Source organism: Sinorhizobium terangae (assembly GCF_029714365.1).
Classification (GTDB): Bacteria; Pseudomonadota; Alphaproteobacteria; order Rhizobiales; family Rhizobiaceae; genus Sinorhizobium; species Sinorhizobium terangae.
This window is the reverse complement of record NZ_CP121659.1, coordinates 2,883,598-2,997,905: the sequence shown is the minus strand read 5'-3', so window position 1 is coordinate 2,997,905 and position 114,308 is coordinate 2,883,598. Positions and strand designations below refer to the sequence as shown.

The window sequence follows — 114,308 nt, the reverse complement described above, 5'->3', positions numbered from 1 at the left end:
AAACCGTCGTGATCGACAGTCCAAGCGATTGCGCGAGCTGTTTCAGATTGGCCAATGCTTTCACTCCCTATCGGAGAGAATTCTCCAAAACGTTTTGGGAGTCAAGCCGAAACGTTTTGGAATGGACCTGATCGCTTGGAACGGGCTGGTTGGTTCAACGCCCAAGGCCGGCGGAGGAGATGGACAATCGCCGCTACAGCGCCGTGCGTCCTTTGGGACGCGCAAGGGACACTGTAACTCTTTGATTCCACGCATCGTGCTTTCCGAAAATCGGGTCCGATTTTCGGGCCGATGCGCTAGCGCCGGTCGAAAGTGAAGCAAAACGGAGATCTGCTGGTCTGTGGCGTTTTTGCGAATCCGCGCATCGGTGGCCGAAAAAGAAAGCCTGGCGCCGATGCATCAGCGACAGGCTATATCGGTACGCGAACCCGGCGATGCGCTTGGGAGGGACCGCATCGCATAACTGTCGTATAATTCATATCTGCTCAAAAATAAAGCAAAATCCGAAATGCCCAATTGGTTGGCAAAGGGCGGCCGCCTGCCTTCTAAGTATGGCTCGCTTTCAATCTGCGAGCGGTCAGACGGGTCGGCGGTGCCTTGCGATGGATCCGGCGCAGGATTACCGTCTCGAGTGAGAATTATGGAGGAGAGATCTGGCCCGCTACTGCCTGCAGAAACTCAAAATACAGCGACCTTTGCGCGTCTGGTTCGACGAGCGGCGCTGTAAGGACGGAGGAAAGGCTCGCAAACAAAAAAGGCCGGGGCATACCCGACCTTCCTAGAGCCATTGCCAGTACATCCGTGGTCAATGGCGAGATGCGACCTGTATAACCAGCGATGATGACGAGAGCGTGACATGCATCGTCAGTCGTCTCAATTCTCTTCCCGTCCCTACCAGTGCAGGCGTCGCAACGTCCTCTGAGGAGAAGGCCGACAAGATCGTGCCGACAAGGGTGCGGCGCGGATAAAACCGTTCCACATCTGCCTGGCGGAAAGCGGCTCGGCTCATCGCCAATGCCTTTGTAGGAGGTTCAGTGAACCTACCGCATCGGCCCGAAGATCGGACCCGATTTTCGGAAAGCACGATGCGTGGAATCAGAAAGTTACAGCGTCCTTTGTGCGTCCTAAAGGACGCACGGCGCTGTAAGGGGCACCAAGTAAAAAGGCCTCTCGATTTCTCGAAAGGCCTTCAACATCAGAAACTTGGATGGTGGGCGTGACAAGGATCGAACTTGTGACCCCTACGATGTCAACGTAGTGCTCTCCCGCTGAGCTACACGCCCATCCGATGCGGCGCATAGACCACAAAACCCTCGTCCGCGTCAATAGGCTTTTCGAAGGTTTTTTGACAGAAATTTCGGAGATGTTCACTGACCGCATTTCTCAGCGAAACACCTTCGCCGGATGCCTCGGCCGAGCGGAATCTTCCGATAAATTATTGAAATGACAAAGGCTGCGGCCGATCAGCACGGATCGGCCGCAGCCTCGAAGCAATGTGCACCCGCGCGGAGTTGGCGGGGCCAACAATTTCAACAGGGCCGTCCTCCAGCGCCGCGCGTCCAATCGGACGCGCAAAGGTCGCTGCAGCACTTTGAATTGCTGATTTGCTGCATGATTTTGTCCTTAAATCGATTCCGATTTAAGGATCATGCAGTAGCAAGGCGCCGTCAGGCGGCCAGCATCTTGTTGACCTCGTTGACGAGGTCGCGCAGGTGGAAGGGCTTGGAAAGGACCTTGGCATCCTTCGGCGCCTTCGAATCGGGGTTCAGCGCCACCGCGGCAAAGCCGGTGATGAACATCACCTTGAGGTCCGGGTCGAGTTCGGTCGCGCGGCGGGCGAGTTCGATGCCGTCCATCTCCGGCATGACGATGTCGGTCAAGAGAAGCGAAAAGGGTTCTTCGCGAAGCCGGTCATAGGCGCTGGCGCCATTGTCATAGGACAGGACCTTATAGCCAGCCTTTTCCAGCGCCTTCACGAGGAAGCGGCGCATATCGTTATCGTCTTCGGCAAGGAGGATTTTCGCAGTCATGTATTCGGCCGTGGCTACTTCTTTTCGATGCTTGTGGAGTGCGGCAGCTCAGCAGACCGCAACATGGTAAATATCTGGTGAACAGGGCATAACAATGCCCAGGTACCAGCGAGACGTCACTATGGACACAGAGGCGACCAACTGGCAACATGATCCGAACAGCAAGATCCGGACATGGTAAAAAGGGTTGCGATGGGGGAAGCAGTCGAGCGGGAGTTTTTCGAGGTCCTGGAACCCGCAAGTCAGCGGATCCCCTTTGTGTTCAATTCCCCGCATAGCGGCCAGTTCTATCCGCAGTCCTTTCTTGATCAATCGCGGCTCGATGCGCATTCGATCCGCCGTTCGGAAGATCACTTCGTCGATGAGCTGTTTCAGAACGCGACCTTTCTGGGCGCGCCGCTGCTTCGCGCCCATTTCCCGCGCGCCTTTCTCGATGTCAACCGTGAACCCTACGAACTCGATCCGCGCATGTTCGAAGGGCAGTTGCCGCCGCATGCCAACATAAGCTCCATGCGGGTCGCCGGCGGTCTTGGAACCGTGCCGCGCCTTGTCGCCGAGAATATGGAGATCTATCGTGGCCGGTTTCCGGTCGAGGAAGCGCTGGGACGCATCGAGACGATCTACAAGCCCTATCACGCGACGCTCAGGAAGCTGATCGCCCGCACCCATGTGCAGTTCGGGATGTCGGTCCTGATCGATTGCCATTCGATGCCGGGCAACGTCCATCTTCCCGGCAGCAGCCGTCGGCCGGACTTCATCGTCGGCGACCGGTATGGCACCAGTGCGGCGGCGGAGTTGTCACGCACCGCTGTCGGCCTGCTCGAACAGCTTGGTTACGTGGTCGCCCGCAACAAGCCCTATGCCGGCGGCTTCATCACCGAGCATTACGGCCGGCCGACACGCGGATTGCACGCGCTCCAGATCGAAATCAACCGGAGCCTCTATGTCGACGAGGTGACCCTCGTCAAAAAGCCCGGATTTGCCGCGCTGACGGCCGACCTCACGACGTTTATCGCCGCACTTGCGCAACATGTCGAGGAATATGGCGCCTATCTGCCGCTCGCGGCGGAATAGCGCGGCCCGGCGCTCTCAAAAAGAACCGCGCCAGCGGCGCGGTCAAGTCTAGGGAGGAAACACCCAAGGAGGGTATTTGCAGCCATGGGTGACTGCTTAAACACTCTATTGTTGCGCTGCACAAATGTCAAGTTTTGAGGGTGAAAACTTTCGCAGGCGCAGCGGGAATTTCCTGAAACCGACGGTGCGATGCGGAACGTTTCGAGCCTCCGCTCCCGGCTTCCATTTGCGCGAATTCCGGCATTCTTGCCTTTCGATCAAATTCGTCTAATCAGGGTTCCCCTTCCCCATACTTTCTTCGAGAGAGCGACATGTTGCCGGACCGCACCTTTTTCGACCGCCTCGCCGACGCTGCCAAAGCGGAGACAATGCCGCTTTTCCGGACCGGCGCCAGCGTCGTCAACAAACTGGAAGGCGGGTTCGACCCCGTCACGGAGGCGGACAGGTCGGCCGAGGCGGCAATCCGCGCGTTGATCGAAGATACGTTTCCACAGCACGGCATTTTGGGCGAGGAGCACGGCAATGTCGGTCTCGACCGCGAACATGTCTGGGTGATCGATCCGATCGACGGGACGCGCGCCTTCATTTCCGGGCTTCCCGTCTGGGGAACGCTGATCGGTCTCTACCGCAACGGCAAGGCCGTGATGGGGCTGATGGACCAGCCGTTTACCGGCGAACGCTATTTTGCCGACGGCGAGAAGGCGACCTATCGCGGTCCCGATGGCGAGAAGGTGCTTTCCACGCGTGCCTGCGACGCGCTCTCGGAAGCGGTGCTGTTCACCACCTCGCCGCATCTCTATACCGGCGATCTCAAGGAGCGCTTCGAGGCATTGCAGGCCAAGGTGCGGCTCTTCCGCTATGGTTGCGACTGCTACGCCTTCGCGCTTCTCGCATCCGGCCACGTCGACCTTGTGATCGAATGCGGATTGAAGCCCTACGACGTCGGCGGTCTCATTCCGCTGATCGAACAGGCTGGCGGCATTGTCACCAATTGGCAGGGCGGCGCGGCGGAAATGGGCGGCGAGATCATCGCCGCCGGCAGCCGCGAGATCCACGCGCAGGCGCTGAAAATACTGCAACTCAGCGCGTCCGACGGGACGCGCTGAGTTCGCTGTAGCACTTTAAATTGCTGCATGATTTTGTCCTCGAATCGATTCCGATCTAAGGAATCATGCAGTGGGAACTAAGCTTTCCTCGAATTGGTGGGGCGCCTGGCCGGCGTTCTCGAATCCGGGCAGGAACGCGAAAATTGCAGCCATCGCCTGGGCACGATAACGGTCGGCTTCCTGGAAAAGCTCGTGACGCGCGCCGTCGATCGGGATCATGTGCCCGGCGCGGAAATTGCGCGCCAGGAATTCCACGGCAAGATGCGGCACGAGGCGGTCGGCTGTCGGCGCCAGGATGATGGTCGGCACGCTGACCTGCGTCAGATGCGCGCGGCGCAGGACGCGCCGCATTGCCTGGAAGGTCTCGTGCAGCCATCGGGCGGTTGGTGGTCCCACCCGCAATTGCGGGTAGGCATCGGTCAGCGCCTGGTTGCGCGCAAAGCGGCGCGCGTCGGCCGTCAGGACGTTATTCGCGAAGGGAAGGTTGCCCTTGTCGCCATGGAGCGGCAGCCTTCCCAAGCCGAGCCAGTCCATTATCGTCGCGATCGCAAAAATGCCTTTTTGGTCGATGGCCTGGCCGCCGAGGCCGACAAAGGGCGCAAGCAGCACCATGCGGTCGATCCGGCTCGCGAGCATCGGCGCCAGCGACAGCGCCACCAGCGCGCCCATAGAGTGGGCGACGATGGAGAAGGGCAGGCGGGTGTCGGGCAGGACGATCTCCTCGAGGAAGATCATGAGATCGCGCTCGTAGTCGGTGAAATGAGCGACATGGCCGCGACCGGGGTGGCGCAGCAAGCGCTCGGAGCCGCCCTGGCCGCGCCAGTCGAAGGTGGCGACCCAGAAACCGGCGGCGATGAGATCAGCGATTGTCTCGAAATACTTCTCGATCGCCTCGTTGCGGCCCGGCAGCAGCACGATGGTGCCGCGGGCAACCGAGACTTCCGTCTTGAAAACCGCATAGCGAATCTTGCGGTTGCCGACCCCATCGAAGAAGCCTGCCGCATATTTGCCCGGTATCGGGTTGTCCGGTATCGAATAGAGGATGGTCATGAAGAGCGACGGCCCGAGATCTAAAGCGCGTTGAAATCCTTGGCGTGGACAGGGGAACAATGAAAGCGTTCCGCCAAACACCCGCGTCTTCTGAGGGATAGGCGGTGGCCTCAAGCGCGTCAAAGAAAAAAGGGCCGGAAACGGTGGGTGAAATCCGGACGATCACCGTTTCCGGCCGCTGAAGCAGAAGGGACATGTACTTCAGCGCCAGGAATTTTTCCCAGTGTCCTTGTTTTAATCCACGGCGGCTGAATGGGGACCGAACCAGTCATTCATGTTCTGTTCACCAAGCGCCAATCCCGAAGAATCGGCGCAGAAATTCCCTTGAACTGGCGCACGAGCGTTCCCATGTTTTCATCACGGACGCCGATCACGGGTCCGTTCACCGGTCGCGCCGCCGCCTGATGGGGTGGCAGACCAGACATCGCAAACCGTTGCTCTTAAGGAGGACACCATGCGTCACTTTGATTTCTCCCCCCTTTATCGTTCCACAGTCGGCTTTGATCGCCTGTTCACCATGCTTGACAGCCTTGGACAGCCCGATCAGTCGCAGACCTATCCGCCCTATAACATCGAGCGCACGGGCGAAAACGCCTATCGCATCACCATGGCCGTTGCCGGTTTCGACGAGAGCGAGCTTTCGGTCGAAGCGCGTGAACACACGCTGACGATCAAGGGCGAAAAGAGCGAAGACAAGGGCGAGGAAAGCCAGTTTCTCCATCGCGGCATTGCCAAGCGCGCATTCGAGCGCCGCTTCCAACTCGCCGACCATGTCGAGATCAAGTCCGCTTCGCTGAAGAACGGCCTGCTCCACGTCGATCTCGTGCGCGAGATCCCGGAGGCAGCCAAGCCGCGTCGCATCGAGATCACCTCGGTTGCCTCGCAGCCGAAGCAGATTGAGGCCCAGACCCTCTAATCTGATCTAAGGACTGGAATTCAAGAAGGCGGCGTCCGAATGGCGCCGCCTTCTTCGTATTCGTCTTTTGCCCATCAGCAGGCTTCGACGAAGCGGTCGACGTCTTCCGATCGTGTCGCGAAGCTGGTGACGAGCCGGTAGAGCCCTTCGTCAGCGGCCACACTGTCCGCCAGGTGATCCGGAACATGCCAGTCGTAGAAGACCGCACCATGTTGCTGCAGCTTCGACGCCACGTCCTGCTTGAGGATCACGAAAACCTCGTTGGCGTCCGGCGACCAGGCGAGCCGGCTTTTCGCCGAGGCGGAAATGCCGTCGGCAAGGCGCTCCGCCATCGCGTTCGCATGACGGGCGAGATTGAGCCACAGATCGCCTGAGAGATAGACGTCGAACTGCGCGGCGATGAAGCGGGATTTCGAAAAGAGTTGGGCGGCGCGCTTACGCAGGAAATGCATTTCGTGCGCCTTCGAAGGGTCGAACAGGACGAGCGCTTCGGCACACCAGCAGCCGTTCTTGGTGCCGCCGAACGACAATAGGTCGATACCGCGTTTCCAGGTCATTTCCGCCGGCGTCGTCCCGAGGCTGACCAGCGCGTTGGCGAAGCGCGCACCGTCCATGTGCAGCGGAAGCTTGTGCGATTTCGCGACGGCGGCAATCGCATCGATTTCTGCCGGCGAATAGACTGTGCCGCTTTCCGTCGCCTGGGTGATGGTCACTGCCATCGGCCGGCCGCCATGGATGAATTCCGGGGGAAAGCGACGGATCTCGGCCTCCAGCCCCGGCGCGTCCATCTTGCCGCCAATGCCGTCGACCGGGCAGAGCCTGGCCCCGTGAGAGAAGAATTCCGGTGCACCGCACTCATCGACGTTGACATGCGCGTCTCGATGGCAAAAGACCACGCCGCCAGCCCGGTTGACGCTGGACAGCGCCAGCGCGTTCGCGGCGGTGCCGGTGCCGACGAAAAATACCGCCACGTCCCTTTCGAAGATTTCCGAGAATTTTCTTTCCACCTTCCGGTCGAGTTCGCTTGTGCCATAGGCAGAAGCATAGCCGCCTGCATGAGCCACCAGGCTTTCGGCGATTGCCGGATGGGCGCCTGCCCAGTTGTCGGAGGAAAAGATCATCTGAAGTCACCCTGTTTTCGGCCACCCTTCGGCCGCTCCGGCGAGACCATAGCCGACTTCCACGGACGATCAATGCGGCTGTCTGACAGGCATGCCAACACAAGACCAGTTTGAAACCAAAGTGAAGAAACCGCCGAGCGATTGTAATTTAATTTTAAAAGCGCGAAATTTCCGGCAATCTTCGGCAAACTCTCTTCCATTATTTGCTGATATGCCCCTTGCGAATGGGGGCGCTTTCTGGCATAGAGCGCATGAAATAGGACAGGTTTGCTGTCCTATTTCGGTCTGGGGACCGGAACAATCGCCGGAAGGCCCGCAAAATGCGGCTTTTGGCGTGTAGCGCAAGGGGTTTGCGCCGGGTTTCATCCGGTGTTGACGCCTGCCATCAGGATGGTCGCGGGACATTCGTGCCTGGTGCAGCCGCGCTTTATTTGCGACCTGATCAGGATCATGCGACGATAATGCCCGGCTTTGCCGCAGCGCGAAAAGCGCGGCGAGGAGTGCGCGGGCGGCGGTATGCCCGGAATTTCCGGGTCCAATAGGAGGGAAGACGATGACGGATCATTCGCCATCAAAGCAATCAGGGCTCCACCTCGCACGCAATGGTGCGACGGTTGCGAAAACGCCCGCTTTCCCGTCCGGATTACCGCGAAAACAGGGGCTCTACGACCCGCGAAACGAGCACGACGCCTGCGGCGTCGGCTTCGTCGCTCACATGAAGGGTGAGAAGTCGCATCAGATCGTGCGCGACGGCCTTTTCATGCTCGAAAACCTGACGCATCGCGGCGCCGTTGGTGCCGATCCGCTGATGGGCGATGGCGCGGGTATCCTCGTTCAGATTCCCGATCGCTTTTTCCGCGAGGAAATGGCGAAGCAGGGCGTCACCCTGCCGAAGGCGGGCGAATATGCCGTCGGCTATCTCTTCATGCCGCGCGACGAAAAGCTGATCGCCCATTTCAAGGACGTGATCAGCGAGGTCGTTGCCGAGGAAGCCCAGCACCTGCTCGGCTTCCGCGACGTGCCGGTCGACAATTCGTCGCTTTCCAAGGCGCCGGACATCGCGGCTACCGAACCGCACCACGTGCAGGTCTTCATCGGTGCCGGCCGCGAGGCCGCGACAAACGCCGAATTCGAGCGCCGGCTGTTCACGCTCCGCAAGGTGATTTCCAACCGCATCTATGCGGAGGCAGACGGCGGCGACCTCGGCTTCTATGTCGTATCGCTGTCGACTTCGACCGTGGTCTACAAGGGCATGTTCCTCGCCTACCAGGTCGGCGCCTATTACAAGGATCTTTCCGACGAGCGCTTCCAGTCGGCGGTGGCGCTGGTGCACCAGCGCTTCTCGACCAACACCTTCCCGTCGTGGAAGCTCGCGCATCCCTACCGCATGGTCGCGCACAACGGCGAGATCAACACGCTGCGCGGAAACGTCAACTGGATGGCGGCGCGACAGGCTTCGGTCTCTTCACCGCTTTTCGGCGACGACATCTCCAAGCTCTGGCCGATTTCCTATGAGGGCCAGTCGGACACTGCCTGTTTCGACAACGCGCTCGAGTTCCTGATCAGGGGCGGCTATTCGCTCGCGCATGCGGTGATGATGCTGATCCCCGAAGCTTGGGCCGGCAACCAGCTGATGTCGGCGGAGCGCAAGGCGTTCTACGAGTACCATGCGGCATTGATGGAGCCGTGGGACGGGCCGGCCGCGGTCGCCTTCACCGATGGCCGCCAGATCGGCGCGACGCTCGACCGCAACGGCCTGCGTCCGGCGCGTTACATCGTCACCAGCGACGACCGCGTCATCATGGCGTCGGAGGCCGGCGTGCTGCCGGTCGCCGAGGACAAGATCGTCAAGAAGTGGCGGTTGCAGCCGGGCAAGATGCTGCTGATCGACATGGAAGAGGGCCGCATCATCTCCGACGATGAGGTGAAGTCGTCGCTCGCCAACAAGCATCCCTACCGCAAGTGGCTCGACGACACGCAGTTGATCCTGGAGGAACTGAAGCCGGTCGAGCCGCGGGCGCTTCGCCGCGACGTCTCGCTGATCGACCGTCAGCAGGCCTTCGGTTATTCGCTGGAAGACACCAAGATCCTGATGTCGCCGATGGCGACGACCGGGCAGGAAGCGATCGGCTCGATGGGCACCGACACGCCGATCTCGGCCATGTCGAGCAAGCCCAAGCTGCTTTACACCTATTTCAAGCAGAACTTCGCGCAGGTCACCAACCCGCCGATCGACCCGATCCGCGAGGAGCTGGTGATGAGCCTCGTCTCGTTCATCGGTCCGCGCCCGAACATCCTCGACCACGAGGGCATGGCGCATGCCAAGCGGCTCGAGGTTCGCCAGCCGATCCTCACCAATGGCGATCTCGAAAAGATCCGTTCGATCGGTCACACGGAGGACCGGTTCGACACCAAGACGCTCGACTTCACCTATGACATTTCGCGCGGTGCAGAAGGGATGCCGGAAATGCTCGATCGCCTCTGCGAGCGGGCGGAAGCGGCGGTCAAGGGCGGCTACAACATCATCGTGCTCTCCGACCGTCAGGTCGGCCCGGATCGCGTCGCGATCCCGGCGCTGCTGGCGACCGCGGCCGTGCACCATCACCTGATCCGCAAGGGCCTGCGCACCTCGGTCGGCATCGTGCTTGAATCGGGCGAGCCGCGCGAGATACATCACTTCTGCCTGCTCGCCGGCTACGGCGCCGAGGCAATCAACCCGTATCTCGCTTTCGACACGCTGGTCGACATGCACAAGCGCGGCGAGTTCCCGAAGGAAGTCGACGCCAACGAGGTTGTCTACCGCTACATCAAGGCGGTTGGCAAAGGCATCCTCAAGGTCATGTCGAAGATGGGGATTTCGACCTACCAGTCCTATTGCGGCGCGCAGATCTTCGACGCCGTCGGCCTGTCGTCGAAGCTCGTCGACCAGTATTTCTTCGGCACGGCGACGACGATCGAAGGTATCGGTCTCGAAGAGATTGCCGCCGAAACGGTCGCCCGCCACAAGGCGGCCTTCGGCGCCGATCCGGTGCTCGCCAACACGCTCGATATCGGCGGCGAATACGCCTACCGCATGCGTGGCGAGAGCCATGCCTGGACGCCGGACGCCATCGCCTCGCTGCAGCACGCGGTGCGCGGCAATGCTCAGGACCGCTATCGCGAATTTGCCGACATGGTGAATGCGTCGTCGCTGCGCATGAATACGATCCGCGGCCTCTTCACGATCAAGAGCGCCGAGGCCGTCGGCCGCAAGCCGATTCCGGTGGACGAGGTCGAGCCGGCGGCGGATATCGTCAAGCGTTTCTCGACCGGGGCGATGTCCTTCGGCTCGATCAGCCGCGAGGCGCACACGACGCTCGCGATCGCGATGAACCGCATCGGCGGCAAGTCGAACACCGGCGAGGGCGGCGAGGAGAGTGACCGCTACATGCCGCTGCCGGATGGTTCGATGAACCCGCAGCGCTCCGCGATCAAGCAGATCGCGTCCGGCCGCTTCGGCGTCACCACCGAATATCTGGTCAACGCCGACGTGCTGCAGATCAAGGTGGCCCAGGGTGCAAAGCCGGGCGAGGGCGGCCAGCTTCCCGGCCACAAGGTCGACGCGACGGTCGCCAAGACGAGGCATTCGACCCCGGGCGTCGGCCTCATCTCGCCGCCGCCACACCATGACATCTATTCGATCGAGGATCTGGCGCAGCTGATCTACGATCTGAAGAACGTCAACCCGGAGGCGGATGTTTCCGTCAAGCTGGTGTCGGAAGTGGGCGTCGGCACGGTTGCGGCCGGTGTCGCCAAGGCACGCGCCGATCACATCACCATTGCCGGCTTCGACGGAGGTACCGGCGCCTCGCCGCTGACCTCGCTGAAGCATGCAGGCAGCCCGTGGGAAATCGGCCTTGCCGAAACCCAGCAGACGCTCGTGCTCAACGGTCTGCGCTCGCGCGTCGCGCTGCAGGTCGATGGCGGGCTCAAGACCGGCCGCGACGTCATCATCGGCGCGCTGCTCGGTGCGGACGAGTTCGGTTTCGCGACCGCACCGCTGATCGCCGCCGGCTGCATCATGATGCGCAAGTGCCACCTGAACACCTGTCCCGTCGGTGTCGCCACCCAGGATCCGGTGCTCCGCAAGCGCTTCAAGGGCACGCCGGAACACGTCATCAACTACTTCTTCTTCGTGGCCGAGGAAGTGCGCGAGATCCTTGCTTCGCTTGGCGTGAGAAAGCTCGATGAGATCATCGGCGCCTCCGAACTGCTTGAGCGCGACCGGATGATCGAGCACTGGAAGGCCAAGGGCCTCGACTTCTCGAAGATCTTCCACAAGGTGGAGGCTCCCAAGGAAGCGACCTATTGGACCGAGCGCCAGAAGCATCCGATCGACGACATTCTCGATCGCAGGCTGATCGAAAAGGCGAAGACCGCGCTGGAAACCAAGGAGCCCGTCGCCTTCGAGGCGGAAATCAAGAACGTCGACCGTTCGGCTGGCGCGATGCTTTCCGGTGCGCTCGCCAAGCGCTGGGGCCACAAGGGGTTGAAGGACGATACCATCAACGTGACGCTCAAGGGCACGGCGGGCCAATCCTTCGGCGCGTTCCTCGCGCGCGGCATCACCTTCGACCTCGTGGGCGACGGCAACGACTATGTCGGCAAGGGGCTCTCGGGCGGGCGCATCATCGTCCGGCCGCCGGAAGCCTCCCGGATCGAGCCACATCGGTCGATCATCGTCGGCAACACCGTGCTTTACGGAGCAATCTCGGGCGAATGTTACTTCAATGGCGTCGCCGGCGAGCGCTTCGCAGTGCGTAACTCCGGTGCGATCGCGGTCGTCGAGGGTGTCGGCGATCACGGCTGCGAATACATGACCGGCGGCGTGGTCGTCGTCATCGGCGGAACGGGCCGCAACTTCGCGGCCGGCATGTCCGGCGGCGTCGCCTATGTTCTCGACGAGGAGGGCGATTTCGCCCGCCGCTGCAACATGGCGATGGTCGAGCTGCAGCCGGTGCCGGAGGAAGACGACATGCTGGAGAAGCTGCACCACCACGGCGGCGACCTCATGCACAAGGGCATGGTCGACGTTTCCGGCGACATGACGCGTCATGACGAGGAGCGGCTCTACCAGTTGATCTCCAACCATCTGCACTACACGGGCTCGCCCCGTGCCAAGGAGATCCTGGATCAGTGGACGGATTACCGGCCGAAGTTCCGCAAGGTCATGCCGGTCGAATACCGCCGTGCGCTCGAGGACATGGAACGCATGAAAATGGCAGAGGCGGCCGAATAGGAGGCCCCGGTGAAACAGGCTCCCGGTTCATCAGAGACTGATTCGGGGGCCCCTCACGCGCGCTCGGCAAGAGCGCCTGTTCAGACGCGAAGCTTTCAGGATGATACGATGGGTAAGGTAACTGGATTTCTCGAGATCGATCGGCAGGTGGCGAAGTACCAGCCGGCGTCGGACCGCATCCGCCATTTCCGTGAATTCACCATTCCAATGTCCGATCAGGAGGTGCAGAAGCAGGCCGCGCGCTGCATGGACTGCGGCATCCCCTATTGCCATGGCCCGACCGGCTGCCCGGTGCACAACCAGATCCCGGATTGGAACGACCTCGTCTACAACGGCAACTGGGACGAGGCGATCCGCAACCTGCACTCGACCAACAACTTCCCGGAATTCACCGGCCGTGTCTGCCCGGCACCGTGCGAGGAAGCCTGCACGCTGAACCTTGAGGATGTGCCGGTCGCGATCAAGACGGTCGAGCAGGCGATCGCCGACAAGGCCTACGAAATGGGATACATCGTGCCCCAGCCGGCCGTGACCAAGACCGGCAAGAAGGTCGCGATCATCGGCTCGGGCCCGGCCGGCATGGCGGCTGCCCAGCAGCTTGCCCGCGCCGGCCACGAAGTCCATGTCTACGAGCGCGAATCGAAGCCCGGCGGGCTGCTGCGCTATGGCATTCCGGATTTCAAGATGGAGAAAAACTTCATCGATCGCCGCGTCGAGCAGATGCGGGGCGAGGGCGTGACCTTCCATTGCGGCATCAATATCGGTGTCGACCTGCCGGTGCAGAAGCTTCTCGACGACTGTGACGCTGTTCTTTATTGCGGCGGCTCCGAGACCCCGCGCGACGCCGGAATTCCGGGCGTGGAATTTGCCGGCGTGCACGATGCAATGCCGTATCTGGTGCAGCAGAACCGCCGCGTCGGCCGCGAAAACGTCGACAGCGTCGGCTGGCCATCCGACCCGATCCTCGCCGGCGGCAAGCATGTCGTCGTCGTCGGCGGTGGCGATACCGCGTCCGACTGCGTCGGCACGGCCTTCCGCCAGGGTGCGGTCAAGGTGACGCAGCTCGACATTCGTCCGCAACCGCCGGAAAAGGAAGACAAGCTCGCCGTCTGGCCGTTCTGGGCGACGAAGATGCGCACCTCCTCGAGCCAAGCGGAGGGTGCCGTTCGCGAGTTCCAAGTCGCCACGCTGGAGTTCATCGGTGACGAGGACGGTGTGCTGACCGGCGTCAAGTGCTGTCAGGTGGACGAGCGCCGCAAGCCGATCGCCGGAACCGAGTTCATCATCAAGGCCGACCTCGCCTTCATCGCCATCGGTTTCCGCGGTCCTTTCGTGAACAGCGTGCTCAAGGATCTCGGCGACAAGCTGACGCTCAACACCGACCGGCGCGGCTCGACCAATGTCGTCGCCAACGAGCGGGACTACAAGACGTCGGTCGACAAGCTCTGGACCGCCGGCGACGTTCGCCGCGGCCAGTCGCTCGTCGTCTGGGCGATTCGCGAAGGCCGACAGGCGGCCCGGGCCATTGACGAAGCGCTGATGGGGTCGAGCATCCTGCCGCGGTAGGCGTTCATCTTCCTGGATTGCCCCTCACCCTAACCCTCTCCCCGCGTGCCGGGAGAGGGGACTTTGGGCAGAGCATCGCCGCGAGTCCCTTCGCCCCGCTTGCGGGAGAAGGTGGCCGGCAGGCCGGATGAGGGGCAAATCTGGGCAGGACTTTCGCGGCGCTCACCGGCCGCTTACCACCGTCTCCGGCTTTGCGAGCCGGAAATCATCGACGCGTCCGGGCGGTGCGGCGACGACCTCGCCCTTCTCGATAAGCAGGTCGCGCGGGCTCTTGCCGGTGCTCTTCAAGGGCGCATCGCCCCCGAGCAAGGCGGTCGCGCCGTCAAGTGCCGGATCGGTCAGGCTGATCGGCTGCGTCTTGACGATATCCTCGTTGGCAAGCGGAGCCGTGACGACCAGGTCCTTCAGTTCCTCGGCACCCGGCACGTCGGTCGTGGCGGCCGCCTCGCCGAGCAGTTTGCGGATATCCTTCTCCACATAGAAGGCGAGCTTGCGCTTGCCGGCCTTGGTGAGATTGATGCCGTCCGAGCCGCGCAGGCGGACCTGCTGACCGTTGATGTCGGAGCCGGTCAGGACGAATTTGCCGCCCTCGTCGACGAAACCATCCCAGATATCGATAAACTGGCCGCCGGCCTTCTCCACCTCTTCGCGGAAGAGGCCATTGAACGTCACCATGTCGGCGGTCATGGCGCTCGACTGGAACGGCGGCATGCCGACCCAGAGAACCGGCAATCCGTCCTTGCGCGCCAGAGTCGCGAGCGCGTTCACCCGCTTACGGTATTCCTCTGTCCAGAGATCAGTGCGGAACTGCTCCTTCGAGTCGCCAATCCGCATCATCTGGCGGTCGTTTGCGCCGAGGCTGACGACGATAACGGATGGTTTCACCTCCGCGGCATAGTCCGGTAGCATCTTCGGCCAGTCGAAATAGTCGTTGCGGACAAGGCCAGAGGAACCGTTGGCGCGCGTCTCGATCACAACCCCCGGCGTCGTTTCGAACGCAGTCTTGAGGCCGTCGCCGAGGCTTCCGGCAACGAAGTCGCCGACGACCAGGACCTTCTTTGCATCCGGCGATTTTGCGATGACCGGTGCTGGCGGCGGCGCGTCGGCGAGCCGAGGCTTGGCGCGGCCAGGGCGCGCGCGCTGCGGCTCTGTCGGCTGCTGACGGCGCTTGAGCACGCGTCGTGGCTGCGGCTGACGGGGAAAGTCGTATTGCTCCTGGTAATAGCGTCTTTGGGGGATGAAGACGCCGAAGAGCCTCTGCAGGACATTCCGGCGCGGCATCGGCTCCTGCGCTTCCGCCACCGTGGCAAAAAGACCGGCAAAAAGCATCGCTGCCGCACCCATGAAGATCGGCGCTAGACGAAACGGACGCAGGAACCGTCTCATCGGTGCGTTTTTGATTGGCAACATGATCGCTTTCACCGTCGAACGCAGCAATTCAAAGTACTCGGCAACCTTTGCGTCAATGAGACGCGTGGCGCACGCACACCTCCACCATACGCCAAATCACGGTGATTTGGGACCGAATGATCGGAAATCGCCGTGAGCGGGGTAAAATTCCGCGAGGTGCGGTCAGTTGCGCAGGGCGCGCAGGAGGTGCTGCGTCGGTTCGCCGTCCGGCGTCAGGCCGTTCTGGGTCTGGAAGGCCTGGATCGCGGCCTTGGAGCCCGAGCCGAAATTGCCGTCGACTTCACCGTCGTAGTAGCCGAGCTCCTTCAGGCGGTTCTGCAGTTCGAACTTTTCGCTGATATCGAGCGATCCGTCCGGGCGCGGCCAGCGCTGCTGCATGCCCGCATAGCCGGCGATCTGGTCTGCCAGCAACCCGACGCCGAGCGCATAGGAATCGGACGCGTTGTAGCGCTTGATGACGAAGAAGTTGCGCGTCATCAGGAAGCCGGGACCGCCGCTGCCACCTGGAAGCTTGAGTTCGGCGCGCGTGTTCGGGCTGCGAAAACCCTTGCCGTTCGGCCGGAGGAAGCCGAGCGCCGCCCATTGGCCGAGCGTCTTCGTCTGGCCGGAATATTTCGCTGCATTCGCCGGCGGCACGACTTCGTATCCCCAGGTCTCGCCGGGCTGCCATCCGTTCTTCCTCAGGAGGTTGGCGGCTGTGGCCAATGCGTCCGGGACCGAATTCCAGATGTCGCGGTGCCCGTTTCCGTCCGCATCGACCGCATAAAGCAGGTAGCTCGTCGGAATGAACTGCGTGTGTCCCATGGCGCCCGCCCAGGACCCGGTCAGTTCGCGCGGGGTGATGTCACCGCTCTGGAGGATCTTCAAGGCCGCGATCAATTGCGCCTTGGCATATTTGGACCGCTTCTGATCGGCATAGGCGAGCGTCGCCAGTGCGCGCGGCACATAGTGCAGCCGGTCATCCTTCTGGAGGACGGCGCCATAGTTCGTTTCCATCGACCAGATTGCGAGCAGAACGTTCCTGTCGACGCCGAAGTGTCGTTCAAGCGCGTTGAGCGTGCGGGCATGCTCGGCGGCCATTTCCTGGCCGACGCGCTTCGTGTACGGATTGACACGCGAGTCGATATATTCCCAGATCTTGTGCTTGAACTCAGGCTGGAAGTTCGCCTTTTCGAGCACTACGGGATCAGGCGTCTTCACGCCGGCGAAGGCCTTGCGGTAGGTCGCCTGGGTGATGCCGCTCTTGGCGGCGGTCGCGTAGAAATTGTTGATCCAGGTCTGGAAGCCGGTGTCTGCATGTGCAGGTGCTGAGCCAAACGTGGCGGCGGTAACGATGAGGGCGGCGGCGATATGGCTAAAGAACGTCCTGCGGGTTGTGATCATCAGCTATCGGTTCCGTTTCTCAGCGAGCGTTCAGCCGGCGTTCATGCCGGACGGAATACTCCGGGTTTGCAATGTCGCCCGCAGCAGGCCGCGAAGGGGCAGCTTGCGGTTTCTTCTTCACTCCGAACAGCGGAAATCGCATCGGATCAGGGGAGAAGCCTACAGAAACGAAGTCAACAAAGTCTTTACCATGAATAAGGCACGTCGCCGTCTTTTGCAAAAAAATAGCGATCGGCGACTAAATCCAGTCCAATTTGTCTTTTTCGGGCTAGAGTTGAGAAACACTGCAAGGAGGTGTCCATGACCGACAAGCGTAAAGTCCGCAAAGCCGTGTTCCCTGTGGCGGGACTTGGCACGCGTTTCCTGCCGGCAACCAAGGCCGTGCCGAAGGAGATGCTGACGGTGGTGGACAAGCCGGTCATCCAATATGTCGTCGACGAGGCGCTGGAAGCGGGCATTGAGCATCTGATCTTCGTGACCGGCCGCAGCAAGGCGGTGATCGAGGACTATTTCGACATCCAAGTCGAACTCGACCAGACACTCCGCGAACGCAACAAGAAGGCGGAAATCGAGCTTCTGGAGGCCATATTGCCGAAGGCGGGCACCACCAGTTTCACACGCCAGCAGGCGCCGCTCGGCCTCGGCCATGCGGTCTGGTGCGCGCGCGATCTCGTCGGCAACGAACCCTTCGCGCTGCTTTTGCCCGACATGATCATGAAGGGTGAGAAGGGCTGCCTCAAGGGCATGGTCGAGCTCTATGAGCAGAGCGGCGGCAATGTGGTCGCCGTTGAGGAATGTGCGCCCGACCAGGCCCACAAATACGGCATCGTCGGCGTCGGCGACAAGATCGGCGAAGGCTTCAAGATCACCAAGATGGTCGAGAAGCCCGCGCCAGGTACCGCACCTTCGAACTTCTTCATCAACGGCCGCTACATCCTGCAGCCGGAGATCTTCCCGATTCTGGAACGGCAGGAGCGCGGCGCCGGCAACGAGATCCAGCTGACCGATGGCATGGTGAAGCTTTCCGGCGCCCAGCCTTTCGCCGCCTATCACTTCCGCGGCGACACCTATGACTGCGGGGCGAAGGACGGATTCATCCTCGCGAACGTTGCCTTCGCGCTCGAGCGCGGCGACATTCGGCCCACCGTCGAAGGACCGCTGAAGGCATTGCTGCAAAGCCTGAAGTGATCTCTACGGACGGCGAATCCAGGCCGCGTCGAAAGGCGCGGCCAATTTATTGCGACTGCGCGGTGCCGTGCGGAAAACCGCACACACTTTTCCTCATCCCGCTCCCAAGCGCGTCGCGTTCGATCGTACTCATGCGCGACGCGCTTTAAGTCATTGCTTTTACGCATGTCGTCGCCCGAAGCCGCTGCACACTTTGGGCGACAGGCATTAGCGCCTCAGCGTCAGTCCGACGCCGATGCGGGCGGTATCGGTTGACTCGCCGCGGTCCCGGTTCGTGCGTTCGTAACTGACGTCGCCGGTGAGTGCGAGATAGCGAGTCACGTCCCAGGTCAGGCCGGCGCCGGTTCGCCAGGTGGCTTCGTCGGAGGATGTGGCATCCGAGGGGAAGTTGCGCAGCGTCAGGCTGTTCGACAGGCGGGCAACCAGCGTCGAACGCAGTTGTCGGGTGACGATGCTCGTCAGCTCGTAGTTGATCGAACCTGCGTCGCCCGGCGTCGTCGAAGGGTCGAGGTAGGTTGCGAGACCGAGCAGGACATCCGTACCGCGCTGCGGCGACCAGTTGACCCGCCCGTCCGCCGAAAGGCCGCGAAGATCGCCCAGACGGTCGTCGTCGAAACGATAGGTTCCATAGCCGAGTGCGAGTTCGCCGTTTAGCTTTTCGCCCAGGTCGACCTCAAGCCCGGCACGTCCCGCATAGCTTTGATAGGACCGTTCGAAGCCGAGCGTGTCCTCGCGCAGATCGTAGTTCGATTTGCCAACTGAGGCTTCAAGGAAGGGGATGAGGGCAGGAGACAGCTCGTAGCCGATGCGCGCGTCCAGGATGCCGATATTGCGGTTGCGGTCCTCGACGGAAAGGCTTGTACCATTGTCGAGCTCGACATCGCCATAGGTCCGGCGCTCGAAATCGACGCCGAGTGATCCGCGAATGAGGCCGTAATCGCGCTCGACTGCTGCGCCCAGACGATAGATGTTGACGCCGGATTGGGTTTCGGCATTGGCAATGGCGTTGGGATCGTTGGCGTCTTCCCGCTCGAAGCTGTAGCCCGTCGTCAGCCGGGCGGTCGTCTGGTCACTGAGGTCGAGGCGCAGTTCGGCGTCGACATCCGCGCGCGGTTCTTCCTCGCCCTCGCCGGACGTGTTGTTCTGCAGGACGCCTTCGCCAGTGACGCTCAACTGATGGCGGGACCAGTCGGAGGTCAGCGATCCCTTGAGACCGGTCTCGATGAAGCTGCGGCTCTCGCTCTGGCTCCCCGTCTTCTGGCGCTCATGATTGAAGGTTTCGCTGAGAGCGGGCTTCAGGACGAAGGTACCGATACGGATGCCCGGTGCCTGGCCCTCGTAGGGGTCGATGCGCGTGCGGAGGCCATCGATCGTCTCCTCACGCCGGTTCAGGCGGTTAAAGTCCTCGTCGAGCGCCGGAGGAAGATCGCTGGCGGCAACGGCGCCGGTCGTTTCCGGATCCGTGATCGCAGCGGTATTGCCCGTTGCGCCGGTGATGCCTGCTGCGGTGCCGGCAATCGGTGGATTGTCGAGGCTTTGCGCGCCGGCGGACGTGCCGGCGAAGAGAGCGCAGCCCGCCAGAAGCCACGCCCGCATCCTCGGACGCAAGGCGCCCGCCGTGATCGAGCGTGAAATTATGGGCTCCATGCGCCGTCTGTCCGCGAAACCGTGATTGCAATCGTTTCGCAACCGTAAAGGCGCGTGGTTAACCAATCGTTTCCAAAAGGAAAATCGGGTTTCCGGACCATTTTGGCGATGCGCTCAGGCGCGCTCGACGGTGAGATGGCGGCCGCTGCTTGCCACGATGCGCACGCGCGTGCCGATCGGCAGATCCGGCCCTTCGACCGACCAGGTCGTGTCGTCCAAGCGGACGCGCCCTCGGCCCTCGGCGATCGGCTGCTCCAAAACCGCCGTGCGGCCGACGAGGCTTTCGCCCCGCTTGTTGAGCAGCGGCTCGTCGCTCCCGACCGAGGAGGAGACGAAGCGCCGCCCGATGAGCACCGCGAACACCGAATGCAGCGCGAAGACGACGACCTGGATCTCCCAGACCCAGAATGCGGCATCCCAGAGGAGGAGGGACAGGCTGCCGGTAGCGAGCGCTGCGAACCCGATCCAGACGAGAAAGACGCCTGGCAACACCAATTCCGCCGCCAGCAGGACGAGACCGAGCACCCACCAGCTCCAGGGTCCGAGTTCGAGGACGATGCGTGCGATCATGGGGCGCCCTCAAGAGGTCGGTTCGGTGGAATTGGCGGCCGGACCCGTGCGCGGCGTCGACTGGCGCGGGCGAGGCGCGCTAGGCTGGGCATCGCCGAAGATCTCCCTGGCGATGGCGCCGATGCCACCGAGCGAGCCTATCAGCGAGGAGGCCTCCATCGGCATCAGCACGATCTTCTGATTGTTTGCCGTGCCGATGGAAGCGAGCGCCTCGGTGTACTTTTGCGCGACGAAATAGTTGATCGCCTGCACGTCGCCGGCGGCAATCGCTTCGGATACCATGCGGGTTGCCTTGGCTTCTGCCTCCGCCAGGCGCTCGCGCGCCTCCGCCTCGCGATAGGCAGCTTCGCGCTGACCCTCGGCCTCAAGGATCGCCGATTGCTTGGCGCCCTCGGCGCGCAGGATCTGCGCGTTGCGGGCGCCTTCCGCCTCCAGCACCTGCGCGCGCTTTTCGCGTTCCGCCTTCATCTGCCGGGCCATTGCCTCGACCAGGTCCGTCGGCGGCGCGATGTCCTTGATCTCGACGCGGGTGATCTTGATTCCCCAAGGACTGGCGGCCTCGTCGACGACGCGGAGCAGGCGGTCGTTGATCGTGTCGCGATTGGAAAGCAACTCGTCGAGGTCCATCGAGCCCATCACCGAGCGGATGTTGGTCATCGTCAGGTTGAGGAGGGCATTCTCGAGATGGGCCACCTGATAGGCGGCCTGGGCAGGGTTCAGCACCTGATAAAAGGCGACCGCATCGGCCGACACGCTGGCATTGTCCTTGGTGATGACCTCCTGGGTCGGCACGTCGAGAACCTGCTCCATCACGTTCATCTTCGCCCCGATGCGATCGATGAAGGGAATGATCAGGTTCAGCCCCGGCTCCATGGTCTTCGTGTAGCGCCCGAAGCGTTCGACAGTGTATTGATAGCCCTGCGGCACCGTCTTGATCCCGGCAAAGAGCACCAGGATGACGAGAACGACGAATGCAATGACTGCGATATCCATGCCGCCCACCGACATATCTCCCTCTTCGCAACTCCAACGTTTGGAGTGCCCCTAGGATATGACGTGGCGATTCGCCGGGAGAATTCAAGCGGTGTGCAGAGACGGGTCTATCAGAGCCAGCCCTCAAGCTCGCGGCGGACCACGTGATTGAGCACTGCCATGCCTTCGGCGCTGTCGTTCAGGCAGGGAATATGCGCAAATTTCTCGCCGCCGTTGTGGTGGAAGCTTTCGGCGGCTTGGCCGGCGATTTCCTCCAGCGTCTCCAGACAGTCGGAGACGAAGCCGGGGTTGATGACGGCAAGGCGCTTGACGCCGTCCTTCGCCAGCTTCTCGATCGTCTTGTCGGTATAGGGCTGCAACCACTCCTCCGGGCCGAAGCGGGACTGGAAGGTAACCTGCAGCTTAGCCTCCGGCCAGCCGAGCTTCGCGCGCAGCAGCCGTGCTGTCTCCTGACACTGGAGATAATAGGGATCGCCCTGGTCGGAATAGCTCTTCGGAATGCCGTGGAAGGAGGCGAGCACGACTTCCGGCTCCCAGTCGAGCGTTGCGAGATGCTTGCTGATCGAGGCGGCGAGCGCATCGATATAGACCGGGTCGCCGGGATAGGCCGGAACGGTGCGCAGCGCCGGCTGCCAGCGCATCTTCAAAAGCGCCTCGAAGGCCTTGTCGTTGACCGTCGCGGTCGTGGCTGCGGCATATTGCGGATAAAGTGGGAAAACGAGGACGCGATCGCAACCTTGCTGCTGCAGCGCCTCCATGCGCGCAGCAATCGACGGCTGGCCGTAGCGCATCGCCCAGTCGACCACGACCTCCGGCCGATTGGCAAAGGCCTTCGCCATCAGTTCGGCCTGGTTGCGGGTGTAGGTGCGCAACCAGCTTTCGTTGCGTTCCTTGTTCCAGATCACCTCGTAGGCTTTGCCGACCTTGCCGGGGCGGGTGTTGAGCACGATGCCGTAGAGGATCGGATACCAATAGAGACGCGACCATTCGATGACGCGCCTGTCACTCAGGAACTCCTTGAGGTAGCGGCGCATGGAGGTGTAGTCGGTACCGTCCGGGGTTCCGAGATTGACAAGCAGCACGCCGATCTTCCCGGATTTCAGGGCAGCTTGGTCGGTGCTCGGTTCGGCGTGGGTCATCTCGGTCCTCATGGGCGCCTCTTGGTTGCCGGCGCCTTCATTTTCAAACCCTTCTAAAAAGAAAAGCCGGCGCAGGGAAGACCGCGCCGGCCGATCTGTCAGGGGCAAATTGTCTTACTTGGCCGGAATTGCGAGCTCGCGGCCAATTTCGAGCCGGCGCGGAGCGGGGTCGCCGTTGGCTTCGGAGATCCTGTGCCAAAGCACGCCGTCGCCATAGTAGGACTCGGCAAGATCCCAAAGCGTGTCACCCCTGGCGATGACATGCTTCTGCGGCCCGCCGGCTGCGGCCCCCGTTGAAGGCTGCGCCGGTGCGGCGGCTGTGCTCTCTGCCGGTTTCGTCTCGGTGGACGGCGCCGCCGTGCCGCTGGCCGGTGCACCTGCCGCCGCGGCGACTTCGGTGATGCGGCCATCTGTATGAGGCTTGAACGGCTGGTGTGCCGCGAGATAGTCAGCGAGCACGGTCTCCAGTCCCGGACCATAGTCGTAGGCGTTCTCGCCTTTGGTCTTGAAGACGGCATAACCGTCGCCGCCGCCGCGCATGAAATTGTTGCTGACGAGCGAATAGGTCTTTTCGGGGTCGAGCGGAACGAAGGTTTCGCCCTCCTTCACCTCGACAGACACGAGCCGGCTGCCGGCCGGCTTGGAGCGGTCGAAGGAAAATTTCATGCCGGCCACCTGTGGGAAGCGTCCGCCGCCCTCTTCGACCTGGCTCAAGCCGTTCTCCAGCGCAGCGCGAATGTCCGCGCCCTTCAACTGGAAGGTCGCAAGCGTATTCTGGAAGGGAAGCACGGTGATGGCTTCGCCCATGGTCACGTCGCCCGCGTCGATCGAGGCGCGCAGTCCGCCGCCGTTGGTGATGGCGATCGTGACACCCTGGCCCTTGGCGCGGTCGAGCATGGCGTCGGCCACCAGTGTGCCCATTTCGCATTCCTTGGCGCGGCAATTCTCGCGCGAACCGTCGATCGGCGCCTCGGTCTTGGCGATAACCTTGGTGCGCAGCTCTTCGATCGGCTTGGCGAGTTCCTTGATACGGGCAAGCACGGCTTCGTCGGGCTTCACCGAGGAGTCGATGAGGATCGGATCGCCCTTGGCGGCCTTCACGACGCCGCTGTCATCGAAGGTCACGACGAGGTCGCCGAGATATTTGCTATAGGACCCGGCTTGCACCACCGGCACCTTGTAGCCGCCGGGATTTTCGACCATGGTCGGATATGGGCCTTCCGCCTTCTCATCGGTGTTCGACAGCAGGCTGTGGGAGTGGCCGCCGACGACAACGTCGATGTCCGGGATCTTGGCGATGGCGGCGAGGTCGCGCGGATAGCCGACATGGGTCAGCGCGATGATCTTGTTGACGCCCTGCTTCTTGAGTTCCTCCACCGCACTCGTAATCGTCGCGACATCTTCACCGATCAGGATGTCCGGCCCGGGAGAAGAAAGCTCGGGCGTGTCGTTGGCGACCGCGCCGACGATGCCGATCTTCTGTCCGCCGACATCGAGCACGATCGACGGCTTGATCCGGTCGCCGATCTTCGACTTGTAGCTCGGCAGCACGTTGGCGGTTACGACCGGGAAGGTGACCTTGTCGAGGAAGCTCGCGAGCCCGTCTTCGCTTTCGTCGAATTCGTGGTTGCCGACGGTCATCGCATCGAACTTCATCAGGTTCAGGAATTCCGCTTCTGCCGCGCCCTTGTAGGTGGTGAAGAAGAGCGAGCCCTGGAAATTGTCGCCGGCATTGAGAAGAAGCAGGTTCTTGCCCGTCAGCTCCTGGCGTTTCTGGTCGATCAGCGTCTTCAGGCGGGCGACGCCACCAAAGCACTCGTTCTTGCCTTCTTCTTCCGCCGAGCAGGTCGACTCGAACTTGTTGATCGACTCGATGCGGGAGTGAAGATCGTTGATGTGCAGGATGTTCAATTCATAATCGGCGAAGGCGGCGCCCGAAGAAAGGGCGAGAATAGACGCGGTCATGAGGCCGGTCCGTATATGTCTGATCATGAGGCTCTCCCGTTCTGCCTGTCGATTTCCGATCAATTGCAAACCGCGCGGAAATGCTCGATCCCCTGACCGAGGTGGCGTGCCGGATGTTTTCATCAGTTGCCGCCGACTTCAAGCGCTAAAGCCGACCTTCCTTCGCCGGATTCCAACTAGGGTTAAGCCGGCTGCCGAGTGAGCGGATCCAGGGGTTATGAAGCCGATCGCCCCGGTCTACAGATGCCGGACTTCGGCGGGCCTCTCCCCAATTGTCGTTGCGGCCATCGTAATAGGTGACCGGTGCCGCCATCAGCTCGTCGACGTCGACGCCGTCGAGACATGCGACATTGATGTTGAGGTACGGAGCGCCCGTCATGTTCGGGAGACCGATGCGCTCAAAAGGGTGCATGCCGCAATGCTTGCAGAAGAGGTGATGGGCGACCTTGTTCTTCCCCTGGAAATCCGTCAGTTCGCTCTCGCCTTCGATGAGACGAAAGGCTTCCGGCCTCACGCGAACAGACCACAGGCGCATCTTGGTGCAAATCGAGCAATTGCACTTTCCGGTGCCGGCACTGATGTCCAGATCGGCTTCGAAGCGAACCGCACCGCAATGGCAGCTTCCTGTGTAGGATTTCAGCATCGTCCTCTCGAAATGGAACGAAGGTTTTCATTCTCCGACATCACAAAAGGCCCGCGTTTGAGCGGGCCCTCGTCATATCGCCAGGATGTCGGCAGGGGTGTTTGTCGCCTCGCTCATCCGCTTCAGCCGCGGCGCGTAAGAGAGAATTGGGCGCCGGAATCGGTGGTGCAGTTCAGCTGTGTCTGCGTAACGAGCGCGCAGTTGACCTTCGACTGGGTGTTGCGCACCAGCGACGTCATGCTGATTTCGACGAGCGTCGGGCTGACATTCACGTAGTTGCCGGAAGCAAGCAGCTGGTTGGTGTCGGTGGTGCGTGTCGAGAACGTCCCGCCGGCGAAAGTGGAAACGATGCCGTTCGGATCGACCCAGGCGCCCTCGACGCCGGCCGCCTGGCGCGGCGGTGGCCCGCCCAATTCCCGTGGCGACGACTGGCATGATGCCAGCGTTGCCGCGGCGGCCAGAAGGGTCGGAATGGCGAAAGGCTTCATTGGCGTTTTCTCCCGCGTCTTGCTTTGGCGGTTTCGTTCGGTGCGCGAAACCATGCCGCGATCATGAGTTGAAAGCAAGACCGTCACCGAAATCCCGGCGATTTTGGTAGCCCTCGCACCAGGTCGTAAACCTGATCGATTCTAAGATCTTAGAGCGCTGTTCCCTCTTCCGGGACGGTTGGTTTCGCGCCTCTCGTGCAACCTTGTCACTCAAATGAAAAGGCCCGAAGCGGTGCTGCTCCGGGCCGGATTCTGCAGCTTATATGCCGCGAGTCTTAGCGGAACAGGATGTTCCGGAACTGCCACGGATCCTTGGTGTCGAGGTCTTCCGGGAACAGGCCCGGACGACCCTCAAGCGGCGTCCAGTCGGTGTAGTGGCCTTCGACCGGGCCGAGATAGGGAAGCTGCACTTCCAGGCAGCGCTTGTAGTCCATCTCGTCGGCTTCGACGATGCCGACCTTCGGGTTCTCGAGGGCCCAGACCATGCCGGCCAGAACGGCGCTCGTCACCTGCAGGCCGGTGGCATTCTGATAGGGCGCGATGCGTCGGGTTTCTTCCAGCGACAGGCGCGAACCGTACCAATAGGCGTTCTTGTCGTGACCGTAGAGCAGGACGCCGAGTTCATCGATGCCATCAACGAGTTCGTTCTCGTCGAGAACGTGGTGCACCGGCTGCGCGTTGCCGCCATTGCCGAACATCTCGTGCAGCGAGAGCACGGCGTCGTTGTTGGGATGGTAGGCATAGTGGCAGGTCGGGCGGTAGGTGACTTCGCCGTCCTTGTCACGAACGGTGAAGAAGTCGGCAATCGAGATCGACTCGTTGTGGGTGACGAGGAAGCCGTACTGCGGGCCGGGCGTCGGGCACCAGGTGCGCACGCGCGTGTTTGCGCCCGGCTGCTCCAGATAGATCGCCGCCTGGCAGCCCTTCTTGTGCTTCCTGGCGTTCTTCGGCATCCAGTTTTCGTGCGTGCCCCAGCCGAGTTCCGCCGGCTGCAGGCCTTCGGAAATGAAGCCTTCGACCGACCAGGTGTTCCAGAAGACGTCGAGCGGCTTGGGATTCTTGCTGCGCTGCGTGTCGCGCTCGGCGATATGGATGCCCTTGACGCCCGCCTTCTTCATCAGCTTCGCCCAGCCTTCGCGGTCGTCCTGATGCGGCTCCTCATATTTCAGGCCGAGGTCGTCGGCGAGGTTGAGGAGCGCCTTCTTGACGAACCAGGAGACCATGCCCGGGTTGGCGCCGCAGGTCGAAACCGCCGTGGTGCCGCCCGGATTCTTCTGCTTTTCCTTACGAACCGTCTCGCGCAGCGCATAGTTGGTGCGTGCGGCGTTGTCCATTTCGGGGTTGAAGTAGAAGCCGAGCCAGGGCTCCACGACCGTGTCGATGTAGAGGACATCGAGCTTGCGGCAGAGCTTCATGAGATCGAGCGAGGACGTGTCGACGGAGAGGTTGACGCAGAAGCCCTGTCCGCCGCCCTCGGTCAGCAGCGGCTTCAAGAGTTCCTTGTAGTTGTCCTTGGTCACGTAAGCCTTGACGTGACGCACGCCGTGGCGCTCGAAAATCTCCGTGTCCTTGGCGTCTTCGCGCGGTTCGACCACAATCAACCGGTTCTTGTCGTATTTGAAGTGGCGTTCGATCAGCGGCAAGGTGCCGTGGCCGATCGAACCGAAGCCGATCATGACGATCGGGCCGGTAATCTCGCCATAAACCGGATAATTGGTATCTGCCATTTTGGTCTTCTCCTGAGGATACATCCCTGTGAGGTTGGTTGAAATGCGCGGAAAACGGGCGTTTGACTCTCTGTTCAAGCCAAAAGCGCCCGCGCGTCCGATGAAGGCGCCGAGGCGCTGAAGCACTGCAGTTCGAGAGCTTCTTGCCCGCTTTCAGGGGAAATCGCTGAAAGCGGATGCTCTAGAGCATAGTTTCCTGTCACAATAAAGGGCGGTCGCGTCAACCGCGCCGTGCGACTTTACTTAACCGGCAATCGCCAGCAACGCCGCGATCAGGGCCTCCCGCTTGCTCACAAGACCCTTGTAGGCTGCCTGCGGCAGCGTCAATTCGCGCAGTTGGGCAACAAAGGACCGGGCAAGCGCTGCCGCATCCGGTCGGCGTCTGAGGGCGGCGAGCGGGTCGGAATAGATGCGGATCGTGAAGACGATCGTGCCGGTCTCCGGCAGTTTGCGAAGCGTCTGGCGCTCGATCCGGATGAAGGTGTCGTCTTCGGAAAGCGACACCGCCTTGGCATCGACTCCTTCGGATTTCGACTTCGGCAGATGCAGCGCGCCATCGACGTTGATCGCCCAGTTGAAGCGTTCGACGAAACGTCCGGGCGAAAGATTGTCGAACATGCGGGTGATGAGTTCGGCATTGCGCGTGCCTTCGCCGAAGCCGGGAACAGGCGCATGAATCGCGTGCATCGCCTTGCCGAATTTCTCCGCGAGCGACCAGGAGGACGGAAAGGCGACATAACCCGCGGCAAGTCGCCAATCACCATCCTTGCGCTCCATGATCGCAAGGTCGTCCTGGACCAGAGAGCCGGCGGTGACGAGAGCGGCATCGCCGGCAAGCACCACCCGGCGGCCACCGACGACCATGGCATCGCCCTCGCGCCGGTAGAGTGCCGGATATCGGTTGGGCAGGTATTCGGTGAGCACGTTCAGGAGTTCGTCCTGCGCAGGCTCCGTCCCCGGCTCGGCAATGAAAATGCCCTCGCGCATGGAGGCGAGCAGTCGCGCCTTTTCGTCGAGATAGAATTCAAGCGCATCGTCCGGTTCAATCCACCGGTCGGGATCGAGCTGGACGAGGCCGATCGTGAAGGGTTTTGACGAACCGTCGTAGGGGGTGTGTTTCATGCAGAGGAACCGGAAGACTTCGCCGCTTAACCATATTTTCCTTCCATTGGCATGGCGGGCATTCGGCCACAAGCGATTCGTGTTATAGCTCTTGCACTTGAATATTCTTGTTGTAATTGCATTTCCTACTGCATGATTGCTTAAATCGGAATCGATTTAAGGACAAAATCATGCAGCAAATCAAAGTGCTACAGCGATCTTTGCGCGTCCGATCGGACGCGCGGTGCTGTAATACGTCTGCCCGGAGGGATTGAGATTGACCGTGACTGGCGACCATCTCCAGACCTTGATGGCATTGCAGGCTCGATCACCCGTATTGATCGCGCTTTATGATCAGCATGACCGTTTGTGTTTTGCCAATGATGCCTTTCGCGCCGCCTACAATCTCGCACCCGACGACTTTCCGACCTGGTCCGATCTGATGCGGCGCAACTATGCCTGCGGCAAGGGAACGGTGGTGAAGACGGACGACATCGAGGCCTGGATCGCGGCCACGGTCCATCGGCGGGGAAAGGTACCGTTTCGTGCGCTCGAAACCGACCTTCATGATGGCCGCTGGCTGTGGATGACCGAGACGGTCGATGCCACCGGCTGCATGCTCTGCATCGCCGTCGATATCACCTCGATTCGCGCCGAGGAACGCGAGCTACGGCAGGACCGCGATTTTGCGGTGCGTGCGTCGCAGGTGGACGAGCTCACCAGCGTGCCGAACCGGCGCTACACGATGGACAGACTTAACGACTTCATCGTGAACTGCACCGGCAATCCGGACATGTGGGGTTGCGTGGCGATCATCGACATCGACTATTTCAAGGCGATCAACGATCGCTATGGCCACCAGCGCGGCGACGAAGTGCTGCTGGATTTCGCTCGCCAGATGCAGGGGATCGTACGCCGTTCAGATTGTTTCGGCCGGATCGGCGGCGAGGAGTTCATGCTGATCCTGCCCGACACGACGGTCAGCGAGAGCCATCTCATCCTCGACCGGGTGCTGGACAAGGTGCGCACTGCCCGCCCGCTTTCGAACATCCCGGAGTTCTACTACACCTGCTCGGTGGGGCTTGCGGAATACCGCGACGGCGACACCGTCAACGACATCTATGCCCGCGCGGACGAGGCCCTCTATCTTGCCAAGCGCGAGGGGCGCGACCGCGTGAAGCGTTATACGCTCGCAGGCTCAGACCCCGAGTGTCGCCCGGACCAGACCTCGTAGCGAATTGCCGAGATAGAGGTTCCCACCTTCAAGATCGGCAGGCGAGAGACGAGAAACGCGCGCGCGGCGCTGGCAGATGAGTTCGGTGCGCAGCACCCCGGCAAGCAGGCCGCAGGCGATCGGCGGCGTTTTGAGGATGCCGCTTCCGTCATCGAGGAAGACGGAGGTTATCGTGCCTTCGCAAACCTCGCCCTTCTCATTGAGCAGGATGATCTCGTCGGCCTCCGCCGGCGAGAACTCGCTGCGCGCAGCCTCGAAGATTTCGCGCCGTGTCGTCTTGAACCGAAGCAGCCGGTTGCCGGAATCGAGCCTTGCGGCAGCAATCCGCGCGCGCCAGACGGTATCGTCGGGAATGGGGGTAAAGGGAGCGGTGGTGACGGCGATGGTACCCTGGCGGTCAAGCGTCAGGCGGACCCGCAGCGGACCTGCCGCACCGCGCACGGCTTCGTTCAGATGGGCGTCCGCAGCATCTGCGCCGGCAAAGCCAAGCCGCCGCGCCGAGCGCGTCAACCGCGCGAGATGCAGCGGCAGCCGGACGAAGCCGGTCTCCGGCTCGAAGCGCAGCGTCTCGATCAGCGAAAAATCCGTCATCGGACGATCTCGGCGTCGCCGACGGCGAATCGCGCCTTCAACAGGCATTCGTCATATTCGGCCTCGGCCCTTGAATCGAAGACGATGCCGCCGCCGACATTGAAAACTGCTAGGCCATCCGAAAACAAAGAAATTGTCCGGATCGCCACGTTGAACCGCATGACCCCGTTCGGGGCGATGAAGCCGATGGCGCCGCAATAGGCGTCGCGCGGCCCGCTTTCCAGCTCATGCAGGATTTCCATCGCCCGGATCTTGGGGGCACCGGTGATGGAACCGCACGGAAAGAGAGCAGCAAAAATGTCGGCAATGCCGGTGTCGGGCCGGAGCTTGGCCCTGACGTGGCTCACCATCTGATGAACGGTCGGATAGGTTTCGATATCGAAGAGTTTTGGGACGTCCAACGTTCCGACCGTGGTCACGCGGGAGATGTCGTTGCGCAAGAGGTCGACGATCATCCGGTTTTCGGCCTGGGTCTTTTCGTCTGCCCGCATCGCGGCGACAATCGCCGCGTCCTCTTCGGCCGTCGCGCCGCGCGGCGCCGTGCCCTTCATCGGATGCGTTTCGATCCAGCCGTCGGCGTCGACGTAAAAGAACAGTTCCGGTGAGCGCGAGAGAAGAACCGGGCCGTCAAGCGCTACCAGCGCCCCGTATTTCACCGGCTGGCGCTCGATTAGCGACCAGAAGGCTGCGCGCGGGTCGCCTGACCAGCGTGCATGGATCGGCATCGTCAGGTTTGCCTGATAGCAGTCTCCCTGGCGCAGGTGCTGGTGCAGGCGTTCGAACCGCGCGCGGTAGGCGGGAAAGTCCCAGCCGGCGCGAGGCTCCAGGAGGAAGGGCTCGTTTTCCGTTCGTCGCTGCGGTTCGCCGAGTGGATGATCCTCCGCCGGCGCGTCGAAGATGCCGAAGGACATCAGCGGCGTTTCCCGGTTCTCCTCGGCAAAGAGGGTGAGCTTCTCTTCGAAGAGGTGGCCGGCCTCATAGGCCATGTAGCCGGCGAGCCACTTTCCGGCCCGATGAGCGCTCTCGATTTCCGCGAGGCCGCGCCGGAATTCCGCTCGCGTGCGCGCCGTGACGACGCGCAAGGGCTCCGCGAAAACCGTCGTCCGGTTCTCGCTGTCGTCCCGGAAAAGGACATAGGGCGCATTCTCGATCATCAAGCTGGTCGTCGTCCGTTCAACATCAGCCGCTGGGGCATACGCCCGCCGGCTCAGGCTGCCTTATCAAGCGCCTCCAACTCGTCGATCAGCCCCTCAATCATCGACAGTCCCTGCGCCCAGAACGACGGATCGGTGGCATTGAGGCCGAAGGGCGCCAGCAGTTCGGAATGATGCTTGGTTCCACCGGCCTTCAGGAGCTCGAAATACTTCTCCTGGAAGCCCTTTTCGGCCTTTTGGTAGACGGCGTAGAGCGAGTTCACGAGGCAATCGCCGAAGGCGTAGGCATAGACATAGAAGGGCGAGTGGATGAAGTGCGGGATATAGGCCCAATAGGTCTCGTAGCCTTCGGAAATCCGGATCGCGGGACCGAGACTTTCCGTCTGAACCGAAAGCCACATGTCGCCGAGGTCGTCGGCGGTCAGTTCGCCGTCCTTGCGGGCAGTGTGGACCTTGCGCTCGAATTCGTAGAAGGCGATCTGACGCACGACCGTGTTGATCATATCCTCCACCTTCTGCGCGAGCATCGCCTTGCGCTCGCGCTTGTCCTTGGTCCGGTCGAGGAGCGCGCGGAAGGTCAGCATCTCGCCGAAGACGGAGGCGGTTTCGGCAAGCGTCAGCGGCGTCGAAGCCATCAGCGCACCCTGAGCGCCGGCGAGCACCTGATGCACGCCGTGGCCGAGCTCGTGGGCGAGCGTCATCACGTCCCGCGGCTTGCCCATATAGTTGACGAGCACGTAGGGATGGACGGAGGGAACCGTCGGATGGGCGAAGGCGCCAGGCGCCTTGCCGCGCCTGACGGGTGCGTCGATCCAGCGGTCATCGAAGAAGCGGCGGGCGATCGTCGCCATTTCCGGAGCGAAGGCGTGATAGGCCGAGAGCACCGTGTCCTTTGCCTCGTCCCAGGGAATGACGGCGTTGGGCGTCTCAGGGAGCGGAGCGTTGCGATCCCAGAAGTCCATCTGCTCCATGCCGAGCCATTTCGCCTTCATGGCGTAGTAGCGATGCGAGAGGCGCGGATAGGCTGCCTTCACCGCGGCGGCCAGCGCGTCCACCACCTCGCGTTCGACACGATTGGCGAGATGGCGGCTGTCGGCGATATCCGCGAAGCCGCGCCAGCGGTCGGAGATTTCCTTGTCCTTGGCAAGCGTATTGGTAACCAGCGTGAAGGTGCGGATGTTCGCCTTGAAGGTTTCGGCGAGCGCCATTGCCGCTTTCCTGCGCGTTTCCGCTGAGGGGTCCTGCAGGAGATTCAACGTAACCTCGAGCGGCAGTGCCTCGCCATCAACATTGAAGGTGAGTGCCGCGACTGTTTCGTCGAACAGCCTGTTGAAGGCTGCCGCGCCGGTCATCGACTTTTCGAGGAAAAGCTGCTCCAGCTTGTCTTCAAGCTGAAAGGGCTTGTCCTTGCGCAGGTCGAGGATCCAGGGCTTGTAGTGTGCCGCGAGGCTGTCCTTTGTCAGCGCCGCATCGATGATACCGTCATCGATGCGATTGAGCTCCAGCGAGAAGAACAGGAGATGTGCCGACATGTCGGTGAGCTTCGACTGGACGTCGCCGTAAAGCTTGCCGTTCGCCGGATTGGACGTGTCGGAGAAATAGGTGAGGCCCGCAAAGGAGGCGATCCGTCCCATCAACTCCTCGAGCGCCTCGAACTCCTTCACCGCCGCGCCGATCCCCTCGTCGCCGGTTTTGCCGGCGGCCTCCGTCAGCTTGCCTTTCCATTTGTTTTCGAAGGCGATCGCGTCGGCTTCCGCCTTCGCCATGTCGGCGCGGAATGCCTCCGACGTGGCGGAGGCGTAAAGATCTTCCAGCCGCCAGGACGGCAGGTCGCCGAGGTCGGCGGCAGCACCATGCGCCTGACCGGCCGTCGCACGAAGCGCGGATTGAGCAGCAGAAAAGGCGGGGTTTCGAGCGGATCGAGGCATCTTCGGATTTCCCGTGTTCGTGGCGGAAGCAGCAGGCGATATGGGCCCCATTGCTATCGCCGCCGATGGATAAAATGCAAGCTTTTCTCAAAACATGATGTTCAGCCCTTTATGGCACGAATAGCTGGCATGATTTGGCACATGAGGTTGGCCAAAGAGTACCGCGTGTCCTAAGCAGGAGGCTTTCGTGACATCACATATTCTTGTCATCGATGATGATCCGGTCCAGCGTCGGTTGCTGACGAACATGATCGAACGGCTGGGCCACGTCGCGCATCTCGCCGACAACGGGCGCAGTGGCCTCGAACTGCTGGTGCGCAAGGGCGGTATCATCGATGTCATCCTGCTCGACCTCCTGATGCCCGAGATGAACGGCCATGGCTTCCTCGAAGCGCTTGCCGAACGCGGCGTCGATACGCCCGTGATCGTCCAGACCGGGCAAGGCGGCATCGAAACGGTCGTCCATGCGATGCAGGCCGGTGCCTTCGACTTCCTCGTCAAGCCGGTGTCGCCGGAGCGGCTCGCGGTCGCGATCGGCAATGCGCTGAAAATGGCGCACCGCGATGGCAAGGTGAAGACGTCGCGCCGGTCGCGCGGGGGCGCGGTCGGGTTTGCCGACATCGTTTCGGCGAGCCCGGCGATGATCCGGGTCATCGATCTTGCCCGCCGTGCCGCGCAGTCCAATATTCCGATCGTGCTTGAAGGCGAATCCGGCGTCGGCAAGGAGATGGTGGCGCGCGCGATCCAATCGGCGAGCGACCGGGCCGGCAAGCCGTTCGTCACCGTCAATTGCGGCGCGATACCGCACAATCTCGTCGAAAGCATCCTGTTCGGCCACGAGAAGGGCGCCTTCACCGGCGCAACCGAAAAGCACACCGGCAAATTCGTCGACGCGGATGGGGGGACGCTCTTCCTCGACGAGATCGGCGATCTACCGCTTGACGTTCAGGTCAAGCTCCTGCGCGCCGTTCAGCAGGGCGAGATAGAGACTGTCGGCGCACGTCATCCGCAGAAGGTCAACGTCCGGCTGATCTCGGCCACCAACAAGGACCTCATCAACGAGGTGCGCGAAGGGCGGTTCCGGGAAGATCTTTATTATCGCCTCAATGTCTTCCCGATCACCATTCCGGCCCTGCGCCGGCGCAAGGAAGACATTCCGGTGCTGGTGCGCGCCTTCGTCGAGCGCTTTGCCGCCGAGCAGAGGCTCAACCAGCCGCTGACCGTGTCGAACGGTGCAATGGCGCTGCTGACGGCCTACGATTGGCCGGGCAATATCCGCCAGCTCGAGAACGCCATTTTCCGCGCGGTGGTGCTTGCGGAGGGCAACGAGCTCACGGTCAAGGATTTTCCGCAGATCGCGACCCAGATCCCCGGCTACGTCGTCGCGGACCGTTCCGGCTTCTCCTGGGGCGAGGCCGGGCCGGAACGTGCTCCGATGGTTGGCGAATACGCTTCCGGCGCGCGTGCCGATTTGAAGGTTGCGGAGCAACCGGCCTCCCGGGAGGCTGCAACGGACAACCGCCTGGAGAACGCCATCGCCAGCGTCGATGAGGGTGGCGATGTACGCAAGCTGGCCGAGGTCGAGGAGGAACTGATTCGTTTTGCCTTGAAGTTCTACCGTGGGCAGATGAGCCAAGTCGCGCGAAAACTCGGTATCGGACGCTCGACGCTCTATCGAAAACTCAAGGATTACGGCATCGACCCCGACGATCCGCTGCGTGAGGCCGCATAATTTCGACGCATTCCCAACTCATTGCCCGCACAATTGCGTCACCGCCGTTTAGACCTTGTTAGTCAACTGTTCACTATATTATAAGGGGCGGTGACTACTGTGGCATAATTGCCATGCTGTCACCTTATTTGACAGTCAAGTGAGACAGCGAAGCACGGTTGTCCGGCAGGCGGGGATTGAATGCCAAATTTGTTCGGTTTGAAGAAGCCACTCGGCTTCTTGGCGCGCAGAGTCTGCTCGGCGATTGCCCGCAAGGGACCACAAGTTCTTGCCTCGATCGCATTGGCATCGTCCCTCGTCACACCCGGCATGGCACCTCCCGTCGAAGCGGCCGGCCAGACCCGGACCTTGAAGCTTTATTTCATTCATACCAAGGAAAAGGCGCAGATCACCTTCAAGCGCAACGGCCGCTACGATTCGAGGGGATTGCAGGAGATAAACCGTTTCCTGCGCGACTGGCGGCGCAACGAGCCAACCAGGATGGATCCGCGGCTTCTTGATCTCGTCTGGGAGGTCTACCAAAGGAGCGGTTCGCGCGACTATATTCACGTCGTTTCCGCTTATCGCTCTCCGGCCACCAACAGCATGCTTCGGTCCCGCTCCAAGGGTGTCGCCAAGAAGAGCCAGCACATGCTCGGCAAGGCGATGGACTTCTACCTGCCCGACGTGAAGCTCAAGACACTCCGCGAAATCGGCATGAAGTTCCAGGTGGGTGGCGTCGGCTATTATCCGACCTCCGGCTCTCCCTTCGTCCATATGGACGTCGGCGGCGTGCGCGCCTGGCCGCGCATGACCCGCAACGAGCTCGCTCGTCTCTTCCCGGACGGCAAGACCATGCACGTGCCGTCTGACGGCAAGCCGTTGCCGGGCTATCAGCAGGCGGTCGCAGATTACAAGCGGCGCGTCGGCGCGACGGCTATCGAGGTTGCCGGCGGCGGCGCCAAGGGACCGGGCGACGCTGCCAGTGGCAAGCGTAGCGGCAATCTCTTCGCCATGCTCTTCGGCGGTGGCGGCGACGAGGATGAAGAACCAGAAGCAATCGCGGCCGGCGCGGCTGACGACGGCGAGGGCGAGGCTCCGGCCACGGCTCAGACCGCATCTGCTCCGGCTGGGCAGGAAGCGCTTCCGGGTGTCGCAGGCTCGGTCGCCGGCCAGACCTCGGAGGAACAGCAGAACATCAACGCACCGGTTCCGACCGTTCGCCCGGCCTTCAAGGATGCGCCGGCCAATGGCGGCGTCGCGGTCGCACTCGTCGCGCCTGCGCAAAACAACGCCCAGGAGGCGTTGGCCGCGGCCATGCAGCAGACGCCGGCCGTGCCATCGGAATTTGCGGATCTCAGCACGTTGAAGGTGCCGGTTCCGCAGATGCTCGACCGCCGTGATATGAACGAGATGATTGCCAACGGAACGCTGGTGGCGTCCACTGATGCCGCAACAGGGGATGCTCAGGCGCTCGGTTTCGTGCCGGTCCCGGCGATGCGCCCAGCCGGAGAGGCTGCGCTTGCGGCCGTTGCCGAGGCAGAGGTTGCCATCCCGGCTTTCGCGGATCGTCCGGTCGTCGCCTCCGCCGAGGCGCCGCGTGACACGGCTGCCCAGGCGGAGACGCGTGTGGCGCTTGCGGCGCCGACGACGGAACCTGAACCAGCCGCTCAGCCGATCGAAATGGCAGCCTATGCGCCCCGGTCGGACACGAGCTCGAAGGAATTGATCTTCGACAGCGCCTTCGACACTGAGGGCGAGGTATCGGCAAAGGGCAGCCGGCCGAAGAAGCAGGATGCCGAGGCGGCCAGCCGCTCGTCTGTCCGCACCGAGCCGAAGCTCACGCAGAAGATCATTTCGGAATGGGCGCTCTCGACCGGTCGCGTCGCCACTCTTTCGAAGCCGGTCAAGGCGCCGCGCTTTGTCAGCAAGACGCTTCGTGCCGCGCCGACGACGGTCTATGCTGCCGGCTTCACGAGTGGTGTACGCACTGTCGATACGGCACGCTTCAGTGGCAACGCAGTGAACTTCATGGAAGTAAAGAAGTTCAGCACCAACTGATCGCCACTATACTCGAGAAAACGGAAAAACCCGCCGACGCGTCGGCGGGTTTTTCGTTGGGGATCCGTCAGAGGAGCTTATGCGGCGTCTTCGGCTGCCGGAACCATGCCCAGCGCCTGCAGGTAGGTGTCGAGGATTGCTTCCTGTTCCATGCGCTCGTCATGATCCTGCTTGCGGATGGAAATGACCTTGCGCAGGATCTTGGTATCGAAGCCCATTGCCTTGGCCTCGCCGTAGACATCCTTGATATCGTCCGCGATAGTCTTCTTTTCCTCTTCCAGCCGTTCGATCCGTTCGATGAAAGCACGAAGCTGGTCGCGTGCGACGCCGTGAGCATCCGACATGGTCTTCTCCTTTTATGGGGAATTGAATTTCGTGGGTGCTGTGACCTGCCGCGAACAGCCGCCGAGGTCAAGGGCGATTGCGCAACAACGGCGCTATTTCCCGGAGCAGGATCCCCGAAAAAGGGCGATGCGACCTTACATTGCCATCGCGTTTCCCGCGCGAGCGGCATCGCGAGGATTGCTATTCTTTCGGGCGGTTGCGCTCGAAGGCGGCCTTCTGCTCGGCGGATGCGTCCGACTGGTGCCGCGCACGCCATTCGTCATACGGCATGCCGTAGATGATCTCGCGCGATTCCTCCTTGCTCATCTCTATGCCGGAGGCCTCGGCAGCCTCGCGATACCAGTTGGAAAGACAATTGCGGCAGAAGCCGGCAAGGTTCATCAGGTCGATATTCTGGACGTCGCTGCGTTCGCGCAGATGCGCAACGAGCCGCCGGAAGGCCGCGGCTTCGAGGGCGGTCTGCTGGTCCTGGCTGAGTTCTGTCATGATGGTCTCCTCCTGCAGCGCCCGCGCCGGATGAGAGGCGCAAAGGATGCTGCAGCACTTTGAATTGCTGCCGGGTCTTGTTCTTAAATAGGTGCGGTCCAAGGAAACATGCAGGGTTAGTCGTCGTAAGCACCCGTCCGCGAGGGGTGGCGCTGATAGTCATGCAGCGTCGGCAGGCCGTTGAGTTCCGCAAGGAGGGGGGCGAGGCGCCGGGCCCAGGCAGCGACGCCGGCCGTGTCGGCGATCAGGTCCTGGCGGATCTCGATCAGCGCATGGGCGATACCCGGCGCCATGCAATGGCGATACATGGTGTCGCCGCGCAGTGCCCCGTCATAGGGCTCGTTGTTACCGACGACGATATCGCCCGCCGCTTCGAGCCGTTCGATCAACGGAAACACAGCACGCGGATCGTTATCCCAGAGCACCGCGGCATGCCACGGCCGGGCGATACCCTTCCACGACGGCGTGAAGGAATGAAGCGAGATGACCAGCGGCGCCTTGCCGCCTGCCGCCGCAGCTTGCGCGATCGTTTGGGAAACGGCGCGGTGATAGGGGCGATGGAAGCGGTTGAGCCTGTTCTCCCATTCCTCGTCGGTAATCGGGTGATTGCCCGGGATGATCGCGCCGTCGGAGATCTTCATGATCAGCGTCGGATCGTCCTCGCCGCGGTTCGGATCGATCAACAGCCGCGAGAAGCAACCGAGCACGGCCGGCGCATTGAGTGCCGAGGCCAGTTCCCGCGTGAGCGGCTCGACGCCGATGTCATAGGCGATGTGCCGGGTGAAGGCACTGTCGGGAAGGCCAAGCTTGCCGTATTCCGGCGGCAGACGATTCATGGCGTGGTCGGCCAAAAGAACGAGACCATTCGCTGAATTGCCTTCAATGATCTCGTAAGGGGAATAGTGCTGCATGCCGCTCCTGCTTGATCTGCCAACGCCGGTCCGTGATCGCACGCGCAACGGCCATTCGCAAGAAAAAGGCGAAACTCTTGTGCCTTTTGTCACCAGAATGCCAATTGTAATCGATTAGTGTTGCGTTGACTTTCGGGGCTGGGCATCGCAAGAAAGTGCCACGCAAATCAAAACGGAGTTCCGTTGGAAGCCGTGTCTAGATATCCTTTTTCCAAAGCGAAACCGGGCCTGGGAACGTTCTGGGCTACCCTCCTGTTTTTAACGGCAATCTCTGGTTCGTTTCTCTTCGCTGACGAGGCGCGTGCCGACTTTCGTGTCTGCAATGGCACGCAAACCCTGGTAGGTGTGGCCATCGGCTACCGCGCCAAGGAGGGCTGGGTGACGGAAGGCTGGTGGCAGGTGCCGGCAACGACCTGCGCGACGCTGATCGAGGGCGAACTTCAATCCAGATATTATTATCTCTACGCGGAAGATGCGGCTCGTGGCGGCCGCTGGACCGGCGAGGTCAACATGTGCGTCGCCGAGAACGAATTCAAGATCACCGGCGTGCAGGACTGCTTCGCGCGCGGTTTCCAGCGCATGGGATTCAAGGAATACGACACGGGGCGGCAGGGCAGCTGGATGGTTCAGCTTTCCGACACGCCCGGCACGCAGGAAAGCCAGAATTGATGAAGCGGAACAGAAAAGTCAAAATCCTCGCCACGCTCGGACCGGCGTCGTCCGACGAGCAGATGATCCAGAGGCTGCATGAGGCGGGAGCCGATCTGTTCCGTATCAACATGAGCCATGCGAGCCATGACGTCATGCGCTCGCTGATCGAGAAGATCCGTAGTGTCGAAGCCCGTTGCGGCCGACCGATCGGCATTCTGGCCGATCTGCAGGGTCCCAAGCTGCGCGTCGGCAAGTTTGCCGAGGGCAAGGTCGAGCTCAAAATCGGGCAGACTTTCACGCTCGACAACAAGGAGACCCCCGGCGACAACACCCGCGTCTACCTTCCCCATCCGGAAATCCTCGAGGCGGTGAAGCCCGGCGATCGCCTGCTGATCGACGATGGCAAGCTGCACCTCAGGGCCGAGAAGACGGACGGCAAGAGCATCGTCACGACCGTTGTCTCCGGCACGAGGATATCGGACCGCAAGGGCGTGAGCCTGCCCGACACGCTGCTTGGCGTCGGCGCGCTGACCGAGAAGGACCGCGTCGACCTCGACGCCGTTCTGGCGACAGGGCAGGTCGACTGGGTGGCGCTCTCCTTCATCCAGCGGCCGGAAGATCTTGCCGAGGTCCGCAAGGTTGCCCGCGGCCGTGTCGGCCTGATGTCGAAGATCGAAAAGCCACAGGCGATCGAGCGCATCGACGAGATCATCGAGCTTTCGGACGCGCTGATGGTGGCGCGCGGCGATCTCGGCGTCGAGATGCCGCTTGAATCCGTCCCTGGCCTGCAGAAGCAACTGACGCGTGCCTGTCGGCGTGCCGGCAAGCCGGTGGTCGTCGCCACCCAGATGCTGGAGTCGATGATTTCCTCGCCGGTTCCGACGCGCGCGGAAGTGTCCGACGTGGCCACGGCTGTGTTCGAAGGCGCCGACGCCGTAATGCTTTCGGCCGAATCCGCCTCCGGCGAGTATCCGGTCGAGGCGGTTTCGACCATGGCCTCGATCGCGAGCAACGTCGAGCGCGATCCGCATTATCCGGGCATTATCTATGCGCAGCGCACGCCGCCCGAGGCGACCGGCGCCGACGCTATTTCTCTCGCCGCTCACCAGATCGCCGAGACGCTGAAGCTCGCGGCGATCGTCACCTACACGTCGTCCGGCGCAACGGGCCTGCGCGCTGCACGTGAGCGGCCGCAGGTGCCGGTCATCGCGCTTTCGCCGATCGTCGAGACCGCAAGACGCCTTTCGGTCGTCTGGGGCCTGCACTGCGTGGTCACCGAGGATGCGAAAGATCTCGATGACATGGTCAACCGCGCCTGCCGCATCGTCGCGGCGGAGGGTTTTGGAAAGCCGGGCGACCGCATCATCATCTCCGCCGGTGTCCCGCTCGGAACGCCGGGTGCCACCAATATGCTGCGCATCGCCTATATCGGCTCGGATGGGCTTACCGGCGTATAGGACTTCTCCGGCATTGAAGCGTCCTTGACCGCGAGGCGGGCTCCGGCCCGCCGTGCGGCCTCCTGGAGGTCGCACGGTTTGCCCGCCAGTTTCTCGATCGCGGCAACGACGACTTCGGTCACCACGTAATCCGGTTTGTGGCCGAGATTGGCGATCCACAACAGCTCCGATCCGACAATGTCGCGCGCAAGGCCGCGCGCATGGATATCGGCTAGGACAATGGCGTCGCTGTCGCCGGTGATGATGACCGTCGGTGCCGCGATCTCGGCATAGCGCGGAGAGACACGCGTCACATAGGCGTGCAGGTTGGCAACGTCGATCGCATTGTTGAGAAAGGTTGCCGGCCGCAGCACCAGATGCGGAGCGGTCTTGCCGATGTAATCCAGCGGGCGCTCATTGGGGGAGAAGATCGAGCGTGTCGCGCTGTCGATGCGCCGGAGGCCGAGCGGGGTGGCGACCGTATGGGCGAAGAGCCAGCCGAGGCAAGGCAGCTTCGCCAAGGTGAAGTACCAGTCGATTCCGCCGGGCCAGGGATGCGTCGCCGGTGCGAGAAGCACGACACCCGCGGTTCGTTCCGGGTGATGGAGCGCAAAGCTTGCGGCAATTGCAGCGCCGAAGGAGTGGCCGACGACGATGGCGCGATCGATGCCGCGCCTTTCCATCAGTCTGGCGATCGCCTCTGCCTGGCCGTCTGGCCAGCCATTGAAGGATCCGCCGCGCTCCGAGTAACCGTGGCCCGGCCGGTCGACGAAAAGCAGCTCCGCCCGGCCTTCGAGCGCCGGCCTGAAGGCATGCATCTGATCGAGCAGGTTCCCGCCGGCACCGTGGATGAAGACGATCGGCGGCAGATCGGGGCTTCCGGGCGCGGAGACCTGGACGCAGTTCATACGGAAGCCGCCGACATCGACAAGGTCGCCCAGGTTGGGGAAGCGGGCGGATATGCGTCGTGCCTGCCAGACACTGTAGCCGATGCTGGCGATCGTTAGGATGGCGAGAAGCAGCAACGCCGCGAGCATGATCGGACTGGTCTTCCCCAATTTGCGCTTGAGAAGGGTGCAGGCTCTACCGCATGTGCCTCCGGAAGCAATCCTGGCAGGCTTCCGCCGTCGGCGTCGCTTCGGCGAAGCTGCCCCTGTCGCACCAGCTCAGGTCCGGCTGCCCGCCAGCTTCTCCGCCAGCTCGCCAAGCTGCTCCTGCGCCTTTCTATCCGATGGATAGATATCGAGGAACTGTTCCCAGGCGCGCATGGCCAGCTCGTCCTTGCCGGCGGCACCGAGCATGGTGGCCATGCCTGCAATGGCGCCGAAATGCCGTGGTTCGATCGCGAGCACGCGATTTATGTCGGACATTGACTTGCGGTAGTTGCCCATTTGATAGTGCAAGGTGGCGCGGCGGTTCCAGCCTTCCACGTAGTTAGGAGCAAGCGCGATCACCTGATCGAGGATGTCGAGCGCAACGGGTTTCTTGTCGTCGGCGATTGCCTTGTCGGCCCATTGCATCAGGAGGTTCACGGTGGCGCTGCCGGAATCCTGCCATTCCAGCCGGATGCGGTCGGCGAGTTGCCGCGCCTTCGCCTCGTCGCGTTCCTTCTTCAGGTCGGCGAACAGGGAATCAAGACGCTGTTTCGGTGTGGTGAGGGTTGCCGTTTCCGTTTGCGGCGCTGGCTCCGCCGCCCGGAGCGGATTGCCGGTTGAGACGGTGAGGACGGCAAGCGATGCCAGAATCAAGGTCACAAAAATACGCATGGCGGACATCGTAGCCCGCCATGGAACAAGATCAAATCAAATATGGGGGATCACCAGGAGCGAACCGCCAATCCGGCAGGGCAACCCGATCGCTGCCCCGGGTACGTCAGCCCTGACGTGCCTTGAAGCGCGGGTTCTGCTTGTTGATGATGTAGACGCGGCCTTTGCGACGAACCAGACGGTTTTCGCGGTGACGGGCCTTCAGCGACTTGAGCGAATTCTTGATCTTCATTTTCCTGATCCGCAGGTTTCGGGGAACGAAAATTCGCCCGGTAATCTCTAACAATCAAAAGCGCGCCATTCAGCGCGCTCCAAGTAGGCAGGCACATACCGTGTCGCCCCTATTGTGTCAACCGCACGACTGGGGTTTTCCTTCCGCACAGTGCAAATCTGTGGGCGTTCTCTCAGCGCAGGCGGGTGAAATGGCCCATCTTGCGGCCGACGCGCGCCTCCGCCTTGCCGTAGAGATGAACGAGCACGTTGCGTTCGGCAAGCAAGCCAGGGACCTCGGCAATATCGTCGCCGATAAGATTCTGCATCACGCAGTCCGAATGGCGTGAGGGGTCGCCCAGCGGCAGGCCGGCAATGGCGCGGATATGCTGCTCGAACTGCGAGACGACGCAGGCCGCTTCCGTCCAGTGGCCGGAATTGTGGACGCGCGGCGCGATCTCGTTGGCGACGACGCTGCCATCGGCCAGCACGAAGAACTCGACTCCGATCACGCCGACATAGCCGAGCGCGTCGAGTATGGCAGTTGCCGCTGCCCGTGCGGCGTCTGCCGTCGCGGAGCCCACGGACGCTGGCACGGTCGAGGTGTGGAGGATGCCGTTCCGATGCACGTTCTCTGCCGGATCGAAACAGGCGCTCGTGCCGTCAGGGCTGCGCGCAGCGATGATCGAGATCTCGCGCTCGAACGGTACGAAGCTTTCCAGGATGAGGGGGACCTGGCCGAGGGCCGCGAAGGCGCCGGCGGGGTCGTCCGCAGTCGAGCGGAACACGCGCTGGCCCTTGCCGTCATAGCCGAGCCGCCGGGTCTTGAGCACGCCTGCGCCGCCGAAGTCGGCGAGTGCCAGTTCAAGATCCACCTGGCTGTCGACGGCGTGGAAGCGCGCAGTGGCAATGCCGCAGTCATTGATGAACCGCTTTTCCACGAGCCGGTCCTGCGCCACTTCCAGCGCCTTCGGCGGGGGGAAAACCGGGCGCGAGGCCGCCAATCTTATGGCTGCTGAGACCGGTACGTTTTCGAACTCATAGGTGATGAGATCGGAGACCGCGGCGAGTTCGTCAAGCCCGTGCGCGTCGTCGTAAGGCGCAACGATCTGGGCATTGGCGACCTGGGCGGCGGGACAGTCCGGCTGCGGTTCGAGAATGACGGTGCGGTAATTCAGGCGGGCAGCCGCCATCGCCAGCATGCGGCCGAGCTGGCCGCCGCCAATAATGCCGATGGTCTTCATGCCTGGTCCACCGGGTACTCGGCTACCGAGACGGTCTGCTGTTCGCGCCAGTCGTCGAGGCGGTCGGCGAGATCGTCGTCGCCAAGGGCGAGGACGGCGGCGGCGAGCAGCGCCGCATTAATAGCCCCCGCCTTTCCGATCGCCAGCGTGCCGACGGGAATGCCGGCCGGCATCTGCACGATCGAAAGCAGGCTGTCCTGACCGGAAAGCGCCTTCGACTGCACCGGCACGCCGAAGACCGGCAGCGGTGTCATCGATGCGCACATGCCCGGCAGGTGCGCGGCGCCGCCGGCGCCGGCGATGATCACCTTGAAGCCCTCGTCACGTGCGCCCTTGGCGAAGCTCACCAGCCGGTCCGGCGTGCGGTGAGCCGAAACGATGCGGGCCTCGTAGGCGATGTCGAGCGCTTCGAGCGTGTCGGCGGCGTTCTTCATCGTCTCCCAGTCCGACTGGCTTCCCATGATGATGGCGACGGGCGGGGTGGTCGTGTCTGTCACGTCTGTCTTGATCCGTTTCAGGCGATGATATCGGGGATGATCTGGTCTTCGATCTTGCTGATCTTGTCCTTGATGGCCAGCTTCTTCTTCTTCATGCGCTGAATGCGCAAGGCGTCGCAGCCGGTCTCGATCATGGCGTTGATGGCGACGTCGTAGTCTTCATGTTCCTGCCTCAGGCGCGCGATGGTCAGTCTGAGTTCGGCCTGGTCCTGGTCCGGCATGCAAAACGATCCCCATAAGCCCGATCGCATTCGAACTGCGATCCGGAATTTTCATGCGCCGCTCTACCACATCTTGGGCGGTAACGGGAAGTTATCCGACGTCATCATTTCGCCTTCGACAAATGAAAAATGGCGTGGCAGAGTAGTAAGGTTACCACCATGGAACATCCGGCATTTACCTGCCGGATGCAAGCAAAAGGAAGGGACTGCCAAATGACCATTGAGGCTCATCTTGCAACGCTTGAGAAAAAACATGGCGCCCTGGAACAGGAGCTCCACGCTGCTCTCAACTCACCGTCCTGCGAGGACGAGTTGATTAGCGAACTCAAGCGGCGGAAGCTGCGCATCAAGGACGAAATCGAAAGACTCCGTTCCTCGACACACTAATTCTGAACGGTATTTCGGGAGGCGTTGTCTCCTTTCCCAGCGACAACGCAACAAGGTCAAGAATCCATTCCCATCACGGAGTACACGGAACACTCGACCGGGCCCGACGCCCGGTCTATTTCTGTCGGGCGTTCAGTTCCGAACCTTCCTCCTTATGCATGTCGTTATCCCAAAACCGCTGCGCATTTTTGGGGGCCATGCACTATAGCGCCGTGCGTCCTTTAGGACGCACAAAGGACGCTGTAACTCTTTGATTCCACGCATCGTGCTTTCCGAAAATCGGGTCCGATTTTCGGGCCGATGCGCTAGGACCAAAACTGGTCGAGCCACAGGTTCAGCTTGTCGAAGCCCGGCTTGTGGATCGCATAGATCCGCCGCGTTCCGCTCGATGAAACCGACACGAGATTGCAGTCGAGCAGCGCCTTCAGGTGCTGCGACACTGCCGGGCGGCTAATCGGCAGGCCTTCGGCCAGTTCGTTCACGGTTTTCGGTGCGCGCCTGAGTTCCTCCAGCAGGTAGCGCCGGTTCGGATCCGCGATGGCATCGAATGGGTCCGCAATGGTCATGGGCAGACGTTAAGCGAATTCTCCATAAGCGGCAAGAAAATTGTGCGGTGCGGTATGTGGTTGCTTCGCAGCATTTCCGGACGCCTCAGCCGCCCGACACGAGGCTGGTAAGACCGTCCCAGACAAGTCTTGATCCGGCGATAAAGGCCATCGTGTACATGAACGGATAGAAAATCTGCGGCTTCATCCGCCGGACGATCCAGGCGCCGCAGGCCGTCGCCACCATCGCCAGCGGGAAAAGCGTGGCCGATGTCTTCAGGTTGCTGATATCGAGCTGGCCGAGGGCGAAATATGGAATGAGTTTCACCGCATTGAGGATCGCGAAGAAGCGCACGATGGTGCCTGTATACTCACGCGGTGCGAGCTTCAGCGGCAATGCATAGATCTGAAAAGGTGGGCCGCCGGCATGGGCGACGAAGCTGCCGTAACCGGCAAGGGAGCCCCAGAGCGCGGCGGGGCCGGCGCGCTGTTTCTTGGGGCTGATCGGGGCGCCACTGCGACTGCGCCAGACGGTATAGACATAGCGCAGCACGAAGACGACCGTGATGAGGCCGATGATCAGCCTCAAGGCGTCGCGCGGCACATAGGCGGAGGTCGCCCAGCCGATGGCGATGCCGGCGATCGCGCCGGGCAGCAGCATCGTGAGGGTTTTCCGGTCGCCATGTTTGCGCCAGATCCACAAGGAGACGATATCCATGGCAATGAGGATCGGCAGCAGCAGCGCGGCCGCCTGGACAGGCGATACCGCCATCGACAGGATCGGAACCCCCATCAACGAAAGCGCTTCGCCCATGCCGCCCTTGCTAAGGCCTACGAGCAGGACTGCGGGGATGGCGACGAGATAGAAGTCGAAATCGGGAAGCATGGGTGGCGGTTGATCCTTTTGTCATCTCCGTCTATCGGTTTTCCCGAACGAAATCGAGTGGCGGCTTCGCTCCTACAGCGCCGCGCGCCCAATCGGACGCGCCAAGATCGCTGTAGCACTTTGAAGTGCTGCATGATTTTGTCCTTAAAAGGAATCATGCAATGAGCGGGTGCCGCCAGGAACGGATACTATGAGCAATGTAGAAAACCGCTGCCGCCTTGTGCTGGTCGTGCCGGACATGCCGGATCTCGCACAGCGTTCGAAGGTGCTTGCCGGCGCTTTGCGGGGAGGCGACGTGGCTTCCGTCATCCTGCCGCAATACGGCCTCAGCGACGCCGAATTCCAGCAGCACGCCGAGCTCTTGGTGCCGGTGATCCAGAAGGCGGGGGCTGCGGCGCTGATCGAAGGTGACACGCGCGTCGCGGGACGTGCCAAGGCGGATGGCCTGCATATCGTTGGGGGCGCCGATGTCCTCGGCGATGCGATCGAAAAGCACACGCCGAAGCTGATCGTTGGCGGCGGCAATGCTTCCGACCGCCACCATGCGCTCGAAATCGGCGAACTCAGGCCGGATTACATCTTCTTCGGTCGCACCGACGGTGATATCAAGCCGGAGCCGCATCCGAAAAATCTGGCACTTGCCGAATGGTGGGCGTCGATGATCGAAATCCCCTGTGTCGTCATGGGCGGCACGGACCCGCAATCGGTGCTCGCGGTTGCCGAAACGGGGGCCGAATTCGTGGCACTTCGCCTCGCCGTCTTTGGCGAGCCGGAGCGGGCGCCGGCGGTCGTCGCGGCCGTCAACGCGCTGCTTGACGAAAAAGCGCCACGGTTTGAAGATTAAGACGGTCCGATGTTGAGCCGCTTGTCGTCGAAGCCTGGCCGGGCTGCAGTCCTCTTTATGGCCGTCGCACTTGCGGCGGTGCCGACTCGCGCGCAGCAGCCGGCGACGGGCGTGCCGGCGGAGGATGGAGTCGCGGACGAGGGGACTGTGCCAAAGCGCGGCCGGATCACACCCTTCAACGGGGCGATCGTGCCGGAAGGGGCGGCTCCGCAGCAGAAGCCCGAGACAGGCGCGGCAAAAAAAGCGAAGGCCGGAGACGGCAGCACGCCTTCGGAGGGCGTCAATGTCTTCGATCGCATGGGCGCGCAATTGCCGGCGCTCCCGGCAGAAAAGCCGTTCACCGGAAAAGTGGACGATGCCTATGGCGCCTTCCAGCGCGGCTATTATCTGACGGCAATGGATCTTGCGCTGCCGCGGGCGCAGCTCGGCGATCCCGCTGCCCAGACGCTGGTTGCATCGATCCTCGAACAGGGTCTTGGCGTTGCGCGCAACGCCAAGGAGGCGGCCTTCTGGTACGGACAGGCTGCCAATAACGGCGATCCGGCCGCCATGTTCAAATATGCCCTGATCCTGGTGGAGGGGCGCTACGTCAAGCGCGACAGGAAGAAATCCGAAGAGCTTATGAAGAAGGCGGCCGATCTCGGCAATGCCTCGGCCCAGTTCAATTACGGGCAAACGCTGGTTGCCGACATGCCGGGCGAGAAGGGCCTTAAGGCGGCGATGCCCTATTACGAGAAATCCGCCGAGCAGGGCATCGCCGATGCGCAATACGCTCTCTCGCAGATTTACATCAATGTCGACGGCATAGAGGAGAACAAGCGCGCGCGTGCCCGCGAATGGCTGCTGCGCGCCGCCCGCGCCGGCTTTGATACCGCGCAGCTCGACATCGCCATCTGGTTCGTCGAAGGGATCGCCGGCGACCGCAACCTCGAAGAAGGGTTTGCCTGGATGAAGCGCGCGGCGGAAGGCGGCAATGTCGTCGCGCAGAACCGGCTGTCGCATCTTTATGTCAATGCGATCGGCACGCGCCCGGATCCGGTCGAGGCGGCAAAGTGGTATGTGCTGTCGCGTCGCGCCGGCCTCAAGGACGATGCGCTCGAGGACTTCTATCTCGGCCTCAACGAAACGCAGCAGAAGTCGGCGCTCGCGGCTGCGAACAAGTTCCGTTCCTCGTGAGGCAGGTCTCCGCCAAGGCGGTTGTCACTGGCGTCGATGGCTGCAGCAATGCTATTTCGCTTGAACTTCTGCGGCTTTTGTGGTCTTGAAGCCGCGGTTTTGTCCGCGGCTTGCTCATTTCCTAATTCAGCCCGGCGGACGGAGTGACTTCACTCGGTTTTTTGACGACGAAACCCGCAGCTTCGCTCGCGCCGTGCGCGACATCGTGCGGGATACGTCAGACAGGTTCAATGTCCGGCTCGAGATGGCTCGGCCGGCCTTCGCTATCATAAGGATCGCCACATGGCCCGTTCTGCCCTTCTCAATGTCATGGTCCAGGCCGCCTTCAAGGCCGGCAAGTCGCTGGCGCGCGATTTCGGCGAAGTGCAGAACCTCCAGGTCTCGCTGAAGGGACCGAGCGACTATGTTTCCCAGGCCGACCGCAAGGCCGAACGGATCATCCGGGAAGAGCTGTTGAAGGCGAGGCCGACCTATGGCTTCCTCGGCGAAGAAGGCGAGGAAATCAAGGGGACCGACGGCGCGCATCGCTGGATCGTCGACCCGCTCGACGGCACCACCAACTTCCTGCACGGCATCCCGCATTTTGCCGTTTCGATCGGGCTTGAGCGTCAGGGCGAAATCGTCGCTGCCGTCGTCTTCAATCCGGCAACGGATGAACTCTACACCGCAGAGAAGGGCGGTGGTGCCTTCCTCAACGATCGCCGGCTGCGCGTCGGCGCTCGCAAGAACCTTTCGGACGCCGTCATTGCCACCGGGACACCGCATCTCGGTCGCGGCAATCACGGCAAATATCTGATCGAACTTCGCCATGTCATGGGCGAAGTCGCCGGCATCCGGCGTTTCGGATCTGCCGCGCTCGATCTCGCCTACGTGGCCGCAGGCCGCTATGACGGCTATTGGGAGCGGGACCTTGCCGCGTGGGATATTGCGGCCGGCATCCTGCTCATCCGCGAAGCCGGCGGCTGGGCAACCGATGTCGACGGCGGCAGCAAGCCGCTCGAGGACGGCTCGGTCGTTTGCGGCAACGAATACATCGCCAAGGCGCTGCGTGACGTGATCCATCGCCCGGTTCCGGCGAAGTAGCCAACGGCCCTCTCCCGAGCCTTGCAGTCTCAGGTGCGTTATGCGTCGGGGGCATTCGTTTTCCCTTCAATTTGGCGCAAAGTTCCACTAGTCTCCGGGCCAGCGGTGCCGTGCTGCTGCCGACGATGCAAATTCTCGAATCGCTTTCGAGAAATGCTTCGGTAATTCAAAGTGTTGCGGCACCCTTGCGTGTCTGAGGGCGCGCGGCGCTGGAGTGAACCCGGGAGTCTGGCTAACCTATGACGAAACTCAATCTGTCCGGATGGAACGGTCGGGAGAGCGTGGAAGAGAACTATAATCCGCACAAGCTTTCGAGCCCCATGCCCTATTTCTGGACGATGGTCCTTTTCCTGATCATCGTTGGTTTCGTCGCCGCCATTCTCTTCAGGCAGGCCCGTGAAGCCTTCGCCGGCAATCCAGGCCTCAATGGGCTCATTCTCGGCGTCCTGCTCATCGGCATCCTGCTCGCCTTCAATCACGTCCTGGGCCTGAGGCCGGAGGTCCGCTGGTTCAACTCCTTTCGTGCCGCCGGAAGCGCCGACAAGGTCGGACGCGACCCGGTCCTGCTCGCGCCGATGCGGTCACTGATCGGCGGTCGCCAGACGACCGCGATTTCCACAATCGCGTTGCGCTCGATTCTCGATTCCATTGCCACGCGTCTCGATGAGTCGCGCGACATAACCCGCTATCTCGCCGGCCTTCTGGTCTTCCTCGGCCTGCTCGGGACCTTTTGGGGCCTGCTCGGCACGATCGGTTCGATCAACACGGTGATCCAGTCCCTGGACGCCGGTACCGGCAGCACGGAAGATTTGCTGAGCTCCCTGAAGAACGGCCTGTCCGCGCCGCTCACGGGCATGGGAACGGCCTTTTCCGCTTCGCTCTTCGGGCTTTCCGGATCGCTGATCGTGGGGTTTCTCGATCTGCAGGCCGGCCGCGCCCAGAACCGCTTTTACACGGAACTCGAAAACTGGCTTTCCTCGGTGACCGACGTCGGTTCGGGAATCTCCTCGCCGATCAGCATTGCCGCGGAGCCGCCCATCGAAGAGCTGCGCCGGCTGGCCGATCAGCTCACGCGGCTCAATCAGGAGGGTGGTGCAAATCAGCGCACGACGGCCGCAATGGCCTCATTGGCCGAGGGCATCCAGGGGCTCGTCAAGAATATGCGCGGCGAGCAGCAGATGCTCAGAGACTGGATCGAAGCGCAGCAGGAGGAAGCGAAGGCGATGCGCAAGACGCTCGACAAGCTGACGTCGCGGATCGGCCAAGCCGAGAGGATCGCGGTGCATGGCGACAAATCGATTGCGCAGTTCCGCCGCGTAGACGAGAGCGGAGGCGACTGAGCCCATGGCCCTCGCCCGCAAAGGTCGCAGTCACCGAACGATTGATTATTGGCCGGGCTTCGTCGACGCGCTGTCGACGTTGCTGATGGCGATCATGTTTCTCTTGAGCGTCTTCGTGATGGCGCAGTTCCTGCTCGGACGGGAAATCAGCGGCAAGGACGAGGTGCTGAACCGCCTGAACAGCCAGATCAACGAACTGACGCAGCTTTTGGCATTGGAAAAGAGTGGCAAACAGGATCTCGAGGATTCACTTGCCAACCTCCAGGCCTCGCTTGCCCAGTCCGAGGGGGAGCGCTCGCGGCTGCAGGCGTTGCTCAATCAGGGCGCCGGCAGCGCTGAAGCGGCGAACCAGAAGATCGGCCGACTCGGATCGGAGCTTGCATCCGAGAAGGAGGTCAGCGCCCGCGCAATGAGCCAGATCGAGCTTCTCAATCAGCAGATTGCCGCGCTGCGCAGCCAGATCGCCGCCATTGAAGGCGCCCTTCAAGCGTCGGAGGCAAAGGATCAGGCATCCCAGGCCAAGATCGCGGATCTCGGCCGCCGCCTGAATGTCGCGCTTGCTCAGCGGGTGCAGGAGCTTAACCGGTACCGGTCCGACTTTTTCGGTCGCCTGCGGGAAATCCTTTCCGACCGCGAAAACATCCGCATCGTCGGCGACCGCTTCGTCTTCCAGTCGGAAGTGCTCTTCCCATCGGGCAGCAGCGACCTCAATCCGGAGGGCCAGGCGGAGATGGCGAAACTCGCCACGGCGCTTCTTGATCTCGCGAAAGAAATCCCCGCCGAGATCAACTGGGTCCTGCGCGTCGATGGCCATACCGACAATGTGCAACTGTCGGGATCCGGCCGTTTTGCCGACAACTGGGAACTGTCGTCCGCCCGCGCGACATCGGTGGTGAAGTTTCTGATGTCCAGGGGCGTGCCTGCGGACCGGCTGGTGGCTGCGGGGTTCGGCGAATTTCAGCCCATTGCCGAGGGTGACAATCCTGAAGCTCGGGCACAAAACCGGCGCATCGAGCTGAAGCTGACCGAGAAATAGCGGCGGGCCCGAGCCCTTGAATTGACCTTGACGTCTGCGTAACAGTTACGTCGAGGGATGCGGGGAGGGCGCCTTTCATGGATTGTGATGTCCTGGTCATCGGCGCGGGCCTTGCTGGACTCGTGGCGGCGTCCGAAGCTGCGGCCGGTGGCCGCAAGGTGATCGTTCTCGACCAGGAGGGGGAGCAGAATCTCGGTGGCCAGGCTTTCTGGTCGCTCGGAGGACTGTTCTTCATCGACAGTCCCGAGCAGCGGCGCATGGGGATTCGCGATTGCCGCGAACTCGCGCGCCAGGACTGGATGGGCTCGTCGCAATTCGACCGGCCGGAAGATCACTGGCCGCGGCTCTGGGCTGACGCCTATCTCGACTTCGCCGCCGGCGAGAAGCGCTCCTGGCTCCATTCGCTTGGGCTTCGCTGGTTTCCGGTGGTCGGCTGGGCCGAACGCGGGGGCGGGCTTGCCCACGGCCATGGCAATTCGGTCCCGCGCTTTCACGTGACTTGGGGCACCGGCCCCGCCGTTCTCGAACCCTTTGTCCGACTGGCCCGGCAAGCGGAAAGCCGCGGCCTGCTGCGGTTCCGCTTCCGCCATCGGGTGGACGAGTTGGTGACGACCGATGGTGTGGTGACGGGCGCCCGCGGGACGATCCTCAAGGCGGATCCGGTGGCGCGGGGCGAGCGCAGCGCCCGAGACGTCGTCGGCGACTTCGAGATCTCGGCAGGAGCGGTCATCGTGAGTTCCGGAGGCATCGGCGGCAATCATGAGCTTGTACGCCGAAACTGGCCGCGCAAGCGCCTCGGGCAACCTCCGGCGACCATGGTAAGTGGCGTACCGCATCACGTCGACGGCCGTATGCTCGAAATTGCAGCCCGAGCGCGCGGCTCCGTCATCAACGCCGACCGCATGTGGCACTACACCGAGGGCCTCAGGAATTTCGCCCCGATCTGGCCGGATCACGGCATTCGCATTCTCCCGGGGCCGTCCTCGTTCTGGTGCGATGCCGACGGCAACCGCTTTGCAGCACCGGCGATGCCGGGTTTCGACACGCTCGGCACTCTGGAGGCGATCCGGCGCAGCGGACACGACTACAGCTGGTTCATCCTGACGAGAGCGATCATCAAGAAGGAATTCGCCCTTTCCGGATCGGAGCAGAATCCCGATCTCACCGGCAAGAGCGTCGCACTTCTCCTGAAGCGGCTTGGCAAAAATCCGCCCGGCCCGGTACAGGCCTTCATGGACAAGGGCGAGGACTTCGTCGTCCGCGACCGGCTGGAGGATCTCGTCGAGGGGATGAACCGGCTTTCCGGCGAGAACCGGCTTTCGGCTCCACATCTCAGGGCGCAGATAGAGGCGCGCGACCGTGAGATCGCCAACCCTTTCTCCAAGGACGCCCAGGTGACCGCTATCCGCGGAGCGCGGGCCTATCGCGGCGACCGGTTGCTGCGAACCGCAAGGCCCCACCGTCTTCTTGATCCGAAGGCCGGACCGCTGATCGCCGTTCGGCTGCACATCCTGACGCGCAAGACACTTGGAGGACTTCAGACCAACCTCTCCGGCCAAGTGCTGGAGCTTTCCGGCGAGCCGGTGCCGGGGCTCTTCGCCGCAGGCGAAGTGGCGGGCTTCGGCGGTGGCGGCATGCATGGCTACAACGCGCTTGAGGGGACCTTTCTCGGCGGTTGTATCTTTTCTGGCCTCGCCGCGGGGCGGAATGCGGCTAAGGAAGTTTGAGCCCGTGATTGCCCCTCTCCTTGGGTTTAGCCCGAGGACTAACCCTCTCCCCGCAAGTGGGGCGAGGGGACTGCATGATTTCATGCAGCCATTCAAATTGTTACAGCGACCTTAGCGCGTCCGATTCGACGCGCGGCACTGTAATGCGCTCGCCGCTTGTCCCTTCTCCCCGTCGAAACGGGGGAAGGTTGCGGCAGCGGGATGAGGGGCGATAGCGCGAACGCTTGCCTCAAAGCGTCAATCCATCTGGATGTTCGCGTCACGTACCACAGGCGTCCACTTCTCAAGCTCCGCCTTGACATGCGCCGCCAATTCCTCAGGCGTCGAGCCGACGATCTTGGCGCTGAACTCCTCCATGCGCTTCTGGACAGCCGGATCGGCAAGCGCCTTTTTCGCCGACTCGTTCAATCGCGCGATCACCGGTTGCGGCGTGTTGGCCGGCGCAAAGAGCGCATTCCAGGTATAGGTCTCATAGCCCGGAATACCGGATTCGGCGATGGTAGGAATATCGGGGAACGACGGCGCGCGTTCGGCAGTCGTCACCGCGAGCGCCCGCAGGGTCCCGGCCTTGATGTGTCCGGATGACGAAGGAAGGTTGTCGAACATGATCGGGACCTGATTGCCGATGACGTCGTTCAGCGCCGGCCCGGAGCCCTTGTAGGGGATGTGCTGCATCTCAACGCCGGCCATCTTCTTGAAGAGCTCGCCCGAGAGGTGGAGCGGCGTTCCGTTGCCCGACGAGGCGTAGCTGTATTGGTCCGGCGCCGCCTTGAGCAGGGCGAGCAGTTCCTGGACATTCTTGGCCGGCAGTTCCGGATTGACGACCAGTACGTTCGGAACGATCACGAGCAGCGAGATGGGTGCAAAATCCTTCTCGGGATCATAGGGCTTTGTCTTCAGGATCAGCGGGTTGAGCGCGTGCGTCGCGACCGTGGCCATGAGGATCGTGTAGCCGTCGGGGTCGGCACGCGCGACATTGGCCGCCCCGAGATTGCCGCCGGCACCCGCCACGTTCTGGACGACCACCTGCTGGCCGAGATCCTCTGACATCTTCTGGGCGATGATTCTCGCGACTACGTCGGTCGAGCCACCGGCAGCAAAGGGGACAACCAGGGTTATCGGCCGGTCCGGAAACTCCTGCGCTTGCGCCGTCGTGCCAAGGCTCAGCGCGGAAAGCGCCGTCAGGCCGAGCGCGATAGCGCCGCGGCGGGTCAGTCTCGTAAATGCCATGCGGAAAATCCTCCCAAACTCGTCGTGGCGATGCCGGCTGCGAAGGGCCGGCCCTTTAAGAATAGGGTCCGGCTCCCGCTGTGCAATGGCGCAGAGTGGATCAGCCGCGGTTGGACGACGAAAGTCTAAGCGCGGCGCATCCAATGGGAATGGATTGCTGCGCGCTTGCTCCCCTCTTATGCATGTCGTTGCCGCAAAACCGCTACGCACTTTTGGGCGACATGCACTAAAGCGCGTCGCCTTGTCATGCGACGCGCTTTAGGTCCTTGTTTTTATGCATGTCGTTGTCCCAAAACCGCTACGCACTTTTTGGGCGACATGCACTAAGATCGCGCTGCGACGAATAGCGCTTCCGCGCCGTGGTCGAACTGCAGTCGGGCGAGTTTCGCGTAAAGGCCGCCTTGGCGGATCAGCGAAGCATGGGTGCCTTCCTCGACGACGCGGCCATGATCCATGACCAGGATACGGTCGGCCTTGAGCACGGTCGCCAGCCTGTGGGCGATGACAATGGTCGTGCGCTGCCGCATCAACCCGTCGAGCGCCGTCTGCACCAATGTCTCACTCTCGGCGTCGAGTGCTGAGGTTGCCTCGTCGAGGAGAAGGATCGGTGCGTTCCTGAGGATTGCCCGCGCGATCGCGATGCGTTGGCGCTGGCCGCCGGAAAGTGTCACTCCGCGCTCGCCGACCTGAGTGTCATAGCCCTGGTCCAGCCTTGCGATGAATTCGTCGGCTTGTGCGGCGACGGCGGCTGCGCGCACGGCTTCCCGGCTCGCATCCGCTGCACCGAAGGCGATGTTGTCGTGCACGGACGTGGCGAAGACCGTCACGTCCTGCGGCACGATGGCGATGCGGTCGCGCAAATCCTTCGGGTCGGCACTGCGGGCGTCGATACCGTCGACGGTGACGGCACCTTTGACCGGATCGTAGTAGCGCAGAAGCATCGAGAAGACCGTGCTCTTGCCCGCGCCCGAGGGGCCGACGATCGCCACGGTTTCTCCGGGCTTGACCGCAAAATTCAGGCCGTTGAGGCTCTTGTAGTCAGGTCTGGCGGGATAGGCGAAGTGGACATCGGTAAACGCGATGGCGCCCTGGGCCGGCACCGGCATGGCGACCGGGTGCTCGGGCGCCTGGATCTGCGGCACTTCGGTCAGCAGTTCGTTGAGGCGCTCGGCGGCACCTGCCGCCTGCGAGAGTTCGCCCCAGACTTCCGAGAGCGCACCGAGGCTGCCGGCGGCGAAAACCGAATAAAGCAGGAACTGGCTGAGCGTGCCCGCAGAGAGCGTTCCAGAAAGCACGTCGCGCGCGCCGAACCAGAGCACCGCGACGACGCTGCCGAAGACCATGGTGATGGCGAAACCGGTAAGGATCGACCGCGCCCGGATCGCGGCGCGGGCGGCACCATAGGCGTCTTCCACCGCGCTGCCAAAATGCCGGTTGGCACTTTCCTCACCATTGAAGGCCTGGACCGTGCGGGCTGCGGCGATTGCCTCGCCGGCATAGGCCGAGGCCGTGGCAAGGGTGTCCTGCGCCTGGCGCGAACGCCGGCGGACGGATCGGCCGAAACCGACGAGGGGAAAGACGATGATGGGGATCGCCGCAAGCACGAGGCTCGAAAGCTTCGGGCTGGTATAGATCATCATGCCAATGGCGCCGAGACAGAGGATCAGATTGCGCAGCGCCACCGAGGCGGTGGCGCCGACGGCTGACTTGATCTGCGTCGTGTCGGCCGTCAGGCGCGAAACGATCTCTCCGGACTGGTTGACGTCGAAGAAGGAGGCGGAAAGCTGCGTGACCTTCGCAAAGACCTCGCGGCGGAGATCGGCGACAATGCGCTCGCCGAGCGAGATGACGAAATAGTAGCGCGATGCGCTGGCAAGGGCGAGCACGACGGCCAGCACCATCAGCATGGAGAAATAGGTGTTGATGAAGCCGGAATCGGAATTGGAGAAGCCGTTGTCGATCATTCGCCGAACGGCCATCGGCAAGGTCAGGGTGGTGATTGCGGCGAGTGTCAGCGAGATCGCCGCTCCGATCACCAGCCGGCGGTATCGCGCGAGGTAGGGCAGCACTGTGGCCAGCGGGCGAATGGATCTGCGAGCTGGCGGTTGGTTTTCTCGTCTGGACACATGACCCCCGATCGCCTACAGGCCGTGCGTCCGATCGGACGCGCTAAGGTCGCTGTAGCACCTTGAAATGCACTAGCGTGGAAGGCCTTCTTTATAAGTCTTCCGCGCGGCACTTGTTATCCCGCAGACCTTCATGTATAGGCACGGCATCGAATTGGGGAGCCGCGGCCCAAGAGCGGTCTGCGGCTCCATTTACGTGTTCGGTCCCAAAGTCGCAATGCCTTGCGACAATTGGACCCTGGAACTCTAGGAAGATTGTTATGAAGGCAGACATCCATCCCGACTACCACATGATCAAGGTGGTCATGACCGACGGCACCGAATATGAAACCCGCTCGACCTGGGGTGCGGAAGGTGCCACCATGAACCTGGAAATCGATCCGAAGTCGCATCCGGCCTGGACCGGCGGCAACCAGCAGCTCGTCGACCGCGGCGGCCGGGTTTCCAAGTTCAAGAAGCGCTTCGAAGGCCTCGGCCTCTGATCGCTCGCCCTTTACGGCGTGTTCGAAGCCCGGCTCTGCCGGGCTTTTTTGTTTGCGCGCAGCAATGGCCCCAAAACGAAAACCCGGCGCGCGGCCGGGTTCAAGATTGTCAGGGACGATCAGCGCGTCGCTATCAGTTGGTGCCGAAGGCGGTTTGCAGCAGCTTGATCTGCGCCTTGACGCCGTTCTGGTTGTCCGGAACGAAGGTCGTCGCCTCCTGCGGCCGGTAAATCTCGCGGTCGAGTAACGCGACACGGTTCTGCAGGCGGAGCGATCGTTCGATCAGATCGCGGAACATCTCGGGGAGATCGTTCCAGCCCGGCGCGTTGCGATCGACGTTGAAGCTGTCGAGGCGCACCTTGCTCTTTTCCGAGAGAACCTGATCGCGGCTCATTTCGCCGTTGTTGACGGCACGCTGAAGCAGAAGCCAGGAGGCCATCTGCATCAGCCGCGTGGTAAGCCGCATAGACTCTGCGGCGTAGAGCACCGAGGCCATGCGGGGCAGCGCCTTGGAGGCAAGACGGCCAGGTCCATCGAGATAGCTCGCGGTTTCCTCGACCAGGCCCATGCCTTCTGCATAGAGCGCCTTGAACTGCGCCGAGGACGCAGCGTGTCCCGCGAAACTGACGGTATTCAATCCTCTCTCGGACATGGCCTGTTTTCCCTGGTTCAAACGCATCACGGTCGGGTAACGGGCGACTCCGGGAAAAGCTCCCCTGGCCCCCTCTATGGTTGAAGAATGATCCCTTACCGCATTCCGCGCAAGGGTATTCTTAAGAAAGGGTTAATCTCCACAATTCTTTGAAATGCCCTGTTTGCTCCCGCTTGATTCCCCAGATCGGAGTCGATTCCGCGGACAAAATCATTCGGCAATTCCAAGTGCTTCAGCGTCCTTTGCGTGTCCCAAGGACGCGCGGCGCTGAAAGACAAAAAAAGAGCCGCGGAAAGCGGCTCTCAAGGTAAAACAGGGAGAAATCAGACCCATTCGCCAGTCGGAGAAAATGTCTGAGTCCGGGGGAACCGGATAACTCGACAATCGCCGAAAATGCTTAATTTGCCGTTAAGTTGCGTTTATTTCGGGTCACGAAGCAGGAAGCGCGCGTGCGCAAGGCAAATCGCTTCCGCGCCGTGATCGATTCTGATGAGTTGAGACGCGGAATGCAGGCGGAGAACCGCACACTTTTCCTCATCCCGCTCTAGCGAAAGAGCTTGTCGGCCGCGGACCGGCTCGCCGACTTGCGCTCCCGTTCGGCCTCCAATCGCGCAATTTCCTCCGTCAAGAGCGCGATGCGCGCCGTCAGTTCATCGACCGAGAGCAGCGACAGATCGCTGCCGATCTCGTGGGCTGTCTTCTTCTTTGGGAGGTCGTCGTCAAACAGGCTCATTCGATCTCTCCTCTTCCTCGGGGTTGTCGCTGACATCCTCCTCGCGCAGTTCGTCAAGGGGCGCGGCGCGCGGCGAAAGCTGCAGGCTTTCCGGCGTCGTCGGCGTACCGGCATTGACCGGCGAGAAGGCGTCGCGCTCGGCGACCGGAACCGGCGCGCGGCGGCGGCTGCGAACCATCGCGTAGGCCGTGATTAGCATATGCGCGCAAGCCGTGATCATGAACAGGCCGTAAGGTCCCGTTGCGGTCATGATCGGCCCACCGATCGTCGGGCCGATGATCGTGCCAATGCCGTAGAGCAGCAAGAGGCCGCCCGAAACCTTGACGAATTCTTCCGGCGTGGCGAAGTCGTTGGCGTGGGAGACCGCGATTGGGTAGAGGGCGTTGGCGGCGGCACCGTAGATGGCGATCAGCGTCAAAACGATCCAGACCTGGCTCGGTTCGACGAGGAAGATCAGGAGGCCCGCAAGAGCGCCGATGCCGGCCAGCACAGCCAGCACGTAGCGGCGGTCGACACGGTCGGAAATACGGCCCGCAGGCAGTTGCATGACGGCTCCCGAAAAGATCGCCACGCTCATCATCGTCGCGACGGTGCTGTCGGAAAGACCGGCCTGGCGGCCGAAGACGGCGCCAAGCGTGCCGAAGGCGCCGTTCGCGATGCCGACCAGAAGGATGCCCAGAAAAGATACCGGTGAATTGCGATAGAGGCCGCGCAGATCGAGCCGGACCTGTTTCAGCGGTTGCGGCGAGGCAGCCTTGGAAAGCAGCGTCGGCAGCATTGCGACGCAATAGAGAATGCCGCAGATCATGAAGAAGAAGGTCGTAGACGTCTCGCCGAAAGGGATCATCATCTGGCCGCCGACGACACCGAAAAGCGTGATCGCGATGTAGAGCGAGAAAATCACGCCGCGGCTTTCATTGGTGGCGCGTTCGTTCAACCAGCTTTCGATGATCATCGACGTCCCGGCGGTCGAGAAACCCGTGACCGCGCGCAAGACAACCCACCAGATGGGATCGACCAGGATGCCGGTCAACAACGAGATGATCGCTATCAGGGCGGTAAAGACACTGAAGGCGCGCACGTGCCCGATGCGCTTGACGACGTTCGGGCCTAGAAAGCAGCCGAGGACGAAGCCGGAGGCCCAGGACGTGCCGAGAAGGCCGAGAATGGTTGTCGGGTATCCCTCGGCCGTGCCGCGCACCGGCAGGAGCAGACTCTGCAGACCGTTTCCAAGAAAGAGAAACAGGGTGCCAGCCAGGAGCGCAGCGACGGGAAGCAGGTTCTTTCTCATCATCAATCCGAAAATCGTTCTGCTGTCAGCAAGCTAGGGGCGAGTTCCCGCAATTGCCAGCCGGATTTTGTGCTACCCGTCATTGCAAATCGGTGGCGGAAACAATAGCCCTCTATGCGACGAAAAGTGACGGCGGTATGACGCTGGCGAGAGGGACGAGAAAAAGTGCATAAGCGTCTTCCGCCCCATCCCTTGTGGGGGCATCACTGCGGAACTCTGCGGGAATCGAATGAATGTCGAAAATCCTGATGGCACTCTTTCTGCTCGCGATGTCTGTTCAAGTCATCAAGCCGCTCGGCCTTCCGGGGCTGCGGCAACGACGCGATTTCTGGAAGATCGCCGTTTTCGCGATCGCGGTGATGATGATCACAGTGCTTGTGCGGCCGTAGTAGGTCGTTTCATTGATGCGCTTTCCTCTGCCGCGCCTCGGACGTAATGCGGCAGCACCCGGACTGGTTGAGGCTCACGAAACCGTTCCATTTGAAACAGATCCGCCTTTGGCGGCTGTGCTACGGAGATGCGGTAGTATCCACACGACATCCGGTGCATAAAAGGATAAGTTAGCTTGTTCGGACACAAGATGAAAATCGAGGGTCTCTTGGAACGTCGTCTGACCGCCATCCTCGCTGCCGAAGTCGTGGGTTACAGCCGTCTCATGGGTACCGATGAGGCCGGCACGCTGGCAGCAATGAAAAGACATCGCCGCGAGTTCCTGGAGCCCAAGATTGCAACCCACAAGGGACGTGTCGTCAAACTTGCGGGTGACAGCATGCTCGTCGAATTCTCGAGCGTGGTGAATGCGGTCGCTTGCGCGGCAGAAATTCAGCGCGGCATGCTCGCAAGGAACGAAGGACTGCCAAGGAACAGGCGCATCGAGCTCAGGATCGGTGTTCACCTCGGCGATGTCATCGTCGAAGACGGCGACATTTTCGGTGACGGCGTGAACGTTGCGGCGAGGCTCGAAGGCTTGGCCGAGCCCTCCGGCATCGCGGTTTCTGCCTCGGTACGCGATCACGTCGGCTCGCGGCTCGACCTCGGCTTCGTGGACAAGGGCGAGCACGCATTGAAGAACATTGCCCCGAGTGTGCGCGTCTACACCATCTCCTTCGGCGACGTGGCTGCCCAGAAGCCAGCGGAGCCGGTCGCCGTCGCGGTGGAACCCGGCTATGAGCTTTCGGTTGCGGTTCTGCCCTTCACGAACATGAGCCACGACCCGGAGCAGGAATATTTCTCCGACGGCATCACCGAGGACATCATCACCGATCTCTCGAAGATCTCGCGCCTTCATGTCGTCGCCCGGAACACCGTCTTCACCTACAAGGGCAAGCCGGTGAAGGTGAAGCAGATCGCCCAGGAACTCGGCGTTCGCTTCATTCTCGAAGGCAGTGTCCGCAAGGTAGGCGAGCGCGTCCGCATCACCGGCCAGCTTATCGACGCGCAGACCGGAGGGCATCTTTGGGCCGACCGCTACGACCGCGAACTCACGGACATTTTCATGATCCAGGACGAGATCACGCACGCGATCGTCGACCAGCTCAGGATCAAGCTGCTGCCGGAAGAGAAGAAGGCGATCGAGAGCGATCCGACCACCTCCGTGGAGGCCTATACCTACTACCTTCGCGGCCGCCAGTTCTCGCGTACCTGGACCCGGCCCTACCTTCTGCTCGCGCGCCGGATGTTCCTGAAGGCTGTCGAACTCGATCCGAACTATGCCCGTGCCTATGCAGGCATAGCCGAATGCGAATGCGCGATCCGAGACTGGCACGAAAAGGATTTTCCGCTCGAGAGCATTTTCGAGATGAGCGCCAGGGCGCTGGCCCTTGACCCAAACCTGGCAGAAGCGCACGCCTCACGCGGGTTGGCATTGACCCACGACGGACAAACGGAGGAGGCGGGCCGTGAGTTTCGCCAGGCTCTGGCGCTAGAGCCTTCGCTCTACGAGGCGAACTTGTACTATGGCCGTTTCCTGTTCGCACAGGGTCGATTTCAAGAAGCAATCGGCTTCTTCGAGCGTGCGGCCGGGATCCGACCTGACGACTACTTTTCGCCAATTCATTTGATGGGTTGCTATTTCTCACTCGGCATGGAGCCCGAGCGCCAGCGCTGGGCACGCATCGGCATCGAACGGGCGAAAAGAGCGCTGGAGCGGCACCCGGAAAACGCCAGCCCGGCCCATCGCGGTGCACTGGCGCTTGCGCATATGGGCGAAGCCGAGAGCGCCAAGGAATGGGTGGCCCGCGCGCTGGCGATCGACCCGGACGATGTTGTTGCGCAATACAATGCCGCCTGTGTCTATTCGCTTCTCGGCGAGGGCGAGCGCGCGCTCGATCTCCTCGAGACGGTCGTGCCGCAGAGCTCGAGCTACCACCTCCACTGGTTCAAACACGATTCGGATCTCGACCCCATTCGCGACCATCCCCGCTTCCAGGCGCTCCTCGACGCGATCGAGGACTGCGAGGGTGCACCCCGCTGAACGTCATAGCTCGATCGATCCGTGCATCGCCGTCACGCACTCACCCGAGACGCTGACCTTGCCGACCGTGCCCCCCTGCTTGCTGACGGTAACCGCTATCAGACTGCGCCGGCCCATCTCGACGCCCTGTTCGATCGTGAGTTCGATTTCGGCATCGTCCTCCGGATGAAGGGAGACGAGATAGGCGCCGAGTGCGGCGGACGCGCTGCCGGTTGCCGGGTCTTCGATGACATTGTCGAGTGGCGCGAACATGCGGGCCCTTATCCGCCATGGCTGGTGCTGTTTGCGCGCGTAGAGGAACAGGCTGAAACTGTCCTCGGCCAGCGGATAACGGCCATTCGCCTCGTGAAAGGCGCTGACGTTCGGACGCGCCGTTGAGAGCGTTTCCACGTCCCGGACTTCTGCAACGGCGAAGGGAAGCCCGACGGAAATCCGCACCGGCGGGTGGCGGCGATCGCTCACGCTTGCTACGGGGAGCGAGGCACAGGCGGCGATGGCCGCTGCGTCGATCGCAGGGCCGACGAGAAGCTGCTGCGGCGCGACAATGCGCGCGCCGGTAACAACGCCATCGCGGTCAAGGAGAGCCACCTCAACCAGCCCGGCCTTTTCCTCGAAACGCAGGCGGTCGCCCGGCAACTTGCCGAAGATTTCCGATTGCCGACCGAGCACGTAGGCAGTGCCGACATTCGGATGTCCGGCAAAGGGCACTTCGGTCGTGGGCGTGAAAATGCGCACGCGAGCGGTGTTTGCGGGATCGTCCGGCGGAAGAACAAACGTAACTTCGGAATAGCCGAATTCCGTGGCGATCGCCTGCATCTGACGATCGCTCAGCCCTCGCGCGTCCGGGATGACGGCAAGCTGGTTTCCGGCAAAGCGTTCGGAGGTGAAAACATCGACAGTGACGAAGGAAACGGTTGGCATTGCAGGCTCCTGCTCGATCGAAGCAGGATTTAGAGCCGTTTGCGCGTCGCCTGAAACAGCGAACTTGTCTCCATGACAATTGCCTCACCGCGAACCTCAGGGCGGACGGCGCCCATGCAAAGCCCGGCGACATCGCTGCCGCCGGGCCTTCTAACGCTCTTTCTGGTTGCGCTTCGGGTTGTCCGAAACCACTCCCACTTTCGGTCCATGCGGTCGCCGCTCAAGCGGCCTTTTCGAGGTCCTTCTTCCAGGTGCCCTTGGCCGCGAGGCTGCACATCTTCGCGCGATGGGTAAAGGCGCGCTGGCCGGCGGCAACATTTTCCGCCTTGCCGTTCCAGGCGTTCAGCGCCTCCTGCTGCAGGGCGCGGCCATAGGAGAAGGTGAGCTTCCAGGGCAGGTCGCGTATCGTGTTGATGGCGGAGAGATGCGCGGTTGCTTCTTCCGTCGACTGGCCGCCGGAGAGGAAGGCGATGCCGGGAACGGCGGAGGGCACGGTGCGCTTCAGCACCTTGACCGTACGCTCGGCCACTTCGCTGACGGACGCCTTGCGCGCCTTCTTGCCGTCGATGACCATGCTCGGTTTCAGGATCATGCCTTCGAGCTTCACGCGTGCGTCGCCGAGTTCTTCGAAGACGGTGCGCAGCACCCATTCGGTGACCTCTTCCGAGCGCTCGATCGAATGATCGCCGGGTGCGCCGTCCATCAGCACTTCGGGCTCGACGATCGGAACGATCATCGCTTCCTGGCAGAGTGCGGCGTAGCGGGCCAGAGCGTGGGCATTGGCCTTGACCGAACCCCAGGTGGGAAGGTCATCGGACACGGCGATGACGCCGCGCCATTTGGCGAAGCGGGCGCCGGCTTCGTAATATTTCGCAAGCCGTCCCGCGAGGCCATCGAGCCCTTCGGTGATCGTCTCCTTGGCAAAATAGGGCATCGGCTTGGCACCGGTGTCGACCTTGATGCCGGGGATCGAGCCGGACTTGCGGATGATTTCGACGAGCGGCGTGCCGTCGGCCGCCTTCTGGAACAGCGTTTCCTCATAGAGGATGACGCCGGAAATGTAATTGCGCATCGCCTCATCGGACCGCAGCAGCATCTCGCGATAGTCGCGGCGCGAGGTCTCGGTGGATTCCAGTGCGATGCTGTCGAAGCGCTTCTTGATTGTTGCGGTCGACTCGTCGGCAGCGAGCACGCCTCGGCCGTTCGCGACCATGGCAACCGCAATATCTTCCAGTCTTTCGCTCATGTTTTTTCTCCTTAGACAGCGCCGATCACCAACGGAGCGGGCGACGAATGAAAACAAGTTCGGTCTGAGGCGCAGCTTACGTCCGCCGCGTTCCGAATAATGGCGCGATAACAGAAGAAATTGTCCGGGAAAATGGCGCGAAAATCGACTGAAACGATTTAAATTATTTTAATCGTTTGAAATATCATAATTATTTTTGCGTCTCCGACCCGGGCGACGCATGCGCCCGGGTCGGAGGCTTGCTTCACTTCTGTTGGTTGAGGATGTCGACACCCGGCAGCGGCTTGCCTTCCATCCATTCGAGGAAGGCGCCGCCGGCCGTCGAAACATAGGTGAAATCGTCCGCGACTTCGGCGTGGTTGAGGGCCGCGACCGTATCGCCGCCGCCGGCGACGGAGACGAGCGAACCGGCCCGCGTGCGGGCGGCCGCATGCTTGGCGGCGGCGACGGTCGCCTTGTCGAAGGGTGCGATCTCGAAGGCGCCGAGCGGGCCGTTCCACACCAGCGTCTCGGCGCGGGAGATCCAGTCGTTGATCGCGCTGACCGATTTCGGGCCGACATCGAGCACCATGGCGTCGGCCGGGATCGCCTTGATGTCGACGACCTCGTTGTCAGCACCCGCCTTGAACTCGCGCGCGACAACGCCGTCTTCCGGCAGCACGATGGCGCAACCGGCCGCCGACGCCGCGGCGATGATCGCCTTTGCCGTGTCCGCAAGATCATGCTCGCAGAGCGACTTGCCGACATCGATGCCCTGTGCCGCAAGGAAGGTGTTGGCCATGCCGCCGCCGATGACGAGGGCGTCGACCTTCTTCACCAGGTTCTGCAGGAGGTCGATCTTGGTCGAGACCTTGGCGCCGCCGACGATCGCGACGACCGGGCGCCTCGGATTGCCGAGACCTTTTTCGAGGGCTTCGAGTTCAGCCTGCATCGTGCGGCCCGCATAGGCCGGGAGGTGATGCGCGAGACCCTCGGTGGAAGCGTGGGCGCGATGAGCGGCGGAGAAGGCGTCGTTGACGTAAAGGTCGCCATTGGCGGCCAGTGCCGTGACGAAAGCCGGATCGTTCTTTTCCTCGCCCTTGTGGAAGCGGGTGTTTTCGAGCAGGAGCACATCGCCGTCGTTCATCTCGGCAACGGCATTGGCAGCCTTGTCGCCGATGCAGTCGGCGGCGAAATGAACGCGCTGGTCGAGAATTTCCTCGACGGCGGGCGCGATTGTCTTCAGCGACATGTCGGCGACCGGCTCACCCTTAGGACGGCCGAAATGGGCAAGCAGGATGACCTTGGCGCCCTTTTCGGAAAGCTCGCCGATGGTGGGGGCGACACGCTCGATGCGGGTCGTGTCGGTTACCTGGCCATCCTTGACCGGCACGTTGAGATCGACGCGCACGAGCACGCGCTTGCCGGCGATGTCGGTCAGATCGTCGAGTGTCTTGAAAGTCATCAGATAGTCTCCGGTGATAGTCTCTGGAAAAGGGTGGGATAGTCGATGACGAGGCCGTCCTCGTCCACGGGCAGGTCCGCGGCAAAGCTGCGGTCCTCGGCCTCGTAGCGGTAGAGCTTGAAATCATCGAGGCAGGTATAGTGTTGTCCGTCCACAATCGGCTCGAACGTATTGAACGGTACGTAGAGCATCTTGAGCCTGACGGTGCCGGACCGGCGGGTGAGACCGAGGCGGCGGATCGGCAGCGTGTTGGTGAAGGGCGTCCCGGCGAGATCGATATCGATGCAGCCGTCGAATTTAGGAAGGGCAGCGCCTCGCGCCGTAGCCCATTTGCCCGGGGCATCCGAGCGCAGATGCAGGCTCCGACCGTCTGTCGTGTCGACGATCAACTTGCGGACCAGCCATGTCTCGTCGCAGTCAACCCGGTAGCGCACGCCGTAGGGCACACCGCCGCGGTTGCCGATGAGAACGCCAACGGCGCGGATGACCGCGCCGTCAGGAGTATCTGTTGATGTCAGTGTCAGGTGTTCGAGCCCTTCCCCTTCCAGCGGACGCCAGCGGACCGTCGTTGGAGAAAGGGCGCGAAACATCTGAGTTAGATGAGCTTGGCGAAGGCCACCGCCGTGTCGGCCATGCGGTTCGAGAAGCCCCATTCGTTGTCGTACCAGGTGAGGATACGGACGAAGTTGCCTTCGATGACCTTGGTCTGGTCGATCGCGAAGATCGAGGAGTGGCTGTCATGGTTGAAGTCGCGCGAAACGAGCGGCTCTTCCGTGTAGCCGAGAACACCCTTCAGCGCGCCGTTTGCGGCAGCCTTGATGGCGTTGGTGATTTCCTCCACCGAGGTGTTGCGCTTGGCGACGAACTTAAAATCCACAACCGAGACGTTCGGGGTCGGAACGCGGATCGACGTGCCGTCGAGCTTGCCCTTCAGTTCCGGCAGAACCAGGCCGACGGCCTTGGCGGCGCCGGTCGATGTCGGAATCATCGACAGAGCGGCTGCGCGGGCGCGGTAGAGATCCTTGTGCATCTGGTCGAGCGACGGCTGGTCGTTCGTGTAGGAGTGGATCGTAGTCATGAAACCGTGGTCGATGCCGACAGCGTCATTCAGCACCTTGACGACCGGAACCAGGCAGTTTGTCGTGCAGGAGGCGTTGGAGATGACCAGATGATCCTTCGTCAGCTTGTCATGGTTGACGCCGTAGACGACGGTCAGGTCGGCGCCGTCGGCCGGGGCCGAGACGATGACGCGCTTGGCGCCTGCTTCGAGGTGGGCGGCCGCCTTGTCGCGCGCGGTGAAGATGCCGGTGCACTCCATCGCGATGTCGACGCCGAGTTCCTTGTGCGGCAGCGTCGCCGGATCCTTGATCGCCGTTACCTTGATCGGCTTGCCGCCGCCGACGGTGATCGTGTCGCCTTCGACCTTGACTTCGGCCGGGAAGCGACCGTGGATCGAGTCATAGCGCAGCAGGTGAGCGTTGGTCTCAACGGGGCCGAGATCGTTGATGGCGACGACTTCTATGTCGGTGCGGCCGGATTCGACGATCGCGCGGAGCACGTTGCGGCCAATGCGGCCAAAACCGTTGATGGCGACTTTCACTGTCATATCGGGTCCTTCCCTATCAGAATGGCGTTTTACGAATAGAAGGCGCCTTGGGAAGCGCCCCCCGGCTTGATCAGGACAGTTTGGCTTCGGCGGCCGCTACAACAGCGTCCGGCGTGATGCCGAAATGCTTGTAGAGGTCCTTGTAAGGACCGGAAGCGCCGAAGCTCGACATGCCGATGAACGTGCCATCGGTGCCGATGAAGTGATCCCACCCCTGCCGGATGCCGGCTTCGACGGCGATCTTAACCGGTGAATTGCCGATGATCGCCTGCTGGTAATCTTCGCTTTGCTCGGCAAAGAGCTCGAAGCAGGGAACAGACACGACGCGCGTCGAAACACCCTTGGCGGTGAGCGCCTGGCAGGCCTTGACGGCGATCTCGACTTCCGAGCCGGTGGCGAAGATCGTCACCTGGGCATCGCTGGCGGAGATAAGGTCATAGGCGCCGCGGGCGCAGAGGTTGTCTTCCTCATATTCCGTGCGCACCGCCATCAGGTTCTGGCGCGTCAGCGCAATGCCGGACGGACGGTTGTGGCTTTCGAGCGCGAGCTGCCAGCATTCGGCTGTTTCGGTTGCGTCGGCGGGACGGAACATCAAGAGGTTCGGAATGGCGCGCAGCGCAGCCATGTGCTCGACCGGCTGATGGGTCGGGCCGTCTTCGCCGAGACCGATGGAATCGTGGGTCAGCACGTGGATGACGCGGATGCCCATCAGCGCTGCGAGGCGGATCGACGGACGGCAATAATCCGAGAAGATCAGGAAGCCGCCGGAATAGGGGATGAGACCGCCGTGCAGCGCCATGCCGTTCATCGCCGCCGCCATGCCGTGTTCACGCACGCCATAGTGGATGTAGCGGCCGGAGAAGTTGTCCGGCGTGATCGAATGGGTCTGGCTGGTCTTGGTGTTGTTCGAGCCGGTGAGGTCGGCAGAGCCGCCGATCGTCTCGGCGAGAATGCCGTTGATGACTTCGAGCGCGTCCTCGGAGGCCTTGCGGGTCGCGGGCGACGGCTTGGTCTCGGCGAGCTTCTGCTTGTAGGCGCTGATTGCGGAGGCAAGGCTGCCTTCGAGCTCGCCGGCGAAGCGCCGGATGAACTGTGCCTTCTTCTCGGTCTCGGTCTTTTCGAGGCGCTCTTCCCAGTCTTTCCGCGTCTTCGTCGAGCGAAGGCCGGCGAGGCGCCAGGCGTCAAGCACGTCCGAGGGAACGGTGAAGGCCTCGGCCTCCCAGCCAAGCGCCTTGCGGGTGGCGGCGATTTCGTCGGCGCCGAGCGGCGAACCATGGACCTTGTGCGTGCCGGCCTTGTTTGGGGCGCCGAAACCAATGACGGTCTTGCAGGCGATCATCGTCGGCTTGTCGGACTTCTGGGCCTGCTCGATCGCAGCGGCAATCGCATCCGGATCATGGCCGTCGACTGCGATGGTGTTCCAGTTGCAGGCGCGGAAGCGCGCGTGCTGGTCGGTCGAATCCGCGATCGAGATCGGGCCGTCGATCGAGATGTTGTTGTCGTCCCAGAAGACGATCAGCTTGTTGAGCTTGAGATGGCCGGCGAGCGCGATCGCCTCCTGGCTGACGCCTTCCATCAGGCAGCCGTCGCCGGCGAGCACGTAGGTATAGTGCTCCATCAGGTCGCTGCCGAATTCGTCACGCAGCTTGCGTTCGGCGATCGCCATGCCGACCGAATTGGCAATGCCCTGGCCGAGCGGACCCGTGGTGGTCTCGATGCCGGCCGCATGGCCGTATTCCGGATGGCCGGCCGTGCGCGAACCAAGCTGGCGGAAGTTCTTGATCTCGTCGATGGTGATGTCCTCGTAGCCCGTGAGATAGAGCAGAGAGTAGAGCAGCATCGAGCCGTGGCCGGCCGAAAGCACGAAGCGGTCGCGGTTGGGCCAGGCCGGGTTCTTGGGGTCGAAATTCAGATACCGCGTGAAAAGGACGGTTGCGATATCGGCAGCGCCCATCGGGAGGCCTGGATGACCGGAATTTGCCTTCTCGACGGCGTCCATGGAAAGGAAGCGGATCGCATTTGCCATCCGATCGTGTTTTTCGCGAGAGATCATGACTGTTCCGTTTGAGTTCGGTGGTCAGGGACGGTCTCTATCCTCCAAGACCGTATGAGAAGCGGCAGACACATAGCAGGTGCACCGCGCGAGTCAATTGATACGAAATACTGGCCTTCCGCGACTAAATGGTGGCGTGCTTTTCGATATCGTTCTTGCGCTGCAGCATTGAGTGATGTTGCGCTTGCTAAGGAGCGATGATCCACAGCTTCCGACGCCGATTGCGGCCGAGGGCATTGTTGAGACTTGGGGAATGGGTTTAAAAAGAATCGAGGCGAAGCAGCGGACTGCGTCTGCCGATTCGGCTCTTCCGGAGCGCCGCGTTCCCGGAACGCGCAGAGAATTCTACGGCGCCCGCGCGTCCAGTCGGACGCGCCAAGGTCGCTGTAGCACTTTGGAATGCTGCATGATTTTGTCCTTAAGTCGATTTCGATTTAGGGGATCATGCAGTGGCAGGTTGACTTAGGGCGGGGCGGAAATCCGCTTCACACGTTTTCCTCATCCCGCTCCAGAGAGGTATCGGAGCATGCCGGCAAAGACGGTCAAAGCGGCGATCGAGGAGCTACGGAACGCGGTCCAGTCGCTTGAGGGCGCGATCGACGGTCGTTTCGACAAGGAAAGGGACTTGAGCGAATTCGAGGGCGAGGTGCGGCGGGTCAATACCGACCGGGCGCGGCTGGCACAGGAGCTCGACCAGTCCCAGTTCCGGGCCAACCGGCTGGAGGAAGTCAACCGCGAAGTTTCCCGTCGCCTGGTGACGGCAATGGAAACCATTCGAGCGGTGCTGGATCGTTGAGGTTTACGCGATGGCGCAGGTAACGGTGACGATCGACGGCAAGGCCTACCGCATGGCCTGCGAGGAAGGGCAGGAGGATCACCTCAGCGACCTCGCGGCGAGATTCGACCAATATGTGGCCCATCTCAAGGGACAGTTCGGAGAAATCGGCGATCTTCGGCTGACCGTGATGGCCGGCATCATGGTCATGGACGAATTGAGCGAGGTCAATCGCCGGCTGAAGAGCCTTGAAACGGAACTCGGCAATCTGAAGAGCGGCCGCGACGTTGCGTTGTCCGAACAGGCGAGGAGCGAGGAGGCACTGGCCTCGGCGCTCAGCGAAGTCACGGCCCAGATTCATAGCATCGCTGCCAAGCTCAATGGCCGCCCCGCTGTTCCGGCCAACTGATCGTCTTTAAAAGACCCCTCTGGCGAAAACGGAAAAGAGCCTCTATATCTGAGCGCGCGGTCTGCGCTTCCCGACAGGAACCACAATCCCCGGGGCCATACACGATCTCAAGGGAGCTGTCCCTGGCCGAACTCGTGGGTTCGGACATACGGCGCCCACCTACTTAGTAGGCACCCGGGATCGTAAACTATCCACCGGTCGTCGTGGATCGCACTTCTCCTTCTTGGCGGACCGCTATGGGCCCAAGAAAGCGCTGCGGATGGCGTCGGCCATGGCATCGATCGTCGGTGACCGATTTTCCAGCCTAGTGCGCAGCACGACATTCGACATGTCGATGATGCCGAACCCGTCATCCTCGGTCAGTTCGCGACAGCCGGGCGGTATGGCGCTGCGCGACAGCGGCGCGATCGCAAGACCGGAAACGACGGCCGCGATCAGACCGCCGCTCGTTCGGCTGACATAGGCGACGCGACTGCGTTTTCCACGCCTCTTCAGACTCTGCATCGCCAAGTCATCGCACCATCCGCCCGTGGCGTATGTGTATGTGGCTATCGGCAATGGCTGCCGCTCATGTGTGCAGTGCTGATCCGAGGTAACCCAGACAGTCGGATCCACCATGAGGACTTCGTTCTTGGTGCGCCCGCCGGGCTCGAAAACGACCGCAATGTCGATCTCGCCTGCCTCGAGGGCCGTTCGGTTGGACATCGAGGTGCCCTGTTGCACCGTGACCTCCACGCCGGGGTGTATGGCGGCAAACGCACCCAACGCTCTTGGAAGCGTGGAGTTGATATACTCCTCGGGAATCCCGATCCTGACCGCGCCGTCGAGCGCGGGCTGGCGCATGGCCGCCGCGGTGTCGTCGAGGAGCGCCACGATGCGCCGCGCGTTGTCGATAAGGCGCCGGCCTTGCATCGTCAGCGCGACCCCGCGCGAATGCCGGTCGAAAAGCGTGTCGCCGAGCGCATCTTCAAGCTTCTTGATCTGCATGCTCACGGCTGACTGGGTGCGCCCGACGCTGTCGGCCGCCTTGGTCAGATTGCCGGTGTCGGCAACCGCAAGGAAGGTTCTCAGCAGGTCGCTGTCGAGCGGAAGGGACATCTTGCAGCCATCAGAAAATCTGATGACAGCTATGTTCGCAATTCGTTTGCCGGATGTCAACGGAGGGTGGAGAATTCAACAGTGTCGAGCGCCATCCGGAGTTCCGCTGATGAGTGTGCCATTCCTTGCCGGTTCCGCCGGCTCCTCCCTCGCCTTTCAACTACAGGGGCTGGTCGCGCGCTGGCGCGTGTGGCAGGCCGCGCAGGCTGCGCCGTATCCAGAGGCACCATGGCATAATCCGCGATTGCTCAATGACGCTGGTCTTCCGGGCGAGCCCGGCTGGTTAGCGGACCTCGACGCCACCCGCCTGGACCCGGCCTATCGTTCCCACTGGATGTTATGAAGCAGTTCGAGTCTTGCTGCGCGAAAGATGGCTTCCGCGAGATTGGTCGCCTGAAGCTTCCGCATCGCTTCATCGAGCGCGCTGTTGATGCGTTCCATCGGAATGTCGGTCTCACGCACCATGTCCTGCCTGGTCCTGCCGCAGGCGGCTAGTGTGAGGCAACGCAGTTCGAGGGGATCGAGTTGGTTCATCTTGTCTGCCCGCCCACTCTCGCCCGTTAAGGCCACAGTTCCGCATTCTCTGCGCGGATTAGATGATGCTAATTATCTGAAAACGCGAACTTATTTGCACGCCCAAGGTGACGCGTGAAAGCGGAACCGCGCGCAGTGATGAATGGAGCGCTAATGCTGTGCCGAAACGGGAAAGGCGCACGGGATTGTCGTGAGGTGTTGCAAAAGCGGCGGCGGCGTGGTTCCAGCTACGGAGCGCTTTGCGCTATGAAGGCGAAAACCCCGCAGGATAAGGTTGTCGGATGTCACCGAAAGATTTGAAGGCAGCGCTTAGAAAGGAACGCCTGGCTCTGCGTGATGAAATGCCGTTGGAGGTGCGCATCGAGGCGAGCCTGTCCATGGCCGAGCACGCCGGTGATGTCATCGCGCTCGATCCCGGCCATGTCGTTTCCGGTTTCTGGCCCATTCGCTCGGAAGCGGACATCCGTCCGCTGATGGTGCGGCTCAGGGACCGCGGCGCCCGGCTCTGCCTGCCGGTGATCCTGGACAAGAAAACCATCGTCTTCCGTGAACTTGTCGACGGCGTCGCGGTGGTCGAAACCGGGTTCGGCACCACCGGCCCCGGGCCGGACGCGCCCGAACTCGATCCCGACATCATGCTTGTGCCGCTTTCCGCCTTCGATTCGGCCGGGCACCGGATCGGTTACGGCGCCGGCTATTATGACCGCGCAATCGAACGATTGCGCCGCAAAGGGCATATGCCGCGACTGATCGGGATTGCATTCGACTGCCAGGAAGTGGCATCAGTGCCGGCTGAACCGCACGACGTCGCGCTGGACGCGGTGCTGACGGAGAGCGGCTTCCGGCATTTCAAACAGGATTGAACGGGTATGCGGCTTCTTTTTCTCGGGGACATGGTTGGCAAGACGGGCCGCACGGCGGTCTGGGAACGCCTCCCCGGATTGGTCGGGGACCTGAAGCTCGACTTCGTCATCGTCAACGGCGAGAACGCCGCAGGCGGCTTCGGCATCACCGAAGATATCTTCCTGGAAACGATCAATGCCGGTGCCGACGTGGTGACGACCGGCAACCATGTGTGGGACCAGAAGGAAGCGGTGGTCTTCTGCGAGAGGCACGACCAGTTCCTGCGCCCTACGAACTATCCGGCCGGCACGCCGGGGCGTGGCTCCAATCTCTTCTTTGCCCGCAACGGGGCCCGCGTGCTGGTCGCCAACATCATGGGGCGGGTTTTCATGCATCCCGAGCTCGATGATCCCTTCAAGGCCGCCGAGACGATCCTCGACGCCTGTCCGCTCGGGGAGCAGGCCGACGCCATCGTCTTCGACTTCCATGCCGAGGCCACCAGCGAGAAGCAATGCTTCGGACACTTCGTCGATGGCCGCGCCAGCCTCGTGGTCGGAACCCACACTCACGTTCCGACCGCCGACCATCAGATCCTCAACGGCGGCACCGCCTATATCAGCGATGCAGGCATGTGCGGCGACTATGACTCGTCACTCGGCATGGACAAGGAAGAGCCGCTCAACCGGTTCATCTCAAAGATGCCGAAGGGCCGCTTCGAGGCGGCGTCCGGGCCCGCGACCCTTTGCGGCGTCGGCGTCGAGATTTCCGATCGCACCGGTCTTGCGGAGAAGATCGCGCCGCTCCGGCTCGGCCCGAGGCTCGACGAAACGATCCCTGAGTTCTGGTCGTAAACGGGGCGCAGCCGGCGCGAGCAAGCGCTTTTCCACCCTATTCTAGCACTTGCAGCCGGCTATCCCGTCCTGCGGTATCGTCTTCCGGGAATTGCGTTTTTTCAAGTGACAGCCCCGCCAAATGGTGGCAGGTTAGCGTCAAAATCAGAGCCGCACGGGATGCGGCCGCTGTTGCAAGTTTTCCATTTAATGCCGCCCGAATGCCTCCCGCTTCGGGTTTCAGTGTCGCCAGCCCGAACGTAAAATCCACGCCGGGCGATTTCGGCTTTCAACTGCTTTCGGAGGACGTGCATGTTGCGAAAGTGGCCGTTGCCCGCAATCTTCAGTGTTCCGTTCGTTCTTCTCGCCGCATCGCTTGCGGCTGCCCAGAACGCGCCGCCGGCGCCGACGGTGACCGTCGCCAAGCCGGTCGTGCGCGATGTGATCGACGCTGATGAATTCATCGGTCGCTTCGAGCCCGTCGACCAGGTCGCCGTCCGGTCCCGCGTCGGCGGTTATCTCGATGAGGTCTTCTTTACCGACGGGGCATTGGTGAAGAAAGGCGACAAACTTTTCGTCATCGACCAGCGACCGTTCCGCACCGCTCTCTCCCAGGCCGAAGCCTCTCTTGCGGCGGCGAGGTCGACACTTGAATTCGCGGAGAGCACGTTCAAGCGGACGGAGTCGCTCACCGGAAGCGGCACGCTCTCCGTGTCCAAGCTCGATGACGATCGCCGCGCGCTGCTTGCGGCGCAGGCGAATGTGCGCGGCTCGGAGGCAGCCGTCGAGCGGGCCAAGCTCGACCTCGAGTACACGACGATCACAGCGCCGCTGAGCGGTCGCGTCGATCGACGCCTGATCTCGCCGGGTAACCTCGTCCAGGCCGATCAGACGGTGTTGACGACCATCGTTTCGCTCGACCCGATCGACTTCTATTTCGATGTCGATGAGCGTCGCGTGCTTTCCTACGCCCGCACTGCCCGGGAGCGGGGCAGTGCGCTACAGGAGGGCGGTGGGGCGCTCAGCGTATTGGTGACGATCGCCGACGCCACCGAACGACCGTTCGAAGGCAAGCTCGACTTCTCGGAAAACAGGGTGGACAACCAAACAGGCACGATGCGCCTGCGCGCCCGGTTCGCGAACCCGAACTTCATCCTCCAGCCGGGCCTCTTTGGGCGTGTGGAGGTGGAAGGCTCAAACACCTACAAGGCGATCCTTGTTCCTGATGAGGCGATCGCCGCCGACCAGAACGAACGCGTCGTCTACGAGGTCGGCCAGGATGGCAGCGTCGTGACCAAGCCCGTGCGTCTCGGACCGCGGCTGCATGGCTATCGGGTCATCCGCAGCGGCATGACCGGCGACGAGACGATTATCGTCAACGGTCTCATGCGCGTCAGGCCGGGCGCGAAGGTGAAGCCGGAGCTCGTCGTGCTGCCGCAGGAAGCGGCGCAAGCGGCGGAGAGCGCCCAATGAGGTTCGCCCATTTCTTTGTCGACAGGCCGATCTTCGCCTCGGTGCTTTCGATCGTGCTGCTGATCGTCGGCGGCATCGCCTATTCCCAGCTTCCGGTGGCGCAATATCCGGAAATCGCGCCGCCCACCATCGTCGTACGCGCCTCCTATCCGGGCGCGGATGCCGAGACCGTTGCCAACACCGTCGCCACCCCGCTCGAGCAGGAGATCAACGGCGTCGAGAACATGCTCTACATGTCCTCCTATTCGACCGCGGACGGCTCGATGGCGCTGACGATCACCTTCAAGCTTGGCACGAATCTCGACCAGGCTCAGGTGCTGGTGCAGAACCGCGTTTCAGTAGCCGAGCCCCGGCTGCCCGAGGAGGTCCGGCGCATCGGCGTCACGACGACGAAGAGCTCGCCGGATCTGATGATGGTCGTTCATCTGTTGTCGCCGAACGACCGCTACGACCAGCTCTATGTCTCGAACTACGCCCGTACGCGCATCCGCGACCTTCTCGTCAGGCTGGACGGCGTCGGCGACGTTACCTTGTTCGGCGAGCGCGAATATGCGCTGCGTGTGTGGCTCGATCCGCAGAAGCTCTCCGCCTATGGCATGACCTCCGGCGATGTCGTCGAGGCGCTGCGCGAGCAGAACGTCCAGGTTTCGGGTGGTTCCATCGGCGGGCCGCCTATGTCGGGCGACACCGCCTTCCAGTACACGGTTACGACCGACGGGCGTTTCAGCGACCCGCGGCAGTTCCGCTACGTGATTGTCAAGGCCACGGAAGACGGCAGGCTCGTGCAGTTGCAGGACGTCGCCCGCGTCGAGCTTGGCGCCCGCGAATATGTCACCAACAGCTACCTGAATGGCAAGCCCGCCGTTGCGCTCGGCATCTTCTCGCGCCCCGGTACCAATGCGCTCGCGGCGGCGGAAGCGATCCAGGCCACGATGGCTGAGCTTTCGAAGGATTTTCCGGAGGGGCTGGAATACCGGATCATCTACAACCCGACGGAGTTCATCTCGGAATCGATCAATGAAGTGTACAAGACGATCGGTGAGGCTGCGATCCTCGTGGCCTTGGTGGTGATCGTTTTCCTGCAATCCTGGCGCACGGCGATCATTCCGATCGTCGCCATCCCGGTCTCGCTGATCGGCACCTTCGGGCTGCTTTTTGCCTTCGGCTTTTCGCTGAACATGCTGACCCTATTCGGGCTCGTGCTTGCGATCGGCATCGTCGTCGACGACGCGATCGTCGTCGTCGAGAACGTCGAGCGCAATCTCGCGCTAGGCATGACGCCGAGAGAGGCGGCGCATGTGACGATGGACGAGGTGGGTGCGGCGGTCATTGCGATTTCGCTCGTCTTGACAGCGGTATTCGTGCCGACCGCCTTCATTCCGGGTATCTCTGGCCAGTTCTATCTGCAGTTCGCCGTGACGATCGCAGTGGCGACGGTGATCTCCGCGATCAATTCGCTGACGCTCTCGCCGGCGCTCGCGGCCGTTCTGTTGCGCCCGCACGAGAACCATGAGCGTGAGAGCCGCAATCCGGTCACACGTGTCGGTCGGGCGTTCGCCAACGGCTTCAACCGCGGCTTCGATCGCATGGCTGACGGCTATGGCTGGGTGGTACGCCATCTCGTCAAGACACGGTTGGCGATTGGCGCCTCGCTCGTCGTCTTCGCCGGTCTTCTCGGGGCCACCTGGTACATGGCGCAGATCGTGCCGCGCGGCTTCATCCCGACGATGGACCAGGGCTATGCCATCGTCGTCATCCAGCTTCCCGATGGTGCTTCGCTCGAACGGACCGACGCGGTCGTGCAGCGGGCATCGGAGATGATCAGGAAGGTGCCAGGCGTCAGGGACGCCGTCGCCTTTGCCGGTTTCAGTGGCGCGACCTTCACAAATGCATCCAACGCCGGCGTCATCTTCACGCCGTTCGACAGTTTCGAGGAGCGGCTCAAGAACGGGCAAAGCGCCACCCAGATCATCGGCCAGATCTTCGGCACGATGCAGAGCATCCAGGAGGCCTTCATCATCGCTATTCCGCCGCCGTCCGTGCGCGGCATCGGCAATGCCGGTGGCTTCAAGATGCAGGTCATGGATCGTCAGAGCGCCGACATGCGCCGCGCCCTCGGGCTTGCCCGCCAGATGATGGGCATGGCCAGCCAGACGGAGGGGCTGACCGGGGTCTTCACCACCTTCTCGGCGTCGAGCCCGCAATTCTTCCTGGCGATCGACCGAGACAAGGCACGGGCACTGAACGTGCCGATCCCGAATATCTTCGAAACGCTCTCGATCAATCTCGGCACATCCTACGTCAACGATTTCAACGCATTCGGTCGTGTCTACCAGGTTCGCGCCCAGGCCGACCAGAAATACCGGGTAGAACGGGACGACATCCTCGCCCTGAAGGTTCGTTCCGCATCGGGTGCGCTGGTACCGCTCGGAACGCTCGTCGAAATCCGCGACACCAGCGGGCCTTCGCTTGTCCAGCGCTACAACATGTATGTTTCCGTGCCGCTCCAAGGCAATCCGGCGCCTGGCGTCGCGACCGGCACCGCGCTTGACAAGATGGAGGCACTCGCTGCCCAGGTCCTGCCGCAGGGTACAACCTTCGAGTGGACCGAGCTTGCTTTCCAGGAGCGCCAGACCGGCAACACGGCCGTCTTCATCTTTACGCTCTCGGTGATCTTCGTCTTTCTCGCGCTCGCGGCGCAATATGAAAGCTGGGTGCTGCCGTTGGCGATCATCCTGATCGTGCCGCTTTCCGTTCTGGCTGCCCTTCTCGGTGTTGCCATCCGGGGGTTCGACAACAACGTGCTCACGCAGATCGGTCTTGTCGTGCTGATCGGCCTTGCCGCCAAGAACGCCATCCTGATCGTCGAATTTGCCAGACAAGGTGAGGAGGAAGGCAAAACGCCGGTGGAGGCAGCGATCGACGCAAGCCGGCTGAGGCTGCGGCCGATCCTGATGACCGCCTTCGCCTTCATCCTCGGCGTCGTGCCGCTGGTGATCGCAACGGGTCCGGGCGCCGAAATGCGCCAGTCGCTCGGTACGGCGGTCTTTTCCGGGATGCTGGGCGTGACCCTCCTCGGATTGTTCCTGACGCCTGTCTTCTATGTGACGCTGCGCTCGCTTGGCCGGAAACGGGTGAAAGCCGTCGAGGAAGCACCGGGCGCACCGGCTGAGTGAGTGCGTCTTGCCGATCCTGCGCCAGGGTATTGGACCTGAATACGCTTTCAGTGCCCTCGTTCGACAAATGCGGACAATGACGCGATTGTGAGCGCCGGCGCCAGTTTGGCGCTGGACGGGCCTGCGGCCTTGAATGATCCTGCCACGCGCCAGATCACGATGACTTTAGATCTTATCGACCTGAAGTCATCGTGATCGATTCTAAGGAGTTAGAGCGGGATGCGGGCGGAAAACCGCGTACACTTTTCCTCATCCCGCCCTAAAACGCGTGTGAGAGGTGAAGGATGCTGCTCCGATACCTTGCCTACACTCTGGCTGCCATCTGGCTGATCCATACGTTCTGGCCCGAACATGCGCATGCGCAGCAGCCTTCACCGCCGGTGAGCCAATGCCAGGCGATAGCCGAAGCCACGCCAAAGGCGACATTCGCCAGCTTCACGGTTCCGGGGACAATGCCGGCGAGTGCGGCCGACAGCGAAGTCAATATAACCTACCTCGGCCACTCGACGTTCCTGATCGAAACGCCAGGCGGAATTTCGATCGCCACCGACTACAACGGCTGGTTCCGGCCCCCTGCACCGCCGACTGTGGTCACGATGAACAAGGCCCATTCCAGCCACTATACTTTGACGCCGGACCCCGCCATCCAGCACGTCCTGCATGGCTGGGGCGATAATGGCAAGCCGGCCGACCATGATCTCGTCGTTGGCGACGCCTATATCCGCAATGTCACGACGGACATACGTTCCGGCTACGGAGGCATGGAGCACAACGGCAATTCGATCTTTATCTTCGAGGTTGCCGGCCTCTGCATCGGCCATCTCGGCCACCTGCATTACGAACTCGACGACAGCCATTACCGCCAGATCGGCCGGCTCGACGTGCTGATGGTCCCGGTCGATGGCGGCCTGACGATGGGCGCCGAGAGCATGAGCCGCGTCGTATCCCGTCTGCGCGCCGCGCTGATCCTGCCAATGCACCGGCCGCCGTTGATCAACGACTTTCTGGCGATGTTCGGCGACGACTACGACAAGAGCTTTGCCACGGAGTCAAGCGTGAAGGTGTCGCTGCGCTCCCTGCCGAGCAAGCCCCTGATCTATGTTCTCCTCGGCGGTTGAGCTGCCCACCGCGGCGATCCGCGCTCTGACGGCGGCGGATTTCCGCGCATTGAAAACACGCGGCCCTGCTGGACGGGGCCCGGCAATGAAACTATAAGGCGCCCCATCTCAATAAATTCATGCATGCAGAGGGCGCCATGGCTGGCCATTCACAGTTCAAGAACATCATGCACCGCAAGGGCCGTCAGGATGCGGTGCGCTCGAAAATGTTTTCCAAGCTCGCGCGCGAAATCACCGTCGCGGCAAAGTCGGGCATGCCTGACCCGGCGATGAACCCGCGCCTCAGGCTGGCGATCCAGAACGCCAAGGCGCAGTCGATGCCGAAGGACAACATCGAGCGGGCGATTAAGAAGGCGTCGGGCGGCGATGCGGAGAACTATGAGGAAGTCCGTTACGAGGGCTACGGCCCGGGCGGCGTCGCCGTCATCGTCGAGGCGCTGACCGACAATCGCAACCGCACCGCCTCCAATGTCCGCTCGACCTTCACCAAAGCCGGCGGCGCACTTGGCGAGACCGGCTCGGTTTCATTCTCCTTCGATCGCGTCGGCGAAATCACCTACAAGCTTTCCGCCGGCGATGCAGACAAGGTCATGGAAGCGGCGATCGAAGCGGGCGCCGACGATGTGACGACGGACGAAGACGGTCACACGATCATTTGCAGCTTCGAGAATATCGGCGAGGTGTCGAAGGCCCTCGAAGAGGTTCTTGGCGAGGCGGAAACCGTCAAGGCGATCTGGAAGGCGCAGAACACCGTGCCGGTGGACGAGGAAAAGGCGCAGTCGCTGATGAAGCTGATCGATAACCTCGAAGACGACGATGACGTTCAGAACGTCTATTCGAACTTCGAAGTTTCCGATGAGGTTCTTGCCAGGCTTTCGGCCTGAGTTTTCTTTTGATCTGACGAAAACGACCCGCGCTCCGAGTGGAACGCGGGTTTTTTGTTTCAGCATGGCTTCGCTGCCGACGAAACCTTTGCTCACTCTGCGGCCGCAAGATCCCCCTGCGCCTCGCCAAACAGCTTCAAGGAATGCAGCCGCGCCTCCATGTCGAAGATCGGCATGGAAATGATCAGCTCGTCGGCCCTGGTCTGCTCAAGGAAGGTCTGAATTTTCCTGCGAATCGTCTCGGGACTACCGACGACCGCGTAGGTCATGGCGTGATCGACGAAGATCTTTTCGTCGTCGCTCCAGAGCCCATCCATGGATTTGACCGGCGGCGGAAAGCGGCCGCGCGCGTTGCGGCGGAGTGCCACGAAGGACTGCTGCATGGAGGTGAAGAGGTAATTTGCCTCCTCGTCGGTATCGGCGGCGACGCCCATCACGCCGACCATCACGTGCGGTTTTTCGAGACCGGCCGATGGCGTGAAGCGCTCGCGGTAGATTTCGAGAGCGGTGAGCAGCATGTCGGGGGCGAAATGCGAGGCGAAAGCGAAGGGGAGGCCGAGCATGCCGGCAAGGTGAGCGCTGAAGTGGCTGGAACCGAGCAGCCAGATCGGCACATTGGTATCGGCGCCGGGGACGGCGATGATCCTCTGGTCTTCGGTGACGGGGCCGAGCAGCGCCTGGAGCTCCACGACATCATTCGGAAAATTGTTGGCGCTCGCCTCCATGTTGCGGCGGAGCGCCTGTGCCGTCCTCATGTCGGTGCCGGGCGCACGACCGAGGCCAAGGTCGATGCGGCCCGGATAGAGCGCGGCGAGCGTGCCGAATTGCTCGGCGATGACGAGGGGCGAATGATTGGGCAGCATGATTCCGCCCGAGCCGACGCGGATCGATCGTGTCGCCGCCGCCACGTGGGAGATGACCAGCGAGGTCGCCGCGCTCGCAATTCCCTTCATTCCGTGATGTTCGGCCAGCCAGAAGCGCTTGTAACCGTTCTCCTCGGCGGCGATCGCCAGCCGACGCGAGTTTTCGAGCGACTGGGCGACGCTGCCGCCCTCGGTAATCGGCGACAGGTCGAGAATGGAGAAGGGAATCATGGCGAGGCCTTCAATTAAGAGAAATTGATCGATCGCAATGTAGGTTCAAGTTTCTTAAAGCCAATAGTGCGCAAGCCTTTTTCACGACACCGCCGGGCATTCCTGTGTAATGTTTTTGTTTTGTTCACTTTTTGCTGGCAGCGTTAGGCTGACCGACATAGGGTGAGGCATGCAGAATACGATTCGCATCATCGGCATCGATCCGGGCCTTCGGCGCACCGGCTGGGGCATTATCGAGACGCTGGGTAACTCGTTGCGTTTCGTGGCCTCAGGCACGGTGATTTCGGATGGCGAGATGGATCTTGCGTCACGTCTCTGCCAATTGCACGACGGGCTTGCCGATGTCGTCCACAGCTACCAGCCGCGCGAAGCCGCCGTCGAGCAGACCTTCGTCAACAAGGACGCGACAGCGACGCTGAAGCTCGGCCAGGCACGAGGGATTGCCATGCTGGTTCCGGCGCGTGCCGGTCTCAGAGTAGCGGAATATGCGCCGAATGCGGTGAAGAAGGCGGTGATCGGCGTCGGCCATGGCGAGAAGCAGCAGATCCACATGATGCTGAAAGTGCTGATGCCGAAGGTTCAGTTCAAGGGCAACGATGCCGCCGACGCGCTCGCCATCGCCATCTGCCATGCGCACAACCGGCAGGCGGTGACGAGTCGCCTTGCGGCGCTTGCGGGGTAGTCGTGGAAGGGACGGTTGCGATGGGTCACCCCCTCTGGCCTGCCGGCCATCTCCCCACAAGGGGGGGAGAGTACGTGCCGCTTACCCCTCGCTTCGACCGAAACAGGTCAGCAAGCGGAAAGCTCCGGTGGAGGCACGGATGGTGCCGCATCTGGTCTCCCCCTTGTGGGGGAGATGGCCGGCAGGCCAGAGGGGGTAGGATGGATGATGACCTACCAGGGAATCTTCAGGTTCAGGGACGCAGAGAGACGGAAGCCAGATGATCGGTAAGCTCAAGGGCACCATAGACGAGATTGGCGAAGATCACGTGATTCTGGACGTCCACGGAGTCGGATACGTCGCCCATTGTTCGGTGCGGACACTGGCAAAGCTCGGGCGGGCCGGGGAGGCAGCGGTCCTCTTCATCGAGACCTATGTGCGTGAAGATCAATTGAAGCTCTTCGGCTTCATGAGTGCGCTGGAGCGCGAGTGGTTCCGGCTGCTTCAGAGCGTTCAGGGCGTGGGCTCCAAGGTCGCATTGGCCGTGCTTTCGACGTTGACGCCCGGCGAGCTGGCCAACGCCATAGCCTTGCAGGACAAAACGTCGATTTCCCGAGCACCGGGTGTCGGGCCAAAAGTGGCCGTTCGTATCGTCACCGAACTCAGGAACAAGGCTCCGGCTTTTGCCGGCGAGATGACCCCGTCGATCGGCCTGAAGCAGGAACTCGGCGAAGGCGTTGCGCCGGCGCCGGTTTCCGATGCGGTCTCGGCGCTCACCAATCTCGGCTATTCGCGCGATCAGGCGGCAAACGCTGTCGCGGCTGCATTGAAGAATGGGGGAGAGGACGCCGACAGCGCCAAACTCATCCGCCTGGGCCTGAAGGAACTCTCCCGGTGAATGGCAGGCCTTTCTGCAGCCACAATGACATCGGAGTACATGGATCGCGAGCCGACCTTGCTGGATCGGCTGCCGCGCTCCCGGTATGGTTGAGCGTCGCAGCCGTCGGGACGGCCGGCTTTGCCGTCAGCTTTCCCATGACCGCGGTTCAGCCCGAATGGATGTTTTGAGATGAGTGAAGCCGCACGCCTGATTGCGCCGGAGAAGCGGGGCGAGGATCTTGACGCGACCCTGCGTCCGCAATCGCTCGACGAATTCACCGGACAGGCGGAAGCGCGCGCCAATCTCAAGATCTTCATCGAGGCCGCGCGCAATCGTGGCGAGGCGCTCGACCACGTGCTTTTCGTCGGCCCTCCGGGGCTCGGCAAAACGACGCTTGCCCAGATCATGGCAAAGGAGCTCGGCGTCAATTTTCGCTCGACGTCCGGACCGGTGATCGCCAAGGCCGGTGACCTTGCGGCGCTGCTCACCAATCTCGAAGAACGCGACGTGCTGTTCATCGACGAAATCCACCGTCTGAACCCCGCGGTCGAGGAAATCCTCTATCCGGCGATGGAGGATTTCCAGCTCGACCTCATCATCGGCGAGGGACCGGCGGCACGCTCTGTGAAGATCGACCTGTCGAAGTTCACGCTGGTGGCGGCAACGACGCGCCTCGGCCTCCTGACGACGCCGTTGCGCGACCGCTTCGGTATTCCGGTTCGTCTCAATTTTTACACGGTCGAGGAGCTGGAGCTGATCGTCCGGCGTGGCGCTCGGCTGATGGGCCTCGGCATGACCGACGAAGGGGCGCGCGAAATTGCTCGCCGCGCCCGCGGCACGCCGCGCATCGCCGGCCGGCTCCTGCGCCGGGTGCGTGACTTCGCCGAAGTGGCGCGGGTCGAGGCGGTGACGCGGGAGCTTGCCGACGAGGCGCTGACGCGGTTGCTGGTCGACAATATGGGGCTCGACCAGCTTGACCGTCGCTATCTGACCATGATTGCCCAGAATTTCGGTGGCGGTCCGGTGGGCATTGACACGATTGCGGCGGGTCTTTCGGAACCGCGCGATGCGATCGAGGATATTATTGAACCCTATCTGATCCAGCAGGGCTTCATACAGCGCACGCCACGCGGCCGGGTGCTGACGGCGAACGCCTGGAAACATCTCGGGCTCAACCCGCCGAAGGATATCGAGGCGACGCAATTCCGCCTGACGCTCGAGGACGAATGAGGATGATCACCCGTCGCGATTTCATGAAATTCATCGGCGGCAGTTTCACGAGCTTTGCGGCGCTCGGCAGCTATGCCTTTGCCTTCGAGCCGTTGGCCCGGCTCAACGTGACCCGTTACGCGCTGACGCCGACCGGCTGGACGCCCGGGTTGAAGCTGCGCATCGTGGCACTCGCCGACATCCATGCCTGCGAACCCTGGATGTCCGCGAGCCGCATCGCCTCGATCTGTCGGCAGGCGAACGATCTCGGTGGCGACATTACTGTGTTGCTCGGCGACTATGCGGCCGGCATGAACTTCGTGACCCGCTACGTTCATTCCAGCGAGTGGTCCAAGGCGCTGGCGACGCTGTCGGCGCCGCTCGGCGTTCATGCCATCATGGGCAATCACGACTGGTGGGAAGACAAGACCGCGCAGAGAAATGGCAGCGGACCGACCTTCGGACACAGGGCGCTCCAGGACGTCGGCATCAAGGTCTACAGCAACCAGGCGGTCCGGCTGGAGAAGGATGGTCAGGGCTTCTGGCTGGCAGGCCTCGAGGACCAGCGCGCCTTGATTGCGGGTAAGAAGTGGAAACGCAAACACATGCAGGGGCTCGATGATCTCGACGGCACGCTTGCGCAAGTCAGCGACACCGCTCCGGCCATCCTGCTGGCGCATGAGCCGGACATTTTTCCCCGCGTGCCGTCGCGTGTGGCGCTGACGTTGTCGGGCCATACCCATGGCGGCCAGGTACGGTTTCTCGGCCACGCTCCGATGGTGCCGTCGAGCTACGGCGACCGCTATGCCTACGGACACGTGATCGAGGATGATCGCCACCTGATCGTCTCCGGCGGCCTCGGTTGCTCGCTCGCGCCGATCCGTTTCGGCGTGCCGCCGGAGATTGTTGTTGTCGACATAGGGTAGGTGGCGTCCGCGTTTCTCGATTGGGTTCGCCCCTCATCTGGCTGCCGCCGCTTTCTCCCCGGAGGCGGGCGAAGGGACTCGCGGGCCAACCCTCTCATCCTACAGCGTCGTGCGTCCTTTGGGACGCACAAAGGACGCTGTAACTCTTTGATTCCACGCATTGTGCTTTCCGAAAATCGGGCCCGATTTTCGGGCCGATGCGCTAACACCGCTTGCGGGGAGAGGATTATTCCTCGAGTTAAACGCGACGAGAGGGGCAATCGCCGGCGTTCGAGGTCCCGTATCCCGCCAACCCCCGGGTCGTCGCGGCTAGCCGGTCCTTTCCGCCGGGCGCCCAGCCGAGCGCGCGCAGATTGTCGGTGGACATTGCGTTGAAAGCGGCCATCTCCGCCACGGGCGGTAACGGATGGGAGCAACCGGTTGCCTTCTGCAGAATGGAGAGGATTTCACGGTTGTCGGTGAGCACGTCTGAGACGTTGAAGACTTTGCCGGAGACCTTGGTGGTCTCCGCCTCCAACACAAGCCTCACAGCCTGAGCTACGTCGTCGCCGTGCACTTCCGTACCGGCGCGTGGCGGAACCGCTTTGCCAGCGAGATAGTCGGCGAACAGGCTGCTCCATTTGTGTTTCCGCCCGGGACCCGCCGGCCCGTAGACGCCGGTCACGCGCAGGCTGGTCGTGGCGAAGCTGTGGCCGGTCATCGATTTCAAGGCGTCTTCGCCGGCTAGTTTTACCATGCCGTAGAGCGTGTCGGGCATCGCCGGCGACGTCTCGTCGACAAGGGGCGGCGCCGTTTCGCCGTAGACGGCACGGCTCGACAGAAACACACAGCGGCGAACCCCGGCCGCGCGTGCCTCATCGAAAAGGCGGACCGAGCCGTCGAGGTTGGCGCGCCGGAAGCCCTCCGGATCCGCGCCTTCGCCGCCACGATACTTGCCCTCGACATGCTCGAAGGCGGCGTGTACGAAATAATAGATGTCGTCGAATGCCGTGATCTGGTTCGCATCCGGGTCGAGGCGGAGGGGAACATAGGCTACCGGCTGCGAGAAGAACCCGGTGGCCGGAGGCATGCGACCGCCGACTGCAGCCTTGTAGCCGTGGGCGATGAGGTGCTCGACGATGAACCGGCCGACGAAGCCGGTGCCGCCGGAAACAAGGACGCGAGTCATGGGGTCAGGGCGCCGGGTTGTGGCGGATTGTCGAGCGTGTGGAGGTCCGGAATATTCTCGCCAGTCAGGTAGGCGTGCCAGAGCTCGATCAGCGGCCGAAGAGCGTCGGCGCGCGGGTGATCCGCCTCCCACGGCTTCTCATACTGGTAATGCAATACGCCGATCGAGCGCCAGTCCCAGAGCGCCGGCAGATTGAACCAGACATATTGCAGCATGTTCATCGTCACCGGCAGGCCGTGCCAGTCGGGAAAGTAGCTCTGCAGGAATGTCTGGTCGGTACGGGGCCAGAAGGCCCCCGGCGCGTCCAGAACCGCAAGCATCCTGTCGAACGTCTCGACCGACGGTTCCGCGACGAAGACGCCGGAATTCAGTCGGTGAAAATCGCCGAGGCTCTCGTAGACGTTCGGCGCGGCGGAAAATTCCGGGTAGCGGAAGAGCTTGTCGATGTTACGCAGGACGATCGCATCGGCGTCGATGAAGACGCAGCGCTCGTATTCGACGAGCTGCCAGAGCCGGAGCTTGCAGAAATTGTCGAGCGGCGAGTGGAATTCGGGTTTCCGGCCCTTGGTGAAGGGCACCTTCTCGTGGACGTTGCGGCGCGCATGGCGGGCGTTGAAGTCGTCGGAAAGGGGCAGGAGCTCCGTTTCGACGAGGCGGCAATCGAATTGCGTGAGCGGCTCGAGCGCGGCGGCATCCACCCCGCCGGTGTAGAGCACGACGATATCTGCGGGCGTTCGGGTAAGCCGGATCGACCGCAGCAGTGCGCGTGCGCCGAGCACATACTCGGCATTGGTGACGAGCGTCACGAAGGCGTGGCGGGCGGCAGGAGGCGAGGAGGGGCGGAGCCCCCCCGGCTGGGGCGTCGCAGGGGTCATGAAACGGATTTCAGTCGCTTGCCTTCCGGATCGTGATTGATCAAGGGTGCAATGTCCTTCGTCCAGGCGGAGACAGCCGGGACACGCGAACGATCGACGCGGTAGGCGAATTTCTTTGCCACATCGACGATTTCCGAAAGCAGGCCGTCCTGAAGGCGGATCGGATCGAGGCCCAGCGCCAGGAATTTCTCGTTATGAACCACCAGGTCGTTCTCGGCGGCCTCCTTGCGGGGATTGGGCAGCCAGGCGATTCTGGAGTCGGTCATGGCGGCGATCATTTCGGCGAGATCACGGACGCGATGCGTCTCGGTCATCTGGTTGAAAATCTCGACACGGCTGCCGCGCGCAGGCGGATTGTTGAGCGCGAGCTCGATGCAGCGGACCGAATCCTGGATATGGATGAAGGCGCGGGTCTGGCCGCCGGTGCCGTGAACCGTCAGTGGGTAGCCGATTGCTGCCTGGATCAGGAAGCGGTTGAGCACCGTGCCGTAATCGCCGTCATAGTCGAAACGGTTGATGAGCTGCTGATGCCGGCGCGTCTGTTCGGTGTGCGTGCCCCAGACGATGCCCTGGTGCAGGTCGGTGATCCGGAGACCATCGTTCTTGGCGTAGAACTGGAAAAGAAGCTGATCGAGGCACTTGGTCATGTGGTAGATCGAGCCGGGATTGGACGGATAAAGAATCTCCTGGCTCACCGTCTCGCCATCCGTCGTTTCGATCCCGACCGGCAGATAGCCCTCGGGGATCGCCGCGCCGACGGTCGAATAACCATAGACGCCCATTGTACCGAGATGCACGAGGTGAGCGTCGAGGCTCAATTCCACCAGCGCATTGAGGAGGTTGTGGGTGGCGTTGACGTTGTTGTTGACCGTGTAGTTCTTGTGCCGGTCGCTCTTCATCGAATAGGGCGCGGCGCGCTGCTCGGCGAAATGGACGATCGCATCCGGCCGGTGCTCGGCAAGCCAGTTCTTGAGGAGTTCGTAGTCGCGGGCGAGGTCGATCAGGTTGAAGTGGATGCGCCGGCCCGTCTCGGCATGCCAGATGCGGGTGCGCTCCTGGATGGAGTCCATCGGGGTCAGCGACTGCACGCCGAGCTCCGTATCGATCCAGCGGCGGGAAAGGTTGTCGAGAATATGGATGTCGTGGCCCGCATCGGATAGATGCAGCGCGGTAGGCCAGCCGACGAAACCATCACCGCCGAGGATTGCAATCTTCATGCACGGTTCTCCTGATCGCGAAGAAGGACATGGTGAGGTGATAGGATAGGATTGTGACAAAGCTGCAATGCTTGCAAATGGCTTTTTGTTCCTGCACAGGAAAAGAAGAATCCTCCCGGAGAATGAGACGATGTCACTAATTTCGCTCGCGGGCGAACTGACCGAGAACGGCCACCGACTCGTGCAGCGGGTCTATTACGAGGACACCGATTTTTCCGGCGTCGTCTATCATGCGCGCTACCTGCATTTCATGGAGCGGGCCAGAACCGACTATCTGCGGCTGCTCGGCGTCGAGCAGGCATCGCTTGCCATAGAAGGCGATACGGAAGGCCTCGTCTTCGTCGTTCACCGCATGGAGATCGACTTCAAGTTGCCGGCGCGCATGGACGACATCCTGACGATCGAGACGACGACCGAGAAGGCGGGTGGTGCCAAAATGGTGCTGCAGCAGGAGGTCCGTCGCGACGGCACCCTGCTGATCGCCGCCAAGGTCATCATCGCCGTTATCAACGGGCAGGGCCGACCGCGCCGCTTGCCGGAAGCGCTGGCGATAAAGTTCCTCGCCGCAGGGCACAAGATTCCGACTCGGGTCGAGTGACCCGGCCATGAAGTCTCAGTGGTCGAAGATCAGTCGCCGACCGAACTCAGTATTTTCTTCGTCAGCGACTGCCTGATTTCGCCGATATCCGCCCACGGATCGGTGCCGGATTCGATGCGTTCAAGAATGTCCGGAATGTGGAATGTGTTGGCGGCCTCAAGATCCTCGAGCTCATCCCAGTCGACCGGTGTCGCAATCGGCCCGCCCTCCCGGGCGCGGGTGGAGTAGGGGCAAATCGCCGTTGCGCCGCGGTCGTTCCTGAGCCAGTCGATGAAGATCCGGCCCTTGCGCTTGGCCTTCGACATGGTGGCGATGAAGTTGTCCGGATCGCGATCTGCGAAACGCTGCGCCATCTCCTTGGCGAACCCCTTGGCCTCGTCCCACTCGGCATGCGGTCGAAGCGGCACAATGACGTGGACACCCTTACCGCCCGTTACCATGGCAACCGTTCTGAGGCCGATATTGGCAAGTTCATCCCTCAGGCTGGCGGCAGCCGCCTTGACGGTGGCGAAGTCGACACTGGGATCCGGGTCGAGATCGAAAACCAGGCGATCGGGCTTTTCCAGCCGGTCGATCGTTGCACCCCAGATGTGAAACTCCAGCGTACCCATTTGCACGGCGGCAACGAGACCTTTCGCATCGCGAACGTACATGTATTTCTCGGTTTCGCCCGACGCCTCCTCGATCGGAACTTCACGAATCTCCTTCGGAAAACCGTCGCTGGCATGTTTCTGATAGAAGCACTGCCGCTGTCCGCCTTGCGGGCAGCGCACCAGCGAAACGGGATGGTTGGCCGCGAAGGGCAGCATCCTGTCCGCAACGACTGCATAGTAGCGGGCAAGGTCGATCTTGGTGACGCCCTGGCCGGCAAAGAGAACGCGGTCCGGATGCGATATGCGGATCCCGAGGATATCGGCATCGCCCTTCGCAGGCGCCACTGTCCGTGCCCTCGTCGCGCGTTTGCCCTTCCCGGTCTCCGCCGCGGCGTCCGTGGGGTTCGGTCTTTCCAGTTTCACGGCTTTGGCCTCCTTGTCCTCGCGCAATCCCTCGAATGAGCCGTGGCGGATATGTCCGTCATGGGTAAGCTCGGTGAAGTCCACCTCTGCCACAAGATCGGGCTTCAGCCAGACGGAATCCCGGTTCCTTTCTTTTGGCACGCTGTCGAACGGTGACGTCTTGCGCTTTCGCCTTGCGAAGGCGGCCGCAAGCTCTTCCATGGTCTTCTGCCCGAAGCCGGTGCCGACGCCGCCGCGGTAGACCAGTTTATCACCCTCGAAGGTGCCGAGAAGGATCGAGGCGAAGGCGCGCCCTTTTTTCGTCGACGGGGTGTAGCCGCCGATGACGAACTCCTGGCGTTTCGTACATTTGACCTTCAGCCAGCTTCGGGTGCGTCCGCTGCGATAGGGAGCATTCGCCTCCTTCGCGATAATCCCTTCCTGTCCGGCCTTGCAAATGGCGGCGAGCACGTGCTCGGCTTTGCCTTGAATATGCTCGCTGTACTGGACGGTCGAGGTGGGGCCGAGCGTGTCGAGCAAGGCTTTCAGCCGTTCCTTTCGCTCGATAAGCGGCTTGCGGCTCAGGTCCTTGCCGTCGAGTTCGACGAGATCGAAAGCGTAAAGCCGTGTGCTGGCGCCGGTCCTCATCGCCCTTTGCAGGGCCGAAAAAGTCGAGCCTTCATCCGACAGCGCCACCACTTCACCGTCGATCAGGGCGGACTTGCAATCAAGCTCTGCAAGTGCGGAGGCAATGGCCGGAAACTTCTCGGTCCAGTCGAGACCATTGCGCGTGTAGCAGCGGACGGTGCCGCCGCCAACAGCAGCCATCAAGCGGTAGCCATCGAACTTGGCTTCGTTCAGCCATTCGTCTCCGGCGGGTACCTTCGTGACCAGGGTTGCAAGCTGCGGTGCCTTGAAGGCGGGCAGCTTTCCGGAGGATTTTCGGGTCGTGGGCTTGCGTCGATTGTCGTTCTTGGCAACCGCGCCGGCCTTGAGATTGGCGGCCGTGCTCTTGTTCGAATGCCAGACCCGCCCCCGCTTTTCGCCCTTGCCTTCAGCAATTTCATCCATGGTGCGGCCGGTACGGACACTCGTCAGGTTGTCTTCAACGAGGCGTTCTCCATCGTCCGAGGCGTCCTTGTCCTTTTCCTTGATCAGCAGCCAGTTTTCGCGCTTCTCATCATCTCGCGGCCGCATGCGCACCAGCGCCCAGCCGCCGCTCATCCGCTTCCCGTGCAATTGAAACGAGAGTTTGCCCTTCTTCAGGCCTTGGGTTGGGTCGTCTTCCGGCTCCCACCAGCCGGTATCCCAAAGCATGACCGTGCCGCCGCCATATTCCTCTTCCGGTATCGTGCCTTCGAAGTCGCCATAGGCCAAGGGATGGTCCTCGGTGCGCACCGCAAGGCGCTTGTCTTCGGGATCGAGGCTAGGGCCGCGCGTTACGGCCCAGCTTTTAAGCACACCCTCCCATTCGAGCCGGAAGTCGTAATGCAAGCGGGTGGCATCGTGTTTCTGGACCAGAAAGCGTTTTCTGCCGGCATGTCCCCGGGCGACGGTTCCCTTGGGCTCGCTCGTCCTCGCAAAGTCGCGGCGTCGGTTGTATTCGGAAAGGGGTTCGTTGCGAGCAGCCATGGATCGTCCTCACGCCGATTTCCGCCGGCCGCGGCGCGAGGAGGATTGCGCCTTTGGCTGCGGCTTCTTCCCCTCGCCGCCTTCGAGGCTCTTCTTCAGCGCCGCCATCAGGTCGACGACATTGTCCCCACGCCGCTCCGGCCGTTCACCTTCCTCGACGGCGACCCGCGTCGACTTGCCTTTCATCTTGCGCTTGACGAGCTCCTTCAGCGCTGCCGTGTAGTTGTCCTTGAAGGCGTTGGCGTCGAAGGGCGCGGTTTTCTTCTCAATAAGGGCGCTGGCGACCTCCAGCAGCTCCTTTTCAGCTTTCTTGCCGGAGATGTCGGAAAACATCGGGTCGGCCTTCCGCAATTCGTCGGCATAGCGCAGCGTCTCCAGCAGCAGGCCGTCGCCGCAGGGTTTGACCGCCGCCAGATATTCGCGGCCTCTCAGTGTCAGTTGACCCAGGCCGATCCTTTCCGATTGCCGGAGCGCGTCGCGCACGACCCGGTAGGCATCCTCCGCAAGTTCATCTGCCGGGACGAGATAGTACGGCTTGTCGAAATAGAGGGGCGAGATGTCGGCGACGCCGACGAACTGAACCAGTTCCAGGGTCTTCTTTGTCTCGAGCTTGATCGAATCCACCTCCTTCGGTTCGAGGAGAACGTATTTGTCGTCCTCGTATTCGTAGCCCTTGACGATATCGTCGACGTCGACGGGCCCGACGCCTTCCACCACCTTCTGGTAGTGGATCGGCTTGCCCGAAGGTTTATGGATCTGGCGGAATGAGACGCTGGCGCCCGAGCGGGTCGCACTGAACAGCTCGACCGGGATCGAAACCAGCGAGAGACGAAGTTGACCTTTCCAAAGTGCGCGAGCCGCCATCGTTCCTCCATTCACCGGCCGAGCCTGCGGCGCGGCTCCGGCTCGTTGCGAGGAGGGTCACGCGCAAGCACGCGTTCGATGGCAGCGATGTGCTCGCCGGTGACGGTGGGGACGGGATCGGCAAGCAGTGCCTGGAGCACTTCCTTCGAAAGCACACCGTTTGCGATCGCCTCCTCGAAGGCGCAGCGTGTCTCTCGCTCGGCCTTCAATTGCGCATAGAGCGCAAGGATCAAGCGGTCGCGGGGGTCGAGCCGCGATGGCGCTGATTTCTCTTTTCCGGACATCTGGAGCGTCATGCGGGGAAAACGTGCGATAGCGTGGTGAAGTTCCAGAGCGTCCGCCACAGGAATGTCTGCCCGGTAACATTCCTTTAACCATAATGGTGTCTTAATCCGTGCATTAGGATTTGTGCAGTGCACGTCATCCTTTGACCAAAATTGACGGCAAGAAGGCAACCTGAAGCATTAGATCGCAATGCCGCGATCAGCGGCGATGCCGGGGCATTTTTGCAACAGGACGTTTGGGCGACCCGGTCATGAGCATGAACCGCTCTTGCCGGGTATTTGGATTCGGGGACTGGAAACGATGGAACAGGTTGGATTGGCCGCGACGAGCGATGTGACCCTCTGGTCGCTGTTCATGGAAGCGGGCTTTGTCGTGAAGCTGGTCATGCTGGGGTTGATCGCGGCCTCTGTCTGGACCTGGGGTATCGTCGTCGACAAGACTTTGAACTACGGCCGTGTTCGCCGTCAGCTCGATAATTTCGAGCAGGTTTTCTGGTCCGGCCAATCGCTCGAAGAGCTCTATCGCACGCTCTCCGACCGGCAGACGGCCGGCATGGGCGCGATCTTCGTCTCCGCGATGCGCGAATGGAAGAAGAGCTTCGAGCGCGGCGCCCGCTCGCCGATCGGCCTGCAGATGCGTATCGACCGCGCCATGGACGTGACGCTCGCCCGTGAATCGGAGACACTCGAGGCAAGGCTCGGCTCGCTCGCGACCATCGGCTCGGCCGCTCCCTTCATCGGTCTCTTCGGCACCGTCGTTGGTATCATGACCTCGTTCCAGGCAATCGCCGGGTCGAAATCGACCAACCTTGCCGTTGTCGCGCCCGGTATCGCCGAGGCGCTTCTTGCGACCGCTATCGGCCTGCTCGCCGCTATTCCGGCCGTTATCGCCTACAACAAGTTTTCCGCCGATGCCGGCAAGCTGACGGCGCGCATGGAAGCCTTTGCCGACGAGTTCTCCGCCATCCTGTCGCGGCAGATCGACGAGAAGCTGCAGTCCTCGCGCCAGGCCGCGCAATAACGACCCTCGAGCACGGAGACCACGCTGATGGGTATGGCAGTTGGCGGAGCCAAGGGTTCGGGCGGCGGGCGCCGTCGGCGCAATGGCAAGAAGGCGATCATGAGCGAAATCAACGTCACGCCCTTCGTGGACGTGATGCTGGTGCTGCTCATCATCTTCATGGTGGCGGCACCGATGATGACGGTGGGTGTGCCGATCGATTTGCCGGAGACGCAGGCCAAGGCGCTCAACTCCGATACCCAGCCGATTACCGTTTCGGTCAATCCGGCCGGTGAAATCTTCCTGCAGGAAACGCCGATCGGGATCGACGAGGTCGTTCCGAAACTCGAGGCCATTGCCACCACCGGCTACAACGAGCGCATCTATGTGCGCGGCGACACGAATGCCGACTACGGCACGGTGATGAAGGTCATGGCGCGGATCTCCGCGGCCGGTTTCAAGAACCTCGGCCTTGTCACGCTTCAAGAACAGGAAAAGTGATCCCCGGTCATGAAGGGCAGTCTCGCAACATCTGCTGTCCTCCACGCCCTGGTACTGACCTGGGCGCTGGTTTCGCTCGGTAGCCCGGCCGACTTCGAGGTCGCGGATGTCGAGGCGTTGCCCGTCGACATCGTCCCGATCGAATCGATCACGCAGATCCAGCAGGGTGACAAGAAGGCTCCCGCGAAGGAAAAGGCTTCCCCGGTTCCGACCAAGAAGCCGACGCCGGTCGAGAACGCCGAGAACGTCGGCGACAACGACGTGGACCTAAAGACACCGCCGACGCCCAACACGAAGCCGGTCCAGAATGAATCGGCGGCCGCGCCGGAGAAGACCGAGAAGGCGCTGCCGACACCGGATCCCGTCAAGGAGGAGATCGAGAAGGTCGAGGAACCCGAGCCGGCCTCCGAGCCCGCCACGGAAGTCGCGGCGCTGCCCGAGCCGAAGCAGGAGGTAAAGCCCGAGACCAAGCCGGAACCGGCCCCGGCCGAAGAGCAGCCGGCCGAAAACCCGGAGGCCGAGGCATTGCCGGACAAGGTGCCGACCCCGATGGCCAAGCCCAAGGTTGAAAAGCCGGCGCAGACGGCAAAGACACCGGAGCGCAAGAAGGAAGAGACCAAGAAGGAGCAGAAGAAGGCGTCCTCCGCCAAGGAGAGCGACTTCAATGCCGACGAGATCGCGGCGCTGCTCAACAAGCAGGAATCCTCCGGCGGCGGCGCGAAGCGCTCGACCGAGGAGGCGGCGCTCGGCGGCAAGAAGACGACCAGCGGCAACACGCTTTCGCAGAGCGAAATGGACGCGCTTCGCGGGCAGATCCAGAACAACTGGTCGATCATCCCCGGCATGGCCGACGCGGCTGATGTCCGCATCAAGGTAACGATGCGGCTCGACCCGAATGGCGAGCTGATCGGCGAGCCCGAAGTGGAAGCGAGCGGTGGCTCCGATGCGGCGCGCCGGGCGCTCATGGGCGGCGCTCGCCGCGCCATCCTCAAATCCGCACCCTTCAAGGGACTGCCGGCCGACAAATACGATTCGTGGAGCGAGGTCGTCGTCAATTTCGACCCGAGCTCAATGCTCTAAACAGGTTGGGGCGGGAGCGGGCGGAAAACCGCGCGCACTTTTCCTCATCCCGCCTAGAAAAATGAGAGGCTGAAAGGCTTTATGGAAATGCTGAGACGCAATTTTATTCGCCTCCTGATGGTGCTCGTCGCAGGCTGCGGGCTCGTTGCCTCGCCTGCTAACGCGCTCGTCGAGCTCAACATCAACAAGGGCAACGTCGAGCCGCTGCCGATCGCGGTGACCGACTTCCTGCAGGGGGAACTCGGTCAGAAGATCTCCGACGTCGTCGCTGCCGATCTTAAGCGCTCCGGCCTTTTCGCACCGATCGACAAGGGCGCCTTCATCGAGAAAGTTTCCAACCCGGATGCTGCCCCGCGATTTGAGGACTGGAAGGTCATCAATGCCCAGGCGCTCGTCATCGGTCGCGTCACCCAGGAAGGCGACGGCAGGCTGAAGGCGGAATTCCGTCTCTGGGATACCTTTGCCGGCCAGCAGATGCTGGGCCAGCAATTCTACACGCAGCCGGAAAACTGGCGCCGCGTCGCCCACATCATCGCCGATGCGATCTATGAGAGGATCACCGGCGAAAAGGGCTATTTCGACACCCGCATCGTCTATGTCGCCGAAAGCGGTCCGAAGACGGCGCGCAAGCGCCAGCTCGCGATCATGGATCAGGATGGCGCCAATGCGCGTGCGCTCACCAACTCGAACGACATCGTACTGACCCCGCGCTTCTCGCCGAACCGTCAGGAAATCACCTACATGTCGTTCGAGAACCAGCAGCCGCGCGTATACCTGCTGCAGCTCGAAACCGGACAGCGCGAGGTGGTTGGCAACTTCCCGGGCATGACCTTCGCGCCGCGTTTCTCGCCGGACGGCCAGCGGGTGATCATGAGCCTGCAGCAGGAAGGCAACGCGAACATCTACACGATGGACCTGCGCTCCCGCACCACGACGCGGCTGACCAACACCGCGGCGATCGACACGTCGCCGTCCTATTCGCCGGACGGCAGCAGGATCGTTTTCGAAAGCGACCGCGGCGGCAAGCAGCAGCTTTACGTCATGGGCGCCGACGGGTCGGGCCAGACGCGCATTTCCTTCGGTGACGGCGCCTATTCGACGCCGGTCTGGTCTCCGCGCGGCGATCTCATCGCCTTCACCAAACAGTCGGGCGGCAAGTTCTCGATCGGCGTCATGAAGCCAGACGGTTCGGGCGAGCGCATCCTCACCACCGGCTTCCACAATGAAGGCCCGACCTGGGCGCCGAATGGCCGCGTGCTGATGTTCTTCCGCCAGAATGCCGGTGCCGGCGGGCCGCAGCTCTATTCGATCGACCTCACCGGTTACAACGAGCAGCCGGTCCAGACCCAAGGCTTTGCATCCGACCCGGCCTGGTCTCCCCTGATGGAATAAAGCGCACGAGAGGAGCGCGAGCGGTTCTCCGCCCGCATCCCGCGTCTTTACTTGCTGAAGCGCGCCGCGGCCGATTCACGCGGCGCGCTTCTTTGTTTGGTGCATGTCGTAGCCTACGGCATGTTTCCTTAAATCGTCGCCGATTTAGGATAAGAACTTGCAGCACTTCAGAGCGCTACAGCTACTTTTGCGCGTCTGATAAGACGCGCGGCGCTGCAGGACCGCTGTGCATCTCCGGATAGCGTGGACCACAACCGATCACATTTACGATCTGCGCGAAATTATCGTGATCGGGTGTCCACAGGTGTGGCGGGAAATGTGGCCGATGTGCCGCTTTCTCGCCGCAAAGTGCTGTTCTAGCAGGCGCCCCACGCAAATTATCGATTTGTTAACCATAACAGTTGAAAAGCAATTAACCGCTTCCGGTTACAGTCTGGCAACCGTGAATCAGACACTTCCAAGGAGACCCGGCCCATGAGCCGAATTGACACCCCGGCCGCGAGCCGCATGCAGACCATCGCCCGCAATCCTGTCATGATCGCTCTCGTTATGACGCTCGCTCTTGCCGGCTGCGCTTCCAAAAAGAACCTGCCGAACGATGCCGCCGGCCTCGGACTTGGCGCAGGTGCTGCAACGCCGGGTTCGCAGCAGGACTTCACCGTCAACGTCGGCGACCGCATCTTCTTCGATACGGATTCCAGCTCCATCCGCGCCGATGCCCAGGCGACGCTCGACCGTCAGGCCCAGTGGCTGGCGAAGTACCCGAACTACGCGATCACTGTCGAAGGCCACGCCGACGAGCGCGGCACCCGCGAGTACAACCTGGCGCTCGGCGCCCGCCGTGCCGCGGCGACCCGCGACTATCTCGCCAGCCGCGGCGTTCCCGCAAATCGCATGCGCACGATTTCCTACGGCAAGGAAAAGCCGGTTGCCGTCTGCGACGACATTTCCTGCTGGTCGCAGAACCGCCGCGCCGTTACCGTTCTCGGCGGCGCCGGCATGTGATCGTCCGGCCACTGATGTGGAGGTTTGAAGGGGCGGCCACGGGCCGCCTTTTCTTTTTTACCACACTTTGGCCGAACTCCGTTGCTTTTTCACAGCGATTGGAAAACTGTGCGGCACTCACCTTTAGAATCGGCGACAGTATCGAGTATCGCGGACCGTGATCGCAGGGGTGGGAGTATTCGGTATTCGAACAGGACAAATGAAATGAAGAAATTTGTCGTGGCAGGACTGATTGGTCTTGTGGCCCTCTCGGGTCTCGGGCCAGCGGCAAATGCCATGCCACTTTCCGGGCTTTTCGCCCGCTTGACCCATGCCGATGCCGCCAGCAAACAGAACTTGCCGGTGGTGAAGGTGCAGTCGGCCGACCTCGGACGGATCGGTCAACTCGAGGAAGAGATCCGCTCGCTCAACGGGCGTATCGAGGAAATGAGCTTCCAGCTCTTGCAGATGCAGGAACAGATCCGGAAGTTCCAGGAGGACAACGAGTTCCGCTTCCAGGATCTCGAAAACGGCAAGTCCTCTTCCAAGAAGAGCGGCGCAGTCGAAACGCCGAAATCCAGTGATCAGGCGTCCGTCACCCCCGGGGTGACGGATAGCCAGACCCCGGCGGCGCCTTCTGCCGGCGGCAACGACATGGCGGCAACGGGCGCCAATCCCGGCTCGACGGGTGCTTCGCCGCCGACGACGTTGGGGCAGATCATTTTCGACGAGAGCGGCAATCCGATATCGGCGACCACGGACGCTGAACCTGGCGCCAACGCCACGCTCCCCGGCGTCGACAACGGGACGGCGAACTCCGCCGGTGCGGGTATCAACGCCAATCCGGGCACCGAGCAGCAAACCGCTTCTCTCGACAATCCCGGAGATCTCTACCAGTCCGCCTACGGACACGTGCTTTCCGGCGATTACTCCATGGCGGAACAGGAGTTCCGTGACTATCTCGACGTCTTTCCCAATGGCGACAAGGCGGCCGATGCCAGTTTCTGGATGGGTGAAGCCCAATATTCGCAAGGCAAGTACAGCGACGCAGCGAAGACCTTCCTGAACGCGCATCAGGCTCATGGCAAATCGCCAAGGGCGCCCGAGATGCTGCTGAAGCTCGGAATGTCGCTTGGCGCTCTCGACAACAAGGAAACCGCTTGCGCCACGCTGCGCGAGGTGAACAAGCGCTACCCCAAGGCTTCGCCCGCCGTGAAGGCCAAGGTGTCGAGCGAACAGAGCCGCTTTGGCTGCTGAGGCCCGCGGCGTGCCCGGAGCCGTCATAGCCGCGGCCAGACAATTCCTGCGTTCCTTCGCCAAACCTTGCCGGATTCTCGTGGCTGTCTCCGGAGGCAGCGATTCCAAGGGGCTTCTTCTTGCGCTCCACTCCGTAATCGGAAACAGGGATCGCGACGGTTTCTCGCTTGCAGCCTGCACGATCGATCATGCCTTGAGACCGGAATCCGCGGATGAAGCGGCAGCCGTGGCAGCGTTCTGCGCCGAGCTAGGTATTCCCCATCGTGTCTGCCGTTGGGAAGGCAACAAGCCGCGAACCGGGATCCAGGCGGCCGCACGCCTGAAGCGCTATGAACTGCTGGCCGATGCTGCCGCCGAGCTCGGCGCCGATTGCATCGCCACCGCACACACGCGAGATGATCAGCGCGAGACGGTCGCGATGCGCAGTGCACGCGGCGAAGGGGAGGGGCCCGGCAGCGCCGGCATGGCGAGCGCCGTGCTATACGGGCGCCGCATCTGGGTGTTGAGGCCATTCCTTGGCCTAAGCCGTGCCGACATACGGGCATTCCTCACCGCGCGGGGTGTCGAATGGCTCGATGATCCGAGCAACGCCAATCCGCTGTTCGAGCGTGTTCGTGTGCGGACCGAACTCAAAGCTTCGCAAGAGGCGCCCGTTGCCCCATGGAGCGCCGCGCAAAGGGCCGCGTCATCGGCGCGGGCAGCCGCCTTGATCGAACGTCATGTCCGCGTGCACGAGACTGTCGTGGCTGAGGTTGCGGCGGCACAGGCGGGAAACATGAGCGATACCGATTGGCGTCGCGCGCTTTTGTCCGTCGCCGCAGTTCTCGGCGGCCGCAATCATTTGCCGGGGCATGCGACGATCGAGCGCATAGCCGGCTTTGTGCAAGCGGGCATCGCGGGACGCATGACGGCGGGAGGCGTTGTCTACGACCGGCGTCCAAACGGTCTCTATCTCTACCGTGAGGCGCGCAGCCTGTCCGATTGCGTTGTCGGTCCCGGCGAAGCGAACGTATGGGACGGGCGCTTCAGCGTGACGAACGGCGGGCGCTACCCGGTGATAGTGACTGCCTCGCACCGGGATAGTCAATGGGATCAAAGGCTTATTGATGCCGGTCTGCTCCCCGGCATCGCCAAACGAGCCGCCCGTGCAGCGCCACACATCGCTCCAGCGCCAGCCGATGCCGCCGGCTTGGTCCAGGCTAAAGTCGAATGCCGCATTGCCCTTTACGACACCTTTTTGCCCGGTTTTGACCGGACTATGGCGAATGCGGTCGCGATGCTTTTCGGGCGCGAACCTTACCCCGCTCCGCCGGTATTCGATGATTTTGACAGAAATGGAGAGGGACCTGGCGGTTTGCCTTGGCAAGGCCACGCCAGAACCTTATGTTAAGGAACAAGACTGTAGCTCGGAGAAATCTCCGAGCTGCGACAGGTTCCGGGGAGTTCGATGAACCCTAATTTTCGTAATTTTGCCCTCTGGGCAATCATAGCGCTTCTCCTGATTGCGCTGTTCAGCATGTTCCAGCAGCCGACGGAGCGCGCCGGTTCACGCGAAATTCCATTCTCGCAGTTTCTGAAGGACGTCGACGCCAGCCGCGTCAAGGAAGTCGTGATCACCGGCTCGAAGGTGATCGGCAGCTACTCCGAAAGCGGCGCCACCTTCCAGACCTATGCGCCTTCCGTCGATACCGCTTTGACCGAACGGCTGGAAGCCAAGGACGTTACGGTCACCGTGCGTCCGGAAACCGACGGATCGTCGGGCTTCCTGAGCTATATCGGCACGCTGCTGCCGATGCTGTTGATCCTCGGCGTCTGGCTGTTCTTCATGCGGCAGATGCAAGGCGGCTCTCGTGGGGCCATGGGCTTTGGCAAGTCCAAAGCCAAGCTCCTGACCGAGGCGCATGGCCGTGTCACGTTTGACGATGTCGCCGGCGTCGACGAGGCCAAGCAGGACCTCGAGGAAATCGTCGAATTCCTGCGCGATCCGCAGAAATTCCAGCGCCTCGGCGGGCGCATCCCGCGCGGCGTGCTGCTGGTCGGCCCCCCCGGCACCGGTAAGACGCTGCTTGCCCGCTCGGTTGCCGGCGAAGCGAACGTGCCCTTCTTCACGATCTCCGGCTCCGACTTCGTCGAAATGTTCGTCGGTGTCGGTGCGTCGCGCGTCCGCGACATGTTCGAGCAGGCGAAGAAGAACGCCCCGTGCATCATCTTCATCGACGAGATCGATGCCGTCGGCCGTCACCGCGGTGCCGGCCTTGGCGGCGGCAACGACGAGCGCGAGCAGACGCTGAACCAGTTGCTCGTCGAAATGGACGGCTTCGAAGCCAATGAGGGGATCATCCTGATCGCCGCGACCAACCGTCCCGACGTGCTTGACCCGGCGCTGTTGCGCCCGGGCCGCTTCGACCGCCAGGTCGTCGTGCCGAACCCGGACATCAACGGTCGCGAACGGATCCTCAAGGTGCATGTCCGCAACGTGCCGCTGGCACCGAATGTCGACCTCAAGGTCCTGGCGCGCGGCACGCCGGGCTTCTCCGGCGCGGACCTGATGAACCTGGTCAACGAGGCTGCGCTGATGGCGGCGCGGCGCAACAAGCGCCTTGTCACCATGCAGGAATTCGAGGACGCCAAGGACAAGATCATGATGGGTGCGGAGCGTCGCTCCTCCGCCATGACCGAGGCCGAGAAGAAGCTGACCGCCTATCACGAGGCCGGCCACGCGATCGTTGCGCTTAACGTTCCGACCGCCGATCCGCTGCACAAGGCGACCATCATTCCGCGCGGCCGCGCGCTCGGCATGGTGATGCAGTTGCCCGAGGGCGACCGCTACTCGATGAGCTACAAGTGGATGATCTCGCGTCTCGCCATCATGATGGGCGGTCGCGTTGCCGAGGAACTGACCTTCGGCAAGGAGAACATCACCTCCGGCGCGTCCTCCGACATCGAGCAGGCGACGAAGCTTGCACGTGCGATGGTGACACAATGGGGCTTCTCCGATCAGCTCGGACAGGTCGCCTATGGCGAGAACCAGCAGGAGGTCTTCCTCGGTCACTCCGTCGCGCAGCAGAAGAACGTTTCGGAAGCGACCGCACAGAAGATCGACAATGAGATCCGCCGGCTGATCGACGACGCTTACGGAACGGCGCGTCACATCCTGACGGAGAAGAACCACGAATTCGTAGCCCTCGCCGAAGGCCTGCTGGAATACGAAACTCTGACCGGCGACGAAATCAAGGCGCTGATCCGCGGCGAGAAGCCTGCACGCGACCTTGGAGACGACACGCCTCCGCATCGTGGCTCGGCCGTCCCTTCCGCCGGCACGAAGAAGGAAGCCGGTGCCAAGGGCGAGGAGCCGGAAGGCGGCTTCGAACCGCAGCCGCAATAAGAGTGGTCGGAAAGGAAATCAGAGGCCGCCGCGCCGAAAGGAGCGGCGGCTTTTTGTTGGGCATATTCGTCCAAAGTGTCTTTCGCGCGCTTGGTAACGCGATGTAATGATTTCTGATGATAGGATTGCTGCCGTTTGCTGCGGTTTTATGCCAAAGATGAATCAAATATGCCTGATCTGCGCTGGACGCGAGCGGGCAGCAGCAATAGAGGGAGCCGCTACTGCACGATGCATCATGCAGCAGTTCACAGTGCTACAGCGACCTTGGCGCGTCTGATTGGACGCGCGGCGTTGTAGGGCGTCAACTCTGGATACGAGGTCCGGCGATATGAAACCCAATCGCGGAACACGCAGACAGACGCGGCCGGTAAAGTCGATCCTGCCGAACCAGGACCATGGAGTTCTTATGAAGCGTAAATATTTCGGCACTGACGGCATTCGCGGCCAGTCCAATATTTTCCCGATGACGCCAGACCTCGCCATGCGTGTCGGCATCGCTGTCGGAACGATCTTCCGTAATGGAGCGCACCGCCACCGTGTCGTGATCGGCAAGGACACGCGCCTTTCCGGTTATATGCTCGAAAACGCAATGGTCGCCGGCTTCACCGCCGCCGGACTCGACGTCTTCCTGCTCGGACCGATCCCGACGCCAGGCGTCGCCATGCTGACGCGATCGTTGCGCGCCGATATCGGCGTGATGATCTCGGCCTCGCACAATCCATTCCGTGACAACGGCATCAAGCTCTTCGGACCCGATGGCTACAAGCTTTCCGACGACATCGAGGAAAAGATCGAGGAACTCATCGACCAGGATATGTCCGGCCAGCTTGCCAAGCCCGAGGATATCGGCCGGGCCAAGCGCGTCGATGGCGACATCTACCGCTATATCGAACAGGCGAAGCGGACGCTGCCGCGCGACGTCACGCTGAAGGGACTGCGTATTGCCATCGACTGCGCCAACGGCGCCGCCTACAAGGTTGCCCCGTCCGCGCTCTGGGAGCTCGGCGCCGAAGTGGTGACGATCGGGACGGAGCCGAACGGCGTCAACATCAATCTCGAATGCGGCTCGACGCACCCGGCCGCCCTGTCGAAGAAGGTTCACGAAGTCAGGGCCGATATCGGCATCGCACTCGACGGCGACGCGGACCGCGTCCTGATCATTGACGAAAACGGAACCGTCGTCGATGGCGACCAACTCATGGCGGTGATCGCCGACAGCTGGGCTGCGGACGGGATGCTGAAGGGTGGCGCCATAGCCGCGACGGTGATGTCGAATCTCGGCCTCGAACGCTATCTCAAGGGCAGGGGCATCGGACTGCACCGCACCAAGGTCGGCGACCGCTATGTCGTCGAGCAGATGCGCCAGGATGGCCTGAACGTGGGTGGCGAACAGTCCGGCCACATCGTGCTCTCCGATTTCGGGACGACCGGCGACGGTCTGGTGGCTGCGCTGCAGATTCTCGCGGTGGTCAAGCGGCAGGGCAAGTCGGTCAGCGAGGTGTGCCATCGCTTCGAGCCCGTACCGCAGATCCTGAAGAATGTTCGCGTGTCGGCGGGCAAGCCGCTCGAGCATCCGTCCGTGCAGCAGGCCATCGCCGACGCCGAAGCGGGTCTTGCCAAGAATGGCCGCCTGCTGATCCGTCCGTCTGGAACGGAACCGCTGATCCGAGTCATGGCGGAAGGCGACGACCGCAGCCAGGTCGAGCGCATCGTCGATGAACTCGTCAACGTGATCGGCAGTGTCCGCAGCGCGGCTTGACCTTCAAGCTACTCCAGAAAGTAGTATCAAGGAATTAAAGCATTCACTGTTTCAACAAACAGTAATGATCAGCAACGCTGAACAGCTTGGAAAGGCCGGCACCGATTGCCGGCTTTTTTATTGTCACGAGGCATCGGTTCAGGGTCGAGGAACATCAGCAACTGTTAAAAAACATAGTAAATTTCTATGCTTAATCCGATATTAACCCCCGCATGCGATTTCTGACGCAACATCAGTTGCAGTATCCGGCCGAGGCAACGCGGCGCGGGTCAGAACATTCGCGGGGCATATTATGAAGAGACCTCTGATTGCATGCATTGCCGCATTGGTGGGCGGCGCTCCAGCTTTTGCTGCCGACCTTTACGTCGAAGATCCTGCGCCGGTTGTGGTGCCGGGCGGCTGGTATCTGCGCGGCCATCTCGGCATGAGCAACCAGAAGCTTGGCAGCATGCACCACCCGTTGATGGACCAGGTCGAACTTCACGAGTTCCTCGATGAGGGAAGCTTCGACAGTGCACCGCTCGCGGGCGTCGGTGTCGGCTATCAGTTCAACGACTGGCTGCGCCTCGACGGCATCGTCGAATATCGCGGCAAGGCCGACTATTCGGCGCTCGACCGCTATGGCCATACCACACCGGGCGGTCCTGTCTGGGATGCGACGAATGATTACGATGGCGCCAAGTCGGAATGGCTGCTGATGGCCAACGCCTATGTCGATATCGGCGACTGGTACGGCGTAAAGCCCTATGTCGGCGCGGGCATTGGTGCGTCGCGCAACACGATCTCGCGGTTCCGCGACGTCAACGTGCCGACCCAGGGCGTTGCCTATGCCGGAGACGAATCCACCTGGAACTTTGCCTGGGCCCTTCATGCCGGCGTCGCGTACCAGGCGACCGAGCGGCTGGCGATCGATTTCGGCTACAGCTACGTCGACCTCGGCGATGCCAAGACTGGCAGAATCCGAAGCTACGACAATACCGTGAACGAGGGCCCGATGAATTTCGACCACATCACCTCGCACGACTTCAAATTGGGTATGCGCTACGCGCTGCAATAACGCGGGGCGCATGGCCACACCTTCGTTTTCGGGGCCGCCACGCGGCCCCTTTCGATTGCGGTTAAAGCACGGACAGATGAAGACGCTCGCGACCTGCTTCTTTTTCCTCTTCGCCACACTCGCCCATGCCGGATCGGCCCCGAAGTTCGCTTTGGCCGACCCGAGCGACGTCGTCGCGCAACGCTTCCTCCCCGGGCATGATTTTGAAATCGGAATGACCCGGTCAGAGGTCGAAGCGATCATTTCGCGGAAATATGCGCACTGGCAGAAGACGGAAAATCGCGAAGGGCTAAAAGCGAAGCAGGACGCGGCATCCGCAACCTTTACCGAATCGATAACGCTGGAGTCGCGCGGGCAGTCGCCGATTGCCGATGTCTATCGGCTCGATTTTACCTCGCCCCTGTCGGGTGGTACCGTCTACAGCATTATACGCGACGTCAAATTCTCTCATCTGCCGAAGGATCGCCTCGCTTCAGACGAATGGAAGAAGACGATTGCGAGATACTGGGGAAAGCCATACGCGGCCGTTGGGCCGGATCGCGACAATCTCGTTCAGGCGATCTTTTTCTTCAATGACGCCGGTGTCGCCACGGCTCGGGACAAGGCCTTCTGCACGACCATATTCGGGAAAGTGGGCGCGATATCGCGAAAAGCGGCCGACGGCGACGTCGCGGAAGTGATTACCGGAATCGAAAGAGAGGGGTGTCGCTTCTTCACAGAAGCAAGGGCGATCGTGGGCGAAGGCGGTTTGCTCGTGCGAACCGCATCGCGGCGGACCGATATGCTTTCCTATGCGCGAGACTTGGCAGCGCGCGCTTCGCATGCCGGCCGGTGATTCACTCGAACCGGCCCTCCAGATACTTTTGCGGCAATCGTCCTCCTAACGCTCCAGCCTTCACAATGCTGGTTTCCTAAATTTTTCGTCAAACAACATGCTTAACCGCTGGTTAACTTGTCCCTGCCAATAGTTAACGCAGGTCCGGCCACCACGAAGGTCGGTCCGACGGCATTGACGAAAGGGCATACGGATGGACTGGCGGCACGGGATCTGCGGGATCGCACTTGGCGCTGGTCTGGGCGCTGGACTGCTGGCGTCCGGTGCGGCACATGCAGCAGACGATGAATTGCTTGACGCGCCGGAGATCACCATTTCCCCCGAAGCAAACGATGTCGGTGGTGTCTATTTGCGCGGCGACATCGGCTATGCGCCATGGCGCGACGAGGGCGATCCGTCCTATCGCACTTTCGACGCTGGAACGGGCACCTACGACAACGTCCCGTTCGACAATGCCCGCTTCGACAAGCCGATCTCGGGGACGATCGGCATTGGCTATCGGTTCAACGATATCGTGCGTGCAGACGTAACAGCGGAATATTTCGAGGGGCGGTTCGACGGCTCGTCGCTGTCAGCCGCTCCCTGCGCGGGCCAGGGCGCCGGAACGTCATGTGCTTTTTCGCATGACGCCAATTTTTCCGCGCTCGGCCTCATGGCGAACGGTTATGTCGACCTGGCGACGCTCGCCGGATTTACGCCGTATATCGGCGCCGGCATCGGTGCCACCAACATCAACTGGAACACAGTTCGCGAGACCGCGACCTGCATCCCTGGCGGCGGCGTCTGCGCCGGTGGCGCTGGCGGAACGTCCTATGAGGGAGAGGATAGCTGGCGCTTCACCTATGCGCTCATGGCCGGTGTCTCCTATGACATCACCGACCGGCTGAAACTCGATCTCGGCTATCGTTATTCCCGCATAGCGGATGGAGATATGTTCAACTTCGGGGCGGAGGCACTTGCCGGCGCCCGCGGCGCCAAGGGCCACGACGACGGCCTTTCACGCCATGAGATCCGCGCGGGCCTGCGCTTCTCGCTCTGGTGACGACCGTTCGGCAGTCGCACCGACGGTTTTTGCACTTTGCCCAGAACGCCGAATATTTTTTCAAAAGCGACGCAAGCCGCTTGACTTCCTCTCGGACCCACAATATTCCCGACGGCGGGACACCCCTCCCCAACGAGGGGCTTCTATCTGAGAGGATAGCATTATGACGAAGCCTGCCAAGCCGGACGTGCGTCCGGCAAATACCCATTTTTCTTCTGGCCCCTGCGCAAAGCGCCCTGGTTGGACGCTCGACGCTCTCTCCGATGCCGCACTCGGTCGCTCGCACCGGGCGAAGATCGGCAAGACGAAGCTCAAACAGGCCATTGACCTTACCCGTGAAATTCTTGAAGTGCCGGCCGACTACCGCATCGGTATCGTGCCCGCCTCCGATACCGGCGCCGTGGAAATGGCGCTCTGGTCGCTGCTCGGCGCCCGTGGCGTCGATATGCTTGCCTGGGAAAGCTTCGGTGCCGGTTGGGTGACCGACGTGGTCAAGCAGCTGAAGCTTCCCGACGTTCGCAAGTTCGAAGCAGGCTATGGCGAACTGCCGGATCTCGCCAAGGTCGATTTCGACCGCGATGTCGTCTTCACCTGGAACGGCACGACCTCGGGCGTGCGCGTGCCGAATGCCGAATTCATCCCCGCGGACCGCAAGGGCCTGACGATCTGCGACGCGACCTCCGCCGCCTTTGCTCAGGAGCTCGATTTCGCCAAGCTCGACGTCGTCACCTTCTCCTGGCAGAAGGTGCTCGGCGGTGAGGGGGCGCACGGCATCCTCATCCTTTCGCCGCGCGCAGTCGAACGGCTGCTGACCTATGCACCGGCGTGGCCGTTGCCGAAGATCTTCCGCCTGACCAGCGGCGGCAAGCTGATCGAGGGCATCTTTGCCGGCGAAACAATCAACACGCCGTCGATGCTCTGCGTCGAAGACTATATCGACGCGCTCCTTTGGGCGAAGTCGGTTGGCGGCCTCAAGGGACTGATCGCCAGGGCAGACGCCAACGCCGACGCGATCCATCGGTTCGTCGACGCAAATGCCTGGATTGCAAACCTGGCGATCAAGGCGGAAACCCGCTCCAACACCTCTGTCTGCCTCAAGATCGTCGACAAGGACGTATTGGCCCTTGATGCCGACGGCCAGGCCGCTTTCGCGAAGGGCGTCGTTGCCCTGCTCGAAAAGGAAGGTGTGGCCCACGATGTCGGCCACTATCGCGATGCCCCCTCCGGTCTGCGGATCTGGGCTGGTGCCACTATCGAAACTTCCGACATGGAAGCGCTGATGCCGTGGCTCACCTGGGCTTTCGAGACCCAGAAGGCGACGCTGTCGCAGGCCGCCGCCTGATCCAAGCGATAAGCTTCGCTCGCAGACGAGCGAAGCCAATCCCGCATCCCTTTCAGAACTGATCCTTAAGGAGGCCTCTCATGGCACCTCGCGTTCTCGTATCCGATGAACTGTCGGAAACCGCCGTCCAGATCTTCCGCGACCGCGGCGTCGAAGTGGATTTCCAGCCGAAGCTCGGCAAGGACAAGGAAAAGCTCGCCGAGATCATCGGCAACTACGACGGTCTCGCCATCCGCTCCGCCACCAAGGTGACGGAGAAGCTGATCGCTGCCGCCACCAATCTCAAGGTCGTCGGCCGTGCCGGCATCGGCGTGGACAATGTCGACATCCCGGCTGCGTCGCGTCGCGGTATCATCGTCATGAACACGCCCTTCGGCAACTCGATCACCACGGCCGAGCATGCGATCGCGCTGATGTTTGCCGTCGCCCGGCAACTTCCCGCAGCCGACGGTTCCACCCAGGCCGGCAAGTGGGAAAAATCGAAGTTCATGGGCGTCGAGATTACCGGCAAGGTGCTGGGCGTCATCGGCGCCGGCAATATCGGCTCGATCGTCTGCGCCCGCGCCATCGGCCTGAAGATGCACGTCATTGCCTATGATCCGTTCCTGTCGAAGGAGCGCGCCGAGGAGATGGGCGTCGTCAAGGTCGAGCTCGACGAGCTTTTTGCGCGAGCGGATTTCATCACCCTGCACGTGCCGCTGACCGACAAGACCCGTAGCATCATCGATGCAGAAGCAATCGCCAAGATGAAGCCGGGCGTGCGCATCATCAACTGCGCGCGCGGCGGCCTCGTCGTCGAAAGCGCGCTTGCGGAGGCGTTGAAGTCCGGCCATGTCGCCGGCGCCGGCTTCGACGTCTTCGAGGTAGAGCCCGCCACCGAAAGCCCGCTCTTCGGTCTGCCGAACGTCGTCTGCACGCCGCATCTCGGTGCCTCCACGACGGAAGCGCAGGAGAACGTGGCGTTGCAGGTTGCCGAGCAGATGGCCGACTACCTGGTCAATGGCGCCGTCTCGAACGCGATCAACATGCCGTCGATCACGGCGGAGGAAGCGCCGATCCTGAAGCCCTTCATCCGGCTCGCCGACGTTCTCGGCGCCTTCGTCGGCCAGGTCACGGAAAGCGCGATCAAGGAAATCGAAATCCTCTATGACGGCTCCACGGCGGGCATGAACACCAAGGCACTGACGAGCGCGGTTCTCGCCGGCCTGATCCGGCCGCAGGTAGCCGACGTCAACATGGTTTCCGCGCCGGTCATGATCAAGGAAAAGGGCGTGATCCTTTCCGAAGTGAAGCGCGACAAGTCCGGTGTCTTCGACGGCTATATCAAGCTGACGGTGACGACGGCGAACCAGACCCGTTCGGTCGCAGGCACGGTCTTCTCCGACGGCAAGCCGCGCTTCATCCAGATCAAGGGCATCAATCTCGACGCCGATGTCGGCAAGCACATGGTCTATCTGACCAACACGGATGTCCCGGGCATGATCGGCTTCATCGGCACGACGCTTGGCGACGCTGGTGTCAACATCGCCAACTTCCAGCTCGGCCGTGAGAAGGAAGGCGGCGACGCCATCGCTCTGCTTTATGTCGACGGTCCGGTCTCCGAGACGGTGCTCGACAAGCTGCGTGCCAACGCGGCAATCCGCCAGGCGAAGCAACTGGTGTTCAATATCGATTAAACGGAAGCATTCCGGAACTCGGTCACAGCGCCGCACGTCTTTCAGATGTGCGGCGCTATCGCATTTTTATGTGGAGGCGGGCAACGGCCTTGCCGGCGCCGTTCCTGTCATCGCGGCAGTTTGGGGCGGCCGCGTTCCGCGATGGCAATGCCGCCAAGCACCAGCAGCAATGCTACCAGGTGAAAGGGATGAAACGTCTCGCCCACAAGAAGCACGGATAGAAGCGTTCCGAACACCGGGATGGCGTTGATGAACAGGCCGGCGCGATTGGCGCCGATCATCTCCACGCCACGCACGTATAGAACCTGCGACATCAGCGACGGGAAGATCGCGGCATAGACCACGATCGCCCAGCCGCTGGCATCGGGCACGATCGCGTTGCCGTCTGAGAATTCCCAGATGAGGAGCGGGACGGCGCTCACCAGCGCCCCGAAGGCCGGTGCCGCGATGAAGCTCTGCCAGTGCATGTTCGGCTTCCAGCGCAGCGCGACGGTATAGGCGGCATAAACGATACAGGCGAGGATCATCAGTGCGTCGCCGAAATTGAACTGCAACTGCAAGAGGCTCGCGAGGTCGCCATGCGCGGCGGTGATCAGGACGCCGATCAGCGTCACGGTGAAGCCGATGACCTGCGCGACTGAAGCTTTCGTCCGGAAGAGGGCGAAGTTGAAGAGGAAGATCAGCATCGGAATGCCGGCCTGCAGGATCACTGCGTTGATAGCGCTCGTATATTTCACCGCGGAATAGAGGAACGCATTGAACATCGTGAAGCCGACGGCACCATAGGCAAACAATTGCAGCCAGTGCTCACGGATCTTGTCCCAGTCGCGACGGATCTGCGGCGTCATCAATGCCAGGATGACGGCAAGCGCGACCATCCAGCGCAGTGTCGTCAGCATCATCGGGCTGACGTGTCCGACGGCCATTTTGCCTGCGACTGAATTGCCGCCCCAAAAAAGCGAAGTTATTGCGAGATAGAAATAAGCCCTGGCGTTCACGATGCTGCGATCCATGTGGGACGGGAAATGGAGTGCCGGAGAGGCGGGAGAGCAGCAGAGATATAGGCGCTAAATCCATCGCTTGTCATGCAAAAAGGGCGCCGCGCGGGTCACAACGGGGTCGCTTTCCGCAGGACAACACAGTATAGATGCGCGGGTTTCAGGATGGCGCAATCCCTTCTGCGCGTGCGAACAGGAAGAAAATTATGACGAATGTCGTGGTGGTCGGGTCCCAGTGGGGCGACGAAGGCAAAGGCAAGATCGTGGACTGGCTCTCGGAGCGCGCGGACATCGTCGTGCGATTCCAGGGCGGCCACAATGCCGGCCATACCCTGGTGATCGACGGCGTCAGCTATAAGCTGTCGCTGCTTCCCTCCGGCGTCGTTCGTCCCGGCAAGCTCGCCGTCATCGGCAACGGCGTCGTGATCGACCCCCATGCGCTGATTGCGGAAATGGACAAGCTCGCCAAGCAGGGCGTGAAGGTCACGCCCGACAATCTGCGCATCGCCGACAATGCGACGCTCATTCTGTCGCTGCACCGCGAGCTCGACGGATTCCGTGAGGATGCCGCCTCGAACAGCGGCACCAAGATCGGCACGACACGCCGCGGCATCGGCCCGGCCTACGAAGACAAGGTCGGTCGCCGCGCCATCCGCGTCATGGACCTTGCCGATCTCGATACCCTGCCGGCGAAGGTCGATCGGTTGCTGACGCACCACAACGCACTGCGCCGCGGGCTGGGCGAAGCGGAGATCAGCCATCAGGCGATCATGGACGAACTCTCCTCCGTCGCAGCGCGGGTGCTGCCGTTCATGGACACGGTCTGGCTGCTCCTCGACAAGGAACGCCGCAAGGGCGCGCGTATCCTTTTCGAGGGTGCTCAGGGCACGCTGCTCGATATCGATCACGGCACCTACCCCTTCGTCACCTCGTCCAACACGGTTGCCGGCCAGGCCGCTGCCGGTTCCGGCATGGGTCCGGGATCGCTCGGCTATATCCTCGGCATCACCAAGGCCTATACGACGCGCGTCGGCGAAGGGCCGTTTCCGACCGAGCTTAACGATGAGGTCGGCCAGTTCCTCGGCGAACGCGGCCATGAATTCGGGACCGTCACAGGGCGCAAGCGCCGCTGCGGCTGGTTCGACGCCGCGCTCGTGCGTCAGTCGGTTGCCGCCAACGGCATCACCGGCATTGCGCTCACCAAGCTCGACGTGCTCGATGGCCTCGACGAGTTGAAGATTTGCGTCGGTTATACTCTGGACGGACAAGAGATCGACCACCTTCCGGCAAGTCAGGCGCAGCAAGCTTCGGTAAAGCCAGTCTACATTACGCTTGAAGGCTGGAAGGAATCGACGGTTGGTGCCCGCAGTTGGGCCGATCTTCCGGCACAGGCGATCAAGTATGTTCGCCAGGTCGAGGAACTGATCGGCGCACCGGTTGCACTTCTTTCGACGAGCCCGGAACGCGACGACACAATACTTGTGACGGATCCTTTTGAGGACTAGTGTCCCGCAACGACAGTGGCGTCGTGATTGCGGGCGCACGCCTGGGAGTATGAGAAAGTTCTGATGGCAGATTTTGTTGCAGTTATTCGCAGGACCGTTGACGGCCTGTCGGAAAACACACCGGAAATGCGAGGCAAGGTTTACGAGAAGGCGCGCAGTGCTGTGCGCCGGCAACTCGAAAACATGAACCCGCGGCCGTCGGACGACATGATCAATCGCCAGCTGAACAAGCTCGAACAGGCGATCGGCGAGGTCGAAAGCGAACACGTTGAAGCGCTCCCCGCGGTCGAGGAAGTCGATGCGGTCGAGCCTGGCGTAGCTGAAACGCCGGTCGCACAAGAGCCGCATGCCCCTGTCGAGCCCGAGACTGCCGCGAGCGCCGCTCCAGAACCGGAACAGGCACCGTCGGAAGAGGAGCTCGAGGAACCTGCAAGCGAGGGGCCGAGCGTCGAGGAACCGGTGTCGCCACCTTCGGTTACCGCCGAGGCTATGGACGAGCAGCCGCACGTCGCGCAGGACGCCGCCTATAACGACGGCGTTCCATCCGAGACGGCGCGTGAGGCAGAGGCCGAAGAGCCTGCTGAGGGAGCAGCGGCGCAATGGCCTTCTTCGACAGAAGAGCAGCCGGCCGCGCGCGAACATGAAGTCGAGCAGGCGCCGGCGGTTGATCATATCCGGGAACCCGAACGGCACGCAGACGAACGCCACGGCGAGCAGCCCGACCATATGGAGCCGGTGGAATCCGAGCCCCCGTCGAGCGAGGAGGGGACGAAGAAATCGGCCACGTCCGAATGGGCTTTGCCAGAGTGGGAGGATACGACTCCAGCCAC

At 62.0% G+C, this 114,308-nt stretch carries 98 protein-coding genes, 1 tRNA gene, 1 other RNA gene and 2 pseudogenes (2 of these 102 only partly in view); 51 read left to right on the top strand and 51 right to left on the bottom strand.

All coding sequences use genetic code 11. From position 1 onward, the window contains the following. The 3 genes from QA637_RS14300 to cpdR1 form a co-directional block, all read right to left on the bottom strand. A protein-coding gene (locus QA637_RS14300; RefSeq protein WP_153439395.1) for a LacI family DNA-binding transcriptional regulator crosses the window boundary here: on the bottom strand, positions 1-55 show its beginning. Its footprint begins 950 nt before the window's first position; 55 of the gene's 1,005 nt are visible here — the first part of the coding sequence; its start codon is at positions 53-55; the stop codon falls past the left edge of the window. Positions 56-1,208: 1,153 nt separating this feature from the next. Then, a tRNA-Val gene (locus QA637_RS14295) sits at positions 1,209-1,283 on the bottom strand. A 384-nt stretch (positions 1,284-1,667) separates the two neighbouring features. Beyond that, positions 1,668-2,030, bottom strand: a complete 363-nt coding sequence (gene cpdR1, locus QA637_RS14290; RefSeq protein WP_003531148.1) for a response regulator CpdR1 — start codon at positions 2,028-2,030, stop codon at positions 1,668-1,670. Positions 2,031-2,222: 192 nt separating this feature from the next. Between cpdR1 and QA637_RS14285 the strand changes: the two genes are divergently transcribed. Continuing rightward, positions 2,223-3,104, top strand: a complete 882-nt coding sequence (locus QA637_RS14285) for an N-formylglutamate amidohydrolase (protein WP_153439466.1) — start codon at positions 2,223-2,225, stop codon at positions 3,102-3,104. Positions 3,105-3,415: 311 nt separating this feature from the next. Continuing rightward, positions 3,416-4,210, top strand: a complete 795-nt coding sequence (hisN, locus tag QA637_RS14280; protein WP_153439393.1) for a histidinol-phosphatase — start codon at positions 3,416-3,418, stop codon at positions 4,208-4,210. A gap of 63 nt (positions 4,211-4,273) precedes the next feature. On the opposite strand, the gene QA637_RS14275 is transcribed toward hisN, so the two are convergent. Then, the gene (locus QA637_RS14275; protein ID WP_283061881.1) at positions 4,274-5,260 is read right to left on the bottom strand and encodes an alpha/beta fold hydrolase; all 987 of its coding nucleotides are present in this window, start codon (positions 5,258-5,260) and stop codon (positions 4,274-4,276) included. A gap of 454 nt (positions 5,261-5,714) precedes the next feature. On the opposite strand from QA637_RS14275, the gene QA637_RS14270 reads away from it, so the two are divergent. Then, the gene (locus tag QA637_RS14270; RefSeq protein ID WP_153439389.1) at positions 5,715-6,176 is read left to right on the top strand and encodes an Hsp20 family protein; all 462 of its coding nucleotides are present in this window, start codon (positions 5,715-5,717) and stop codon (positions 6,174-6,176) included. Between the two features lie 74 nt (positions 6,177-6,250). Here the strand turns inward: QA637_RS14270 and QA637_RS14265 are convergent, their stop codons facing one another. Next, positions 6,251-7,297 carry a threonine aldolase family protein gene (locus QA637_RS14265; RefSeq protein ID WP_153439388.1) on the bottom strand — a complete coding sequence of 349 codons (1,047 nt, stop codon included), beginning with the start codon at positions 7,295-7,297 and terminating at the stop codon, positions 6,251-6,253. A gap of 553 nt (positions 7,298-7,850) precedes the next feature. Between QA637_RS14265 and gltB the strand changes: the two genes are divergently transcribed. Beyond that, positions 7,851-12,575, top strand: coding sequence for a glutamate synthase large subunit (gene gltB, locus QA637_RS14260; protein WP_283061880.1), 4,725 nt, complete (start codon positions 7,851-7,853; stop codon positions 12,573-12,575). Positions 12,576-12,683: 108 nt separating this feature from the next. Then, positions 12,684-14,141 (top strand): glutamate synthase subunit beta, encoded by a 1,458-nt coding sequence (locus tag QA637_RS14255; protein ID WP_153439385.1) that lies wholly within the window; start codon positions 12,684-12,686, stop codon positions 14,139-14,141. Positions 14,142-14,303: 162 nt separating this feature from the next. Here the strand turns inward: QA637_RS14255 and QA637_RS14250 are convergent, their stop codons facing one another. Then, positions 14,304-15,551, bottom strand: a complete 1,248-nt coding sequence (locus QA637_RS14250) for an SGNH/GDSL hydrolase family protein (protein WP_283061879.1) — start codon at positions 15,549-15,551, stop codon at positions 14,304-14,306. Between the two features lie 162 nt (positions 15,552-15,713). After that, a complete protein-coding gene (locus tag QA637_RS14245; RefSeq protein WP_153439381.1) occupies positions 15,714-16,934 on the bottom strand; it encodes a lytic murein transglycosylase in 1,221 nt (406 codons plus the stop codon). 300 nt (positions 16,935-17,234) lie between these two features. Between QA637_RS14245 and galU the strand changes: the two genes are divergently transcribed. After that, positions 17,235-18,122, top strand: coding sequence for a UTP--glucose-1-phosphate uridylyltransferase GalU (gene galU, locus QA637_RS14240; RefSeq protein ID WP_153439379.1), 888 nt, complete (start codon positions 17,235-17,237; stop codon positions 18,120-18,122). A 207-nt stretch (positions 18,123-18,329) separates the two neighbouring features. Here galU and QA637_RS14235 read toward each other — a convergent pair whose 3' ends face one another. From QA637_RS14235 to QA637_RS14195, 9 genes are all read right to left on the bottom strand, one after another. Further along, a complete protein-coding gene (locus QA637_RS14235) occupies positions 18,330-19,769 on the bottom strand; it encodes an outer membrane beta-barrel protein (protein ID WP_153439377.1) in 1,440 nt (479 codons plus the stop codon). A gap of 114 nt (positions 19,770-19,883) precedes the next feature. Beyond that, positions 19,884-20,339, bottom strand: a complete 456-nt coding sequence (locus tag QA637_RS14230; RefSeq protein WP_153439375.1) for an NfeD family protein — start codon at positions 20,337-20,339, stop codon at positions 19,884-19,886. Between the two features lie 9 nt (positions 20,340-20,348). Continuing rightward, positions 20,349-21,341, bottom strand: a complete 993-nt coding sequence (locus QA637_RS14225; RefSeq protein WP_184108593.1) for an SPFH domain-containing protein — start codon at positions 21,339-21,341, stop codon at positions 20,349-20,351. A 101-nt stretch (positions 21,342-21,442) separates the two neighbouring features. Further along, entirely contained in the window at positions 21,443-22,471 is a 1,029-nt protein-coding gene (gene hemH / locus QA637_RS14220; protein ID WP_153439464.1) for a ferrochelatase, read from the bottom strand. A gap of 114 nt (positions 22,472-22,585) precedes the next feature. Next, complete coding sequence (locus QA637_RS14215; RefSeq protein ID WP_153439371.1) at positions 22,586-24,463, bottom strand: 5'-nucleotidase C-terminal domain-containing protein; 1,878 nt, start codon at positions 24,461-24,463, stop codon at positions 22,586-22,588. 118 nt (positions 24,464-24,581) lie between these two features. Further along, positions 24,582-25,079: a GFA family protein gene (locus QA637_RS14210; RefSeq protein ID WP_283061878.1), complete on the bottom strand. Its 498-nt coding sequence runs from the start codon at positions 25,077-25,079 to the stop codon at positions 24,582-24,584. A gap of 122 nt (positions 25,080-25,201) precedes the next feature. Next, positions 25,202-25,567: an outer membrane lipoprotein Omp10 gene (gene omp10 / locus QA637_RS14205; RefSeq protein WP_153439367.1), complete on the bottom strand. Its 366-nt coding sequence runs from the start codon at positions 25,565-25,567 to the stop codon at positions 25,202-25,204. Positions 25,568-25,842: 275 nt separating this feature from the next. Beyond that, positions 25,843-27,294: a homospermidine synthase gene (locus QA637_RS14200; RefSeq protein WP_153439365.1), complete on the bottom strand. Its 1,452-nt coding sequence runs from the start codon at positions 27,292-27,294 to the stop codon at positions 25,843-25,845. Between the two features lie 243 nt (positions 27,295-27,537). Next, positions 27,538-28,416, bottom strand: coding sequence for a heme-dependent oxidative N-demethylase family protein (locus tag QA637_RS14195; RefSeq protein WP_153439363.1), 879 nt, complete (start codon positions 28,414-28,416; stop codon positions 27,538-27,540). Positions 28,417-28,678: 262 nt separating this feature from the next. Here QA637_RS14195 and QA637_RS14190 point away from each other — a divergent pair, with 262 nt between their 5' ends. After that, entirely contained in the window at positions 28,679-29,629 is a 951-nt protein-coding gene (locus QA637_RS14190; RefSeq protein WP_184108592.1) for a GGDEF domain-containing protein, read from the top strand. Here the strand turns inward: QA637_RS14190 and QA637_RS14185 are convergent. From QA637_RS14185 to QA637_RS14175, 3 genes are read right to left on the bottom strand one after another with little or no spacing between them, the layout of a single operon-like run. Next, complete coding sequence (locus QA637_RS14185) at positions 29,594-30,220, bottom strand: aminotransferase class IV family protein (RefSeq protein ID WP_153439360.1); 627 nt, start codon at positions 30,218-30,220, stop codon at positions 29,594-29,596. The genes QA637_RS14190 and QA637_RS14185 overlap by 36 nt on opposite strands. Next, positions 30,217-31,374, bottom strand: a complete 1,158-nt coding sequence (locus QA637_RS14180) for an aminodeoxychorismate synthase component I (RefSeq protein WP_153439357.1) — start codon at positions 31,372-31,374, stop codon at positions 30,217-30,219. Before QA637_RS14180 ends, QA637_RS14185 begins: the two co-directional genes overlap by 4 nt. Before the next feature lie 53 nt (positions 31,375-31,427). Continuing rightward, the gene (locus tag QA637_RS14175; protein WP_153439355.1) at positions 31,428-33,302 is read right to left on the bottom strand and encodes a M3 family oligoendopeptidase; all 1,875 of its coding nucleotides are present in this window, start codon (positions 33,300-33,302) and stop codon (positions 31,428-31,430) included. Positions 33,303-33,489: 187 nt separating this feature from the next. Here QA637_RS14175 and QA637_RS14170 point away from each other — a divergent pair, with 187 nt between their 5' ends. Next, positions 33,490-35,034, top strand: coding sequence for a sigma-54-dependent transcriptional regulator (locus tag QA637_RS14170; RefSeq protein ID WP_184108577.1), 1,545 nt, complete (start codon positions 33,490-33,492; stop codon positions 35,032-35,034). 180 nt (positions 35,035-35,214) lie between these two features. Then, complete coding sequence (locus QA637_RS14165) at positions 35,215-37,074, top strand: peptidoglycan L,D-endopeptidase MepK (RefSeq protein WP_153439353.1); 1,860 nt, start codon at positions 35,215-35,217, stop codon at positions 37,072-37,074. Positions 37,075-37,151: 77 nt separating this feature from the next. Here QA637_RS14165 and QA637_RS14160 read toward each other — a convergent pair whose 3' ends face one another. The 3 genes from QA637_RS14160 to QA637_RS14150 all read right to left on the bottom strand — a co-directional run bounded on the left by QA637_RS14160 (position 37,152) and on the right by QA637_RS14150 (position 38,816). Then, positions 37,152-37,418 (bottom strand): DUF2312 domain-containing protein, encoded by a 267-nt coding sequence (locus tag QA637_RS14160; protein WP_136508132.1) that lies wholly within the window; start codon positions 37,416-37,418, stop codon positions 37,152-37,154. A 181-nt stretch (positions 37,419-37,599) separates the two neighbouring features. Continuing rightward, entirely contained in the window at positions 37,600-37,905 is a 306-nt protein-coding gene (locus QA637_RS14155; RefSeq protein WP_153439351.1) for a DUF1244 domain-containing protein, read from the bottom strand. 116 nt (positions 37,906-38,021) lie between these two features. After that, positions 38,022-38,816, bottom strand: coding sequence for an N-formylglutamate amidohydrolase (locus QA637_RS14150; protein WP_153439349.1), 795 nt, complete (start codon positions 38,814-38,816; stop codon positions 38,022-38,024). Positions 38,817-39,095: 279 nt separating this feature from the next. Here QA637_RS14150 and QA637_RS14145 point away from each other — a divergent pair. Beyond that, a pseudogene (locus tag QA637_RS14145) lies at positions 39,096-39,485 on the top strand (DUF1036 domain-containing protein); the annotation flags it as partial. Next, complete coding sequence (pyk, locus tag QA637_RS14140; protein ID WP_153439347.1) at positions 39,485-40,924, top strand: pyruvate kinase; 1,440 nt, start codon at positions 39,485-39,487, stop codon at positions 40,922-40,924. The pseudogene QA637_RS14145 and the gene pyk, both read left to right, overlap by 1 nt. Here the strand turns inward: pyk and QA637_RS14135 are convergent. The 6 genes from QA637_RS14135 to QA637_RS14110 all read right to left on the bottom strand — a co-directional run bounded on the left by QA637_RS14135 (position 40,891) and on the right by QA637_RS14110 (position 44,841). Next, the gene (locus QA637_RS14135; protein ID WP_153439345.1) at positions 40,891-41,940 is read right to left on the bottom strand and encodes an alpha/beta fold hydrolase; all 1,050 of its coding nucleotides are present in this window, start codon (positions 41,938-41,940) and stop codon (positions 40,891-40,893) included. The two genes, pyk and QA637_RS14135, sit on opposite strands and share 34 nt — an antisense overlap. A gap of 129 nt (positions 41,941-42,069) precedes the next feature. Continuing rightward, the gene (locus tag QA637_RS14130; protein WP_153439343.1) at positions 42,070-42,678 is read right to left on the bottom strand and encodes a hypothetical protein; all 609 of its coding nucleotides are present in this window, start codon (positions 42,676-42,678) and stop codon (positions 42,070-42,072) included. A 97-nt stretch (positions 42,679-42,775) separates the two neighbouring features. Then, on the bottom strand, positions 42,776-42,901 hold the full coding sequence (gene ykgO, locus QA637_RS14125; protein WP_119256688.1) for a type B 50S ribosomal protein L36: 126 nt from the start codon (positions 42,899-42,901) through the stop codon (positions 42,776-42,778). Positions 42,902-43,073: 172 nt separating this feature from the next. After that, entirely contained in the window at positions 43,074-44,123 is a 1,050-nt protein-coding gene (locus QA637_RS14120; RefSeq protein WP_283061877.1) for a 5-(carboxyamino)imidazole ribonucleotide synthase, read from the bottom strand. Then, positions 44,120-44,584, bottom strand: coding sequence for a 5-(carboxyamino)imidazole ribonucleotide mutase (purE, locus tag QA637_RS14115; protein ID WP_153439459.1), 465 nt, complete (start codon positions 44,582-44,584; stop codon positions 44,120-44,122). The genes QA637_RS14120 and purE overlap by 4 nt, the downstream gene beginning before the upstream one ends. A gap of 53 nt (positions 44,585-44,637) precedes the next feature. Further along, positions 44,638-44,841, bottom strand: coding sequence for a YdcH family protein (locus tag QA637_RS14110; protein WP_012709331.1), 204 nt, complete (start codon positions 44,839-44,841; stop codon positions 44,638-44,640). A 213-nt stretch (positions 44,842-45,054) separates the two neighbouring features. Here QA637_RS14110 and QA637_RS14105 point away from each other — a divergent pair, with 213 nt between their 5' ends. Further along, positions 45,055-45,228 (top strand): YdcH family protein, encoded by a 174-nt coding sequence (locus QA637_RS14105; protein ID WP_136508173.1) that lies wholly within the window; start codon positions 45,055-45,057, stop codon positions 45,226-45,228. A gap of 305 nt (positions 45,229-45,533) precedes the next feature. On the opposite strand, the gene QA637_RS14100 is transcribed toward QA637_RS14105, so the two are convergent. Then, positions 45,534-45,794 (bottom strand): ArsR/SmtB family transcription factor, encoded by a 261-nt coding sequence (locus tag QA637_RS14100; RefSeq protein WP_153436425.1) that lies wholly within the window; start codon positions 45,792-45,794, stop codon positions 45,534-45,536. A gap of 85 nt (positions 45,795-45,879) precedes the next feature. Continuing rightward, positions 45,880-46,659 (bottom strand): sulfite exporter TauE/SafE family protein, encoded by a 780-nt coding sequence (locus QA637_RS14095; protein WP_283061873.1) that lies wholly within the window; start codon positions 46,657-46,659, stop codon positions 45,880-45,882. Between the two features lie 190 nt (positions 46,660-46,849). On the opposite strand from QA637_RS14095, the gene QA637_RS14090 reads away from it, so the two are divergent. The 6 genes from QA637_RS14090 (at position 46,850) to QA637_RS14065 (ending at position 53,865) form a co-directional block, all read left to right on the top strand. After that, complete coding sequence (locus QA637_RS14090) at positions 46,850-47,503, top strand: thiamine phosphate synthase (RefSeq protein WP_283061872.1); 654 nt, start codon at positions 46,850-46,852, stop codon at positions 47,501-47,503. A gap of 9 nt (positions 47,504-47,512) precedes the next feature. After that, complete coding sequence (locus QA637_RS14085) at positions 47,513-48,679, top strand: tetratricopeptide repeat protein (protein WP_283061870.1); 1,167 nt, start codon at positions 47,513-47,515, stop codon at positions 48,677-48,679. 282 nt (positions 48,680-48,961) lie between these two features. Beyond that, positions 48,962-49,762 carry an inositol monophosphatase family protein gene (locus tag QA637_RS14080; protein WP_153436421.1) on the top strand — a complete coding sequence of 267 codons (801 nt, stop codon included), beginning with the start codon at positions 48,962-48,964 and terminating at the stop codon, positions 49,760-49,762. A gap of 239 nt (positions 49,763-50,001) precedes the next feature. Further along, entirely contained in the window at positions 50,002-51,102 is a 1,101-nt protein-coding gene (locus tag QA637_RS14075; protein WP_283061868.1) for a MotA/TolQ/ExbB proton channel family protein, read from the top strand. A 4-nt stretch (positions 51,103-51,106) separates the two neighbouring features. Continuing rightward, positions 51,107-52,138, top strand: a complete 1,032-nt coding sequence (locus tag QA637_RS14070; protein ID WP_153436419.1) for a peptidoglycan -binding protein — start codon at positions 51,107-51,109, stop codon at positions 52,136-52,138. Between the two features lie 77 nt (positions 52,139-52,215). Continuing rightward, a complete protein-coding gene (locus QA637_RS14065; protein WP_153436418.1) occupies positions 52,216-53,865 on the top strand; it encodes an FAD-binding dehydrogenase in 1,650 nt (549 codons plus the stop codon). Positions 53,866-54,102: 237 nt separating this feature from the next. On the opposite strand, the gene QA637_RS14060 is transcribed toward QA637_RS14065, so the two are convergent. Both QA637_RS14060 and QA637_RS14055 read right to left on the bottom strand, forming a co-directional pair. Next, positions 54,103-55,095, bottom strand: coding sequence for a Bug family tripartite tricarboxylate transporter substrate binding protein (locus QA637_RS14060; RefSeq protein ID WP_153436417.1), 993 nt, complete (start codon positions 55,093-55,095; stop codon positions 54,103-54,105). A gap of 323 nt (positions 55,096-55,418) precedes the next feature. Beyond that, positions 55,419-57,221 (bottom strand): ABC transporter transmembrane domain-containing protein, encoded by a 1,803-nt coding sequence (locus QA637_RS14055; protein WP_184108575.1) that lies wholly within the window; start codon positions 57,219-57,221, stop codon positions 55,419-55,421. Between the two features lie 260 nt (positions 57,222-57,481). On the opposite strand from QA637_RS14055, the gene rpmE reads away from it, so the two are divergent. Beyond that, complete coding sequence (gene rpmE, locus QA637_RS14050; RefSeq protein ID WP_153436416.1) at positions 57,482-57,703, top strand: 50S ribosomal protein L31; 222 nt, start codon at positions 57,482-57,484, stop codon at positions 57,701-57,703. Between the two features lie 133 nt (positions 57,704-57,836). Here the strand turns inward: rpmE and rcdA are convergent, their stop codons facing one another. The 3 genes from rcdA to QA637_RS14035 all read right to left on the bottom strand — a co-directional run bounded on the left by rcdA (position 57,837) and on the right by QA637_RS14035 (position 60,379). Further along, entirely contained in the window at positions 57,837-58,355 is a 519-nt protein-coding gene (rcdA, locus tag QA637_RS14045) for a protease adaptor protein RcdA (RefSeq protein WP_153436415.1), read from the bottom strand. Positions 58,356-58,899: 544 nt separating this feature from the next. Further along, the gene (locus QA637_RS14040; RefSeq protein WP_153436414.1) at positions 58,900-59,088 is read right to left on the bottom strand and encodes a DUF1192 domain-containing protein; all 189 of its coding nucleotides are present in this window, start codon (positions 59,086-59,088) and stop codon (positions 58,900-58,902) included. Further along, complete coding sequence (locus tag QA637_RS14035; RefSeq protein ID WP_153436413.1) at positions 59,075-60,379, bottom strand: MFS transporter; 1,305 nt, start codon at positions 60,377-60,379, stop codon at positions 59,075-59,077. The genes QA637_RS14040 and QA637_RS14035 overlap by 14 nt, the downstream gene beginning before the upstream one ends. Before the next feature lie 233 nt (positions 60,380-60,612). Here QA637_RS14035 and QA637_RS14030 point away from each other — a divergent pair, with 233 nt between their 5' ends. Both QA637_RS14030 and QA637_RS14025 read left to right on the top strand, forming a co-directional pair. Then, a complete protein-coding gene (locus QA637_RS14030; RefSeq protein WP_153436412.1) occupies positions 60,613-60,768 on the top strand; it encodes a hypothetical protein in 156 nt (51 codons plus the stop codon). Positions 60,769-60,944: 176 nt separating this feature from the next. Continuing rightward, positions 60,945-62,852, top strand: a complete 1,908-nt coding sequence (locus QA637_RS14025; protein WP_283061864.1) for a TPR end-of-group domain-containing protein — start codon at positions 60,945-60,947, stop codon at positions 62,850-62,852. Positions 62,853-62,855: 3 nt separating this feature from the next. Here QA637_RS14025 and QA637_RS14020 read toward each other — a convergent pair whose 3' ends face one another. The 6 genes from QA637_RS14020 to tkt form a co-directional block, all read right to left on the bottom strand. Next, positions 62,856-63,773 carry a PhzF family phenazine biosynthesis protein gene (locus QA637_RS14020; RefSeq protein ID WP_283061862.1) on the bottom strand — a complete coding sequence of 306 codons (918 nt, stop codon included), beginning with the start codon at positions 63,771-63,773 and terminating at the stop codon, positions 62,856-62,858. 220 nt (positions 63,774-63,993) lie between these two features. Continuing rightward, complete coding sequence (locus QA637_RS14015; RefSeq protein WP_153436409.1) at positions 63,994-65,019, bottom strand: class I fructose-bisphosphate aldolase; 1,026 nt, start codon at positions 65,017-65,019, stop codon at positions 63,994-63,996. A 244-nt stretch (positions 65,020-65,263) separates the two neighbouring features. Next, on the bottom strand, positions 65,264-66,463 hold the full coding sequence (locus QA637_RS14010; protein ID WP_153436408.1) for a phosphoglycerate kinase: 1,200 nt from the start codon (positions 66,461-66,463) through the stop codon (positions 65,264-65,266). Continuing rightward, the gene (locus tag QA637_RS14005; RefSeq protein WP_153436407.1) at positions 66,463-67,053 is read right to left on the bottom strand and encodes a putative glycolipid-binding domain-containing protein; all 591 of its coding nucleotides are present in this window, start codon (positions 67,051-67,053) and stop codon (positions 66,463-66,465) included. Before QA637_RS14005 ends, QA637_RS14010 begins: the two co-directional genes overlap by 1 nt. Before the next feature lie 5 nt (positions 67,054-67,058). Then, the gene (gene gap / locus QA637_RS14000) at positions 67,059-68,069 is read right to left on the bottom strand and encodes a type I glyceraldehyde-3-phosphate dehydrogenase (RefSeq protein ID WP_153436406.1); all 1,011 of its coding nucleotides are present in this window, start codon (positions 68,067-68,069) and stop codon (positions 67,059-67,061) included. A 70-nt stretch (positions 68,070-68,139) separates the two neighbouring features. Next, a complete protein-coding gene (gene tkt / locus QA637_RS13995) occupies positions 68,140-70,122 on the bottom strand; it encodes a transketolase (protein WP_153436405.1) in 1,983 nt (660 codons plus the stop codon). 526 nt (positions 70,123-70,648) lie between these two features. Here tkt and QA637_RS13990 point away from each other — a divergent pair. The 3 genes from QA637_RS13990 to ssrS all read left to right on the top strand — a co-directional run bounded on the left by QA637_RS13990 (position 70,649) and on the right by ssrS (position 71,520). Next, entirely contained in the window at positions 70,649-70,918 is a 270-nt protein-coding gene (locus QA637_RS13990) for a DUF4164 domain-containing protein (protein ID WP_136508101.1), read from the top strand. A gap of 10 nt (positions 70,919-70,928) precedes the next feature. After that, complete coding sequence (locus QA637_RS13985; RefSeq protein ID WP_153436404.1) at positions 70,929-71,306, top strand: cell division protein ZapA; 378 nt, start codon at positions 70,929-70,931, stop codon at positions 71,304-71,306. A gap of 55 nt (positions 71,307-71,361) precedes the next feature. Continuing rightward, a non-coding RNA gene (gene ssrS, locus QA637_RS13980) (6S RNA) lies at positions 71,362-71,520 on the top strand. Positions 71,521-71,540: 20 nt separating this feature from the next. Here the strand turns inward: ssrS and QA637_RS13975 are convergent. After that, entirely contained in the window at positions 71,541-72,404 is an 864-nt protein-coding gene (locus QA637_RS13975; protein WP_283061857.1) for a LysR family transcriptional regulator, read from the bottom strand. A 318-nt stretch (positions 72,405-72,722) separates the two neighbouring features. Continuing rightward, positions 72,723-72,938, bottom strand: a complete 216-nt coding sequence (locus tag QA637_RS13970; protein ID WP_153436403.1) for a helix-turn-helix domain-containing protein — start codon at positions 72,936-72,938, stop codon at positions 72,723-72,725. 281 nt (positions 72,939-73,219) lie between these two features. Between QA637_RS13970 and QA637_RS13965 the strand changes: the two genes are divergently transcribed. The 6 genes from QA637_RS13965 to QA637_RS13940 all read left to right on the top strand — a co-directional run bounded on the left by QA637_RS13965 (position 73,220) and on the right by QA637_RS13940 (position 81,262). Beyond that, complete coding sequence (locus QA637_RS13965; RefSeq protein WP_153436402.1) at positions 73,220-73,801, top strand: 5-formyltetrahydrofolate cyclo-ligase; 582 nt, start codon at positions 73,220-73,222, stop codon at positions 73,799-73,801. 6 nt (positions 73,802-73,807) lie between these two features. Next, entirely contained in the window at positions 73,808-74,632 is an 825-nt protein-coding gene (locus tag QA637_RS13960; RefSeq protein ID WP_283061854.1) for a TIGR00282 family metallophosphoesterase, read from the top strand. Between the two features lie 291 nt (positions 74,633-74,923). Beyond that, complete coding sequence (locus QA637_RS13955) at positions 74,924-76,084, top strand: efflux RND transporter periplasmic adaptor subunit (RefSeq protein WP_153436400.1); 1,161 nt, start codon at positions 74,924-74,926, stop codon at positions 76,082-76,084. Next, positions 76,081-79,260 carry an efflux RND transporter permease subunit gene (locus QA637_RS13950; RefSeq protein ID WP_153436399.1) on the top strand — a complete coding sequence of 1,060 codons (3,180 nt, stop codon included), beginning with the start codon at positions 76,081-76,083 and terminating at the stop codon, positions 79,258-79,260. Before QA637_RS13955 ends, QA637_RS13950 begins: the two co-directional genes overlap by 4 nt. 284 nt (positions 79,261-79,544) lie before the next feature. Then, positions 79,545-80,378, top strand: a complete 834-nt coding sequence (locus QA637_RS13945; RefSeq protein WP_153436398.1) for an MBL fold metallo-hydrolase — start codon at positions 79,545-79,547, stop codon at positions 80,376-80,378. 137 nt (positions 80,379-80,515) lie between these two features. Continuing rightward, on the top strand, positions 80,516-81,262 hold the full coding sequence (locus tag QA637_RS13940; RefSeq protein ID WP_153436397.1) for a YebC/PmpR family DNA-binding transcriptional regulator: 747 nt from the start codon (positions 80,516-80,518) through the stop codon (positions 81,260-81,262). Positions 81,263-81,354: 92 nt separating this feature from the next. Here the strand turns inward: QA637_RS13940 and QA637_RS13935 are convergent, their stop codons facing one another. Continuing rightward, positions 81,355-82,356, bottom strand: a complete 1,002-nt coding sequence (locus QA637_RS13935; protein ID WP_153436396.1) for an LLM class flavin-dependent oxidoreductase — start codon at positions 82,354-82,356, stop codon at positions 81,355-81,357. A gap of 169 nt (positions 82,357-82,525) precedes the next feature. Between QA637_RS13935 and ruvC the strand changes: the two genes are divergently transcribed. The 4 genes from ruvC to QA637_RS13915 all read left to right on the top strand — a co-directional run bounded on the left by ruvC (position 82,526) and on the right by QA637_RS13915 (position 86,032). Beyond that, complete coding sequence (gene ruvC / locus QA637_RS13930) at positions 82,526-83,038, top strand: crossover junction endodeoxyribonuclease RuvC (RefSeq protein ID WP_283061852.1); 513 nt, start codon at positions 82,526-82,528, stop codon at positions 83,036-83,038. 259 nt (positions 83,039-83,297) lie between these two features. Beyond that, positions 83,298-83,915, top strand: coding sequence for a Holliday junction branch migration protein RuvA (ruvA, locus tag QA637_RS13925; RefSeq protein WP_153436394.1), 618 nt, complete (start codon positions 83,298-83,300; stop codon positions 83,913-83,915). A 171-nt stretch (positions 83,916-84,086) separates the two neighbouring features. Continuing rightward, on the top strand, positions 84,087-85,127 hold the full coding sequence (ruvB, locus tag QA637_RS13920; protein WP_153436393.1) for a Holliday junction branch migration DNA helicase RuvB: 1,041 nt from the start codon (positions 84,087-84,089) through the stop codon (positions 85,125-85,127). Positions 85,128-85,129: 2 nt separating this feature from the next. Beyond that, the gene (locus QA637_RS13915) at positions 85,130-86,032 is read left to right on the top strand and encodes a metallophosphoesterase (RefSeq protein ID WP_153436392.1); all 903 of its coding nucleotides are present in this window, start codon (positions 85,130-85,132) and stop codon (positions 86,030-86,032) included. Positions 86,033-86,270: 238 nt separating this feature from the next. Here the strand turns inward: QA637_RS13915 and QA637_RS13910 are convergent, their stop codons facing one another. The 3 genes from QA637_RS13910 to QA637_RS13900 are packed head-to-tail and all read right to left on the bottom strand — an operon-like array spanning position 86,271 to position 89,292. After that, positions 86,271-87,200 carry an NAD-dependent epimerase/dehydratase family protein gene (locus QA637_RS13910; protein ID WP_153436549.1) on the bottom strand — a complete coding sequence of 310 codons (930 nt, stop codon included), beginning with the start codon at positions 87,198-87,200 and terminating at the stop codon, positions 86,271-86,273. Next, positions 87,197-88,075 carry a glycosyltransferase gene (locus QA637_RS13905; RefSeq protein ID WP_153436548.1) on the bottom strand — a complete coding sequence of 293 codons (879 nt, stop codon included), beginning with the start codon at positions 88,073-88,075 and terminating at the stop codon, positions 87,197-87,199. Before QA637_RS13905 ends, QA637_RS13910 begins: the two co-directional genes overlap by 4 nt. Then, positions 88,072-89,292, bottom strand: coding sequence for an NAD-dependent epimerase/dehydratase family protein (locus tag QA637_RS13900; protein WP_153436547.1), 1,221 nt, complete (start codon positions 89,290-89,292; stop codon positions 88,072-88,074). The genes QA637_RS13905 and QA637_RS13900 overlap by 4 nt, the downstream gene beginning before the upstream one ends. Positions 89,293-89,422: 130 nt before the next feature. Here QA637_RS13900 and ybgC point away from each other — a divergent pair, with 130 nt between their 5' ends. Then, entirely contained in the window at positions 89,423-89,890 is a 468-nt protein-coding gene (ybgC, locus tag QA637_RS13895; protein WP_153436546.1) for a tol-pal system-associated acyl-CoA thioesterase, read from the top strand. Positions 89,891-89,919: 29 nt separating this feature from the next. Here the strand turns inward: ybgC and ligD are convergent, their stop codons facing one another. From ligD to QA637_RS13880, 3 genes are read right to left on the bottom strand one after another with little or no spacing between them, the layout of a single operon-like run. Beyond that, on the bottom strand, positions 89,920-92,517 hold the full coding sequence (ligD, locus tag QA637_RS13890) for a DNA ligase D (RefSeq protein ID WP_283061850.1): 2,598 nt from the start codon (positions 92,515-92,517) through the stop codon (positions 89,920-89,922). A 9-nt stretch (positions 92,518-92,526) separates the two neighbouring features. Then, positions 92,527-93,381 (bottom strand): non-homologous end joining protein Ku, encoded by an 855-nt coding sequence (ku, locus tag QA637_RS13885; protein WP_283061849.1) that lies wholly within the window; start codon positions 93,379-93,381, stop codon positions 92,527-92,529. An 11-nt stretch (positions 93,382-93,392) separates the two neighbouring features. Then, positions 93,393-93,665: a hypothetical protein gene (locus QA637_RS13880; RefSeq protein ID WP_153436544.1), complete on the bottom strand. Its 273-nt coding sequence runs from the start codon at positions 93,663-93,665 to the stop codon at positions 93,393-93,395. A 301-nt stretch (positions 93,666-93,966) separates the two neighbouring features. Between QA637_RS13880 and tolQ the strand changes: the two genes are divergently transcribed. From tolQ to serA, 14 genes and pseudogenes are all read left to right on the top strand, one after another. Continuing rightward, a complete protein-coding gene (gene tolQ / locus QA637_RS13875; protein ID WP_136508078.1) occupies positions 93,967-94,686 on the top strand; it encodes a protein TolQ in 720 nt (239 codons plus the stop codon). A gap of 27 nt (positions 94,687-94,713) precedes the next feature. Further along, complete coding sequence (gene tolR / locus QA637_RS13870) at positions 94,714-95,166, top strand: protein TolR (protein WP_136508077.1); 453 nt, start codon at positions 94,714-94,716, stop codon at positions 95,164-95,166. 9 nt (positions 95,167-95,175) lie between these two features. Continuing rightward, positions 95,176-96,246: a hypothetical protein gene (locus QA637_RS13865; RefSeq protein ID WP_153436543.1), complete on the top strand. Its 1,071-nt coding sequence runs from the start codon at positions 95,176-95,178 to the stop codon at positions 96,244-96,246. Positions 96,247-96,327: 81 nt separating this feature from the next. Then, positions 96,328-97,638: a Tol-Pal system beta propeller repeat protein TolB gene (tolB, locus tag QA637_RS13860; protein ID WP_153436542.1), complete on the top strand. Its 1,311-nt coding sequence runs from the start codon at positions 96,328-96,330 to the stop codon at positions 97,636-97,638. A 474-nt stretch (positions 97,639-98,112) separates the two neighbouring features. Then, complete coding sequence (pal, locus tag QA637_RS13855; RefSeq protein WP_153436541.1) at positions 98,113-98,643, top strand: peptidoglycan-associated lipoprotein Pal; 531 nt, start codon at positions 98,113-98,115, stop codon at positions 98,641-98,643. A 204-nt stretch (positions 98,644-98,847) separates the two neighbouring features. Continuing rightward, positions 98,848-99,879 carry a tol-pal system protein YbgF gene (gene ybgF / locus QA637_RS13850; RefSeq protein ID WP_283061847.1) on the top strand — a complete coding sequence of 344 codons (1,032 nt, stop codon included), beginning with the start codon at positions 98,848-98,850 and terminating at the stop codon, positions 99,877-99,879. Positions 99,880-99,889: 10 nt separating this feature from the next. After that, positions 99,890-101,222 (top strand): annotated as a pseudogene (gene tilS, locus QA637_RS13845) (tRNA lysidine(34) synthetase TilS); the annotation flags it as partial. Between the two features lie 104 nt (positions 101,223-101,326). Next, complete coding sequence (gene ftsH / locus QA637_RS13840) at positions 101,327-103,264, top strand: ATP-dependent zinc metalloprotease FtsH (protein ID WP_136508071.1); 1,938 nt, start codon at positions 101,327-101,329, stop codon at positions 103,262-103,264. Positions 103,265-103,670: 406 nt separating this feature from the next. After that, positions 103,671-105,023, top strand: coding sequence for a phosphoglucosamine mutase (gene glmM, locus QA637_RS13835; RefSeq protein WP_153436538.1), 1,353 nt, complete (start codon positions 103,671-103,673; stop codon positions 105,021-105,023). A 292-nt stretch (positions 105,024-105,315) separates the two neighbouring features. Continuing rightward, positions 105,316-106,080 (top strand): outer membrane protein, encoded by a 765-nt coding sequence (locus QA637_RS13830; protein WP_153436537.1) that lies wholly within the window; start codon positions 105,316-105,318, stop codon positions 106,078-106,080. Between the two features lie 76 nt (positions 106,081-106,156). Continuing rightward, positions 106,157-106,915: a hypothetical protein gene (locus QA637_RS13825; protein ID WP_283061844.1), complete on the top strand. Its 759-nt coding sequence runs from the start codon at positions 106,157-106,159 to the stop codon at positions 106,913-106,915. A 193-nt stretch (positions 106,916-107,108) separates the two neighbouring features. Further along, a complete protein-coding gene (locus tag QA637_RS13820) occupies positions 107,109-107,957 on the top strand; it encodes an outer membrane protein (protein ID WP_153436535.1) in 849 nt (282 codons plus the stop codon). A 163-nt stretch (positions 107,958-108,120) separates the two neighbouring features. Continuing rightward, positions 108,121-109,299 carry a phosphoserine transaminase gene (locus tag QA637_RS13815; RefSeq protein ID WP_153436534.1) on the top strand — a complete coding sequence of 393 codons (1,179 nt, stop codon included), beginning with the start codon at positions 108,121-108,123 and terminating at the stop codon, positions 109,297-109,299. A gap of 80 nt (positions 109,300-109,379) precedes the next feature. Beyond that, positions 109,380-110,975 carry a phosphoglycerate dehydrogenase gene (gene serA, locus QA637_RS13810; RefSeq protein WP_153436533.1) on the top strand — a complete coding sequence of 532 codons (1,596 nt, stop codon included), beginning with the start codon at positions 109,380-109,382 and terminating at the stop codon, positions 110,973-110,975. A 107-nt stretch (positions 110,976-111,082) separates the two neighbouring features. Here the strand turns inward: serA and QA637_RS13805 are convergent, their stop codons facing one another. After that, complete coding sequence (locus QA637_RS13805) at positions 111,083-111,973, bottom strand: DMT family transporter (RefSeq protein ID WP_184108574.1); 891 nt, start codon at positions 111,971-111,973, stop codon at positions 111,083-111,085. Positions 111,974-112,179: 206 nt separating this feature from the next. Between QA637_RS13805 and QA637_RS13800 the strand changes: the two genes are divergently transcribed. Next, complete coding sequence (locus QA637_RS13800) at positions 112,180-113,478, top strand: adenylosuccinate synthase (protein ID WP_283061842.1); 1,299 nt, start codon at positions 112,180-112,182, stop codon at positions 113,476-113,478. Between the two features lie 63 nt (positions 113,479-113,541). Continuing rightward, positions 113,542-114,308 carry the beginning of a hypothetical protein gene (locus QA637_RS13795; protein ID WP_153436530.1) on the top strand. The gene runs 1,498 nt beyond the window's last position, so only the first 767 of its 2,265 coding nucleotides appear in the window; the start codon lies at positions 113,542-113,544; its stop codon lies beyond the right edge, outside the window.

Excerpts from the sequence above, each read along its gene's own strand:
- QA637_RS14010 (WP_153436408.1), bottom strand. The coding sequence starts at position 66,463 with ATGACTTTCAAGACACTCGACGATCTGACCGACATCGCCGGCAAGCGC.
- QA637_RS13950 (WP_153436399.1), top strand. The coding sequence starts at position 76,081 with ATGAGGTTCGCCCATTTCTTTGTCGACAGGCCGATCTTCGCCTCGGTG.
- QA637_RS13985 (WP_153436404.1), top strand. The coding sequence starts at position 70,929 with ATGGCGCAGGTAACGGTGACGATCGACGGCAAGGCCTACCGCATGGCC.
- QA637_RS14270 (WP_153439389.1), top strand. The coding sequence starts at position 5,715 with ATGCGTCACTTTGATTTCTCCCCCCTTTATCGTTCCACAGTCGGCTTT.
- QA637_RS14040 (WP_153436414.1), bottom strand. The coding sequence starts at position 59,088 with ATGAGCCTGTTTGACGACGACCTCCCAAAGAAGAAGACAGCCCACGAG.
- QA637_RS14095 (WP_283061873.1), bottom strand. The coding sequence starts at position 46,659 with ATGCTTCCCGATTTCGACTTCTATCTCGTCGCCATCCCCGCAGTCCTG.
- ligD (WP_283061850.1), bottom strand. The coding sequence starts at position 92,517 with ATGGCTGCTCGCAACGAACCCCTTTCCGAATACAACCGACGCCGCGAC.
- QA637_RS13900 (WP_153436547.1), bottom strand. The coding sequence starts at position 89,292 with ATGAAGATTGCAATCCTCGGCGGTGATGGTTTCGTCGGCTGGCCTACC.
- QA637_RS13945 (WP_153436398.1), top strand. The coding sequence starts at position 79,545 with ATGCTGCTCCGATACCTTGCCTACACTCTGGCTGCCATCTGGCTGATC.
- QA637_RS13800 (WP_283061842.1), top strand. The coding sequence starts at position 112,180 with ATGACGAATGTCGTGGTGGTCGGGTCCCAGTGGGGCGACGAAGGCAAA.
- QA637_RS14020 (WP_283061862.1), bottom strand. The coding sequence starts at position 63,773 with ATGCCAACCGTTTCCTTCGTCACTGTCGATGTTTTCACCTCCGAACGC.
- QA637_RS13815 (WP_153436534.1), top strand. The coding sequence starts at position 108,121 with ATGACGAAGCCTGCCAAGCCGGACGTGCGTCCGGCAAATACCCATTTT.
- QA637_RS13830 (WP_153436537.1), top strand. The coding sequence starts at position 105,316 with ATGAAGAGACCTCTGATTGCATGCATTGCCGCATTGGTGGGCGGCGCT.
- QA637_RS13955 (WP_153436400.1), top strand. The coding sequence starts at position 74,924 with ATGTTGCGAAAGTGGCCGTTGCCCGCAATCTTCAGTGTTCCGTTCGTT.
- QA637_RS14245 (WP_153439381.1), bottom strand. The coding sequence starts at position 16,934 with ATGATCACAACCCGCAGGACGTTCTTTAGCCATATCGCCGCCGCCCTC.
- QA637_RS14235 (WP_153439377.1), bottom strand. The coding sequence starts at position 19,769 with ATGGAGCCCATAATTTCACGCTCGATCACGGCGGGCGCCTTGCGTCCG.
- QA637_RS14090 (WP_283061872.1), top strand. The coding sequence starts at position 46,850 with ATGAGCAATGTAGAAAACCGCTGCCGCCTTGTGCTGGTCGTGCCGGAC.
- QA637_RS14165 (WP_153439353.1), top strand. The coding sequence starts at position 35,215 with ATGCCAAATTTGTTCGGTTTGAAGAAGCCACTCGGCTTCTTGGCGCGC.
- ruvB (WP_153436393.1), top strand. The coding sequence starts at position 84,087 with ATGAGTGAAGCCGCACGCCTGATTGCGCCGGAGAAGCGGGGCGAGGAT.
- QA637_RS13905 (WP_153436548.1), bottom strand. The coding sequence starts at position 88,075 with ATGACCCCTGCGACGCCCCAGCCGGGGGGGCTCCGCCCCTCCTCGCCT.
- QA637_RS13820 (WP_153436535.1), top strand. The coding sequence starts at position 107,109 with ATGGACTGGCGGCACGGGATCTGCGGGATCGCACTTGGCGCTGGTCTG.
- QA637_RS13975 (WP_283061857.1), bottom strand. The coding sequence starts at position 72,404 with ATGTCCCTTCCGCTCGACAGCGACCTGCTGAGAACCTTCCTTGCGGTT.
- QA637_RS14060 (WP_153436417.1), bottom strand. The coding sequence starts at position 55,095 with ATGGCATTTACGAGACTGACCCGCCGCGGCGCTATCGCGCTCGGCCTG.
- pyk (WP_153439347.1), top strand. The coding sequence starts at position 39,485 with ATGAAGCGGAACAGAAAAGTCAAAATCCTCGCCACGCTCGGACCGGCG.
- tolB (WP_153436542.1), top strand. The coding sequence starts at position 96,328 with ATGGAAATGCTGAGACGCAATTTTATTCGCCTCCTGATGGTGCTCGTC.
- QA637_RS14070 (WP_153436419.1), top strand. The coding sequence starts at position 51,107 with ATGGCCCTCGCCCGCAAAGGTCGCAGTCACCGAACGATTGATTATTGG.
- QA637_RS13970 (WP_153436403.1), bottom strand. The coding sequence starts at position 72,938 with ATGAACCAACTCGATCCCCTCGAACTGCGTTGCCTCACACTAGCCGCC.
- QA637_RS14065 (WP_153436418.1), top strand. The coding sequence starts at position 52,216 with ATGGATTGTGATGTCCTGGTCATCGGCGCGGGCCTTGCTGGACTCGTG.
- hemH (WP_153439464.1), bottom strand. The coding sequence starts at position 22,471 with ATGACCCACGCCGAACCGAGCACCGACCAAGCTGCCCTGAAATCCGGG.
- QA637_RS13940 (WP_153436397.1), top strand. The coding sequence starts at position 80,516 with ATGGCTGGCCATTCACAGTTCAAGAACATCATGCACCGCAAGGGCCGT.
- QA637_RS13990 (WP_136508101.1), top strand. The coding sequence starts at position 70,649 with ATGCCGGCAAAGACGGTCAAAGCGGCGATCGAGGAGCTACGGAACGCG.
- omp10 (WP_153439367.1), bottom strand. The coding sequence starts at position 25,567 with ATGAAGCCTTTCGCCATTCCGACCCTTCTGGCCGCCGCGGCAACGCTG.
- tolQ (WP_136508078.1), top strand. The coding sequence starts at position 93,967 with ATGGAACAGGTTGGATTGGCCGCGACGAGCGATGTGACCCTCTGGTCG.
- QA637_RS14030 (WP_153436412.1), top strand. The coding sequence starts at position 60,613 with ATGTCGAAAATCCTGATGGCACTCTTTCTGCTCGCGATGTCTGTTCAA.
- QA637_RS14185 (WP_153439360.1), bottom strand. The coding sequence starts at position 30,220 with ATGACGGATTTTTCGCTGATCGAGACGCTGCGCTTCGAGCCGGAGACC.
- QA637_RS14210 (WP_283061878.1), bottom strand. The coding sequence starts at position 25,079 with ATGCTGAAATCCTACACAGGAAGCTGCCATTGCGGTGCGGTTCGCTTC.
- QA637_RS14110 (WP_012709331.1), bottom strand. The coding sequence starts at position 44,841 with ATGCCGGACCAGGACCAGGCCGAACTCAGACTGACCATCGCGCGCCTG.
- QA637_RS13915 (WP_153436392.1), top strand. The coding sequence starts at position 85,130 with ATGATCACCCGTCGCGATTTCATGAAATTCATCGGCGGCAGTTTCACG.
- QA637_RS14130 (WP_153439343.1), bottom strand. The coding sequence starts at position 42,678 with ATGTCCGCCATGCGTATTTTTGTGACCTTGATTCTGGCATCGCTTGCC.
- QA637_RS14230 (WP_153439375.1), bottom strand. The coding sequence starts at position 20,339 with ATGATCGCACGCATCGTCCTCGAACTCGGACCCTGGAGCTGGTGGGTG.
- QA637_RS14175 (WP_153439355.1), bottom strand. The coding sequence starts at position 33,302 with ATGCCTCGATCCGCTCGAAACCCCGCCTTTTCTGCTGCTCAATCCGCG.
- serA (WP_153436533.1), top strand. The coding sequence starts at position 109,380 with ATGGCACCTCGCGTTCTCGTATCCGATGAACTGTCGGAAACCGCCGTC.
- QA637_RS14120 (WP_283061877.1), bottom strand. The coding sequence starts at position 44,123 with ATGAAGACCATCGGCATTATTGGCGGCGGCCAGCTCGGCCGCATGCTG.
- tkt (WP_153436405.1), bottom strand. The coding sequence starts at position 70,122 with ATGATCTCTCGCGAAAAACACGATCGGATGGCAAATGCGATCCGCTTC.
- ruvC (WP_283061852.1), top strand. The coding sequence starts at position 82,526 with ATGCAGAATACGATTCGCATCATCGGCATCGATCCGGGCCTTCGGCGC.
- QA637_RS13960 (WP_283061854.1), top strand. The coding sequence starts at position 73,808 with ATGCGGCTTCTTTTTCTCGGGGACATGGTTGGCAAGACGGGCCGCACG.
- QA637_RS14015 (WP_153436409.1), bottom strand. The coding sequence starts at position 65,019 with ATGAGCGAAAGACTGGAAGATATTGCGGTTGCCATGGTCGCGAACGGC.
- QA637_RS14075 (WP_283061868.1), top strand. The coding sequence starts at position 50,002 with ATGACGAAACTCAATCTGTCCGGATGGAACGGTCGGGAGAGCGTGGAA.
- QA637_RS14255 (WP_153439385.1), top strand. The coding sequence starts at position 12,684 with ATGGGTAAGGTAACTGGATTTCTCGAGATCGATCGGCAGGTGGCGAAG.
- ftsH (WP_136508071.1), top strand. The coding sequence starts at position 101,327 with ATGAACCCTAATTTTCGTAATTTTGCCCTCTGGGCAATCATAGCGCTT.
- QA637_RS14195 (WP_153439363.1), bottom strand. The coding sequence starts at position 28,416 with ATGAAACACACCCCCTACGACGGTTCGTCAAAACCCTTCACGATCGGC.
- QA637_RS13880 (WP_153436544.1), bottom strand. The coding sequence starts at position 93,665 with ATGTCCGGAAAAGAGAAATCAGCGCCATCGCGGCTCGACCCCCGCGAC.
- QA637_RS14105 (WP_136508173.1), top strand. The coding sequence starts at position 45,055 with ATGACCATTGAGGCTCATCTTGCAACGCTTGAGAAAAAACATGGCGCC.
- gap (WP_153436406.1), bottom strand. The coding sequence starts at position 68,069 with ATGACAGTGAAAGTCGCCATCAACGGTTTTGGCCGCATTGGCCGCAAC.
- ku (WP_283061849.1), bottom strand. The coding sequence starts at position 93,381 with ATGGCGGCTCGCGCACTTTGGAAAGGTCAACTTCGTCTCTCGCTGGTT.
- QA637_RS14135 (WP_153439345.1), bottom strand. The coding sequence starts at position 41,940 with ATGCTCGCGGCGTTGCTGCTTCTCGCCATCCTAACGATCGCCAGCATC.
- QA637_RS14215 (WP_153439371.1), bottom strand. The coding sequence starts at position 24,463 with ATGATCAGACATATACGGACCGGCCTCATGACCGCGTCTATTCTCGCC.
- QA637_RS14005 (WP_153436407.1), bottom strand. The coding sequence starts at position 67,053 with ATGTTTCGCGCCCTTTCTCCAACGACGGTCCGCTGGCGTCCGCTGGAA.
- purE (WP_153439459.1), bottom strand. The coding sequence starts at position 44,584 with ATGGGAAGCCAGTCGGACTGGGAGACGATGAAGAACGCCGCCGACACG.
- ykgO (WP_119256688.1), bottom strand. The coding sequence starts at position 42,901 with ATGAAGATCAAGAATTCGCTCAAGTCGCTGAAGGCCCGTCACCGCGAA.
- hisN (WP_153439393.1), top strand. The coding sequence starts at position 3,416 with ATGTTGCCGGACCGCACCTTTTTCGACCGCCTCGCCGACGCTGCCAAA.
- pal (WP_153436541.1), top strand. The coding sequence starts at position 98,113 with ATGAGCCGAATTGACACCCCGGCCGCGAGCCGCATGCAGACCATCGCC.
- ruvA (WP_153436394.1), top strand. The coding sequence starts at position 83,298 with ATGATCGGTAAGCTCAAGGGCACCATAGACGAGATTGGCGAAGATCAC.
- QA637_RS14265 (WP_153439388.1), bottom strand. The coding sequence starts at position 7,297 with ATGATCTTTTCCTCCGACAACTGGGCAGGCGCCCATCCGGCAATCGCC.
- QA637_RS14155 (WP_153439351.1), bottom strand. The coding sequence starts at position 37,905 with ATGACAGAACTCAGCCAGGACCAGCAGACCGCCCTCGAAGCCGCGGCC.
- ybgF (WP_283061847.1), top strand. The coding sequence starts at position 98,848 with ATGAAGAAATTTGTCGTGGCAGGACTGATTGGTCTTGTGGCCCTCTCG.
- QA637_RS14035 (WP_153436413.1), bottom strand. The coding sequence starts at position 60,379 with ATGAGAAAGAACCTGCTTCCCGTCGCTGCGCTCCTGGCTGGCACCCTG.
- QA637_RS13935 (WP_153436396.1), bottom strand. The coding sequence starts at position 82,356 with ATGATTCCCTTCTCCATTCTCGACCTGTCGCCGATTACCGAGGGCGGC.
- glmM (WP_153436538.1), top strand. The coding sequence starts at position 103,671 with ATGAAGCGTAAATATTTCGGCACTGACGGCATTCGCGGCCAGTCCAAT.
- tolR (WP_136508077.1), top strand. The coding sequence starts at position 94,714 with ATGGGTATGGCAGTTGGCGGAGCCAAGGGTTCGGGCGGCGGGCGCCGT.
- QA637_RS14275 (WP_283061881.1), bottom strand. The coding sequence starts at position 5,260 with ATGACCATCCTCTATTCGATACCGGACAACCCGATACCGGGCAAATAT.
- QA637_RS14160 (WP_136508132.1), bottom strand. The coding sequence starts at position 37,418 with ATGTCGGATGCTCACGGCGTCGCACGCGACCAGCTTCGTGCTTTCATC.
- QA637_RS14080 (WP_153436421.1), top strand. The coding sequence starts at position 48,962 with ATGGCCCGTTCTGCCCTTCTCAATGTCATGGTCCAGGCCGCCTTCAAG.
- rpmE (WP_153436416.1), top strand. The coding sequence starts at position 57,482 with ATGAAGGCAGACATCCATCCCGACTACCACATGATCAAGGTGGTCATG.
- QA637_RS13965 (WP_153436402.1), top strand. The coding sequence starts at position 73,220 with ATGTCACCGAAAGATTTGAAGGCAGCGCTTAGAAAGGAACGCCTGGCT.
- cpdR1 (WP_003531148.1), bottom strand. The coding sequence starts at position 2,030 with ATGACTGCGAAAATCCTCCTTGCCGAAGACGATAACGATATGCGCCGC.
- QA637_RS14250 (WP_283061879.1), bottom strand. The coding sequence starts at position 15,551 with ATGTTGCCAATCAAAAACGCACCGATGAGACGGTTCCTGCGTCCGTTT.
- QA637_RS14150 (WP_153439349.1), bottom strand. The coding sequence starts at position 38,816 with ATGCAGCACTATTCCCCTTACGAGATCATTGAAGGCAATTCAGCGAAT.
- QA637_RS14085 (WP_283061870.1), top strand. The coding sequence starts at position 47,513 with ATGTTGAGCCGCTTGTCGTCGAAGCCTGGCCGGGCTGCAGTCCTCTTT.
- QA637_RS14285 (WP_153439466.1), top strand. The coding sequence starts at position 2,223 with ATGGGGGAAGCAGTCGAGCGGGAGTTTTTCGAGGTCCTGGAACCCGCA.
- QA637_RS13910 (WP_153436549.1), bottom strand. The coding sequence starts at position 87,200 with ATGACTCGCGTCCTTGTTTCCGGCGGCACCGGCTTCGTCGGCCGGTTC.
- galU (WP_153439379.1), top strand. The coding sequence starts at position 17,235 with ATGACCGACAAGCGTAAAGTCCGCAAAGCCGTGTTCCCTGTGGCGGGA.
- QA637_RS13825 (WP_283061844.1), top strand. The coding sequence starts at position 106,157 with ATGAAGACGCTCGCGACCTGCTTCTTTTTCCTCTTCGCCACACTCGCC.
- ybgC (WP_153436546.1), top strand. The coding sequence starts at position 89,423 with ATGTCACTAATTTCGCTCGCGGGCGAACTGACCGAGAACGGCCACCGA.
- QA637_RS14200 (WP_153439365.1), bottom strand. The coding sequence starts at position 27,294 with ATGGCAGATACCAATTATCCGGTTTATGGCGAGATTACCGGCCCGATC.
- QA637_RS14100 (WP_153436425.1), bottom strand. The coding sequence starts at position 45,794 with ATGACCATTGCGGACCCATTCGATGCCATCGCGGATCCGAACCGGCGC.
- QA637_RS14180 (WP_153439357.1), bottom strand. The coding sequence starts at position 31,374 with ATGATCGAGAATGCGCCCTATGTCCTTTTCCGGGACGACAGCGAGAAC.
- rcdA (WP_153436415.1), bottom strand. The coding sequence starts at position 58,355 with ATGTCCGAGAGAGGATTGAATACCGTCAGTTTCGCGGGACACGCTGCG.
- QA637_RS13865 (WP_153436543.1), top strand. The coding sequence starts at position 95,176 with ATGAAGGGCAGTCTCGCAACATCTGCTGTCCTCCACGCCCTGGTACTG.
- gltB (WP_283061880.1), top strand. The coding sequence starts at position 7,851 with ATGACGGATCATTCGCCATCAAAGCAATCAGGGCTCCACCTCGCACGC.